At 52.0% G+C, this 115343-nt stretch carries 90 protein-coding genes and 3 pseudogenes (1 of these 93 running past the window's edge); 38 read left to right on the forward strand and 55 right to left on the reverse strand.

Translation table 11 applies throughout. The features are described from left to right. The 3 genes from Q7C21_RS18280 to Q7C21_RS18290 all read left to right on the forward strand — a co-directional run. Positions 1-207 (forward strand): ATP-binding protein (locus Q7C21_RS18280; protein WP_375151008.1); only part of this gene is annotated, 207 nt, incomplete at its 5' end. A gap of 93 nt (positions 208-300) precedes the next feature. After that, positions 301-1434, forward strand: a complete 1134-nt coding sequence (locus tag Q7C21_RS18285) for an efflux RND transporter periplasmic adaptor subunit (RefSeq protein ID WP_105100080.1) — start codon at positions 301-303, stop codon at positions 1432-1434. Further along, positions 1431-4475 carry an efflux RND transporter permease subunit gene (locus Q7C21_RS18290; protein WP_375151009.1) on the forward strand — a complete coding sequence of 1015 codons (3045 nt, stop codon included), beginning with the start codon at positions 1431-1433 and terminating at the stop codon, positions 4473-4475. Before Q7C21_RS18285 ends, Q7C21_RS18290 begins: the two co-directional genes overlap by 4 nt. A gap of 59 nt (positions 4476-4534) precedes the next feature. On the opposite strand, the gene Q7C21_RS18295 is transcribed toward Q7C21_RS18290, so the two are convergent. Then, positions 4535-4780 (reverse strand): hypothetical protein, encoded by a 246-nt coding sequence (locus tag Q7C21_RS18295; protein WP_003850587.1) that lies wholly within the window; start codon positions 4778-4780, stop codon positions 4535-4537. An 83-nt stretch (positions 4781-4863) separates the two neighbouring features. Continuing rightward, on the reverse strand, positions 4864-5757 hold the full coding sequence (locus tag Q7C21_RS18300; RefSeq protein ID WP_003850589.1) for a LysR family transcriptional regulator: 894 nt from the start codon (positions 5755-5757) through the stop codon (positions 4864-4866). Positions 5758-5861: 104 nt separating this feature from the next. Here Q7C21_RS18300 and budA point away from each other — a divergent pair, with 104 nt between their 5' ends. From budA to Q7C21_RS18335, 7 genes are all read left to right on the forward strand, one after another. Further along, positions 5862-6644, forward strand: coding sequence for an acetolactate decarboxylase (budA, locus tag Q7C21_RS18305; RefSeq protein ID WP_105100083.1), 783 nt, complete (start codon positions 5862-5864; stop codon positions 6642-6644). A gap of 14 nt (positions 6645-6658) precedes the next feature. Beyond that, the gene (gene alsS / locus Q7C21_RS18310; RefSeq protein ID WP_039661976.1) at positions 6659-8338 is read left to right on the forward strand and encodes an acetolactate synthase AlsS; all 1680 of its coding nucleotides are present in this window, start codon (positions 6659-6661) and stop codon (positions 8336-8338) included. A 23-nt stretch (positions 8339-8361) separates the two neighbouring features. After that, positions 8362-9135: a (S)-acetoin forming diacetyl reductase gene (locus tag Q7C21_RS18315; protein WP_003850595.1), complete on the forward strand. Its 774-nt coding sequence runs from the start codon at positions 8362-8364 to the stop codon at positions 9133-9135. A gap of 205 nt (positions 9136-9340) precedes the next feature. Continuing rightward, positions 9341-10792: a flagellin gene (locus tag Q7C21_RS18320; protein WP_071778552.1), complete on the forward strand. Its 1452-nt coding sequence runs from the start codon at positions 9341-9343 to the stop codon at positions 10790-10792. A gap of 339 nt (positions 10793-11131) precedes the next feature. Continuing rightward, positions 11132-12445, forward strand: coding sequence for a CitMHS family transporter (locus Q7C21_RS18325; RefSeq protein WP_033762133.1), 1314 nt, complete (start codon positions 11132-11134; stop codon positions 12443-12445). Between the two features lie 103 nt (positions 12446-12548). Further along, positions 12549-12800, forward strand: coding sequence for a YoeB-YefM toxin-antitoxin system antitoxin YefM (gene yefM, locus Q7C21_RS18330; RefSeq protein ID WP_003850602.1), 252 nt, complete (start codon positions 12549-12551; stop codon positions 12798-12800). Further along, entirely contained in the window at positions 12797-13051 is a 255-nt protein-coding gene (locus tag Q7C21_RS18335; RefSeq protein ID WP_003850603.1) for a Txe/YoeB family addiction module toxin, read from the forward strand. The genes yefM and Q7C21_RS18335 overlap by 4 nt, the downstream gene beginning before the upstream one ends. Before the next feature lie 117 nt (positions 13052-13168). Here the strand turns inward: Q7C21_RS18335 and Q7C21_RS18340 are convergent, their stop codons facing one another. Then, complete coding sequence (locus Q7C21_RS18340; protein WP_105100085.1) at positions 13169-15703, reverse strand: excinuclease ABC subunit UvrA; 2535 nt, start codon at positions 15701-15703, stop codon at positions 13169-13171. A gap of 743 nt (positions 15704-16446) precedes the next feature. Between Q7C21_RS18340 and Q7C21_RS18345 the strand changes: the two genes are divergently transcribed. Together Q7C21_RS18345 and Q7C21_RS18350 are read left to right on the forward strand one after the other, a co-directional pair. Then, a complete protein-coding gene (locus Q7C21_RS18345; RefSeq protein ID WP_008926800.1) occupies positions 16447-16650 on the forward strand; it encodes a hypothetical protein in 204 nt (67 codons plus the stop codon). A 684-nt stretch (positions 16651-17334) separates the two neighbouring features. Then, positions 17335-17781: an SgcJ/EcaC family oxidoreductase gene (locus Q7C21_RS18350; protein WP_003850608.1), complete on the forward strand. Its 447-nt coding sequence runs from the start codon at positions 17335-17337 to the stop codon at positions 17779-17781. Positions 17782-18002: 221 nt separating this feature from the next. On the opposite strand, the gene Q7C21_RS18355 is transcribed toward Q7C21_RS18350, so the two are convergent. From Q7C21_RS18355 to Q7C21_RS18365, 3 genes are all read right to left on the reverse strand, one after another. Then, positions 18003-18599: a helix-turn-helix domain-containing protein gene (locus tag Q7C21_RS18355; protein ID WP_003850609.1), complete on the reverse strand. Its 597-nt coding sequence runs from the start codon at positions 18597-18599 to the stop codon at positions 18003-18005. 502 nt (positions 18600-19101) lie between these two features. After that, positions 19102-20574 (reverse strand): DUF2382 domain-containing protein, encoded by a 1473-nt coding sequence (locus Q7C21_RS18360; RefSeq protein WP_375151010.1) that lies wholly within the window; start codon positions 20572-20574, stop codon positions 19102-19104. A 291-nt stretch (positions 20575-20865) separates the two neighbouring features. Then, a complete protein-coding gene (locus Q7C21_RS18365) occupies positions 20866-21435 on the reverse strand; it encodes a pyridoxamine 5'-phosphate oxidase family protein (protein WP_003850614.1) in 570 nt (189 codons plus the stop codon). A gap of 264 nt (positions 21436-21699) precedes the next feature. Between Q7C21_RS18365 and Q7C21_RS18370 the strand changes: the two genes are divergently transcribed. Further along, the gene (locus tag Q7C21_RS18370; protein WP_003850617.1) at positions 21700-22266 is read left to right on the forward strand and encodes a GNAT family N-acetyltransferase; all 567 of its coding nucleotides are present in this window, start codon (positions 21700-21702) and stop codon (positions 22264-22266) included. Between the two features lie 61 nt (positions 22267-22327). On the opposite strand, the gene Q7C21_RS18375 is transcribed toward Q7C21_RS18370, so the two are convergent. Both Q7C21_RS18375 and Q7C21_RS18380 read right to left on the reverse strand, forming a co-directional pair. After that, positions 22328-24457 carry a bifunctional diguanylate cyclase/phosphodiesterase gene (locus Q7C21_RS18375; protein ID WP_039661962.1) on the reverse strand — a complete coding sequence of 710 codons (2130 nt, stop codon included), beginning with the start codon at positions 24455-24457 and terminating at the stop codon, positions 22328-22330. A gap of 1080 nt (positions 24458-25537) precedes the next feature. Continuing rightward, positions 25538-26920: a methyl-accepting chemotaxis protein gene (locus tag Q7C21_RS18380; protein ID WP_008926796.1), complete on the reverse strand. Its 1383-nt coding sequence runs from the start codon at positions 26918-26920 to the stop codon at positions 25538-25540. A 346-nt stretch (positions 26921-27266) separates the two neighbouring features. Between Q7C21_RS18380 and Q7C21_RS18385 the strand changes: the two genes are divergently transcribed. After that, positions 27267-29048 (forward strand): GGDEF and EAL domain-containing protein, encoded by a 1782-nt coding sequence (locus tag Q7C21_RS18385; protein WP_039661957.1) that lies wholly within the window; start codon positions 27267-27269, stop codon positions 29046-29048. A 24-nt stretch (positions 29049-29072) separates the two neighbouring features. Here the strand turns inward: Q7C21_RS18385 and Q7C21_RS18390 are convergent, their stop codons facing one another. Both Q7C21_RS18390 and Q7C21_RS18395 read right to left on the reverse strand, forming a co-directional pair. After that, positions 29073-30656, reverse strand: a complete 1584-nt coding sequence (locus tag Q7C21_RS18390; protein ID WP_003850628.1) for a diguanylate cyclase — start codon at positions 30654-30656, stop codon at positions 29073-29075. Between the two features lie 396 nt (positions 30657-31052). Further along, entirely contained in the window at positions 31053-31262 is a 210-nt protein-coding gene (locus tag Q7C21_RS18395; RefSeq protein WP_003850629.1) for a hypothetical protein, read from the reverse strand. A 478-nt stretch (positions 31263-31740) separates the two neighbouring features. Here Q7C21_RS18395 and Q7C21_RS18400 point away from each other — a divergent pair, with 478 nt between their 5' ends. The 3 genes from Q7C21_RS18400 (at position 31741) to Q7C21_RS18410 (ending at position 34628) form a co-directional block, all read left to right on the forward strand. Beyond that, entirely contained in the window at positions 31741-32652 is a 912-nt protein-coding gene (locus Q7C21_RS18400) for an N-acetyltransferase (RefSeq protein WP_375151011.1), read from the forward strand. A gap of 217 nt (positions 32653-32869) precedes the next feature. Beyond that, complete coding sequence (locus Q7C21_RS18405) at positions 32870-33415, forward strand: chorismate mutase (RefSeq protein ID WP_008926793.1); 546 nt, start codon at positions 32870-32872, stop codon at positions 33413-33415. Positions 33416-33437: 22 nt separating this feature from the next. After that, positions 33438-34628 carry a cytochrome P450 gene (locus Q7C21_RS18410; RefSeq protein ID WP_140034210.1) on the forward strand — a complete coding sequence of 397 codons (1191 nt, stop codon included), beginning with the start codon at positions 33438-33440 and terminating at the stop codon, positions 34626-34628. A 33-nt stretch (positions 34629-34661) separates the two neighbouring features. Here the strand turns inward: Q7C21_RS18410 and Q7C21_RS18415 are convergent, their stop codons facing one another. The 7 genes from Q7C21_RS18415 to Q7C21_RS18445 all read right to left on the reverse strand — a co-directional run bounded on the left by Q7C21_RS18415 (position 34662) and on the right by Q7C21_RS18445 (position 43548). Next, the gene (locus Q7C21_RS18415) at positions 34662-35666 is read right to left on the reverse strand and encodes a substrate-binding domain-containing protein (RefSeq protein ID WP_003850633.1); all 1005 of its coding nucleotides are present in this window, start codon (positions 35664-35666) and stop codon (positions 34662-34664) included. Positions 35667-35695: 29 nt separating this feature from the next. Beyond that, the gene (locus Q7C21_RS18420; protein ID WP_375151012.1) at positions 35696-37105 is read right to left on the reverse strand and encodes a sucrose-6-phosphate hydrolase; all 1410 of its coding nucleotides are present in this window, start codon (positions 37103-37105) and stop codon (positions 35696-35698) included. Next, entirely contained in the window at positions 37105-38475 is a 1371-nt protein-coding gene (locus Q7C21_RS18425) for a sucrose-specific PTS transporter subunit IIBC (protein WP_003850636.1), read from the reverse strand. The genes Q7C21_RS18420 and Q7C21_RS18425 overlap by 1 nt, the downstream gene beginning before the upstream one ends. Before the next feature lie 67 nt (positions 38476-38542). Continuing rightward, entirely contained in the window at positions 38543-40078 is a 1536-nt protein-coding gene (locus Q7C21_RS18430) for a carbohydrate porin (protein ID WP_375151013.1), read from the reverse strand. Between the two features lie 156 nt (positions 40079-40234). Continuing rightward, positions 40235-41161 (reverse strand): aminoimidazole riboside kinase, encoded by a 927-nt coding sequence (locus Q7C21_RS18435; protein WP_375151014.1) that lies wholly within the window; start codon positions 41159-41161, stop codon positions 40235-40237. A gap of 216 nt (positions 41162-41377) precedes the next feature. After that, entirely contained in the window at positions 41378-42349 is a 972-nt protein-coding gene (locus Q7C21_RS18440; protein ID WP_375151015.1) for a ParB family protein, read from the reverse strand. Continuing rightward, on the reverse strand, positions 42346-43548 hold the full coding sequence (locus Q7C21_RS18445; protein WP_003850644.1) for an AAA family ATPase: 1203 nt from the start codon (positions 43546-43548) through the stop codon (positions 42346-42348). The genes Q7C21_RS18440 and Q7C21_RS18445 overlap by 4 nt, the downstream gene beginning before the upstream one ends. A 1995-nt stretch (positions 43549-45543) precedes the next feature. On the opposite strand from Q7C21_RS18445, the gene Q7C21_RS18450 reads away from it, so the two are divergent. Then, the gene (locus Q7C21_RS18450; RefSeq protein ID WP_008926788.1) at positions 45544-46617 is read left to right on the forward strand and encodes a RepB family plasmid replication initiator protein; all 1074 of its coding nucleotides are present in this window, start codon (positions 45544-45546) and stop codon (positions 46615-46617) included. Positions 46618-47946: 1329 nt separating this feature from the next. Here Q7C21_RS18450 and Q7C21_RS18455 read toward each other — a convergent pair. The 4 genes from Q7C21_RS18455 to Q7C21_RS18470 form a co-directional block, all read right to left on the reverse strand. Continuing rightward, on the reverse strand, positions 47947-49134 hold the full coding sequence (locus tag Q7C21_RS18455) for a diguanylate phosphodiesterase (RefSeq protein ID WP_003850648.1): 1188 nt from the start codon (positions 49132-49134) through the stop codon (positions 47947-47949). A 251-nt stretch (positions 49135-49385) separates the two neighbouring features. After that, on the reverse strand, positions 49386-49592 hold the full coding sequence (locus Q7C21_RS18460; RefSeq protein WP_008926787.1) for a DUF1471 domain-containing protein: 207 nt from the start codon (positions 49590-49592) through the stop codon (positions 49386-49388). A 197-nt stretch (positions 49593-49789) separates the two neighbouring features. Beyond that, positions 49790-51574, reverse strand: a complete 1785-nt coding sequence (locus Q7C21_RS18465) for a GGDEF domain-containing phosphodiesterase (protein ID WP_003850652.1) — start codon at positions 51572-51574, stop codon at positions 49790-49792. Between the two features lie 542 nt (positions 51575-52116). Next, positions 52117-52317, reverse strand: a complete 201-nt coding sequence (locus Q7C21_RS18470; protein ID WP_003850653.1) for a DUF3606 domain-containing protein — start codon at positions 52315-52317, stop codon at positions 52117-52119. 367 nt (positions 52318-52684) lie between these two features. Here Q7C21_RS18470 and Q7C21_RS18475 point away from each other — a divergent pair, with 367 nt between their 5' ends. Beyond that, complete coding sequence (locus Q7C21_RS18475) at positions 52685-52924, forward strand: hypothetical protein (RefSeq protein WP_008926786.1); 240 nt, start codon at positions 52685-52687, stop codon at positions 52922-52924. Between the two features lie 175 nt (positions 52925-53099). Next, the gene (locus tag Q7C21_RS18480; RefSeq protein WP_375151016.1) at positions 53100-53588 is read left to right on the forward strand and encodes an Hsp20 family protein; all 489 of its coding nucleotides are present in this window, start codon (positions 53100-53102) and stop codon (positions 53586-53588) included. 71 nt (positions 53589-53659) lie between these two features. Here Q7C21_RS18480 and Q7C21_RS18485 read toward each other — a convergent pair whose 3' ends face one another. The 3 genes from Q7C21_RS18485 to Q7C21_RS18495 all read right to left on the reverse strand — a co-directional run bounded on the left by Q7C21_RS18485 (position 53660) and on the right by Q7C21_RS18495 (position 56224). Then, positions 53660-54424: a MerR family transcriptional regulator gene (locus Q7C21_RS18485; RefSeq protein WP_003850659.1), complete on the reverse strand. Its 765-nt coding sequence runs from the start codon at positions 54422-54424 to the stop codon at positions 53660-53662. Between the two features lie 198 nt (positions 54425-54622). Continuing rightward, positions 54623-54832 carry a CsbD family protein gene (locus Q7C21_RS18490; protein ID WP_003850662.1) on the reverse strand — a complete coding sequence of 70 codons (210 nt, stop codon included), beginning with the start codon at positions 54830-54832 and terminating at the stop codon, positions 54623-54625. 174 nt (positions 54833-55006) lie between these two features. After that, a complete protein-coding gene (locus tag Q7C21_RS18495) occupies positions 55007-56224 on the reverse strand; it encodes a diguanylate phosphodiesterase (protein ID WP_105100092.1) in 1218 nt (405 codons plus the stop codon). A 955-nt stretch (positions 56225-57179) separates the two neighbouring features. Between Q7C21_RS18495 and Q7C21_RS18500 the strand changes: the two genes are divergently transcribed. Next, positions 57180-57413 carry a hypothetical protein gene (locus tag Q7C21_RS18500; RefSeq protein WP_008926783.1) on the forward strand — a complete coding sequence of 78 codons (234 nt, stop codon included), beginning with the start codon at positions 57180-57182 and terminating at the stop codon, positions 57411-57413. Between the two features lie 82 nt (positions 57414-57495). On the opposite strand, the gene Q7C21_RS18505 is transcribed toward Q7C21_RS18500, so the two are convergent. After that, complete coding sequence (locus tag Q7C21_RS18505) at positions 57496-57825, reverse strand: hypothetical protein (RefSeq protein WP_008926782.1); 330 nt, start codon at positions 57823-57825, stop codon at positions 57496-57498. A 625-nt stretch (positions 57826-58450) separates the two neighbouring features. On the opposite strand from Q7C21_RS18505, the gene Q7C21_RS18510 reads away from it, so the two are divergent. Both Q7C21_RS18510 and Q7C21_RS18515 read left to right on the forward strand, forming a co-directional pair. Continuing rightward, positions 58451-60109, forward strand: coding sequence for a methyl-accepting chemotaxis protein (locus Q7C21_RS18510; protein WP_008926781.1), 1659 nt, complete (start codon positions 58451-58453; stop codon positions 60107-60109). A gap of 588 nt (positions 60110-60697) precedes the next feature. Further along, positions 60698-62623, forward strand: coding sequence for a methyl-accepting chemotaxis protein (locus tag Q7C21_RS18515; RefSeq protein ID WP_003850672.1), 1926 nt, complete (start codon positions 60698-60700; stop codon positions 62621-62623). A 59-nt stretch (positions 62624-62682) separates the two neighbouring features. On the opposite strand, the gene Q7C21_RS18520 is transcribed toward Q7C21_RS18515, so the two are convergent. From Q7C21_RS18520 to Q7C21_RS18530, 3 genes are all read right to left on the reverse strand, one after another. Then, on the reverse strand, positions 62683-63483 hold the full coding sequence (locus Q7C21_RS18520) for an MBL fold metallo-hydrolase (RefSeq protein WP_008926779.1): 801 nt from the start codon (positions 63481-63483) through the stop codon (positions 62683-62685). A gap of 77 nt (positions 63484-63560) precedes the next feature. Continuing rightward, the gene (locus Q7C21_RS18525) at positions 63561-64676 is read right to left on the reverse strand and encodes a metallophosphoesterase (RefSeq protein WP_375151017.1); all 1116 of its coding nucleotides are present in this window, start codon (positions 64674-64676) and stop codon (positions 63561-63563) included. Between the two features lie 242 nt (positions 64677-64918). Next, complete coding sequence (locus Q7C21_RS18530) at positions 64919-67246, reverse strand: FdhF/YdeP family oxidoreductase (RefSeq protein ID WP_187513452.1); 2328 nt, start codon at positions 67244-67246, stop codon at positions 64919-64921. A 341-nt stretch (positions 67247-67587) separates the two neighbouring features. Here Q7C21_RS18530 and Q7C21_RS18535 point away from each other — a divergent pair, with 341 nt between their 5' ends. Continuing rightward, entirely contained in the window at positions 67588-68031 is a 444-nt protein-coding gene (locus Q7C21_RS18535) for a cyclophilin-like fold protein (protein WP_039661926.1), read from the forward strand. A gap of 173 nt (positions 68032-68204) precedes the next feature. On the opposite strand, the gene yajD is transcribed toward Q7C21_RS18535, so the two are convergent. After that, on the reverse strand, positions 68205-68552 hold the full coding sequence (yajD, locus tag Q7C21_RS18540) for an HNH nuclease YajD (RefSeq protein WP_003850685.1): 348 nt from the start codon (positions 68550-68552) through the stop codon (positions 68205-68207). Between the two features lie 496 nt (positions 68553-69048). Here yajD and Q7C21_RS18545 point away from each other — a divergent pair, with 496 nt between their 5' ends. Continuing rightward, entirely contained in the window at positions 69049-72150 is a 3102-nt protein-coding gene (locus Q7C21_RS18545) for an efflux RND transporter permease subunit (RefSeq protein WP_105100061.1), read from the forward strand. Positions 72151-72209: 59 nt separating this feature from the next. Here the strand turns inward: Q7C21_RS18545 and Q7C21_RS18550 are convergent, their stop codons facing one another. Together Q7C21_RS18550 and Q7C21_RS18555 are read right to left on the reverse strand one after the other, a co-directional pair. Continuing rightward, on the reverse strand, positions 72210-73235 hold the full coding sequence (locus tag Q7C21_RS18550; protein ID WP_110412153.1) for an alpha/beta hydrolase: 1026 nt from the start codon (positions 73233-73235) through the stop codon (positions 72210-72212). 65 nt (positions 73236-73300) lie between these two features. Beyond that, a complete protein-coding gene (locus tag Q7C21_RS18555; RefSeq protein WP_375151018.1) occupies positions 73301-74494 on the reverse strand; it encodes an MFS transporter in 1194 nt (397 codons plus the stop codon). A 133-nt stretch (positions 74495-74627) separates the two neighbouring features. On the opposite strand from Q7C21_RS18555, the gene Q7C21_RS18560 reads away from it, so the two are divergent. Then, positions 74628-75524: a LysR family transcriptional regulator gene (locus tag Q7C21_RS18560; protein WP_039661915.1), complete on the forward strand. Its 897-nt coding sequence runs from the start codon at positions 74628-74630 to the stop codon at positions 75522-75524. A gap of 74 nt (positions 75525-75598) precedes the next feature. Here the strand turns inward: Q7C21_RS18560 and Q7C21_RS18565 are convergent, their stop codons facing one another. Continuing rightward, positions 75599-75775 carry a general stress protein gene (locus Q7C21_RS18565; protein WP_008926846.1) on the reverse strand — a complete coding sequence of 59 codons (177 nt, stop codon included), beginning with the start codon at positions 75773-75775 and terminating at the stop codon, positions 75599-75601. Between the two features lie 575 nt (positions 75776-76350). Between Q7C21_RS18565 and Q7C21_RS18570 the strand changes: the two genes are divergently transcribed. Continuing rightward, complete coding sequence (locus Q7C21_RS18570; RefSeq protein WP_375151019.1) at positions 76351-78324, forward strand: methyl-accepting chemotaxis protein; 1974 nt, start codon at positions 76351-76353, stop codon at positions 78322-78324. A gap of 104 nt (positions 78325-78428) precedes the next feature. Then, entirely contained in the window at positions 78429-79445 is a 1017-nt protein-coding gene (locus Q7C21_RS18575) for an NAD(P)-dependent alcohol dehydrogenase (RefSeq protein ID WP_039661912.1), read from the forward strand. Between the two features lie 207 nt (positions 79446-79652). On the opposite strand, the gene Q7C21_RS18580 is transcribed toward Q7C21_RS18575, so the two are convergent. The 3 genes and pseudogenes from Q7C21_RS18580 to Q7C21_RS18590 form a co-directional block, all read right to left on the reverse strand. Beyond that, a complete protein-coding gene (locus Q7C21_RS18580) occupies positions 79653-80120 on the reverse strand; it encodes a hypothetical protein (RefSeq protein ID WP_375151020.1) in 468 nt (155 codons plus the stop codon). Next, a pseudogene (locus Q7C21_RS18585) lies at positions 80117-80477 on the reverse strand (tlde1 domain-containing protein). Before Q7C21_RS18585 ends, Q7C21_RS18580 begins: the two are co-directional and overlap by 4 nt. Before the next feature lie 11 nt (positions 80478-80488). After that, positions 80489-80980: pseudogene (locus tag Q7C21_RS18590) on the reverse strand (Hcp family type VI secretion system effector). 459 nt (positions 80981-81439) lie between these two features. Here Q7C21_RS18590 and Q7C21_RS18595 point away from each other — a divergent pair. After that, entirely contained in the window at positions 81440-82219 is a 780-nt protein-coding gene (locus Q7C21_RS18595; protein WP_140915420.1) for an MBL fold metallo-hydrolase, read from the forward strand. A gap of 90 nt (positions 82220-82309) precedes the next feature. After that, a complete protein-coding gene (locus tag Q7C21_RS18600; protein WP_375151021.1) occupies positions 82310-83314 on the forward strand; it encodes a GlxA family transcriptional regulator in 1005 nt (334 codons plus the stop codon). Positions 83315-83393: 79 nt separating this feature from the next. On the opposite strand, the gene Q7C21_RS18605 is transcribed toward Q7C21_RS18600, so the two are convergent. Further along, positions 83394-83795 (reverse strand): H-NS family nucleoid-associated regulatory protein, encoded by a 402-nt coding sequence (locus tag Q7C21_RS18605; RefSeq protein WP_039661908.1) that lies wholly within the window; start codon positions 83793-83795, stop codon positions 83394-83396. Between the two features lie 270 nt (positions 83796-84065). Here Q7C21_RS18605 and Q7C21_RS18610 point away from each other — a divergent pair, with 270 nt between their 5' ends. Further along, on the forward strand, positions 84066-84320 hold the full coding sequence (locus tag Q7C21_RS18610) for a hypothetical protein (protein WP_375151022.1): 255 nt from the start codon (positions 84066-84068) through the stop codon (positions 84318-84320). 341 nt (positions 84321-84661) lie between these two features. Here Q7C21_RS18610 and Q7C21_RS18615 read toward each other — a convergent pair whose 3' ends face one another. Then, positions 84662-85063 carry an H-NS family nucleoid-associated regulatory protein gene (locus Q7C21_RS18615; protein ID WP_078805298.1) on the reverse strand — a complete coding sequence of 134 codons (402 nt, stop codon included), beginning with the start codon at positions 85061-85063 and terminating at the stop codon, positions 84662-84664. A gap of 1156 nt (positions 85064-86219) precedes the next feature. Between Q7C21_RS18615 and Q7C21_RS18620 the strand changes: the two genes are divergently transcribed. Then, positions 86220-86408 carry a DUF2256 domain-containing protein gene (locus tag Q7C21_RS18620; protein ID WP_072040393.1) on the forward strand — a complete coding sequence of 63 codons (189 nt, stop codon included), beginning with the start codon at positions 86220-86222 and terminating at the stop codon, positions 86406-86408. Positions 86409-86465: 57 nt separating this feature from the next. On the opposite strand, the gene Q7C21_RS18625 is transcribed toward Q7C21_RS18620, so the two are convergent. From Q7C21_RS18625 to Q7C21_RS18640, 4 genes are all read right to left on the reverse strand, one after another. Continuing rightward, complete coding sequence (locus Q7C21_RS18625) at positions 86466-86771, reverse strand: hypothetical protein (RefSeq protein WP_375151023.1); 306 nt, start codon at positions 86769-86771, stop codon at positions 86466-86468. 108 nt (positions 86772-86879) lie between these two features. Further along, positions 86880-87422: a YfaZ family outer membrane protein gene (locus Q7C21_RS18630; RefSeq protein WP_003850534.1), complete on the reverse strand. Its 543-nt coding sequence runs from the start codon at positions 87420-87422 to the stop codon at positions 86880-86882. Positions 87423-87483: 61 nt separating this feature from the next. Continuing rightward, positions 87484-87720 carry a YgdI/YgdR family lipoprotein gene (locus Q7C21_RS18635; RefSeq protein ID WP_003850536.1) on the reverse strand — a complete coding sequence of 79 codons (237 nt, stop codon included), beginning with the start codon at positions 87718-87720 and terminating at the stop codon, positions 87484-87486. A gap of 1548 nt (positions 87721-89268) precedes the next feature. Further along, positions 89269-89745, reverse strand: a complete 477-nt coding sequence (locus Q7C21_RS18640; protein ID WP_003850539.1) for a WbuC family cupin fold metalloprotein — start codon at positions 89743-89745, stop codon at positions 89269-89271. A gap of 323 nt (positions 89746-90068) precedes the next feature. Between Q7C21_RS18640 and Q7C21_RS18645 the strand changes: the two genes are divergently transcribed. Together Q7C21_RS18645 and feoB are read left to right on the forward strand one after the other, a co-directional pair. Beyond that, complete coding sequence (locus Q7C21_RS18645; RefSeq protein WP_008926832.1) at positions 90069-90293, forward strand: FeoA domain-containing protein; 225 nt, start codon at positions 90069-90071, stop codon at positions 90291-90293. Further along, positions 90293-92620, forward strand: coding sequence for a Fe(2+) transporter permease subunit FeoB (feoB, locus tag Q7C21_RS18650; RefSeq protein WP_008926831.1), 2328 nt, complete (start codon positions 90293-90295; stop codon positions 92618-92620). The genes Q7C21_RS18645 and feoB overlap by 1 nt, the downstream gene beginning before the upstream one ends. A gap of 435 nt (positions 92621-93055) precedes the next feature. On the opposite strand, the gene Q7C21_RS18655 is transcribed toward feoB, so the two are convergent. After that, positions 93056-94093, reverse strand: a complete 1038-nt coding sequence (locus Q7C21_RS18655) for a tyrosine-type recombinase/integrase (protein WP_003850543.1) — start codon at positions 94091-94093, stop codon at positions 93056-93058. Between the two features lie 623 nt (positions 94094-94716). Between Q7C21_RS18655 and Q7C21_RS18660 the strand changes: the two genes are divergently transcribed. Continuing rightward, positions 94717-95187 carry an SgcJ/EcaC family oxidoreductase gene (locus tag Q7C21_RS18660; protein ID WP_008926829.1) on the forward strand — a complete coding sequence of 157 codons (471 nt, stop codon included), beginning with the start codon at positions 94717-94719 and terminating at the stop codon, positions 95185-95187. A gap of 296 nt (positions 95188-95483) precedes the next feature. On the opposite strand, the gene Q7C21_RS18665 is transcribed toward Q7C21_RS18660, so the two are convergent. The 5 genes and pseudogenes from Q7C21_RS18665 to ssuD form a co-directional block, all read right to left on the reverse strand. Continuing rightward, complete coding sequence (locus Q7C21_RS18665; protein ID WP_346458202.1) at positions 95484-96695, reverse strand: monooxygenase; 1212 nt, start codon at positions 96693-96695, stop codon at positions 95484-95486. After that, on the reverse strand, positions 96688-98148 hold the full coding sequence (locus tag Q7C21_RS18670) for an MFS transporter (RefSeq protein WP_078805302.1): 1461 nt from the start codon (positions 98146-98148) through the stop codon (positions 96688-96690). The genes Q7C21_RS18665 and Q7C21_RS18670 overlap by 8 nt, the downstream gene beginning before the upstream one ends. A 254-nt stretch (positions 98149-98402) precedes the next feature. Beyond that, complete coding sequence (locus Q7C21_RS18675) at positions 98403-99815, reverse strand: LLM class flavin-dependent oxidoreductase (RefSeq protein ID WP_003850548.1); 1413 nt, start codon at positions 99813-99815, stop codon at positions 98403-98405. A gap of 69 nt (positions 99816-99884) precedes the next feature. Further along, positions 99885-101297 (reverse strand): annotated as a pseudogene (locus Q7C21_RS18680) (FAD/NAD(P)-binding protein). A 27-nt stretch (positions 101298-101324) separates the two neighbouring features. After that, a complete protein-coding gene (gene ssuD / locus Q7C21_RS18685; RefSeq protein WP_375151024.1) occupies positions 101325-102497 on the reverse strand; it encodes an FMNH2-dependent alkanesulfonate monooxygenase in 1173 nt (390 codons plus the stop codon). Positions 102498-102772: 275 nt separating this feature from the next. Between ssuD and Q7C21_RS18690 the strand changes: the two genes are divergently transcribed. The 3 genes from Q7C21_RS18690 (at position 102773) to Q7C21_RS18700 (ending at position 107041) form a co-directional block, all read left to right on the forward strand. Then, positions 102773-104662 (forward strand): sigma 54-interacting transcriptional regulator, encoded by a 1890-nt coding sequence (locus Q7C21_RS18690; protein WP_375151025.1) that lies wholly within the window; start codon positions 102773-102775, stop codon positions 104660-104662. A 119-nt stretch (positions 104663-104781) separates the two neighbouring features. After that, complete coding sequence (locus Q7C21_RS18695) at positions 104782-105708, forward strand: sulfonate ABC transporter substrate-binding protein (RefSeq protein WP_238329356.1); 927 nt, start codon at positions 104782-104784, stop codon at positions 105706-105708. A 637-nt stretch (positions 105709-106345) separates the two neighbouring features. Continuing rightward, positions 106346-107041 carry a haloacid dehalogenase type II gene (locus Q7C21_RS18700; RefSeq protein ID WP_003850554.1) on the forward strand — a complete coding sequence of 232 codons (696 nt, stop codon included), beginning with the start codon at positions 106346-106348 and terminating at the stop codon, positions 107039-107041. Between the two features lie 37 nt (positions 107042-107078). On the opposite strand, the gene Q7C21_RS18705 is transcribed toward Q7C21_RS18700, so the two are convergent. The 8 genes from Q7C21_RS18705 to arnB form a co-directional block, all read right to left on the reverse strand. Further along, positions 107079-108608 carry a Fic family protein gene (locus Q7C21_RS18705; protein ID WP_008926821.1) on the reverse strand — a complete coding sequence of 510 codons (1530 nt, stop codon included), beginning with the start codon at positions 108606-108608 and terminating at the stop codon, positions 107079-107081. Between the two features lie 149 nt (positions 108609-108757). Then, the gene (gene arnF, locus Q7C21_RS18710; protein ID WP_008926820.1) at positions 108758-109123 is read right to left on the reverse strand and encodes a 4-amino-4-deoxy-L-arabinose-phosphoundecaprenol flippase subunit ArnF; all 366 of its coding nucleotides are present in this window, start codon (positions 109121-109123) and stop codon (positions 108758-108760) included. Further along, positions 109120-109440: a 4-amino-4-deoxy-L-arabinose-phosphoundecaprenol flippase subunit ArnE gene (gene arnE, locus Q7C21_RS18715; protein ID WP_003850557.1), complete on the reverse strand. Its 321-nt coding sequence runs from the start codon at positions 109438-109440 to the stop codon at positions 109120-109122. Before arnE ends, arnF begins: the two co-directional genes overlap by 4 nt. Continuing rightward, complete coding sequence (arnT, locus tag Q7C21_RS18720) at positions 109441-111108, reverse strand: lipid IV(A) 4-amino-4-deoxy-L-arabinosyltransferase (protein WP_003850558.1); 1668 nt, start codon at positions 111106-111108, stop codon at positions 109441-109443. Next, positions 111108-112010 (reverse strand): 4-deoxy-4-formamido-L-arabinose-phosphoundecaprenol deformylase, encoded by a 903-nt coding sequence (arnD, locus tag Q7C21_RS18725; RefSeq protein ID WP_003850559.1) that lies wholly within the window; start codon positions 112008-112010, stop codon positions 111108-111110. The genes arnT and arnD overlap by 1 nt, the downstream gene beginning before the upstream one ends. Then, a complete protein-coding gene (gene arnA / locus Q7C21_RS18730) occupies positions 112010-113989 on the reverse strand; it encodes a bifunctional UDP-4-amino-4-deoxy-L-arabinose formyltransferase/UDP-glucuronic acid oxidase ArnA (protein WP_140915798.1) in 1980 nt (659 codons plus the stop codon). Before arnA ends, arnD begins: the two co-directional genes overlap by 1 nt. Next, positions 113986-114969, reverse strand: coding sequence for an undecaprenyl-phosphate 4-deoxy-4-formamido-L-arabinose transferase (arnC, locus tag Q7C21_RS18735; protein ID WP_003850561.1), 984 nt, complete (start codon positions 114967-114969; stop codon positions 113986-113988). Before arnC ends, arnA begins: the two co-directional genes overlap by 4 nt. 1 nt (position 114970) lies before the next feature. Beyond that, positions 114971-115343: the 3' portion of a UDP-4-amino-4-deoxy-L-arabinose aminotransferase gene (gene arnB, locus Q7C21_RS18740; protein WP_154926954.1), read on the reverse strand. Its footprint extends 764 nt past the window's final position; the window shows 373 of its 1137 coding nt (coding positions 765-1137); its start codon lies beyond the right edge, outside the window; its stop codon occupies positions 114971-114973.

Below are 115343 nucleotides of genomic sequence, written 5' to 3' on the forward strand. Positions count from 1 at the left end.
TATGGTCAGGGTGTAGAGCCGGACTTTCTGCCGCAGCTGTTTGATCGCTTTACCCGAGCTGACTCCTCTCGTGCTCGCCACTCTGGCGGCAGCGGGCTGGGATTGTCGATCGCCAAAGCTATCATCGAGGCGCACGGCGGATCACTTCGCGCCACGTTACCCGCTGACGGCGGCCTGTTAATCGGGATAACGCTGCCGGGGAGATAAATTGTTCTGGCTTGACCATTTCTTGATGGTTCATGCAACGTTTCTGGACACAAGCCGGGTTCAATGAGCACAACTCATTAAAGGAACCCGGCTATGACTGATTTAATCCCGGATGCTGCCCGCCAGGTGTGGCGTCACCTTTTTAGTGTTCAGATCTTTGCACCAGCCATGTTTGTGCTGCTTGGCGTGCTCATCATGACTGGCTGCCGGGACAATAATTCTGCCCCGCCCGCTGCCCCGCCGCGACCAGTTAAAACGGTGATTGTTCCGCCGCTCGGAAGTGATGCTTCACTGGTGCTGACCGGAGAAATCCGCGCCCATGAAGAGGTCGCGCTTGCTTTCAGGCTGGATGGCCGGGTCGTGAGTCGTGCGGCTGAACTGGGCGATCGCGTCAGCGCCGGACAACCGCTTGCAGCGCTGGAAAATGATCAGTCACGTAATCAGCTCAGTAGCGCACAGGCCGATCTCGACAGCGCTCGCGCCGCCGAACGGGTCGCCGCACTTAATCTTCATCGAATGCGGCTGTTGATGCCCGGTGGCGCCATCGCCCGCAGCCAGCTTGACAGCGCCCAGGCAGACTGGCAAAGCGCGCAGTCACGCCGTCTCAGCAGCGAAGCAGCGCTAAAAAATGCCCAGGACACTCTCAGCTGGACTCAACTCACTGCACCCACCGCAGGCCGGATCACCGCCATCACGGTTCAGCCTGGCCAGGTGGTCAGCGCTGGACAAAATGTGATGACGCTGGCAGCGGGAGATGCACGCGATGCGGTGTTTGACCTGACCACACCAGCGCTTTTGCGTCCTGACGGCCAAATACCACTAAAGGTGACGCTGCTCGCCGATCCCACCGTGCAGGCCAGCGGCACGGTGCGTGACATCAGCCCACAAGCCGATCCGCAGACCCGCACGTGGCGACTGCGCATCTCGTTGATAAATCCACCTGAGGCGATGGCACCCGGTGCCACGGTCACCGTCAGCCTGCCCGATGCACAACCGCCAGTGATCGCCCTGCCCGCCAGCGCTCTGACCCGTTTCTCAGACAAACCCGCGCTGCTGGTTGTTGATGCAGCGTCACGCTTGCAGCTTCGTCCGGTAGTCCTTGCCCGCTTTAACGCGCATCAAATCTTTGTAACTGCCGGGATCCAGCCGGGCGAGCGCGTTGTGACGGCCGGCGTTAATACCCTGCAGCCCGGCGAAAAGGTCTCGCTGATGCAGGAGGCGCCATGAAAAAACCGGCTGGCTTTAACCTCTCTGGCTGGGCGCTGGCGCATCAGCAACTGGTCATCTTTTTCATGCTGCTGGTGATGGCGGCAGGTGTACTGAGCTATGAACGTCTCTCCCGCAATGAAGATCCGGCGTTTACCATCAAAACTGCCGTCATCTCGGCCCAATGGCCGGGCGCGGACGTGGACAATATGGTGCAACTGGTCACTGACGTACTGGAACAGAAGGTACAGGAGATCCCGTCGCTGGACGCCGTTGAGAGCGAAACCCGCGCCGGGCAAACGGTGATATATGTCAACCTGCGTGATGACACACCACCCTCTCAGGTGGCTGGCACCTGGTATCAGTTACGTAAAAAGATGAAAGACGTTGCCGCTTCACTGCCTCAGGGCGTGCAGGGTCCGGCAGTGAACGATGAGTTTGATGACACCTTCGGCACAATTTATGGGTTTACGGCTGATGGTTTTACCGCCAGAGAGTTGCGCGATCGGGTCGATAACCTGCGGCGAAGTCTGACGAGTCTGCCCGACATCGGAAAAACCACCCTGCTGGGTGTGCAGGAGCAGCAGGTGGTTATCGCCTTTTCCCCGCGCAAGCTAAACGGCATGGGACTCGATTTACAGCAGGTCAGCGACGCCATCAAAGCGCAGAACGACGTGGTACCCGCGGGCAGCCTGCGAACCGACCGTGAGAACATTGCGCTGCGGGTCAGTGGCACCCTGACCTCGGTCGAAAATCTGCGGGCAATTACCCTGCATATCGGAGAGCGTTTCATCCCGCTGACTGAACTGGCTACCATCACTCTTCGACCTGCCGATCCCCCGGCACCCACGTTTCGAGTTAACGGCGTTCCGGCTATCGGGCTGGCGATTTCCATGGCCCCAGGCGGCAACATGCTCGATTTCGGCAAGCAGCTTAACCAGCGCATGCAGACACTGGCCAGTCAGTTACCGCACGGCATCACCCTGACCCGCGTGGCTGACCAGTCATCCGTGGTGAAAAATGCGGTCAGCGGCTTTGTCCGGATACTGGGCGAAGCGGTCGTCATCGTGTTAGCCGTCTCTTTCGTCTCGCTGGGACTGCGTGCTGGTCTGGTGGTGGCAGCGGCCATTCCGCTGGTGCTGGCCATGACCTTTACCGGCATGTTGCTGGCGGGCATCGGCCTGCAACGAATTTCACTGGGTGCGCTGATCATTGCGCTGGGGCTGCTGGTGGATGACGCGATGATCACTGTCGAAGCGATGGTGGCGCGGCTGGAAGCAGGCGACAGTAAGTGGCAGGCCGCGACGTATGCGTTCAAAACCACCGCATTCCCAATGCTGACCGGCACGCTGGTGATGATTGCGGGTTTTATTCCGGTCGGGTTCGCTGCCTCCAGTGCCGGAGAGTACTGCTATTCGCTGTTTGTGGTGATTGCGCTTGCATTGCTTTGCTCGTGGGTGGTCGCAGTAATTTTTTCTCCACTCACCGGCTGCTGGCTGCTGTCTGCAAAGCACATAACAGTCCACCCGTCGCCGGGCGTGCTTGCACGCACTTATCACCGACTTCTGGACGTGATTCTGCGTAACCGACTGGTGACAATGGGCGTGGCAATGGCAGTGCTGTTAGTCAGCCTTTATGCCACCACCTTTATGCAGGGTGAGTTTTTCCCGGCGTCAGACCGCCCCGAATTGCTGGTCAGCCTGACGCTGCCCGCCAATGCCGCGCAGGCCGAAACCCTGCGTCGTACCGTACAACTTGAAAAAATGCTCCAGAATGACCGGGATGTGGCGAACTTCACCAGCTACGTTGGCTCAGGTGCAATCCGCTTCTATCTACCGATGGATGTGCTGCTGGATAATGAAAACATCGCGCAGCTGGTGGTGGTGGCAAAAGATCTCACCGTGCGCGATCGGCTGCGCAGCCGGCTGGAACGAAAACTGGCAGCAGATTTTAACGATATCAGTACTCGCGTCTCACCGCTTGAGCTGGGGCCGCCGGTTGGCTGGCCACTGAAATATCGCATCACCGGTCCGGACAATGCACAGGTTCGGCAGGTCGCCGATCGGCTGGCGGCACAGCTTGCTCGCTCACCGCTGACCCGGGGTGTCAATCTCACCGCCGGAGAGCCAGAACGCGTTATCAGGCTGGCAGTAAACCAGACAGCGGCCCGCGCGGCTGGACTCTCATCAGACACGATAGCCACCGCGCTGAATACACTGATGTCCGGCAGCGTGGTGACCACGCTGCGCGATCGCAACCGCCTGATCGATGTGGTACTGCGCGGCGATGACAAGGCGCGCCAGGACACTGACTTGCTGGCAGGATTGATGATTACCAATGCCAGCGGACAAAAAATTCCGCTGCGGCAGGTCGCGACGCTGAACTGGGGGGTGGACGACCCGGTGATCTGGCGCCGTCAGCGGCTGGCTTACATCACCGTACAGACCGATATCGCACCCGGTCAGCGGGCTGAACAGGTTTCGCAACAGCTTGCGCCAGGTGTCGCTGCTCTGCGTGCTTCACTGCCTGCCGGATATGGTATTGAAGAAGGTGGCGTGGCGGCAGAATCAGACAAAGGCAACGGTTCTGTGTTTGCTCTGTTGCCGGTGACGATCTGCGCCATGCTGATCCTGCTGATGATTCAGCTGCAACGTTTCTCAGGCATGCTGCTGGCGCTAAGCATGGCACCGTTTGGTTTGCCAGGCATCATATCCGCAATGCTGCCTGCGGGTACTCCGCTGGGGTTTGTGGCGCTGCTGGGGATTATTGCACTGGCGGGAATCATCATCCGCAACGCCGTGATTATGATCAGTGAAGTGGATACGAACAGCCGCGCCGGACTTGCCGCTGGTGAAGCTATCCGGCAGGCCGCCCATCACCGGGCGCGTCCAATCGTGCTGACCGCGTGTGCCGCAATCCTGGGCATGATCCCTATTTCTCATCAGGTTTTCTGGGGGCCGATGGCACTGGCGATTATTGGTGGTCTGGTGAGCGGTACGCTGGTGACACTTACGGTATTGCCCGCTGCGTTAAGTCTGATGATGGAACGCCGTTCACGTTAAATCCGTTCAAAAAAAGTCCGGCGATTCTGTACCAGGAACAGCAGAATCGCCGGACGTCCTCAGTTCATCACCTCGACCAGAATCAGTGGGCACTTTCTGACTTTGCAGGCCTGACTGTAGGCCAGCGAGCAGACCGAACAAAGGTCACGCACGTCAGACTGGTACTCATACTCCATGAAATAGCGGAACTGGCCGCCTGCCGAATCTGTTCTCCAGAATCGCTGCGGCTCCAGAATTTCATCCAGTTGCCTGAATGTCAGGGCTGACGGGTTATGAAACCCGACTCTTACGCGATATATAGTCATGCACCGATTATTGGCATCCCGGCTTCGTGCCGCCAGTTGGTTATTGTTTTCATTACAATAGCTGGCGCTTATCAACCCATCTCTTAGTGTGGCGCAGGCAGTTCTGCCAGCATTGCCAGCAGATGCAGCACCGCTTTTGACGGATGAAGCCGACGCCAGGCAAAGGCCACGTCGGTAAACAGCGTGTTGTTTTCGATATCGCAGAAGCTCACGTCGGGGTTATCGACGCAGCGCATCGACTCCGGCACCAGCGCAATCCCGCAGCCGGCCGCAACCATACCCAACGACGTGGTGATTTGCGGCGCCTGCTGGAAGGTGTGGCGCGAAAAGCCCGCCCGCAGACAGGCAGTGACAATCAGCTCATACAGGCTCGGCGAGACGTCACGCGGGAAAATGATCAGGGTTTCATCCGCCAGCGCGGAGAGCGGCACAGTGGGTGTACCGCTTAAGGGATGAGAACGCGGCAGCGCAATCAGCATTTTTTCGGTGGAAATGACACGCAGATTAAACGCTTTGCTGCTTTCGCACGGCAGCCGGATAAAGGCCGCATCCAGTAATCCCTCCTGTAAATCCTGCATCAGCAACGCCATATTCTCTTCACGCGTCAGCAACGTCATCGCGGGATAACGTTCCTTAAACTTATGGATTAGCGTGAAGATGCGCGAATTAAACGCCACCGAACTGGCAAATCCCAGCGACAACTGACCGCTGATCCCGCGCGCAATGCCACGCGCGTTTTCCAGCGCCTGATCGGCCAGCTGCACAATCTGTCGGGCATCCGCCAGAAACGCTTCTCCCGCTTCAGTGAGTTCAACCCCGCGCGTCAGCCGCTTCAACAATGGCGTGCCGATCTCCTGCTCCAGCCGCAATATCTGCTGACTCAGTGGCGGCTGCGATATCCCCAGCAATTCAGCGGCTCGGGTAAAGTGAAGCGTCTCGGCTACGGCAACAAAATAACGCAGATGGCGAAGTTCCATATCAAAAACGTCTCAAAGTTAACAGGTTTCGCTATTGGACCCACCGACTGAATCGGTTCACCATTAGGTTAACACGGCTTAACGGTTAATCGACGAGGCATCAAATGAGCAATTGTGTAACTGATTGTTCCTGCGAGGATCAACTAAAACATACTGTCTTAACGCTTTCCCAGGATGCGCCAGAAAGTGTTATCTATCAGACCTCTTTAATGAGTGCGCTGCTGAGCGGCGTCTATGACGGTAATGTCCGCATTGCCGACCTGCTGCGCAAAGGGGATTTCGGCCTGGGCACCTTCAACCGGCTGGATGGCGAGATGATCGCGTTTGACAGCAAAGTCTATCAGTTGCACGCTGACGGCAGCGCGCATCCAGCCGATCCGGCGCAGAAAACTCCGTTTGCGGTCATGACCTTTTTCAAGCCGCAGCACCTGTTTGAGTTTGACCGGCCGCTGTCACGCGAGGAAATCCATCGGGTGATCGACAGCGAAATCACCTCCGATAACCAGTTCTGTGCGCTACGCATCAGCGGTCGTTTCAGCCGCGTCGATACCCGCACCGTGCCGTGCCAGTGCCGCCCGTATCGATCCATGCCGGAAGTGCTGGACGATCAGCCTACCTTTTCCTTTAGCCAGCGTGCGGGGGAACTGATTGGATTCCGCACGCCGCAATATATGCAGGGCATTAACGTTGCGGGCTATCACGAACATTTTATTACCGACGACCGCGAAGGCGGCGGCCACATTCTCGATTACGCGCTGGAACAGGGCACCCTGACCTTTGGTGCCATCAGCAAGCTGGTCGTGGATCTGCCGCAGGACAGTGACTTTCTCAATGCCGACCTGAACCCCGCCAATCTTGACGCCGCGATCCGAGCGGTAGAAAGCTAATCAGAGGAATGACGATGAAAACTTCAACCGATACCACGCTCTGGACCTGTGGCGCTGACCTGGTGGTCGCGCAACTTGAGGCACAGGGTGTCCAGCATGTCTTTGGCATCCCTGGCGCAAAGATCGATAAGGTTTTTGACTCGCTGCTGGACTCATCCATTCAGACCATACCGGTTCGCCACGAAGCTAACGCCGCGTTTATGGCCGCCGCAGTTGGCCGTCTCACCGGCAACGCGGGTGTGGCGCTGGTTACCTCAGGGCCGGGCTGCTCTAACCTGATCACCGGTATGGCTACCGCCACCAGCGAAGGTGATCCGGTGGTCGCTATCGGCGGCCAGGTGAAACGTTCCGACAGTGCAAAGCAGGTTCATCAGAGCATGGACACCGTTTCGATGTTTCGCCCGATCACCAAATATGCGGTTGAAGTGACCGATCCCTCTGCGCTTTCTGAATGCCTGTCAAATGCGTTTCGCCATGCGGAACATGGCCGCGGCGGCGGTGCCTTTATCAGCCTGCCACAGGATATTGTCGATCAGCCGGTGACCGGCAAAGCGCTGAGCAGTAAAGGCCGTCCGGTGTTAGGTGCCGCGCCAGACGCGATGATTGAGGCAGTCAGCAGGGCGATTGCCGGGGCTAAAAATCCGGTTATCCTGCTGGGATTGATGGCGAGCCAGACGGAGAACAGCGAAGCCATCGACGAGCTACTGACCCGTAGTCATATTCCGGTCACCAGCACCTATCAGGCAGCCGGGGCCGTCAGACAGGATCACTTCTCACGTTTTGCCGGGCGTGTCGGGCTGTTTAATAACCAGGCAGGCGACCGGCTGCTGCAACAGGCTGACCTGATCATTACCATCGGCTACAGCCCGGTAGAATATGAACCTGCGATGTGGAACAGCGGCAATGCCACGTTGATTCATATCGACGTGATACCCGCAGAGACCGACAACCGCTATCTGCCCGATGCGGAGCTGGTGGGGGATATCGCGGCCACGGTGCGTAAACTGGCTGCGCGTATTACTGCGCCACGGCAACTGACTGCAGAAACTGCCTCTATTCTTGACGATCGCCAGCAGCAACGAAAATTACTGGCAATGCAGGGTGCCAGCCTCAATCAGTTTGCCCTGCATCCGCTGCGCATCGTGCGCGCCATGCAGGACATTATTAACAGCGATGTCAGCCTCACCGTTGATATGGGTAGCTTCCACATCTGGATCGCCCGCTATCTCTACAGCTTCCGCGCCCGCCAGATCATGATCTCCAATGGTCAGCAGACCATGGGCGTGGCCCTGCCGTGGGCGATTGGCGCCTGGCTGGTCGATCCGCAACGCAAAGTGGTGTCGGTTTCAGGTGATGGCGGCTTCCTGCAGTCCAGCATGGAGCTGGAAACCGCCGTCCGGTTAAAAGCAAATATTCTGCACATCGTCTGGGTTGATAACGCCTACAACATGGTGGCGATGCAGGAAGAGAAGAAATATCACCGCGTCTCTGGTGTTCATTTTGGCCCGATTGATTTTAAAGCCTACGCAGAAGCATTTGGGGCTGCGGGCTTTGCGGTGACTAGTGCAGCAGAACTGGAGCCTACGCTGCGAAAAGCGATGGATGTTCAGGGACCTGCAGTTGTGGCTGTGCCTGTTGATTACGCTGACAACCCGTTACTGATGGGCCAGCTGCATCTGAGTCAGCTTCTTTAAGTTCATGTAAAAAGGAAATCATGATGAAAAACAGAGTGGCATTTGTGACTGGCGCAGGCCAGGGCATTGGTGAAGCGATCGCCCTGCGTCTGGCGAAAGATGGACTGGCGGTCGCGGTGGCCGATTTCAATCAGGAGACCGCCCGCCAGGTCGCAGACAAGATCAACCAGTTGGGCGGAAAAGCGATAGCCCTGAAGGTCGATGTCTCGCAGCGCGATCAGGTGTTGGCCGCAGTCGAAGAGGCTCGTCTCGCACTGGGTGGTTTTGACGTCATCGTTAACAACGCAGGTATTGCGCCCTCCACGCCAATTGCGGAGATTACCGAAGCGGTGGTCGACAAGGTCTACAACGTCAATGTCAAAGGGGTGATCTGGGGTATGCAGGCCGCGATTAAAGCGTTTGCTGCAGAAGGTCACGGTGGCAAAATCATCAACGCCTGCTCCCAGGCGGGTCACGTTGGTAATCCGGAGCTGGCGGTTTACAGCTCAAGCAAGTTCGCCGTGCGCGGCCTGACACAGACCGCCGCGCGTGATCTGGCGCCTGCAGGGATCACGGTAAATGCCTTTTGCCCGGGTATTGTCAGAACGCCAATGTGGCAAGAGATCGACAGACAGATTTCCGAAGCAGCTGGAAAGCCCGCCGGTTACGGCACGGAGGAATTTGCGAAACGTATTACGCTGGGACGTCTTTCTGAACCGGAAGATGTTGCCGCCTGCGTCGCCTACCTCGCCAGTCCCGACTCCGATTACATGACTGGCCAGTCACTTTTGATTGATGGCGGCATGGTGTTTAACTGATCTGCCCTCGCCTGCTTCGTTCCGGCGCAGCAGGCTCTGCTTCTGCACCCATTAAAACATTAGTTTCTTTTATCTTAAAAACGGTTAGCCATCAGCCTGTTGACCGTTTAATTGCGCCAGACCTGCGTTTTTGTCGCCTGAGAGATTAAAGCTGCTTATTATCCTGCCGATAAAACAGAGACTCCTCTCCCTGTTCAAAGCGACCATGTTAACGATCAACCATAACGAGCCCGCCGCCATCACGAACAAAATGCGGTACAGCACTGACTCTGTTCTGGGACGAACGGTTGAAAGGTTATCATCAGGGATGCGGATTAACAGTGCGAAAGACGATGCGGCAGGTCAGGCGATTGCCAACCGCATGACGGCCAATATCAACGCCGATGCGGTGGTAGCGCGCGGCCTCAATGACGCTATCAGCTATTCCCAGACCGCCAGCGGCGGCCTGGGCAGCATTGTCGATCTGCTGATCCAGGCCCGCACGCTTTCGGTTCAGGCAGCCAACGGCACGCTATCGGATGCGGACAGGCAGAGCGTCAACGGTGCATATCAGCAGATTCTGGCAGGCATCAATGACATCGCGGATCACACCGAGATTTTCGGGCGTTATCCGCTGGCGACCAATAATCCCGATCTGCCTCCTGCGAAACTGGGTAACGTTGACCCTATCAACACGAAGTTCCCGGTTCCAGGCAAGAATTACTCTTTTACCTCCGGCGTGATCCCGCTGGCCTATATTCCGGCAGGCTCGACAGCGATAAGCATCACCATCGACTCGCTGGGTATGGATGACGATCTCCAGCTCTTTACCCGCGACGGTAAGCATCTGGTCGGTACACCGCTGGATGGCAGTGCGCCCGATTACACCTGGGCCAGCAAAGGCATCACCAATGCGGCTACCGCAGATACCCGCCTGCTGACCAGCAAAAACGGTTTTGGCAGCGGTGCGGCATATGACAGTTCGCAACTGCTCGAGGGCGGTACAAGCTGGGCGCTGGCGGGCAGCAACAGCAGCACTTATAACGGCATGAACATCACGTATAGCGGTGATGGCGATCGTTATGAAGATGTCGCCAGCGGCGATTTCAATAACGGGACCATCACCAGTAACCGGCTTGAGCGCATCACGCTGGATACTGTAAACGAAGATTTGATTGTGGTGGTGGTGGGCAATGGCTCTTTCACGGGTAATCTGACCTGGGGAAAACTGCCCGAACCTAAAGGCGTGCCTGAAACGCCGCCACATGAGAGTCGTCCTCTGGAAGTGGTCACCAGCGCAGATTATGGTCAGCCAGTGCAATCGGATACCATCCCGGCTACACCGTCAGATACCAAAACCCTGGGGCTGAACAACACAACACTGCTGAACAGTCAGGACATCTCCAGCACCATGAAAGCGCTGGAGCGCGCGCTGGCGAAGATCAGCGGCTATCAGTCGACTTATGGCGCGAAGATTAACCGTTACGAATCAAATCGTAATGTGCTGGCGCAGCAGGGCGTAGATACTTCAGCAGCTCGCAGCCGCATACAGGATGCGGACTATGCAGAAGAAGCCAGTCAACTGGCTCGCAACCAGATTATTCAGCAGGGCCAGACTGCCGTCAGTAAAATGGCGAACAAAACACCTGAAATGATTATTCAGCTGTTAGGCAGCTAATACTTTCAACCGGCTGGGCGTCCTGGCTCAGCCGTTTTCCCTGTTTCTTCTCCATTAACATCGCCTGATTCGGCCCTCTGCTGGCCCGAAATCCCCGGTTAACCTTCGTCACGCTTTGATCCCAGTCACACAAACTCGTTTAAGATTCGTTTAAGAATGGCCGTGATCACCTTTTTTTGTTAAAAAAATGCTAAATGCTGATAACAATTTAATATCACCATCCTGCGCAGGATTAACTAAAACAACAGGTTAATCGTTACCAGACTAAGTAATTACCTGAATTTTCCTGCCGCCATAAGCACTTTTCATTACTTTTACGCCATTGCGAGGGCTGTTATTTTGCTGACAATACTGGGTTTTACCATGGTTGTTTGCTTCATGTATCTGATCATGACCAAACGCATGTCAGCCTTGATTGCGCTGATTCTGATACCAACCGTATTTGCGCTGATTGGCGGTTTTTACGCGGGCCTGGGTGACATGATGCTGGACGGCGTCAAGAAGCTGGCCCCTACCGGCGTAATGCTGACTTTCTCCATTCTCTATTTTGGTCTGATGATTGATGCCGGACTGTTTGATCCGCTGGTGCGCTTTATTCTCCGGATGGTGCGCGGCGATCCCCTGAAAGTGCTGGTCGGCACGGCGGTGCTGACCCTGCTGGTTTCACTGGATGGTGACAGCTCCACGACGTATATGATCGCTATCGCCGCGTTCCTGCCGCTCTATCACCGGCTGGGTATGAATGTGCTGATGATGACCTGTCTGGTCAACCTCGCCAGCGGTATCATGAACCTCTCGCCATGGGGTGGCCCGACAGCCCGTGCCGCAGCGGCACTGCGCATTGATGCCCTCGACATCTTTATTCCGATGCTTCCGGCCATGTTGCTGGCCTGCGTTAGCCTTGTGGCCATGGCAGTGCTGTTTGGTCTTCGTGAACGTAAGCGTTTAGGCGTGATGACCATGAAAGATCACCATCTCGACAATATTGAACTGGGTCTGGGGGATGCCGAAGAGTGCGCCGCCAATCGCCGGCCAAAAATGTTCTGGCCTAACTTCATCCTGACCACTGTGCTACTGGTGCTGCTGGTGGTTGGGTTAATGCCGATTCAGATCCTGTTTATGCTGGCATTTGCGATAGCGGTGATGCTCAACTATCCCACGCTGGAAGAGCAGAAAGCGCGCATCAGCTCCCATGCCGGTAACGTTCTGGCGGTAACCGCGCTGATTTTTGCCGCCGGTATTTTCACCGGTATCCTTTCCGGCACCGGTATGGTTGATGCAATGGCGAAAAGTTTGCTGGCGGTCATCCCGCACAGCTTTGGCCCTTACCTGGCAGTATTTACCGCGCTGGTCAGCCTGCCGTTCACCTTCTTTATGTCGAATGATGCGTTTTACTTTGGCATTCTGCCCGTTATTGCTCAGACAGCGGCCAGCTATGGCATTACCGCTGAAGAGATTGCTCGCGCTTCCATTGTCGGCCAGCCATTCCACCTGCTGAGCCCGCTGGTACCGTCAGTCTACCTGCTGGTGGGTCTGGCGAAGGTCGACATCGGTGACCATCAGCGCTTTGCAATCAAGTGGGGAATTCTGGTGAGTCTGGTATTGATGGCTGGCGGTCTGCTGACCGGTGCTTTCCCGTTGTTCCACCGTTAATCCTCTGCTTTCGGGTGGATAGCCGGCAATGTTCCCGGTTATTCGCTTCCCGAACTACAACAGTCATTGTACAATGACTTGTATTGTTCATTACGGAGGTTTTATGAGAGCAATCAGTTACAGCGAAGCCAGACAGAATCTTTCTGCCACGATGGTTCAGACAGTTGAAGATAAGGCACCGGTGTTAATCACTCGCCAGAACGGCGAATCCTGCGTGCTGATGTCGCTTGATGAATATAACTCACTGGAAGAGACGGCCTATCTGCTGCGTTCGCCTAAGAATGCTCGCAGATTGATGGATGCTATCGAAAGCCTGCAAAGCGGTAAAGGGACTGACAGGGATATTATTGAGTGAAACTGACCTGGTCCGCAGAAGCCTGGGAAGATTATCTGTACTGGCAGGATACTGATAAAAAAACCGTCAAAAAGATTAACGAACTCCTTAAAGATGCCAGCAGGACGCCTTTTGAAGGCAAGGGAAAACCCGAGCCCCTGAAGCATAATCTTGCGGGATTCTGGTCCCGCAGGATTACGGCGGAACATCGACTGGTCTACGCCGTCACTGAGGAGGCATTATTAATCGCCTCATGCCGTTATCACTACTGACCAGAAGTCGCCTTCCTGACATTGACGATCAACCGAGTGATTCGGTACAGGAAGCATCACACGGTTCCTGCACCCAGACACGGCCCCCATCCCGCAACAGATCGCTATGCCACCCGATTAATCCGGATCGCCTGCCCTCTTTTTCAGCTGCGCCGAAAGCCAGGGAGCTGTCAGACTTTCTGCAGAGAGACTCACCTCTTCCGGTAAGCCGGATGAAACAATCTTTCCTCCCCTGAGCCCCGAGCCGGGCCCCAGATCAATCACCCAGTCCGCTTCAGCCACAATGCGCATAGTATGTTCCGCCATAATCACCGTGTGGCCGCGCTTTACCAGTTCATCGAGCACAATCAGCAGCTTATCCATATCAGACGGGTGCAAACCAGTCGATGGTTCATCAAGCAGATAGAGTGTAGGCGTACGCTGTAAACGCTGCAGTTCCCAGGCGAGTTTGATGCGCTGGCACTCGCCGCCAGACAACTCAGTGGCGGGTTGACCCAGCGTCAGATATCCCAGTCCCAGTGACGTCAAAGCTTTTAACGAACGCTGAATACCGTCATACGCGTGAAAGAGCGCAGTGGCGTCGTCCACGGTCAGAGCAAGCACATCCGCAATCGTCAGGTTGTTCCACTTCACTTCCAGCGTGTCGGGATTATAACGGCCTCCCGCACAGACTGAGCAGGTTGCGGTGGCGCTGGGCATAAACAGCAGCTCAATTGAAATCTGCCCCTGCCCTTCACATGCAGGACAGCGTCCGGCGGGTAAATTGAATGAGAAACGGCTGGCGCTGAAGCCTTTGGCTTTCGCTGCAGGGGTTTCTGCAAACAACCTGCGGATAATGTCGAAAAATCCGGTGTAAGTGGCCAGATTTGATCGAGGCGTTCTGCCAATAGGACGCTGATCGATTCTCACCAGTCGGCCGATGGCGTCACTTCCGCTCACCACCTGTCCTCTGACGTCTGCCACCAGATCCTCTTCCTCGCCCTCGTCGCTGTCAGCGATTTTATCAAAACGTCCGAGCATTTCCGGGAGCACGCGATTCAACAGTGTTGATTTACCGGAACCAGAAACCCCGGTGACAGCTGTCATTCTTGCCAGCGGAATAGCGATATCCATTGCGGAAATATTGTTGCAATGGACCTGCTCAAACCTGAGCCAGCTCTCTGCAGGCCGGCGCTGGCGCAGTCCGGTATAGCTCCGCGAGAAGAGATAGTCAGACGTGGGTGAAGCGATGTTTTTAAGTCCTGCGGGTTCGCCGTTATAAACGATTTCACCGCCATGCGTTCCCGGACCCGGGCCAACCTCAATGAGCCAGTCAGCCTCGGCGATGAGGTCCATATTATGTTCGACAACCACCAGCGAATTACCGGCGCGCACCAGGTTTTTCAGGGAAGTGAGCAGCGCTTTAACATCATCGGGATGCAGGCCGGCAGAAGGCTCATCCAGTACGTAAAGCACGCCAAACAATCGTGATATCAACTGGGTTGCCAGACGCACGCGCTGCAACTCGCCGGATGAGAGCTGGGTGGTCCGGCGGCCCGGTGCCAGATGGCCCAGCCCCAGCGTGTCCAGTTGCTGAAGCCGCATACTGATATCAGACGTCATCCGGATAACCGCCTCCCGCAGGGCAGCCTCTACAGGCAGGTTGGATGAGGTGCCATCAGCATAAGGCTTCAGCAGTTCTGCGAGCGCCGAGACAGAAAGCTCACTCAGGCTGGCAATGTCATAACCCGCAAAGGTGACGGATAAGGCATCCCGATTCAGTCTTTTACCGTGGCACGCTGAACAGGGCGTGACCGTGACATAACGGGCAAGCCGTTTCTTCGTCGTCTCACTGCCACCGGAATAACTCTGTAGTACGATTTTTGCGGCACTGGTGTAGGTCCCGGTATAAGCGGGCTCTTCACCCGCAGCCAACGCTTCTTCACGTTGTTCAGCATTCAGACCGATAAAAATCGGCACCGAAGGCTGTTCGTCCGTCAGCAATATCCACTGCTGGTCACGGGATGAAAGCGTATGCCAGGGCGCATCGACATCGTAACCGAGTGTCTCAAGGATGCTTCGCAGATTTTTGTTATGCCAGCCTCGGGGCCATGACGCGATGGCGCCCTGGCGGATACTCAGTGAGTCATCCGGCACCATTGAGTCGGTTTTGACGGTGTGTACGCTTCCCAGTCCCTGGCAATGCGGACAGGCTCCTTCTGGATTGTTAGGCGAGAAATAATCGGCGGTCATAAAAGGTACACCGTCGGGTCGTGCACCTGCCCGGGAAAACAGCAGACGCAGCGTAACGGAAATTCGGGTGAGGCTGCCCACCGTTGAGCGCTCCTGAGCACCCGCCCGGCTCTGTTGCAGAGCCACCGCAGGCGGAAGTCCATCAATATTATCTACATCCGGTGCCGCGGCCTGATCGATCAGTCTGCGGGCATGGGGCGAAACCGACTCAATAAACCGGCGCTGGGCTTCTGCGTAAAGCGTATCAAAGGCAAGTGACGATTTACCGGAACCTGACACGCCGGTAAACACCACCATGGCGTTGCGGGGAAACCGAAACGAGACATCTTTAAGATTATGCGTTCTTGCACCCTGTACCGAAACATAAGGGTCGATATGCTCATCAGCGCGGTTACGTTCAGCGTTGCGTTGGTCTGTCATGATTTCCCTGTTTAAAAATGCATGGCAGCCTGACATTCGCCTGCCATTAATGATTGAAACATTTCAGATGCTCATCGGGTCTTCAGGCTATCCGGCCCGTTTGAGAATTGAAGCAACAGCAAGGGTAGTCACGGATTTCTATCTTCACAACGCAACAGGTCGTTGAATGACTCCTGATAAATTCTGCTCCGCACTCCTGAATCAGTACATCCCGACCATTTACTACCTGAACCTAATAGTCTGAACCAGAGGCGAAATAGTGCATGACTTTGGTAAATAGAAGTAAAGAGAAGTAAACATAATTTTGCTGATCAGGTGCTGATGCAGGTCTTTAATGGAACCGTGATTTAAAAAACAATCGTTATTTAAATATGAACCCCATACATCTTGTTAGCATTTCCCTCGATAATTTAACGGCAGACTTTAGCTGAGCACCACTGGTTTATTTTACCTATTCAGAACTCATTATTTCCCGCAAACCAAAATAATCATTCAATCAAATGCCAAAAATTAAAGAGATCAATATATTCAATTAGTTAAAAGGTAATCATCTGATTTTCCATTGGTGATAACTATGGATGATTTGATTTAAAATCACTTTACCTATCAATCGCGTTAGCCGACCTCCGTTGACTATCACTCCCCGAAATATAAAGATGTTTCACATCGGGCAAGACGGATATCAATATTAAATTAAGAAAAGTTTATCTCGTCAGTATTATTCAGCATTAAGGATTCATTGAATGCGGACAGACCTTATCATTTCTGAAAATGTCTGCGATGAATATCCTGATGAAATCGATCTTATCTGGATGTATGGGAAAGTTAATCAGCGCATCCGATCAAATGATAATGGAAATGAAAATGGTTACTTTTACAGATCTGAGCGCCTGATGACCGATGTTGAAGGTGCATTCCTTGATGATACAGGAATATTAAACCATTAATCAGCAGATGTTATATTATGAATATTAAATTACATAACAGCGCTTAATTATCGCTGAAAAATTCACCGACAGCGGTGGCGCTTACTATATTACTGGCTACTTCAGTAACGCTTATTTCCAATGACCAAACTTAAATTCTGCAAAAAATTTGAGCACCAGTTCATGCTGATTAAAATTATCGCTTACACCTATGAGCCTCAGCAGCAAAATAGCCAGAAATTGAATAAAAACGCACTTATCAAAATCAGAATGAAATTTTAATTATATATACCAGGTAATAGATAGCGTCATTATCAGATTTTTTAATTTTCATTAAACAGAGACTATATCTCTGAGCTTATCTAAACTCAAAATGTGAGGTGTTCACTATGCGTAAAAACATTCTTTTATTATCAACGTTTTTAGTTTTATTTAACGTATCAGCCGGTGCGATGGCTTCATGAATGCTCAGCCACCGGACTGAGCATTCATGAAGCGGAAAAATCCCTCGCGAAAAAGCGGAAGCAAAAGGGGTTAACTATAAAATAATCGGCGCACACTATGGTAATTATGTGTATCTGATTGCCAAAACGGAGCCGTAATTTTCAGTAATGGTTAATAGCTAAAACGACTTACCGGCTGTGAAGTATATAAAAGTGATATTTCAGTGCCTGTTTCTTAACACACTTCATAAAAGGATAGATTATGAAAAAAAGTATGTTGCTTTTACTGACTGCTTTCTCAGTCAATGCTTTTGCACAGACTACGCAGGATTGTGTAAAAACGGATCAACAAGAGATTGCAGGATTATTTGACCGCTGGAACAACTCTCTGCAGACCGGCGATGCCCACAAAGTAGCTGAAAACTATCTGAGCGATGCGGTTCTTCTGCCCACCCTCTCAAACAAAGTAAGAAAGAGTGATGCGGAGCGTGTGGATTATTTTGAGCATTTTCTGGAGAAAAAACCTGTCGGTAAAATTGAGAGCCGGACCATTCGCACCGGTTGCAACAAGGCAACCGACAGCGGGGTCTATACCTTTACCTTTGCAGATAAGTCTTCAGTAAAAGCGCGCTACACCTTTACCTATGTCTGGGATGGGAAAGCGTGGAAAATCTCGTCGCATCACTCCTCCGCAATGCCGGAAGGCTGAATCTTTGCTGATGCTCAGGCCGGCCTGAGAGATAACTAAAGCGGTAATGGCTTCTTATTACAGCCAGTCAGGCTGGATGTTCAGTGACCCTGCCCGGTGCCCTTTCTCATTCAGGTAAAGGCACCGGGCAAGTGACGCAGGGAATGTCTTAGTGACTGACGAGGATAAAAGGTGATGCTCAGCGCACTGGTCAGCCTTTTGCGAAACGAAAGTGCGCTTTACTAATCAATCAGTTTGCCTTTGTCCAGTTGAACCGCGCCCGTTTCCCGGAGCTTCTTCAATACCCGTGATGCCGTGCTTTTGGATAAAAAAGTGCTATTGGTCAGAAAGTAAAGCACTGAAAATCGCTTTTTTATATGACACGGAAACGCACTCCACCGGCTGATTGCATTAGTGACCTGCACTTCCGAATTGGCATAATGTGACTGAAGGCAGTTCAGCAGATCGGTGTGATAGCCTGACATGATTTTCATAACGTCCGGAAACAGCCCTTTATGGTTTACGAGGCTCCAGAACTGGTTATATTCAATGCTGTAGATTTTTCCGTAGTCGACTTTCTCAATGAATATCGGCGGTGCTTCCAGTGCCGGCATGGCGCCGATGACAAACGGCCCCGTAATGATATTGATGATTTTATTTCCATTTTTTGAACGGATAATAAAATCCCCTTCCTTAATCAGGTATACCTTTCTCTCCTGACCAGTGAAAAAATCGAAGAACTGCTTCCCCCGTGAAAGTCGATCGAATCTTGCCGGTTTAATGTAAGGCTCCATATTATGGATGATATTAAGATGACTTTCCGCAACATGCCTGGACATAAAAAACTTCCTTTTGATTGCTCCTTAACGAATGAAGATAGTATTTAAAAATAATTCAGCTTATGTATAAGCTGGAAATAAAAATAGTCTCAAATGCATACGCTTGTATATATGACTGATTTGTTTTTAGTCACGCCCTGACTTCGTAAACTTCACAAGATTTTAACTTGCTGGCTCGTATGCTACTTATGTGAATAACAATACAGCACTAATCTATTTTTCATATCCACAACCTTTAAAAGAAAAAATTGTGTCGTGATTATCATGTAGAAAAAAACCTTTAATCCAGGCTTAGGGGATGGCAGTTAATAACAAGATCAAACTGCAATATGAATCACTGTATTCGTGTCTTGAGAGGGTGCGTCTTTTAAAGAGGAATTCTTAAAACCATGACATCACCTATCTTTTACGCTTCAGCTGCGGCAAACCGGGCTGGCAATGCCCGACCCGATAAACCGCTGTAATCGTATTTACTCAAAATGTTGCATCCACCGTCATGGCATTACGGTTTTTTGAATTTGTCTTCAACCTTCTCTTTCGCTTCCGCGATTTTATCCCCAGTTTTTTCTGTAAAGCTGTCTTTATGAGCTGGCCCACTTCCTGGTGTTACCAGACGGGTGTTGTAGCCATGGTCAGCGCGAGCCTGACCCGTGCTCTCAACCAGCGGATCGGTCGCAGTGTGATTGCCGGTCACCGGGTCTGCACTTAACGGATCTCTGCTGGCATGGTCAATATCTACTTCCTGACGGCGTACAGAATCATTAATGGTTTCGACACGATCGCTGGCCTCTTTACGCAGCACCACTTCTTCAATAATTTCCGCAGTCTTATTAATGACAGGCTGCTCATGCGACTCTTCCACTTCAACCGTTTTTTCAGACCAATCGACATTGCCCGGTGAGCCTGTTCCGCTGACCGGACGACGGAAGATTTCGGCATGTTGCTCACGCAGCGAAATATTTTCTGATACGGGTTCCGTGACAGTGTAGCGACGAACGCGGGTTGAGCCTTCACTGACCAGACGTTTGCCTACTTCCAGACGTTCTTCTGCCAGCCGCAGCACGTCTTCGTTACTTTCATCACCGGTTAATGGAGTACGACCCGCGACACGATGAGCCGGTTCAGTATGAAGTAGTTCGACTGCTGCGCTATCCTGAAACGTTCCGCTAGCGGGTGCAGTCAGGCCATCATTTGTTACGTCGTCGTCAGGTAACGCAGCACGACGTTCTGTCAGTTCTTCATGCGCATCAAGGATACCTAACGCTCGCGGTAGCTCATCTTCATCCGCCCGAAGCGACAGCACTACACCGCCAGTACGCATCGCGTCTTCATAGACTTCGGCCTGATCTTCTTCCAGCGTATTGCCAAACAGGCGCTGCCAGAAACCAGGGTGACGGGCTTCGTGTCCTTCAGTACGCAAGCGATCGCCGGAAATGATGTCAATGTCATCATCCAGGAAACCGGCCTTAATAAGGTTACGCTTTGCACCCTCAGCCAGTGAGAGACTGCTGAACATTGTGACGATTGTTTCACGTGCCATGTTGTGTTCCTCGATGATGGATTTGGACGGCTCTGAGTGGGATGTTCGGGTCAGATAAGCGTGCTGTTTACGCAGGGTGACGATCTCTTCTGTCTCTTCAATGCTGACAACCTTGCGGATATGCCACTCCTCTTTCAGCACCAGATGACGAACAATCTCGATTTCCTCTTCGACGATTGGAATGATCAGCACACCATTCTCTTCACGGATCTCCGGCATCGCCGTCAGCCGCTCCGACTTAGTAATGCGGTCAATCTCCGCTGTCTGATGCCGGAGCATCAGCGCAATTTTTTGCTGATGCTCGGTGACCTGTCGGGTAACTCTGACATGGCCATCAGTGACCCGCTGTCTGGAAATCTCAATGACTTCTTCCGCCAGTCTTATTACCTGGTCGTTACCCTCTGACCCTGGTTCTTCAGGAGGTTGATTGTTCATGGTTAACCTGCCTGTAATACAGAGCGATCATTTGTACTTTTCCTGACCTTGAGCATAAGTGACTGCTTTCCGGCTGATTAAAGCCTGGCACAAAGAACTACAAAAGATAGAAAAATACAGAAAAATGCAGGCAATTTAAGTAAAAGTGTCGCTAAAAGACGCTAAGCGATGCGGCAGATCAAATCACTAATCGCAGCGGGAAACAGTCAAATCTGTTTTGCTGCTTCCCGGGGAGAATAAAGAGATAGGATCAGGGATTAACCGGGTATGACGTAAATCAGCTACCTCACATCACGGGTTGAGCCATTCACTTTCCTGCAAGCTTCCATGAGGAGAGTAATGAAACAGGGCACGCTGATTATCATTTCGCTGAAGCTGATAAGCGTCCAGTACGCTGACCCGCACGATCACCACGCCAAAGCGAGACGCTCCCGACTCCACGGCTGTCGCTTCGCGTCTCTCATCAGCGGCTACCCGTACTTCACCCGGTGGTCCACCGGTGTAAGTCTGCTGCGTATGCTGCGGTAACTCACGCCACGCTGACCGGGCAACATCACTCCCTGCCGCATAGCACTCAACCCGACCCACCATCCGCAACTGCAGGCGCCGCTGATGACAATATCCCAGCACGCTAACCTGCGGGTTAGCCGCCATCTCCTGCCACTTCGGGCTGCGGACATCGGTATGAAATGTCAGCATCCGGTGGCTGTCATCACACTGGCGCAGCACCACGATGCGCGCCTGTGGTTGCTGCGCACTATCTACGGTACAGAGCGTCAGATAACGAAACCCGCTCTGTGGATCGGCTGCGCCAGCCACCAGTTCCGCCCAGGCGGTTGCTTCAAACGTTTTCAGATCCATTGGATATTATTCTCATCAGTGTCGGCTTTCAGCCATCTGGCTAAAAGCGTAGCAACGAAGTGGGCAGATGAACGTTCATCGCAGCGATATCGGCAAATGCGCCCAGCGAAGACAGGCGGTCAACACTCAGGATTGTGCAGAGAATGAACTAAATTCAGAATGACGAGAACGCGTGAAGAGCAGCAAAAAGTGAATGCCATCGGTCAGCGATGCTGTGCTATTTTGCACCATTGATTGCAGATTCGACATGCAGGGAGTTGTATCATGTCTGGTGAATTCACGTCAGAAATGCCACCGCAAATCACGTCGCCACGCCTGACCTATCGCCCGCTGCGCGAGGAAGACTGGCCATTCTATCTGGCGGTCAGTCAGGATCGAACGGTAATGAAGTACATTAGCGATCCGCGCAGCGCAGACGCGATCAGAAGTCTCTCTTTTGATGTCCGCCTGCCCGCCTGGTATCCGGGCTGTAATCACTGGCTGTGTCTGGTAATTGAGGAAAAAACAACCGGTTCAATGGCTGGCTTCTGCGGGTTCATCGATCGCGGAGAAGGCATTGCCGAGTTTGGATTTATTCTTGCGGCCAACGCGCAGGGCAAAGGCTATGGCAGCGAGTCACTGCATGCCACTATCGCCTTTTGCTTTGAGCAACTGGACTATCGCAAGCTGACCGCCACGGTGACCGCAGGCAATGAGGCCTCATGCCGGACTTTGCTTTCTGCGGGCTTTGTTCAGGAAGGGACAATACGGCAGAATTTCTTTCTCGACGGCAAGTGGCAGGATGACTGGCTATTTGGCCTGCTGAAACAGGAATACCGGCCAGCAGGCTGACCTGACACGGTAACGGACTGGCGTCGCTCATCCTGCACTTTGCCTGTCACGGGCGCATCAACTAATGGGGCATGACGTCGTGTCCGCTGGCGACAGCTGGCGGATAGTGTTCTTCACCGCACAGCATCGTCTCAAAGTCCGCTGGCGTCATTGGCCGGCAAAGGCCATTGCCCTGCATAATGTCGCATCCGGCAGTAGTCACAAAAGCGACCTGCTCTTTGTCTTCCACGCCTTCTGCCGCCACACGAATCCCCAGGCTTTTGCCGAGCGCGGTAATTGATCGGAACATCATCCGCACCCGCATGCTTGAACTCAGCTCGTGCGTCAGCGACTTATCAATTTTAAATCCTGCTACAAAGCTATAACGAAGCAGGTTAATCGCCCCTAGCGTACGTCCGTAATGATCGATAATGAATGAAGCGCCTGTCCGGCGTACCGCCTCAACCTGAACAGGCAAATCCTGCACCAGTACAGCAAGCAATGGCTCATCCACCTCCAGCTCAACAAAACCGGCATCACCGCCCGCACTCTCGCGTATCACCGCCTCCAGGCTATTACCGGCTAACTGACGCGGAAAAAGGTTGATACTGACACGAAGCTGAGGCGCGCGAACCTGCCACTGCCGGACCTGTGCCAGCGCACTGCGAATGATCCACTCTCCCAGTGTCACGGAAAGCGGACTCTTTACCAGCATGCCGATAAATTCGGCGGGCAACAGCAGCCCGCGAGTCGGATGCTGCCAGCGTACCAGTGTCTCGCAGCCAACAAGCTTTCCGCTTTCAACGTCGTAGCGGGGCTGGTAATAAAGCGTAAACTGCTGCTGCCGCACCGCCGTTTCCAGCTCGCGCTCAAAGCGGCGGCGTTGCTGTTCCGCTTCGCGAAACGCGGGCATAAATAGCATACTGCAGCCTTTCCCAGATGCTTTGGCGCGATAAAGTGCAAGGTCAGCCGCGGACATGACAGATGAGGGATCACGCCCATGCTCCGGATAAGAGGCGATGCCGGTGCTGGCACCCACGACTACCGGCGAGTCGTGATAGCGGAACGGCGTCTGTACGGCTGCAATCAGCCTTTCCGCCGTGATTGCCGCTTCTGCGCTGCCGCCAGCTAGCAGGATCACAAATTCGTCACCGCCCAGCCGGGCAGCCGTCACCGCACTGGCGCAGACCGCACGAATCTGTTCCGCCACATGGCACAGCAACGCATCCCCGGCAGCATGCCCCAGCGTATCGTTAACTTCTTTGAAACCATCAAGATCGGTCATCAGTAATGTATAAGGCACGGCTGCTTTAGTCAGTTGCCCGACCTGGTCCATAAACGCGCTACGGCTGGCGAGACGCGTTAGCATATCTATTGAGGCCAGCTCACAAAGCCGCGCTTCACTCTCATAGCGAGCCGTCACATCACGGATAATCATGCCTACCAGCCGATCGCCTTCTTCACGCCAGCCAGAAAAAGAGACCTCTGCCGGGAATTCACGACCGTCGCGCGTCACACCCCATATCTGCAACGAACGAGGATGCGAAATAGCGGCTTCGTCAGAGGTAATCCTGGCCAGTTCGTTTCGGTAGTCAGTCTGGCAGCGGGCCGGAATCAACTCGCTGACGTACTGACCACGCATCTCCTCTGCGCTGTAACCGAACAGCGCTGTAGCAGCCGGATTCCAGAAGGTAATGCCGCGACGCAGGTCTGTACAGACAATGGCGTCGGGAGAGGTGGAAGAGATCGCCTGAAGCCGCTGCTGACTGGTATAGCGCAATAATTCCAGACGATGCATTTCCATGCGATCCATGACCAGCGCGGCAATGTCAGCCAGATGCTTTCGATCCTCTGCAGTCAGCGGCTCACGAGGATGAGTGTCGGTCAGGCAGACCGTACCAATGTGGTGACCATCCGGAGTCGAGAGCGGAATCCCCGCATAAAAGCGGATAAAGGGGTAACCGTGAACCAGCGGACTGTCGCGAAAGCGCGGATCTTTCAACGTATCCGGCACGCAGAGAATCTCGCCCTGCGCCAGGGTATGATGGCAGAAAGCAACGTTTCGCGATGTACCTGAGATATTTAAACCGTAGCGGGAGGCAAAAAACTGCCGCTTCTCGTCGATAAGCGACACAAAAGCGACCGGCACCCGGAACAGCCTGGCAGCAAGCGTGGTCAGACGATCCAGCGCATCGGTCGGCGGTGAATCCATCAGGTTGTACTGCTTAAGTGCGTTGAGGCGAGCCGCCTCGGCATCATGATAAACTGGACGTTTCAGCGTAACTCTCCTCTGATGTTATCTGCTGCAGTCGGCACGACACAGCGTAAAGAGGACTCGTTCAATCAGACAGGACACGCAGAATTTGCTATCGACCCGTTGCCAGAAGAAAGGCCCACCAGTGAACTCTGCAACAAAAGATCGCCGCGATGAGCCCGATGAAGCTGGCACCGCAGATAAAGGGACACCAGTTAATACGTTATGCCTGGCAGAGGAATTGCAGCGGATCAGCAGCTTATGGCGGACCACGCCAGGAAACTCTGGCCAGGGCTTATCAGACGAGCGCTAAAAGCGCTTCGCTTGACTCACTATATCGGCCTGGAATAGCTTTACTTAAGTGTTAATACAGGCTGAAAACCTGACTTTGCCAGCTTTGACAGGTGCTCATAATGCAGATGTCCTTCGGCCAGCAACATCAGCACTTCATACTTTTCCTGGCAGACCTGCGCCGGCTTGGTGATGCTTTCGTGCCCTGCCAGATGCGCTGACTAACGTCAAAATTGTTCTGTTACCCTTTCCTGAGAAAAAATCAGCAGCCTCGCGCAGTTCATACCCATTACGCTGTACGGAAACAGGCGGTCTTAAACGCTGATTTCCCGGATGAGTGACTCCCTGTTCAGTGCCCCGGTGACGAAACCTCTGGGGATGAAAGGGTGGCAGCGGAAATATGAATTTGAGTTAAGTTTAGAGTGCCAGGCAATCCGCAGCTGTCAGAAAGCGTCAGACATGCATAAAACTGAATAAATTAACTGAAGTTTTATCTTATTTTCCTGCCGCATAAAGATTATGCGACTGAGAATAATAATAGCCATTACTAAGGGTGATGTTGACCAGGTGATGATCAACGTCGATCACGCGCTCCGTAAAGTGAGGCATTCATTCAATTATTAAATAAAAATCATCGTGAGTTTTTATTTCGACACCTAAAGCCATTGTTTACCGGTCTGATTGTTATCTGGCCGGGCGATACCTGATCGGCACTCGCCCAGCCAGCTTTTCAACGGCCGTAACATACTAATTAACCGTGGCAACAGCTTGATTCGGCAAAGTGAAACGCGTAATCACACTGCCCAGCGTCTGGGTCTGTCCACTGAGACTGCCTGCCGTCACGGAAACCTGCTGAACCAGTGTCGCATTCTGCTGAGTAACGCGGTCAAGTTCAGCAACGGCCACGGTGACCTGGGCAATACCTTTGCTCTGCTCATCCGATGCCAGCGCAATCTGTCCAATCAGTTCATTGACCCCATCGACGCCACGCAGCACGGCTCCCATGGTGGTTCCCGCACTCTCGGCTGCCCGACGGCCATCCTCAACGCGCGTCACGGTATCGGCAATCAGTTCTTCAATCTCTTTTGAGGCAGCTGCGCTTCGCTGTGCCAGTGAACGAACTTCACTAGCGACCACCGCAAAACCCCGGCCCTGCTCGCCCGCACGGGCGGCCTCTACGGCGGCATTGAGCGCCAGAATGTTGGTCTGAAACGCAATGCCATTAATGGTTGTAGTGAACTGCCGGATTTTTTCAGACCCCTGCGCGATGCTGGTGATGGCTGCCGATACTAACTGAACCAGTTCCACGCCCTGATGAGTGGTATTCGTGGTCGTGGCAGCCAGTTCACGTGCTTCACGCGCATTTTGTGCATTATGACGCACGGTGACCGTGATCTCCTCCATGCTGGCTGCGGTCTGCTCCAGTGCAGCGGCCTGTGTCGATGTCCGATCGGAAAGGTCGGCGTTACCCGCGGCAATGTCACCCGCTTCACGATGAAGAATGGCGGCATTGTCGCGGATAGCACTGACCGTCTGCAACAGACTGTATTGCATCTCTTTGATCAGCGGCACCAGTTGCCCGACACAGTTACGCCCCAGATCGTCCGGCTCACGCGTAAGATCACCGCCAGCAATGATGTTTAAATGAGCGCGAATTTTACCGACAGGACGTACCAGATGAACAACCAGATAACGGTCACAAAACAACAGCAAGGCCAGAACAGCCACCAGCGCTGCCAGTAATACGCTCTCCAGCCGATGTCGATCAGTTTTCAGTGGGGCCTGATTCCGGGCTAACTGTTGCGTGATTTTATCCAGCTGGGCGCGGGCAACAGATGCGAATTCAGAAGGTGTGGCTGTGAGTGCATTACGGAAGTTATCCCAGCCAGCATCGGCTGGGGTTAAAGCGACGAGAGCACTCTTCTCGGCTGCCGTACCGCTTTGCATAATAATAGCGCTGTTCGTCAGAAAACGTAGTTGTTGCGTCAGTTCCTCAGAACGATCAGTTTGTCGATAGATGTCGCGCACGAAATGGCTGCTGAAGCCGCCAGCTAATGCCACCACGCCCAGTGAGACGATCATCATCCACAGTACCACGCGGCGAATAGTGAAATGCCTGAGTGAATTCATGAGTTTTCCCCGATGTTGTCATTGGTGTAGATAAAGAAAGTAAAAGTAAATTATGCCATTTGATTTATCGCGTTATTATATAGCGCGCTATGTTTATAGTGGGTATACTGGCAGGATATTTAAGAAATTAATAGTTTTTGACGACGAAATAATAGAATCAGCAATACGAAAATATTTCGTTAAAGAAAAAATATTTGCTTACCTGGCCAGTGATGGCGTGCGGTGCGATAAAAAATAAATCATTAAACTTCTTCTTTTTTTACAGAAATAGCCTATATTCATGTCGTCAAACCCTTTAGTTTTTCTGTTTAATTCCACTCCGTAACCAGCCGATGCAGAGGAATCCATGCTTATGAGCCTAAGCGGCGGCGATGAATGCCGTACGCAGACCCTGCACGCGTTGCGCAGTAACGATGAAAGCCGTGACGATGTGCTGCGACAATTCGTTCGGCTGTCGAGCCAGGCACTCGGTATTCCCGGCAGCTTTATCTCGGTGCTGGATGATGAGATGCAGTATGTTAAAGCAGCGCATAATTTCACCCTTACACAATCCTCCAGACAGGACTCACTCTGCAGACACGTAGTGGATAATGACAGTATTGTCGTGGTGCCCGATACGCTGCTTGATGTCCGCTTTGCTGAACATCCACTGATTACCGGTGCGCCTTTTATTCGTTTCTATGCAGGTGTGCCACTGAAAAGCAGCACCGGTCTGATACTGGGCACGATGTGTGTGACCGATACCGCACCTCACCCCTTTAGTCGCGATCAGGCGGCGATGCTTAAAATGCTGGCAGCACTGGTGATCTCTTTTCTTGATGCCTGGTACTCGGCTGGCTTTTCCGACCCCGTCACAGGATTGCCCAACCGTCAGCGTTTGATTCGTGATCTGCAATTCCTGGCTGCTTCTGGAGACACCACCCCACGGCGGCTGGTACTGATTGACTGTATCGATATGCCACGCGCTTATGAACTTGCGCGTTCAATGGGAATGGGACCAGTTGAAAGCCTGCTGAAGGATGTGGCCACGCTATTGCCGCTGCGCCTGCGTCCTGCACCTTGTGAAATGCTCTATACCATAGCAACCGGGCGCTTTGCCCTGCTGACTCGTCAGGAGAGCAGGCTCACAGCTAACTGGGTGGCAACGAAGCTGGCTGGGATCAGTGCCGATATCGGTGATGGGCTATCGGTTGCATTAATGACCCACACCGGGGAAGCGAGTTTCAAAACCGGAGAGTTGCCCGCTAAGGAGATCCTGCGGCGCGCACTCAGTGCGCTGCACGAAGCCATTACCCGAGACATTGCTTCGATGCCTTTTAGTGAGGCCACCGATACGCGCCACACGCAGGATTTCACCCTGATGCATGATCTGGCTACGGCAATACGCCAGGACAAAGGATTATGGCTCGCTTATCAGCCTAAAATCTGTCTGCACAGCGGCAAACCGATTGGACTGGAAGCCCTGATCCGCTGGCAGCATCCGCAGCGCGGCGAACTGTCGCCTGCACAGTTTTTACCTTTTGCCGGGCAAACCGAGCTGCTCAGCGAGTTAACGACGTGGGTCACAGAGCACGTGATCGCCCGGCTATCCCGGCTTCGTAACAGCTATATACAGTTGCCGATCACAATTAATGTCAGCAGTAGCGATTTTTCCCGTGAAGGATTTGCAGACGAGCTGGAAGAACGGATGATCAGCGCAAAGCTGCCGGTTTCGCTGCTGGGCGTTGAGTGTCTGGAAACAGAACGGATTCTGGAAAGCCCGGCCGCAATACAGGGTCTGGAGATGCTTAAACTTCGTGGATTTGATATTTCACTGGATGACTTTGGCACCGGCTACAGCAACATCAGCTATCTCCGACGCATGCCTCTGGACGTAATCAAACTTGACCGTTCACTGATCAGCGAAATTGCGTCTGATACCGCATCGCGTGTCATCGCTCGCAGTATTATTGCCATGCTTAAGGATCTCGATTACAGGGTGCTGGCTGAAGGTGTGGAGAATGCGGAAACTGTTACGGCGCTGACCGAATTTGGTTGTGATCAGGCTCAGGGATTTTTCTACTCCAGACCACTGCCGGAAGCGGCACTGGATGAGTGGCTGGGCTGGCGATTACGCAGTCAGTGCTAAGCCTGACTCACCCGCCCCACCCTCTTATTTTTCCGACCCAAATGCGCTGAAGCCGCCTGGCCCGGCAATCCTGACAGTGTTACGCCCGGCGGCTTTTGCCTCGTAGAGCGCTTCATCAGCACGCCGTAGCACAGCCTCGCGATTGCCAGCCAGTTCAGCGCCTGAAGCCACGCCTGCTGATATTGTCACTGTTCCGGCAAACGGGAAGGTGGTGATGCTGACGACCTCACGAATTCGTTCTGCGGTGCGGGCCGCATCCTCCAGCGTAGTGTGGGGCAGCAGCAGGATAAACTCCTCTCCGCCAAACCGGCTAACGATATCGCCGATCCGACTGAGCTGACGCAGCAACGCCGCCAGATTCACCAGCACCGCATCACCTGCGTCATGCCCATACCAGTCGTTTATCTTCTTAAAATGGTCGATATCAATGGCGATGACACTCTGTTCATGCTCACTGTCTGACCGCGCTGCCAGTACAGAGAATCCACGCCGGTTACAAAGACTGGTCAGGGGATCGGTCATCACTTCATCGTTCAGCGCGGCCAGATGACCCGCCACGGCGTGACGATGAGCCTGTACCGCTTCTTTAAGTCGATCAGCCTCGTAATACCAGGTTTTAACCGTGGCGAGTGATTCGGCCTGCGCTTCGCTGCCGCCATCACGCACTCTGTCCGCCAGTTTTTCCAGTGGAGAAGCAATGCGACCTGCCATAAACGCAATAACGCCCGCGGTCACGATGATAATGCCCAGAACAAACCAGACTGCGCTCTCCGCCGTGCGCATCAGAATATGCCTGACCGTTTCAGACGTGCCGGTAATAAATACATTCCAGCCGGTTTTGTGCAGCGTGCCGTAACCGGTGAGGTAGTTCTGTCCATCACTCTCCAGCGTGAAGTGCCCACTTTCTGAGGTGGCAAGTTGCTTCTGCAATGCCAGGCTAAGCAGCATCTTTGTTCCGACACGCGCCGGATCGTGACTGAAAATAATCAGCCCTTCATTGCTGACCACGCTGACCATCGACCCTTTGGTGTAAAAATGCTGGCTCAGGATTTCGCTCAGCATGCTCTGTTTTTTGAGATAGATGGTGCCACCTATGTATCCCAGATAATGGCCCTCCTCGCTGAACAGAGGCTGTGATAAAAAAACCACATAGTTACCCGCAGCAGAGGTAAAGGGAGGGGAAATAAAAGGCTTCTGTGTCGAAATAGCCTTCAGGCTGGCCGCAGAGTGCAGCTTAACGCCAATCAGATTCAGACTATCCGGTGAGGTGGCCGCAATGATGGCGTCATGATTAACGACCACGACTGAATTGAAAAAGCCCGACTGCATTCTTAAGCGCTCGGTCTCTTCTTCCAGTTGTTGAACATCACCGAGCGTCTTGATCTGTGTTGCACTCCAGGCCAGTTCACGCTGCGCTATCGCCAGGTAACGATCGGTGGTATCGGCCAGTTTACGCGCATAAGCAATGTTCCCTTCCAGCAGGCTGTTTTCGATATTGGCTTTCTGAAACAGCAGTAACGCGCTCAGCAGAAGACCGGAGGTCAGAATGACGCCCCCAATGGAAAGCAAAGTCAGTAGCGAACGCAGGCGCATTTTTTCACGGCGCATTACAGTCAGGATCCAGGATAAACGTCATCTGAGTGTAACAGTTGTCACTACAGGTCAAGGGAAGAACAGAAGAAGATTAAGACGGGATCACGACCTATTGCGGGGTTGAGCACGAAATGGCTCTGTATTACTCACGCATTGTTTAGCGTGTAGAGGGTTATGATAAGCAACAGCAGCGAATGATTAAGCCGTAATAATGATATCTGTTAAGCCTGGCACGATGCACCTGATGTTTAAAATTATCGCTGATCACGATGATAAAGCCCTTCAATAGCATTGAATAACGGGGCAGTGGTTGCCCCGGTTATGATCATTAATAAAATAAGCTGAAAACAGTTAAATCAGACCAGTATCAAAAACAGACAGATTTGCACGAATTTAATCATTTAATAGAATTTAACGCCAGAACGCTTTAATATAAGAACGGCTGCTGAGTCTTTTAATAAAATGATGCGGACAGTTAAAGCGAACCCCATCCCACTCAAGATTAAACCATTGAAATTCATCATTTTTAATTTTTTCCAGCAAGGTCATTGCCTGCATAGGCGTCTGAAACGCATAAGCTTTCATCACGCCATCTTTGGTACATAAATCAATATGAACCATATAACCCCCGGGTGTTTAAAAAATCGGAACTTTATAATTATTGAACTGCCTGTTTAGCATAATCCATTTATTAGCTGCCGATTATCTGATTTCGTCATATTTACGTAAAAATTTCGTTTATAATTTTTCATTATTTTTTTGGGCAACTCAGCCATATTCAGTCAATTAATTTGACCATGTCAGCATAGGTGAGTCAGACCTGATTAAATTTATATCTAAGGCTTTCCTTCCATTCAGACAACGGCGAAATAGCTGTTCGCAGAACAGGACGTTTATCGCGTCGCTTTTCAGCACTCCGCCGTCCGCCAGTGCAGGGCAGCCATACTGCAGAAAAGGAATGCTTCGTGCTGACAGGTTGAGATGGTCATAAACAGAGCACATCGTTTACACTCTCAGCAGTCTCATTTTAACCCGGCAACGGTTTAGACAGATCGCTGAAGAGGCAGGAGATCACTCACGGCGGGCAATAAGGAATCTTATGCTGGATTATATGATGTCGCTCTACCGTGCTGTTCCTGTTTCATCGGACTGTCTCAGCGACTGGCTTGCCCGCTGGCTGGCACAACAGCAGACCCGATGCCACGACCATCATTTTTCCGCCGCCTTTCCCTGGCGAGAAACCGGGTTGCCCCAGCACACTTTTTTGCAGCGTGAACTGAGGATTAATGGCCAGCGTTATCTCACCGGGCCGCGCTATCTGGGTGGTGATCCTGCTCAGCCTTTTATTGAAATTGTGGCCCGTGACAGCGTCATTGATTACGCGGTGGCTGACGCTATCATAAAGGCGTGGCAGCCGCTGAAACCGCTAAAGTTGCGTGTCCTGTTGCCTGCGACCCATCCCGACATTGGTTTTACCGATCAACTGATATTCCTCAGCGATCCGGCTGCCGTTACGAAGCCTCCCGATAAAAACATTTCACTGGTGAAGGCTGCCCGGAGAGATTATCCCGCCTGTCTTCAGATGATTAACAACGCCTATCGTGCCAGCTGGCACACGCTGCCGCATCTGCGTGATCAGCTGATGGCTTCGAGCAAACAGGAATTACGTGAGGATATTGCCGCGGGTCATGTACTTATGATTGTCTGGCAGGGCATGGTGGCAGGGCTGATGATTTGCGAACGCCGGCGACTGGCCTTTATTGAGGGCGTTCAGATTATGGATGAAGTGATTATACCCGCTTATCAAGGACGCGGACTCGCCGCATGTGCACAGCAGCGTTTACTGCAACAACTTTGTCATCACCCTGGTGTGCAGGAGCTGCTGACTGGCACCATCCTTCCAGGCAATTTTCCTTCTGTTCGAAGCGCACAAAGTGCCGGACGACGCTGCGTGCTGAAATATCAGTTTTTTGCCCCTGCCGATTTAGGTCCCGACCGGGTCATTATTTGATCTCACCCTCAACACCCGCTCAATCGAACAACCTGTCAGCGTGCCAAATGAATGTGAAGCTTTCATGACTAAAAATTTAAAAAAATACATTAAAATTAATAACCTGCTTGTATTTAGCTGACATTTCACACCATTCACATTTTGACAATAAAATAATCACACGGAGTTATCTTTTCGTGCCTAAATTAGTGCCAGCTTTTATTAACGGAGCAGGCAAATGACTCACTTTGTGGCTATTTTTTTCTCTTCCCTCTTTATGTGCAGTAACGTTTTTGCAGGTTCGGTTTCCTCTGTTTCTATGAGCGCTCTTTCTGGCGCATTGAATGAACGTATGCAGGTAATGAAAGTGGTGGCAGGTTATAAAGCACAGCATCATTTACCTATTGAGGATCTGCCACGTGAGCAGGTGGTGCTGGATCACATGCTGCAGAACGCTGAGCAGGCCGGGCTTGAACCCCACTCCGTGGAGCCGTTTGTTCACGCGCTAATGAATGCCAGCAAAGCAGTTCAGTATCGCTATCGCGCAGACTGGCTCTCAGTCCCGGACAGTGATCGCCCCATTCCGGATCTGGCCGAGACCAGGCAGCAAATAGAGAAGCTGGATACTCAGCTCCTTACCGCAATCAGCCAGCGTCTGATGACCGGTATCTTCTCACAAGAAGATAAAGCGTTCCTGATGTCACAACTGACGGCACCCCACCTCAGTCAGCAGGATAAAAACAGCCTTTTCGCTTCCCTCGGCCGCATTAAGCGTTTGCGTTAATCCTCAGGCAGCGGAGTGAGCTATGCAACTACAGGAACTCATGAATCCCGACTACTCAGACAATCCTTTTCCGCTTTACCGCAAACTGCATCAGCAGGGACCGCTCATTCCTGCCGGAGATAAGATCATCATCAGCGGCAGTCATGCAGTCGTAGAAGCGCTGCTGAACGATCGTCGGGTTGGTAAAAATTATATGGAAAGTGTCAGGCTGAGATTTGGTGATGCCGCCGCCGACATGCCGCTGTTTCAGGGGATCAGCAGAATGTTTCTGGTGCTTAATCCACCAGAGCATTCCCGGCTGAAAGGACTGGTGATGAAGTCGTTTAGCGCCCGGGAGATCAAACCTATCAGGGAGATGGCACTGACTGTAGCGAATGAATTGGTTGATGCGCTGGCAGACCGTCGCGCCTGCGATCTGGCTCAGGCATTCGCTTTTCCACTGCCGGTGCGCATCATCTGCAGGATGCTGGATATCTCAGAGTCCGACGCGCCGGAACTGGGGCGCCTTACCTCTTTGCTGGTGAAAGTTTTCGATCCTCAAATCAGTCAGGCAGACCTGCTCGAAGCCGCTGACGCTTTTGCTGTGCTGGAAAGATACTTCAGCGCATTGATCGTCTCCCGCCGTGACAGCACGGCGAATGATCTGGTGTCGCTGTTTCTGCGCAGTGGCAGTGAAGACGACCGACTAAGTCACGATGAGATCATCGCCAATGTAGTACTTCTGTTTCTTGCCGGCCATGAGACCACATCAAATATGATCTGCAACACCATTCTGGCCCTGCATGACCATCCACAGGAACTGGCATGCCTGAAACGGAACCCTGCGCTGATACCCAATGCCATAGAGGAGTGTCTGCGTTACGATAGTTCGGTTCAGATGCTCTACCGGACGACTCTGGAAGAGATAGAGCTGGCAGGTCAGTTGATCCCGACCGGAACCCGCTTCTTTTTGAGTCTGGGCGCAGCTAATCACGATCCGCGGGTATTTACCTCGCCAGAACGAGTGAATATCCGACGGCATGAAGGACGCTGTCTGGCATTTGGTGGCGGAATTCATCACTGCATGGGCTACCGGCTGGCCCTTGCAGAAATGGAAGTAGCCCTTCATGTATTACTGACCCGGTTACCAGAGTTGCGCCCCATAACCGCTGGCGTTCGCCGCAATCACAGGGCCAATTTACGCGGCGTCAACGCTCTGCCGGTCGAATGGTGAGGTATTGTATTGTCGGGCCAGAAGAACCGACGATCAGACACGCAGCCGCAGAGTAGCTGGCAGGATAAGCTGGCTGTTAACGGGATCCTCTCCGGCAATCATGGTCGTCAGCATAGTGAAGCAGGCCTGCGCGAGTGCCGGAACGTTCTGCTCTACCGTATCGATCGGAATGGAAAGTGAATCATAGAGATAGTGATCATCGAAACTGGCGATACGGATGTCGCTGGTCAGCAGACTATGCTCGCTCATGTAACGCAGAACCCCCTCCAGCAGACCGCAGGCGGCGGTAAACATCGCTTTGGGCGGTCGGCCCAGCCGGTTACAGAGCGCTGCAAACATTTCATAGCCACTGCCAGGGTGGTAGTTACCCTGAATAATCCACTCAGGCTGCAGCGTCACACCCGCCCGAGCCAGCCCCTCCCTGAATCCCGCCAGACGATTCTGGGTCGGGGAGAGATCAGACTGTCCACCCATAAAGTAGATCTCCTCCGGGCAGGCGCGTGCCAGCTTTTCAACCAGTTCAGCTGTAGGCGTTATCGAGTCGGTGATGACCCAGGGCAGCTTAGTATTGTTCATGGTCCTGTCAAACAGCAGTACCGGCAACTGTTCGCTGAGACTGACATAGTCACTGTCGGTCAGCATACTGGAGGCAACAATGAGTCCGTCGACCTGCCGCGCGACCAGGTTGTTGACCACCACCATCTCCTGACCGGCATTTTCGTCGGTGCAGGAAATCAGCAGCTGCAGCCCGGACGCGCGGCAAAGATTCTCCAGTGCATGAGAAAAGGCAGCGAAGCCGTGGTTAGTGATTTCTGGCACCACCAGCCCCAGTGTATGACTGCGGGCATCATGCAGCATCCGGGCGTGGATGCTGGGCTGATAATGGTGTTCGCGGGCAAGCGTAAGAACCCGCTCACGCGTCTCCTTCGCGACCCGTAACTCTTCGCCACGGCCGTTAAGCACCAGGCTGGCCGTGGCTTTTGAAACCCCGGCAAGCCCGGCAATGTCACTGATAGTAACGCGTTTTGTTTTTCTCACGGCAAGGCATCGTTTAGTGAAATAAGTACTTATTCTACCATGCAGCGGCGTAACGACCAGTAGCGGACCTGCAGTTCTGCGTGCCCGTGCAGGGTTAGCAACGCAGGATGGTCTGGAAAATAGCGGCTACTCATCACCCCTTCCCCATCGTTAATGAAAATCTCAACACTGGAGTGATCACACAGGATCTGTAACCGACTAGCGACTCCGGTCCAGTAGCGATATGTCCACTCACCCGTTACCAGGCTGCGACGGGCAAGCCGCAGTTCATTCTGTTGCCATGTCAGGATCAGCGTATTCGCAAAATTGAGTTCAACGTCGCCCCGACTCTCCAGCTCAAGCTCCAGCCGCTCTGCGCCCATAGGTGGCGCATCATCTGCACGCCCCTTATAGTGCTGCTCTTTCTCCCGCAACGCCTGCAGTTCCACCACCGGCTGCTGACAGAGCCGCCCATTGCGTGAGCTCAGTGCGCGCACACAGGTCATCTGGTGGATCCAGCCCTGTGCCACGGTTGGCTGAGCCATCTCTTCACCGTCCGGCGTCCCCATCCAGCCCACCAGCAGACGTCTCCCGTCAGCGGTCAACGTAGTTTGCGGGGCATAAAATTCAAACCCTGCATCCATTTCGTTAAGCGGACCGTGTTGATACAGAGGTTGCTGATAATCAAGCGAACCACTCAGCCAGGCGCAGGCGTGACTGTTCAGATAGCGCTTCTCTTCGGGTACTACGCCCTGAGGACAGCAAATCAGATAGGTGCTGTCGCCGAGCGTGAACATATCCGGGCACTCCCACATATAGCCTGCCGCGTCCAGACCACCTCGTTCGCTTCCCGCAATCTCGCCGAGATTCTGCCACTCCCGCAGATTGTCAGAACGCAACAGCAATACCCTGCCCTGTAACTGCGTCGTCTGCGCGGCCAGCACCATGTACCAGTAATCTTCATGGCGCCATACTTTGGGATCGCGAACGTGACCGGTATACCCTTCCGGTACAGCAATAACCGGGCCGAGCTTGTCAAAACCCCCCGCACTGTTCTGCTGCGCCAGACACTGCCACGCCGTACGCGAACCATCATCAAACTTCACGTTGCCGGTATAGATCAGCGTCAGCTGACCGTTATCGTCTACCGCGCTGCCAGAGTAGCAGCCGCTGCGGTCATACTCCTCATCCGGCATCAGGGCGATGGGCTGATGCTCCCAATGCAGCAGATCGGCTGAACGCCAGTGTCCCCAGCATTTGTGCTGATGCGCACAGCCGAGCGCGTTCCACTGGTAGAAAAGATGGTAGTCACCGTTGAAATGGATAAATCCATTAGGATCGTTCAGTAACCCGGTGACCGGAGCCAGATGCCAGCCTGGATAATGGCTGTCGCCCAGCGCCTTTGGCATACCCTGCATCACCGCCTGCAGAATGGTGGCAAGACGTGTTGATGAGGCCATTATTCAGAATCCGTTTTGTATTTGAGAAGATATGAAATCACAAACGCGGTGGTAAAGGCGATTGCGATGCCGATGACATAATTCAGCAGAGAACCAGCCTGGACAATCGCCATGCCCGGTAGTCCGGTCAGCCCGACCGCTGTCATATAAACGTGAACCGACACGACCCAGGCACCGCCCAGCGCACCGCCCACCAGTCCGGCGATAAAGGGCTTCATAAACCGCAGGTTGATACCAAAAATGGCCGCTTCGGTGATCCCCAGTAATGCAGAAAACGCGGAGGGCAACGAAATCGCCTTGATCTTCGCATCACGGGTTTTGAACCACACTGCCAGACAGGCACCGCCCTGAGCCACGTTCGCCATCGCCCAGATGGGCAGCAGGAAATTCACGCCGATTGAAGGATTGCCCAGTAGTCCCGCTTCAATGGCGTGGAAGCTATGATGGACGCCGGTGATGACAATCACCGAGTAAAGCCCACCAAATACCAGCCCGGCCAGCCATCCGGCGTGCGCAATCAGCGTGCTGAGGACAAAGGAGATGCCATCACCCAGCATACGGCCCGCAGGACCAATAATCAGTAGCGCAATGAATCCGGAGATAATCACCGTCAGAAACGGGGTCAGAATCAAATCCAGCGCATCCGGTATTACCCGACGTAGCTGTTTTTCGAGCATGCTCATGAACCACACCGCCAGCAGTACCGGGAATACCGTGCCCTGATAGCCAATCATCGCGACTTCAATGCCGAAGAAGTTCATCGTGTGGAAACCGGCTGCCACGCCCCAGGCGTTGGTCAGCGCCGGGTGGGTCAGAATGCCACCCAGCGTTGCGCCCAGAAATGGGTTACCGCCAAACTCACGCGCTGCCGTAAAGCCAATCAGTATCGGCAGAATAATAAAGGCCGCCGAGCTGCACATATCCAGCATGATGTAGAGTGCATTTTCCGGATTGACCCAGCCGTAGGTTTTGACCATCCCCAGCAGGCCCATCAGCAGACCTGACGCCACAATCGCCGGAATGATCGGCACAAAGATGTTCGACAGCAGTCGGGCGATGCGCTGGAAAGGGTTAAGCTTGCGTGCGGCAATATCAGCAGCCTCAGACTTGCTCGATTCGCTAATACCCGCCTCGGCGATAAAGGCAGCGTAAACCTTGTTTACCACGCCAGTCCCAAAGATAACCTGAAGCTGTCCCGCATTACGGAAGCAGCCTTTAACCCCTTCAATCCGGCCGATCGCGGTAGTGTCCGCCTTTTCATCATCCGCCAGCACCAGACGCAGCCGGGTCGCACAGTGTGCTGCGCTGGCGATGTTCTCTTTACCACCCAGCAGCGGCAGTAAGGCCCGCGATATTTTTACATAGTCCATATACACCTCAGTCTTGTTTTGTTTTTATCCGTGTGGCGTTGAGGCCCCGGTCTCCGGGGCCATCCGGTCAGAACCAGGTTTCCATCTGTACACCGAAGTTCCATTCGCCACCGGCATCAAAGCCCTTGCTGCCGAACGCGTCGTCACTGGCATAGTTATTGAGCCGATGATCCCAGTTCATCCAGGTTGCAAACAGACGAATTTCCGGACGCTTAAGGAAGTCACCGACATCACCGGCTTTCAGGGTTGGCGCAATAGTGAGTTTGGTAAAGCTGCCGCTGACCGCGTTACGGTTGTTGTAACCTTCCGGACGCAGATCCATGTACTGATAAGAGCCTTCATACTGCATCTCAAAATTCTGGGTGATTTCCTGAATCAGACGCAGGTTAACTGTCGCCCAGTCATAGCTGTCACCTTTGACGTACCGATCGTCACTGCGCTGTGCCAGTACGGCAGGCGCAATGTGCCAGCCACCGCCCAGCGGGGTGATGCCGTAACTCGCCAGCCGCCAGGTGTTCGCTTCTGGCAACAGTGCGCCGTCAGACCCAATTGACTTCACCTCTGCGCCCAGGCCATGGCCATAGAGCAGTGCCGTTTTGGAAGTGCCCTCTGTCAGCCCATAGAAGCTGTCGTTATACAGGCCCAGCAACGCATGTACGCCGGTTTCGGCCGCATCGCCTTTGACTCTGAGTCCGTCGATATCCCGGCGATCGTCGTTATCTTTCGCCCGCATACCACTGAGCATCATCTGCACCGGGCCGACAAAGTTATTCAGCGTCAGGATGTAGTTTTGCGCCGTATTTTCATTGTTTTCGATGTCGCCAAAGGTACGACCGTACAGCGAAATGTTGCTACGCGTCTGATCGCTCCACTTCATGTCGTAAATGCCGGCACCGGTACCTGCAAGAAACACAACATCAGAGTCGATCCAATGGATATCAAAGTTATCACGGTCAAAACGCTTACCGGCCCACACGGTAGAGTTATCAAATGCACCGCTGAAAGTGGGAAGTTGCCCAAGCTCGACAAATGCCTGACGCAGGTTGAGATCGCTGCTGGATGCGGTCCAGTCGTTATAGGTGCGCTGCCCGTCAGCCAGCATGGCTTTGAAACGGGTGGTAGCACCATTATCCAGCGTCTGCTTATGTTCGAGGTTGAGCTCAACATACGTATCCGGCTCATTACCGAGACGTCCAACGTGACCGCCGGTTTCGCCAGCAGGAGTGAGTGTCGGACCACCCTGCGTTTTAGTGGCTGAGCTGTTCATCAGCAATCCGGAACGGGCGTAACCGTGGAACTCAAAGCCACCTTCATCGGCAGATTTTTGTTCCAGCTTCGCGGTGCGCTGAGCAACCTCGGCGGTGGAAGTCTGGGTCTGCTGCTGTACGGCTGCCAACTGTTGAGCCTGCTTCTCAGCCACCTGTGCCTGCTTTTCGGCGACCTGAGCGCGGGTTTCAGCAACATTTGCTCGCTGCTCGGCTGCCTGAAGTCGTCGCTCCATCGCCGCAAGGCGTGCCTCAATGCTGCTCATGCTGGAATCGGCCCAGACTGATGTAGACAAGAATATTAAAGAGAGGGCGACTGCTAACGTGCTTTTTTTCATTTTTTATTCCCTGAGGAGAGGCTATCATCACCGGCTTTTTTGCTAAACCGGTTTAGGCGCAAATCATAGCCACGGGTAATTTCCCTCTGCAATGAAAATAGCTAAACCGGTTTAGTGATTGTGAGATAGCTCCCAAAACAGGGGCGTCAGGGATGATTAGCCGGCCAGATTGTCCAGCTGATGGAGCCAGGGAAGTGCTGTCATGGCACCTTTCGCGGTGGTTGCCAGGGCGCCACAGCATTGTGCTGTGACAAGACAAATGGACAGCTTTGATTCATCGGCAGGCAGACCTGACGTCGCCAGAACCCAGAGTAATCCGGCCACGAAAGCATCACCTGCACCTGTGGTGTCGACGCTGTCCACGGGCGTCGTCGCATGGTGAGTGATCTCGCCCTGATAGCAGGCGATCACCCCTTCCCTGCCCCGCGTCACCAGTAATAAGCGAATACCAAATCGTTTGGCCAGCTGCGGCAAGCTGACAGCTGGTTCCTGTCCCGGACAGAGGAAATCCAGTTCCTCGTCTGAGAATTTAACCACGTCGGTATGACTGAGCGCCTCGTTCACCACCAAATGCAGCAGTGCCGGATCGGACCAGAGGTCTTCTCGTAAATTGAAATCAAAGCTGACATGACCACCTGCAGCACGAATCTGCTTCATGGCGGTAAGCGTGGCGGTGCGTGATGGCTCAGCTGCTAAGGCGATCGAACAGCAGTGCAGCCATTCACCGCGCTGGAACTCAGGCAGATCCGACGGTTCAAGAAACAGATCGGCACTGGGCCGCACCATAAAAGTAAAGGAGCGTTCGCCCTGCTCATCCAGCCCGACCACCACCGTTGACGTGCGGTGCTGTGAATCAGCGATCATGTAGCGAGTATCAACGTTCTCCTCTCTGAGCGTCTGCCGCATAAATTCACCAAAAGGATCAGCGCCTACCCGACCAATAAAAGCACTGTTTCCCTGCAGACGTGCAATGCCAACGGCGACATTAGCCGGTGCTCCCCCCGGACACTGCATCAGGTGGCCCGGCTTTTCGGGTAGCAAATCGACCACGGCATCCCCGAGACACCATACGCGAACAGACATAGACAACTCCTGTGATTGAATTTAAAAGCTAAACCGTTTTAGCTATAGCGTTAAACTGTACCAGGATCAAGCGTAATACTGCTGAAATGAGGCGCGTCGTACAGAACATCTCTTCAGGCGAAGAAGAAAATGCGGATAAGGCAGGTATGCCTCTGGGTGGATAGCAGATAAAAAAACCGGCCAGTGGCCGGTTTCGAAGACGATACAGGACGACGATTAATTCAATGTAGAAAGAATCTGTCTTATTGATGCGTCAATCTGCTCAGCGATCTCTTTTGGCAGACGACTGAATTCATATTGCACGGTCCGCTTCTCATCATTGGTTTTGCGTCGTGCATAGGTATTAGCCGTGGTAAATGTTGCCAGTTTCTCCGTCACAGTTTTGCTGACGGGTGCCGGTTTGTTTAACTGACGACGCGCGCTTTTGAAGCCATTCAGGATAGCGCTCTTCTTATCATCCGGGTTGGTGATTCGCAGGAGATCATCTTCATTCAGCCTTTGCTGAATCTCGCTGACCAGCGCAGAGACCTCAACCGCTTCCGCTTTAGCCTCCTCCCAGACATCAAGCAGCAACTGGTAATCCTGAAGCGTCAGCTCAGAGACAACCGGGAAGAGTTCAATGAACTCAGCAGGCACAGCTGCTGCCTGGAACGCACGAGTGACCTTGGCATTAGAGATACCTTCTGCTTTGGCAATCTCGGATTTGCTCATGCCATTTTCGTTCATCAGCATAAAGCGTAACCCTAATTCGCGCAGGTTATGCTCTTTAGCGGTCTGTATATCAGCGGCCAGTTGACGCGCATCACTGATGCTCAGTTCATCAGCGGTGACCAGTACCTCCAGGCTTGCCCCCGAAAGAATACATGCAGCGCGGCGGCGTGAACCATCCATGATCTCAATCTGATCACCGTTGATGCGACCAATCGCCGGGAAAAACTGCTGCAACGTAATGGTACGGGTGATCTCCTGCAGCGATTCCGGTGTCAGTGTGCTCTGGTCACGACCGTTGATTTGGGGATCAACCGTTGTTCTGGTCTCAATATCATCATGCAGGATGAGCTGGCGAACGAAAGTTGCCTTCGCACCCGATTTCAGCGTAAAGGTGCGTGACTGACTGCTACTGTCGATCATGTTCGCGATAGCTGAATCACCAAATTTGCGGCCAATGCGCTGTATAGGTTTGCTCACAAGGTGCTCCTGATATATTCGATGCGGTCAAACACAGCCCTGGAGAACTGTTCGGCTTCGTATTTAGCTTTGCGCAAAGCGTCCGCACTGCCTGGATAAGATGAGGGATTGGCACTGATGACGGTATCAAAGGATTCACCGCAGCGTTCAAACCCGTCCAGTCTTGGCAGGCTGCAGTCCAGCATTGATTTGGTAAACACTTCACGAGCATAACTTTGGGAGGTCAGGTGATCGTGTTTAGAGGTCATTTTCGACATAAAGCCAATATTTGCTTTAAGACGCGGTTCAATGCCTTCTGACTCAATACGTTCGAGCATTTCTGGCAGGCGAGTCAGATACTTCATAGTTGAATGGAAATCGACCTGTGCCGGCGGCGTCGGTGTCAGCAGCACATCACTGGCCGCAATAGCATTCAACATGAACGAATCAAGGTGAGGACCGGTATCGAGAAAGATGAAATCATAATCACCGGCCAGACGATCAATCACGTTGCGGCGCAATACTTCGGACGGTGCAACGCCTGGCAGATGTTCAGCAACCAACTCTTCCCAGTCGCTGGCAACGAAACCATCGTCTATTGAGGCGGGAATTACATCCACTCCCGGCATGACAGTTGGCTTAATAAACTGTTCGCGAAGCTGGTCGGCATCCAGGTCGTTCAACATGGCCTGCGCTGCGGTCTCAAGAACGGAGCCTACGCTATTAGTGTGACTCAGGAACATTGTGCTTGATGCCTGTGGATCCAGGTCAATAACCAGAATGCGCAGGTCATTATGCAACATAGAGGGATGAGCGCGCATACCGTGGGCCAGTGTGACAGTACTGACTGTTTTAGAAACACCGCCCTTAAGACTTACAACAAAGACGACGAAGGGTCCATCATGGCGATCGCGATATTTTGGGACTTTACGGTGCTCATAGATGTCGACTACGTTCTGAATGGTCAGTGCGTATTGTGAGGTACTGCCGGTTTGTTTCTTACCAAACTGATAACCTGCTTCTTCCATATCACCAATGGCAGCAACAACAGCGTGCTTACTCAGTAATGGCATATTGGCTACGGCATTACGTGAGAAAGTCTGGTAAAAACCGGTCTGATTGAACTCCTGACGTTGTTGTTCAATGTGGCTACTCAGTCCATGTAACATGGAATTGGCTCTGGTCGCCATTTCCAGCACTCCACCATAATCGCGCTTCATAAGCCCCTCTGCTTTACTGTTTTTTGCATACTACACAAAAAGGCTAAACCTGCCAATTTTTTAGAAAAATGACAAAAACCTGGATTTTTTATTAGTGACATTAAGATGACGATGAGATGGATGGGAGAGTTATGAAAAGGGTGGGTCAAATTGACGGTTTCTCTCGCTGAAATGAATGAATTCGATGTTTCAGGATTACCTCCTTAAAGAGGCTTCAGGGCGTTTTCAACTGTCGTTTCACCCCTTTATATTACAGCATACCATTCTGTTTATTGTGCAAAGAGTTATAAAGTTCATATGTTTTCCATGGTATTTTCAGCATGAAAATTTAAATAAATTTCATATTAATCATCAACATAAAAGAGAAATTGAATGGTGAAAAACTGCGTTGCAACGTGTTGAAGATAAGCTCTAACTTTGATTTTTAGTCTTTTTATGATTGCTTCAGCTTATTAATTTTATCAACAGGGCTTGCAAGTCTGGTAAGTCGATTAATGGTGGTGTCCTTTCAATTTCCATCGCTTAAATTTGAAATTTTTACTCTCCTTAAATCATGATGTGTCATGACTTTTTCATACTCTTGATTGCCGGGCTTCATCGAAGCTTTATAGTATTTTAAGTCTGACAAACACTCTATTACTTACTCAGGTTGCGTTTGAACAACATATCCAGTCGTTATGCCGCTTGATAAATTTTGTGAATTCACTGATCTTTCCGTACCCGTTTCAGACCGGGGGCAGGGCTCATACTTTTAAAGCAGGTATCAAATCTTAACCGGACATTTTGACGATTAAGTGATTGCGAATATGTATCATCGCCCTTTCAATATTGTATTCAACTCCGCAAATATTTACCTATCTCTCAGTTTCTCTTTCTGAGGAGAACCTTCACTTACTCGAAAACGAGGCAGCACAACATTTCTTCCAAGTCTGACAATCTTCAACTTTTAAAAAAATGAGTTTCCGGTTGCTTTTAGTAGTCTGAATTTCTGTTCAGCTCCTTTTTGAACGCTGCTGTAAACCAGACTTCGCTTTCTCAGTTAATCAACATAAGATATTGAATCAGAAAATTACAAGGGGAATTTGATTATGGTGTTTTCATCATGAAAAAATCATAATAATTCCTTATTTATCATAATGATAGATTATTTTTTAGGGTGGTAACTCTTTAAAGTATGAAGAGCACGACAAATGCTCAATCTACATCAAAGCCCTATTTAAAATGTGGTTATCAGAGTTTCTTTCACGGTCTTGCTGCTTATGCTTTGTACAAAGGGCTTTCATGTTAAATCCTCTGCTAAACCAAACCTGACGGCTGATCACAATTCAATGCCTGTCTTAAACATCAGATCTATCTGACATGCTGCTTCTGCCATGTTTTCTCTGTTTTATCCTCATTATTCACAGGCCAGATCCAATTGGTCGATCCTTAATAGATCAAATTGAGATCCTAAACAGATCCCCATAACGTCTGAGGGCTTGTGGCACAAGGCTTTGAAGGGTGTCAGTAACCACTATAGCGAGAAGAATAACCACTATAGAGTGTGGAATAACCACTGTAGCGAGGAAAGCAACCGCGCTGGCGAGTACTTAACAACCACTGTAGCGAGTAAATGACTTTTTATTGTGTGTATAACCCTTTTGAGAGGGCATTACTGTCGCTTCACTGACACTGTGCGATGAGAGCGAGTGCTGCATGTCGAGGGCAGGGCAAATTATCCGTTCTGTTAACCTCTTTTTACCGGGTTATCCACTGAATAGATCCAATAACAGATCATCATAAGATCCTAATAAGTTCCTTAAAGATCCCCAACGCGCTCCAGGCCACGGTACGCCTGAGCTGGGGTAAGGTGACTAACCACTATAGCGAGTAGAACAACCACTGTATCGAGAGAAATAACCACTATGGTGAGTAGATTAACCGCTGTAGTGAGTGATAGTATCCACTGTATCGAGTAACAGCGGCTTTCGCCTGTTCACATCACGGATCTTCCTAATGCCAAGAAAAGAACCAGATATCCTGAACATAGCCGATGCGTTTAGCGAAACAGACAAACGCACAGGTGAAGTTGTTACTCTTACCCCCAACAGTAACAACACCGTGCAGCCGGTAGCGCTGATGCGGCTCGGCTTATTTGTTCCGACGCTCAAATCTACGGCGCGCAGTCAGAAAAACCAGATGAATGCCATGGATGTGACACAGGATCTTAAGCAGTTATCCCTGGTCAGGTCAGAAGGCTATGACAACATTAAGATTCTGGGTGCCCGGTTGGATATGGATAATGATTTTAAAACCTGGGTCGGGATCATTCGAGCATTCGCCACGCATGAGTGTCTGGGAGACACTGTAACGCTCTCTTTCGTTGAATTCGCAAAACTCTGTGGCATACCTTCGGTACGACTCTCCTCGAAGCTCAGGAGCCGCCTGGACGCATCCTTGACGCGTATCGCATCGAATACTCTGACCTTTACCAGTAAAGGCGGAGAAAACTACACGACGCATCTGGTGCAGTCGGCTAAATACAGCATCAAGAAAGATACGGTAACGCTGCAGGCTGACCCCAAAATCTTTGAGTTGTATCAGTTCGACAGAAAGGTTTTGCTGCAGCTGAAAGCTATCAATGAGCTGGCCCGCAAAGAATCCGCTCAGGCACTCTACACCTTCATTGAAAGCCTTCCTCCTAAGCCTGCCCCGATATCAATGGCGCGTCTGCGTGCCAGACTAAACCTGACGTCACGCGTGATTACCCAGAATGCGACTGTCAGAAAGGCCATGGAGCAGTTAAAAGAGATTGGTTATCTTGATTACACCGAAACACGGCGGGGCTCGTCAGTCTACTTTTGGGTGCATTATCGTCATCCTAAGCTGCGTCCGGCCGAACTGCCACTCAGCAACTCTGACCTGATCGATGATGAGATCGACGATTATGACGATCTTGATCTTGACCCCGGCGTTATTGATGTCAGCCTGCCTGAACCGATGATCGAAGAGGAGAACAGTGAACTGGTCATGGTGTCTCGTGAGGAAAAAGAATTACTCAACAAAATCAGAAAGCAGAAGAAGCTGTGACAGATTCGCTGTGTCGCTCTCGCCATTTTGCAGGGATAGGCTTCTTTAAAACGGTAACCACTGTAGCGAGTACTGCTACTCGCTACAGTGGTTAGTGAACAGTGATTAACAACAGATATCTTGTCTTAATAGCGTCGCTGCCAGCATGCTCACTTGTCATTTACTCTTTTTCTGAACTGAGTCCGGTGATTTTCATGCTCGCTACAGTGGTTACTCACTGTGTATAGGGACCTGTCTGTTAAAGCCAGATAACCAAACAATGGCCTGTTATTCACTCGTTACAGTGGTTACTACGTCTGCTTCAGACTGGCGATCGCTGGGTTAGAGAGACCAGATGCGCTACCGGGATAAAATTTGAGTTTTTATGTTACTCGCTACAGTGGTTAGTCCCTCCTGATTTCTGCTTAATCCTCTGATTTTCCTCTCCGACGCGCTCAGGCTTTACTCGCTATAATGGTTATCAGGCTAATTTTTCGTAAAAACGGCCAGTTAATGCTCAGATAACAACGATCAATAATGAAATGTTCTCGCTACAGTGGTTGTTAATTGGGAGCAAAATTGTTTAGCTTACTCTCCATAGTGGTTGTTATTGTCAGGGACTTTTATGCCTGGCAATGAATCCCTGATTAAAGTGATTACTCACTATCATTTAATGCCTCTCCAGGTAAGGTTTTTGTTAACAGCTTCAATTAAACCTCTCCCTGAATTGTTACTCGTTACAGCCGTTAATAAAGATACCCACCTTTAGAATTTCGCTGACAAAATGCTTTATCGCATCCTTAAAAGCTCTTCTGTAAGGCCGCAGACTGCGACAATTGATGCAATCAAGGGTCAACTTTCATTATTGTGAAGGGGATTCGTCTTTTACTCTCTACAGTGGTTAGGGCATGACTGACGTGCACGGGTGCTGTTGAGGTGTGTTTAAAGCCAGAGTGGTTGAGTTGCCCTGAATGCTTTTTTCATTTACTCGCTATAGTGGTTTCCGAAAATCTGCATGAGGCCTGTCTACTCGCTGCAGTGGTTAGCTGATGGATTTTGATACGAAATAAGGATCTGCTATCGCTGATTTCTCAATGCAGATGTTAAAAGGTGAGCTTTTCTCACTACAGTGGTTGCTCTGAGATCTTAGCGAGAATGAATAGTGAGACCAGAGATTTATCAACAATTGCAGTAAGAAGTGGCCGGGTTTCCCGATATCACAACACGGAGGGCAGTGGGGGAGGGCATGTTCAGAGGGATGAGGTTAAAGCGCTGAATGACTCTTTAAAGGACAGTTATCAAAGCGGCCGCACCCGGGCGCACCGCTTGATACTGTTCAGGCAGCTTGCCCTATATCGCTTCCCGATATTCGGGCCAGGCGACAGACTGGGCTTCGTAGCGGCCTGCAGCAGCGAACAGCGTGCCCTGGAAATTAATCACACCTGCGGCCTCCAGCCACATCCACTCTTCAGCCTGTACGATCCCTGCGGCAATCACATTGATCTCCAGTGCTGAACAGCATTTGATGATCGCCTGCACAACGGCCTGCTTTGGCCCACTGCGATGGACATCACGAGTGATACCAGCATCTATGCGAATGCGGTCGGGCTGAATATGAGTCAGTAATGACAATCCTGCGGAACCGTCACCAAAATTGTCGATGGACAGACTAATTCCAGCCGCTTTTAGCGTGCGTACTGCCTCAGAGAAATCTTCCAGCTGCGAGATAACTGCAGTTTCACTTACGCCGATAACGACCTGCTCAGGAACCAGCCCCGCCTGATGAATGGCGGTTACAATCTGCTCAACAGCCTGAGGTATCACCACCAGTGTCATCGGTAACAGACTGACGTAAAGCGTCATACCGTCCGGGCAGACCAGCCCTGCATGGGCAAATGTCGCTTTAACGGTTTCCAGATCGTTAGCATAAAGCTGGTCCCCTGTTGCGTCATCAGCATGCGCAGGCCTCAGTGTTGTTGCTTCAATGGCCGTGACCTGACGAGCCAGGGGATCGACCACTGGACGGAAACTGACGCCTTCTGTCTCGGGACGGGAGTCAGGTACATCATTGTGTTCGGAAATAAACTCCCAGTAACCTGGCGGGAGAACTTCGTAGTAATTCTCTTTTTCACGTGACTCTACGAACGTGCGCAGGAATTGCAGTGCCCGATCATCATAGGTCAGGCGATATTTTGACGTCCCTTTATCCAGCACAGCCTGCAGCAGTGATGAGCGATCGTGTTCACGCAGGTCAAAGAGCGCCATACCCGCGTTACCAAAGCGGCGGTAAGGTGCATAATCGCGCATCAGCTCGACTACATTATGGTGTCGCCGATCGGCGCAAATTCGCTGATAGACAGCCTGAATGCCCGCTTCCGGACCTTCAAGCAGTTGAAAAAAATGGGTACCATTAAATAATAAAATGCCGGTCACGTCGTGAGCCGTATTTATTCTGTTGGCGTTGTCGACCATCGCGGGAATGGTTCTGATCGGAAAATCATCAGAAATATGGCTGCGATAAATTATGGTAGTCAGCATGTGCAGCTCAGCTTTATATGAATGTTGGGTACACGCTAACATTGTTCAATAAATGTTTCATCACTACTTATTCAGTGTCGCACAGACTGCACCAGAGCAGATGGCAGTAAGCGTAACGGCAAATTGATGGAGCGATTTCAATAATCGCTGACAGTATTAAAGACACGGATACTGAACAGACAACTGCATGCCTGCTACATAGTAAAAAAGGCCGCCATAATGGCAGCCTCGTCGTATTAACCTGATAAACGTTATTTAATCAGCTCAGCAGAGACGTAGGCACGGTTATCAACGCGTGCGCCGGTGATTTTATAAGATGCACCAGCATCTTTGGCCAGCGACGCGACTTTCGCTTCAGCAGCATCCAATGTCGAAGCAGTAGCGGTAATACTCTCTGCAAAACTACTAAAAGAAATCAGTAGTGCGGTAACAGCAACGAAATTTTTGATTGTTTTCATGGGCAGAATCCTCAGCATTTTCATTCAGGGAGAGGCGTTTTGCCTCGATGTAATGAATCATAGGCAAGATCATGCCGGACTAAAATAGCTAATATTTGCTGAAGTAATTCAATTATTTTGAATAAATGAATGTGAGGGTGTTTGAGAGAACCAGATGTGCGAAACGCGATCTGATATCAGATCGCGTTCAGGCCAGTTTAATGGCACTCGCCACGTAGCTTCCAGTGAAGCCAGTGATCGAGAGCTTCTTCGCGTAGCGGCTTTGAATAGAAATACCCCTGAGCCTGATCGCAACCATATTCAGTCAGGGATGACACCGCGTCCGGACACTCTACCCCTTCAGCCACCACGGTATAATCCAGCTCTTTGAGCATCGCGATAATGCTACGGGCAATGATGCGTGAAGCGGTATCTGAGGACAGTTCACTGATCAGGGAGCGATCCAGCTTAATCACATCCAGCGGCATACGGCGCAGATAACTGATGTTACTGTAGCCGGCGCCAAAATCGTCGAGTGAAATTTTGAATCCTCGTTCCCTTAGCATCTCCAGCCCGCGCAGAGCGGTGGGGCTTTCGAGAATACGTTCGGTCTCCAGACATTCGATGCCCAGCAGAGAAGTCGGAAGTTTAGATTTCAGCATCTTGCTTTCCAGCGCTGAAGCGAATCCCTCACGCGCAAAGTCGCGCACACTAACGTTTATGGTCAAGGGCAACTGGATACAGTTATTACGCAGCCTGCTGAGACGTTCGACCGCTTGATCGATAATCCAGATGGTCAATACAGAGAGTAGATCGGTCTGTTCAGCCAGCGGGATAAATGCAGCGGGTGAGAGCTCTCCCCGGCTGGGATGTTGCCAGCGGATAAGTGCTTCCAGACCCACCGGTTTACCACTTTGCAGACAAATTTTCGGCTGATAGACCATGTAAAGCCCGGTATTTTCACGTAACGCCGTTTTAAGATCGGTCATCAGCATGAAATCTTCTGAACGCTGGGTTTCCGATGCAATATTAAAGCACTGAGAAGGCAGCCCTCGGCCAACAGCTTCATTCAATGCACTAACCGCGCGACGTAATATTTCTGATGCTGGCAGATGGCCGGCAACAAATCCCGTTTCACCAGTATGGGGAGTCAGTGCGACCGACAGACCTTCATCCATGTCTGCGCTGATACCCTCCAGACGACCGGCTACCCAGGCAGCACTGAGCCGGCTGTCCGCTCGCGTCAGGATAGCAAACCGGCCCGTTGCCACGGTATAGATCATCTCGCCAACTGCCGGGCGCAGGCGCAGCGGTAATAGGGTAGCCATATCTTTTAGCAGACTTTCGACCGGTGTCATTCCCATGGTCCGGGCCAGTTCGTAAGCGCGTGACATATCAATGCAGTCAATCAGAACCAGACGGCGTGGCGTCGTATCGCCGGCCAGGGCCAGATACTGCAAATCCCGTATCAGGCGTTGACGATTGGGCAGTCCGGTCACCGGATCGGTAAAACCCGCCGAGTGCCAGGCTTCCAGGAATGACATCACCAGTGTGGAGAGCAACGTCAATATCGTCACTTGCTCACTCGCAAATGCCTGTGGCTGGGTGTCGGTAACACAGAGTGTGCCCAGAATCATACCGTCGCGGGTTTTCAGTGGCACACCGGCATAAAAGCGAATAAAGGGCGAGCCCGTAATCAGAGGATGGGTGACAAAACGCGCGTCATGATATGTATCAGGCACAATAACGGCACTGTCACTGTCAACCACGTGGCGGCAGAGTGAATCTGCGCGGGTTGAGCGTTGCAGATCAAAATTGTGTGATGCCTGTACTGTTTGAAATTCATCATCCAGCACCGAGATAAAGCTGCCCGGGATACCCAGGGCCTGACTGGCTAGCCGGACAAACTTCCGCAGAACCTCGTCGCGGCTTTCATCTGGGGCGCGCAGAGCCTGTAAAGCGCGTCCTCGGCGCTCGTTGTCGCCGTCTGGATTGTTAAGCATGTGTGTAGAACCCCCGCACCGGCTGATTACAGTGCGAAAAAAAGAAAACTGTCCGGAACGAAATGTGATTCGGGCGGCAGGAAATAGAGTGTGATTTTTATTTTCAACTTAATGATAAGGGACTATGCACTGGGTGTCTCTTAATATTTTCTTTAACGCATTAAAAGCGTGTTTACGATTTGAAAATTTAATCGAAGAGGCATGAGACTATTTGAGCTTCTTCATTTTATAAATAAAAAAGGTAATTTTAAGAAGGGCTAATGTTTATCTGTCATCATGAGATGAATAAGCATTCAGGATGGTTAATATTATTTAAAAGGCAATTTTACACCGAAGCACAACGTTTACATGCAGAGCAATGGCAACTTGCGGGTCGAAGGACAGGTAACCGCATAAAAACACTAAGCAAAAGCCAGGATGTGATTTTGAACGGCAGATGTGACCTGTCAGCATAACGCTGTCTGATGCAGGTCAACCCACCGCATGGCTGGCGGAAAACCAGCGCTTCAGTCAGGATTTATTAAACTTTTAGCCCTCTGGGATTATGTTGGACGGCGTGGCGGCGGATTTTGCTCAAGCCAGTCCCGGACCTGTTCTGTCTGCGGCCCCCCCTCCCGGATAGCGCGCGTCAGCCTTTCCTGTGTTGTACCTAATTCCTGGGTCCAGTAAGTGATTTGCCACTGTTCGCGAATTTCCACCTGTGACAAATCATCAGGCGAGCGACGCTGGATAGGATTTTTCATTTATTATCCTCCTCTGGTTTCAATGAAGCAGCCTGAACATAATTCTCAAGCTAAGCATCTATCCTGATGAAGAAAGGCGTAATGAGGTAGCGGATTAATCCCTGAATGGACCTTAAGGCAAATAACAGGATAATTCCTGGCGGGAAGAATAAAGCACTCTAACGAAATAGAAAAATCGCCGATGAGTTGAAATATGCCGCTTCGCTTAAAAAATTTATGTCTGAATCTTAAGTCTGAAAATTTGACATTTATTCAAAATAGTCAATTATTCTCTGGTCTTGTCGTCCTCACCGCTTTCAGATCGCTTCGCTCAGTCAATCGCGAAGCGCTGTGCGTTTTCGTTTCATCGTGTTGAAGGAGTCTTTGTTTGGTTAACCGTCCCCCCCAGTCGCCTGTGGTTGTCCAGAGTAACGTGCGTGAACTTCGTCTTGCCGCCGGCCTGTCGCAGCAGAGTGCTGCTGAGCGTTTTGACCTTAGCCTGAGAGTCTGGCAAACCAAAGAAGCTGCAGGCAATCCAACGTTATTAAGTCAGGGCGAATATGAGTTGCTATTATTATTGGCTGGCCGCCATCCCCATTTCGTTCTTTCACCCCAGAGTAAGAAATAGACGCTGTGTTATCGCCCTTAGTGTTATTCCCTGCAATAACCGGCTGTATGATAACAATAAAAAAATCCAGTTTCTGGCTTGAAAACTGACTTAACAACCCTATTTCGGAAGTTGACTGGGAGTGTGTTACCGGTCAGATGAACTTTTGGATGAACCTGTTCAGGAGATTATCACTATGTCAGTACAACACGTTTCTGTTTTCCCCTCCCTGTCTGATTCAGTTTTTTCAGACCGCTTTAATCGCATCGATAAGTTGTTTAGTCAGCTTACTGGCGACAGTCCGGTAAGCTCTGTTCCTGCTTATGATCTTAAGCATGTTGAGGAAAACCGCTATGCGTTGACCGTTAGCGTACCGGGCTGGAAAGAGCATGAACTGGAGATTGAGTTACGTGGCGATCGGCTTTCAGTCGCGGGGCACAGAGAACAAGCATCTCAGCACGCATCCGATGAGGCCGGCAAAGAGAGTGGCCGCTGGATACATCGCGGCATTTCCCGGCACGATTTCCAGCTGAGCTTTTCTATTCCGGAGCATATAAAAGTGACTGAAGCCAGCCTGGCGGAAGGATTGCTCAATATCGATCTGCTCCAGGATATACCAGAGAGTGAGAAACCGCGACGTATCCCGATTGCAATCGGCGGTCAGCGTACGCTGGAACATCAATAATATGAACAGGGCGGAGACGGCAAAGGCTGTTTCCGCCTTTTAAGTGTCGGCTGGTGAAAAGGTGACGGTGCTCAGGCGCTGGCAAAGATAAGATTATTTTGCGACTGCAAATCGATGTTAGTGCCAGTCAGCATGATGGGTTTACCCGCTTCAAGACTGGCATTAAATGCCGCCTTCATTGAGGCACTAATCCCATCACCACACCACATCAGATGATGTTCAAAACGACATTGTGCCACGGCGGGTTGACCAGAAGCGACTGCGGCCACTTCAACCCGAAAACCCTGTCCATTAAGCCGTATCGCCTCCATCCAGATCTCTGTTTCATCTGTAACGCTGACCGCTTCCAGGAATAAGGGAACCGTGCTGCGTCGACGGGCTGCCAGAGACAGGCGCTCCCATTGCGCGACAACCGCGGCATGAAAGCGTTGCAGACGCATATCCGCTCCATCACTCAGGTCAGCGCGCAGCCAGAGGTTAAGGGGTCGCAGGTAGCAATTAACGTAATCGTCACCACAGTAGTCGGTGTTCATCATTTGAAGTTCGCGATCGATATCAGCATCTGGATTATTGGCCAGCAACTGCAAAATATCCTCTTCGCGACAAGCCCACCCGCCTGACAGTGCCACGTTGGGCCAGTTAATTGCCGTATGGATATCGAACAACGTATGACCTCCTGACGTCATTTCACGCACACATAGCGCACGCGTGAGCTGATTATCTGAGTAGCCAGCAGGACCCGGTGGCGTGATTAGCCCGGCACGGCGCCAGCGACGCAGAGTTTCAGGAAGAACACCGACAAGGCCACATACGGTGTCGGTAGTGTGGTGAGGCATAGGTAATATCCGGACGATTTTGAGGTCCCATGTTCAGGGACGAGAGTTGCAGTATGCGCTTCATCGGCAAATAAAGAAATAATCATTTCCATAATCACTGCCCGCATCAGGCGCAGTTGACATTAAGTAGGGTGAATAAGGATTGAGGGAAATCAAAGCAGGTGCCGGGCGCTGTAACGCCCGGCAATTCAGAACGCATTACCAGTGATACTTATTGGAGTCTTCCCAATCTTTCACTTCTTTTTCAGCACGATCTTTTTCGTAGCCATAGCGTTCCTGAATTTTACCGACCAGTTGATCACGCTTCCCTTCGACAACGGTCATATCATCATCCGTAAGATCACCCCATTTTTCCTTAACCTTACCTTTGAACTGCTTCCAGTTACCGCTGATGCGATCTTCGTTCATGGTGATTCTCCCAATTTCGGTTGTTATCCAGGGACGTGATGAATATCTGTTTTGCCTGTTGGCTGCCAGATGAATAAAGCATGGCACAGCTTTTGCAATTTGCAGCGGGGAGGTGTGAGCCGGGTCAAACTCTGAGTAAAAGAGGAGAGATAAAAGGAACGCTCTCCTCTTTAGTCAGTCCGGGCGGCGCGATGGCCAGCTTACTGCAGGCAGCGCATTCAGGGCCGGGCGGGCAAACAGAAACCCCTGGTAATAGCGAACGCCAGCACCTTCCAGCCAGAGCCACTCTTCAATTTTTTCTACTCCTTCCGCGATGACCGTGATCTCCAGCGCCTGGCAGCATTTAAGAATGGCCATTACTATTGCCTGGCGAGGGCCGCTACGGTGAATATCGGTGATGAGTTTGCGATCAATTTTAACTTTGTCGGGCTGAAAATCGGCTAACAGTGACAGGCCTGCGAAACCGGCGCCAAAATCGTCCAGCGCCAGACTGATTCCGGCAGCTTTAAGTTGCTGTACGGCAGACTGAAACTCGTCAAAGCGCGAAATGATCTCATCTTCCGTCACCTCAATCACGACCTGCTCAGGTCGCAATCCTTGCTGAATGATTTGCTGGATAAGATGGTCTACCGCATGATCGATCACGACCAGCGACATGGGCAGGAGATTGACGGAGAGCGTCAGCTCCCGCAATCCCAGGTGTCTGGCCAGCTTGAAAGCGTAGGCTTTAGAGTGCAGATCGGCCTGGTATCGCTCGTTCTCCTGCAATTGTGAAAAATAGTCGGCGGGTGGGGCGCCATGTGGGCCGCGTATCAGGGCTTCACAGGAAACAATCTGACGATTTGTTGCATCGACAATTGGCTGGAGCGCAAATTCACAGCGCTGCCCGGAAGTCTGTTGCCCGGCGGGCTGAACGTCTTGTTTAAGAGGTAAAGTCAGCGTCCATAGACTGGCGGGATCGATCTCAATAAACGTCGCTTTATCACGTCCTTCGACGAAAGAACGCAGGAACTTTACTACCCGGTCTTGTTTGATGCGCTCATCACTCAGAGTCACTCGCTTAAGCAGGGCATCCACCACGGCATGTTGCGGATAGTCACGTAAATCAAACAGGGCCATACCAGCATTTCCAAAGCGACGTGCGGGCGCATAATCTCGCATCAGCTCAATCAGATTAAAGTGTCGATCATCCTGACAGATACGCTGGAAGACAGTCTGGACATTATCGACTTTTCCTTCCAGCACCTGAAAAAAGTACTGCCCATCATAGAGCAGGATTCCAGTGACCTCAGCCTCGGCATTTTTAATACTGGCGCGTTCCACCAGCGCCAGTAATCTCTCTGGCGAGACAGAAGCCACAAGCTGGCTGCGATATATAAGGGTGGAGAGCATAAGCAAACTCATATGGCCAAACATTACTGATTAACCATATCACAGAAAAATTGATGGCTAAGGGCACAACTGTAGCCATTATGACCTTTTGCTTACAGCATTAATCGGGCTATCAATTTATGGCGTGGTCAGGATTGTGAAGATTGACGTATTGCATCGCTCAGGAGCGGGAAGGTGATAAAGGAATGAGTAAAATAAAAAGCCCCCGCAAAAGCGGGGGCGAATATCGGATATAGCGCATTATTAGAACGTTACGACATCCCTGGTGAGGCGCCGGTCAAAACAATAGTGACTGATTATTACGCGTTTTTTGTTCTCCTTACCATGGTGATTTGGCGAGCTTTTTTAGCAGATAAGAGTTGTTCTTTAGATATTTCATAAAAAATACCTTTAAATTCAAACAACTGTTTTTAAGTGTTGATAATTTAAGCCCGGCTGATGAATCATCAGGTTACAAATACACCATTTTTCCAGACAGCGCATTAACGTAGTCACCACATTTTCGCTAAATACACGCATATTACCCGTCAGCATAAACTCGCGAATGCCGTCACCTGTGTTATCTGAAAAAGTGCCCCCTGTAAAAGGGGGCAAGGGTAGGAGTCAAATCACTCTGTAAAAGAAGTGGATTTCATTACAGAGCCATTTAAAGATAGGGCAAAACCAACTTTGATGCCGCTGTGTTTAACAGTTTTTTTATTTAGATATCAAATAATTAAAATGCTACTTATGGTACTTGCTTTTTTTATCAATGACTTAATCTGATGTGAAAACGATTTCTAAGATTAGGATTAAAGTCCCCTCAAACCTGCCGCTTCTGCTAAAAGTGGCCGGAACAGTGATGTCTCACAGTGTCTGAATCAGGCTTTTCACGAAGACTTGACCGCATCAAAAACAAATTGTACTGTTTGTATATACAGTTATTTTGGGCCTGAGCCAGAGCGGGGTAAATGTGATGTCACAGGATGATGAGGTCTGGACAGCATTCAGGGAGGCGATGAGGCAGGATGATGTCGGTCAGTGCACAGTAAGCACCCGGGATTTTGTCGCTGAGCTTGAACAGCGAAATGCCTCTTACACATTTCGCGCCGCGAACACCTGGATTGAAATGCATATAACCACTTTCAGCGATATTTCGATTGAGGATGGTGATTGTCGGCTGTTTCAGGTGCCCGCGGCGCGCACTTAAAACGTGCCGCAGAATCGTTATACACAACAGACAAGAGAGCGTTTAAGCCTGCCCGCGTTAACGCTTGCAGGCTGAATAAACATCAGAGCCTTGACGTGTTGTGGCGCAAATCTGACCGATCCTGAAACTTAGGATTGGCGGAATAACTTTTGTCGCACGCCATGCGAGCCAGATTCAAAGCAACTTTGCGTTTTTTAAGCTTTAACTTCGGTAGCCACTCTTTGAACTGGGCTGTCAGTGACGCAGCCTGCTGCTCGTTGGCGACACGGCAGATAAACAGCTTGCTTTTAGTCTGACGGCTGACGTCAATGGCGTAGATTTCAACGCCAGCGCTGCAAAAGTCATATTCAACATCCGTAAACTGCATGTGTGGCCAAAGACCCGTTCTGGTTTCAAATGTGGCTAAATCCATGATCACTACCTTTTTTATTTTAAGCGATATTGCTATCCGACAGACTAAAGCCTGGTCGGGCCAGTGAGCATAGACCAGAATCAGCATTCCGCCAGTCATTTCACTGATTTAATCTGGGCCTGCCACGAATGGCTAAAATCCTATGCCTTCTCCTTTAAGCCTCTGGACAGTCAATAACACATACATCAGTGCCACTGATGATAAACAGAGGTTGTGATTTTGGCTCTCAGTCTTCGCTTAGTAATCCCTTTCCTATTTTTACTGGGTCTGTAGCAAGATTTCTCTGGGGTTGCCCTCCTTCTGACAGATGATTATTGTCAGTCAGGCTGTTGAATTAGCTCGCTAATCATTAGGATCAAATGAATGGCTGATATGTAACAAAGATGACCTTGCTGCATGTAAAAAAACACCATTCTGAAAAAGAGGAAATTATGTAAATACGACTAAATGTAAAACTTTATGTCCTGATGGTAAGCATCATTTTGATAGATAGTGCATTCTCTGAGATTCGCCAGAACAATTAAAAAAATATATTTACCCCAATTAATTAAAGCACTGCTGACCAGAGCCGATAAGAACGATCCAGCTTTCGATATATTCAAATTACTCTTTTTTAAGGGCTCGTATGACTATTACACAGCGTCTCGTACTGATTTTTTCACTGCTGGCAATGTCACTGATTGCGCTGGTTATTATCTCATTGTCTGTGATCTCGGGTTTTCAGTCGCGATTTGAATATGTCCAGGTCAACGCGATACCCAGCATTCGTGATCTCAATAAATCAATCAGCGTGACCAATCAGCTAGGTATTGCGCTTTATCGCCATCATAGCACCAGTGATGCGACGAAATTCTCCGCGGCAGAAGAGCGCATTGAGAGTTTGCTTTCGCAGATTAAGTCACTCAATGATTATTATATGGCGAACGACATCTCGAGCGATGAAGATAAAGCGATGACTGAGCAGGCCGATAAAAATCTGGATGCAGTCCGTAACGCATTGCCGGCCTTTATTGCTGCATCACGCGCCCACAATGATGCGGTCACACTGCCGTTATTACAGAGTGAGAATGGGATTGGTGCTGCAGCGCGTAAGATGGAGGCAGATTTCACCCGTCAGATTCAGCTGAACATCGATATTGGCGAACAGCTTAGAACTGAGAATAAGCGTGTTTATAACAAGACGCTGTGGATGATGTCTGGCGGGTCCTTGCTGCTTATTCTGATACTGGCCGCTTTTTCCACGAAGGTGATTCTGGGCATCAAAAAGAGCCTCTCAGGCATGGTGAATACCATGACCCAGGTCAGTCATACGCTTGACCTGACCCACACCGCTGAAGTCCGCAGTAAGGATGAGATCGGTAAAACGGCAATGGCATTTAACCAGCTGCTGGCACGCGTTTCTGGCACGCTTCTGTCGGTCAGTCATGCCGCACAATCGGTCAGTACCGGGTCAACGCAGATTGCCGCAGGCAATGAGGATCTCTCTGCGCGCACGGAAGAACAGGCTGCTTCACTGGAGCAGACGTCTGCCAGTATGGCCACACTGAGTGAAACGGTGCGTCAGAACTCAGAAGGTGCGCATCAGGCCAGCAGCCTGGTGAATAATGCCAATAACATGTCAATCCAGAATGGGTCAGCGGTGAAGCAGATGCTCAGCACTATGGATGAAATCCGCGGCAGCTCTGCCAAAATCTCTGAAATCACCGGCCTGATTGAAGGCATTGCGTTCCAGACCAATATTCTGGCACTGAATGCGGCCGTTGAAGCCGCACGTGCCGGTGAGCATGGCCGCGGCTTCGCCGTTGTCGCCTCAGAAGTGCGTAATCTGGCGCAGCGCTCCTCTTCTGCTGCCCGGGAAATCAAAGATCTTATTTCTACGTCTGTTTCGCAGGTTGAGCACGGTTTAGCGCAGGCCAGCGGCGTTGGTGCAAACAGTGAAAATGTCCGCCAGGCGATTCAGCAGGTGGCCGATCTGGTCAATGAGATTGCCGCAGCAACCTCTGAGCAGAGCAAAGGCATTGAGCAGGTTCATCAGGCAATTGGCCAGATGGATGAAGTGACGCAGCAGAACGCCTCGCTGGTGGAGGAGGCATCATCTGCTTCTAAGTCGCTGCAGGAGCAGGCAGAGACACTGGCAGGGTTGGTGGCGACCTTTACGCTGGAGAGCAATCACCGTGTCGCTCAGCCGCAGCAGGCCGCAGCTCTGCGTCGTCCGGTATTGCAGGCAAAGCAGCCTGAGCGCCAGGCCATCGACATGACGAAGGCGAACTGGGAAAGTTTTTAACAGTTTACCAATAGCATAATGGCCTCCACACTGTGGGGGCTTTTTTTTAGCATTAATCAATAAAATAACTTCTTTTAAATAAAATGAAATCGATTTCATTACTAAAACAAAAGTAACTCTTTAGAGTTATATGATTAGGTTTGTTTTTTTCGTGGTTTTTATATTCGGCTAATAGCGTAATGATAATTAATCAGATAGGGTGCGGATATTTGTTATCGGCGATTTCCGAGTCGACTTTAATTTCTTTATTTTCAAAACAATAATGCTGAAGACACGCTAACGGCTTAAGGTGTCCGCCGAAGGGTTTGTTTTTTATCTTTATGATAAATATGGTTATTTTTAAGTTTGAGTTAGGTTAATCTTGCAGTAAATATCGTCATTTTATTCACTGAAAAATAACGGAACGCAATCTATACTCCTTTCTGTTGTTATATGTGTTTCTGAATTTCATACAAAACTCATCTCTTCATACCAATACTGTGCTGCATGAAGCACGTCTGGCTATGTAAAAGAAGAAGTAAAAATAAAATTACAAACCTTATTTTGTCCAGGGCTCACCTGCACGCCTCATACATCAGAGCGGAAAAAATGAAAAAAATACTCGACCGAATTAATCTGCCAGCGAAATTCCTGTTACTGGGATCTTTTGCGCTGGTCCTGTTTATATTACCTACATTTTTGTTTATTCAGACAGGCAATCAGCTTATCAATACAAAAAAAGTTGAGCTCACCGGTATTCCGGTTGAGAAAAAAGTCCTTCAGTTACTGAACCTGCTACAGCGTCATCGGGCTGAAAGCGCAATCGCAATCGGTCAGAACAAACCGGATAATCCGCCGCGTATGGCGTTGGTGACCCAGATTAACAGTTTGTCTGAGAGCATTGCTGACGATTTGCGTCAAAGCGATGAGCAGGCACAGCCATTAAAGCGACTTGAGAAGGTTAATCAGGAATGGCGTCAGCTGCAAGAGGAGCTCAATGGTGGCCGACTGACGCTGGCGAGCAGCCTGGTGCAGCACACTCATCTGATTCAGGTGCTGCTGGACACTAATCAGGATGTGCTGGATTTCTATCAGCTGTCGCTGGATGCTGACTTAAATACCTATCAACTGATTGTTAGCATTTTTGGCCGACTGCCGCTGCTGACTGAAACGCTGGGTCAGATTCGCGGAAATGGTGCTTCATTGATTGCCAGCGGTAAAGCCTCTGATGCTGATCGCAGCCGGCTGGCATTTCAGATTGATAATGGCAAAACGGTACTGTCGCAGTTCAGCAGTAATATGGATAAGGTGTTTATGATTGAACCTGATCTAAAGGCGACTTTTGGTGACCTTGCGCAGAATGCAAAACAACAGGCCCTGAGTGCATTACAGCTGGCTGAAGGTGCCATCATAACCGGACAGGTCAGTATTACGCCGGTTGAATATGTGAGGGTCTTAACCGAGGCGATTAACCGCTACGCCATGCTGGGCAATCAGAGTAGTGGTCGACTGCAGGAACTACTGCAATCTCAAATTGATGAACGTCGTCAGGCGCAATACCTGCTGCTGGCAGGCCTGCTCACCGTCGCGCTGCTGGCTATTCTGCTGGCTGTCATGATCACCCGTTCAGTCACCCGTCCGGTCAAAGAAGCGGTCGAAGTTGCCAGCCGTGTTGCGGCCGGCGATCTGACGGCAGCGCTGACTGTTTCCGGCAGCAATGAAATGGCTGAACTATTGAATGCGCTGATGCGGATGCAGCAGCGTCTTGCCCAGCTGGTTTCGGATATCAAAGGTAACGCAGCCACTATCGCCAATTCCTCTGAAGAGATTGCTCGTGGCAATGGCGACCTTTCATCACGCACCGAACAGCAGGCTGCATCTCTGGCTGAAACAGCGGCCAGTATGGAACAACTGGCATCAATCATTCAGCAGAATGCGGATAACACCCGCTTTGCCTCTGATCGCGCAGAATCAGCCACTCAGGCGGCACTGTTAAGCGGTGCGGCGATGGATTCCGTGATGCAGACGATGCAGAAAATCCGGGGCAGTTCTGGACAGATTGAAGAGATCACCTCCGTCATTGACAGCATCGCTTTCCAGACCAATATCCTGGCACTGAATGCGGCCGTTGAAGCGGCACGTGCGGGTGAGCAGGGCAAAGGCTTTGCGGTTGTCGCGTCGGAAGTGCGTGCGCTGGCACAACGTTCAGCCAGTGCAGCGAAAGAAATCAAGAGCCTGATCGAGCAGTCGGTGACGCATGCGCATGAAGGGATCGCGATGGCGCAGAATGCGGGTGACAAGGTGAAGCAGAGCGTCAGCGCGATTGAACAGACCTCTCAGCTGATGCGCGATATTTCTGCTTCATCTGAAGAGCAGAGCAGCGGTATTTCGCAGGTTAATATTGCGGTGAACCAGATGGATCAGGTGACGCAGCAGAACGCCGTGCTGGTCGAAGAGTCTGCCTCCTCTGCAGAGGAGCTGGCTTCGCGCGCAGGTCAGTTGCGTACGATGGTCGCGGTATTCCAGACCGCATAAGTGAGTTAAAACAGCCGCCACCTGTGGGCGGCTGTTCTCTTCTCCGTGTTTATCGTCCGCTACGCCTGATGTTCCTGCAGACAGGCCAGATACTTCTCTCCTGACCGCATCACTTTCTCTTTTGCCTGATGATGAATATCCTGACCTTCGAACGCGCCATAAAGCTGTCCGAACGTCACGCCGGAAAGCCGATGCATGATGTCACTCACGGTGGCGGCTGACAGTGGCAGCATATTCGGGTAGCTCCACAAAAACGACACGCCATGCGCACCCGGCGTGACCTGAATAATATCACCCGCCAGCATCACGCCTTCGCCTTCATCCCAGTGCAGCACGCAGCCGCCGGGAAAATGACCGCCCAGCCGTAACAGCGTCACACCGGGCATCAGCGTCAGCGACTCACCCTGCCAGAGCTGGATATGCGGACTCAGCCGCACAATCCATTGCCTGTCGCGGGCATGCAGATGAATAGGCGCGTTAAAGACCTCAGCCCACTCCTGCATGGTGGTGTAGTAATGCGGATGTGAAATCGCGATAGCATCAATGCCACCCAGCGCGGCAATAAGCGTATAAGTTGCATCATCCAGGTTGGCAATACAGTCCCATAGCACGTTGCCATGCGGCGTACGCAGCAGAAAAGCGCGCTGGTTGATGGCAAACTCAGGCACAGTTTTAAGGCTTAATAGCGCATCGCTATGGGCCGTCCACTTATTGGCGTGGCTGCCGCGCAGTTCATCAAATGCGATCCAGCGCTGACCCGCAGCCGGAACATACTGGCGTTCATCCTCACAGATTTTACAGTGCTCATCAGGGGCAGCAGAGGGATAAGCGGTTCCACAGGCGGTACATAACATCGTCATAGTGATCTCCTTTGTTTCACTCAAGCTTATGCACACCTGCGAAAACCGCACTTTCGTGAGGCTATTTCGTCACGCGATTAGGGCTGGCGGCGCAGGGTAATCCGGGTCAGTTCGGAGGGACGACCCAGCCTGACCGCCATGCCTGGCCAGAGCGCCGTGCCGTTATTCACATAGAGCTGCATTCCGTCGACCTGATAAAGCCCGGACACAAAACCGCCATTGGGTTTAGCAAACAGCCGGTCCAGCCCGATAATCAGTCCGCCATGCGTATGGCCGGAGAGCTGCACATCTACCCCCTGCGCCGCGTTCTGGCGGGCATTTCGTGGCTGATGATCCAGCAGAATCACCGGCGCGCTTTCAGGTGCCTGTTCCAGTGCGCGGGCCAGATCCGGACCGGTCGCGTTCCTGCCTGGCGCGGAGGCGTCCGGCAGGCCAGCAATCACCAGCTTTGCGGCTCCGCGCTCAATAACGGTATGGTTGTTGAGCAGAGGCTGTAGCCCCAGTGAGGCCAGATGCGCCGTCCAGATTGCCTGATGGAAGAAATATTCGTGATTGCCGGTGATGCCCCATACGCCGTCGCGCGCGGCCAGCTTCTGCAGCGGCGCGACGTCATGCCGACGATGCTCCAGGCTGCCATCGATCACATCGCCTGTCACCACAATCAGATCGGCTTTAAGAGACATCGCTCTTTCAACCATCCTGGCGGTCCAGGCGGCATTAAATAACCGGGTGATGTGAAGATCGGTCAGCTGAAGCAGCTGATAGCCATCGAACTCTGGAGGCAGGTTGGGTAGCACCAGCGTCACCTCTTTGACCGGGGGCACCCGTATCGCCTGCTGAACACCAAAGGCAGCCAGCGCCATTGCCAGCACGACGGCCAGATAGCGAATACCGGGAACCAGCTCCAGCGGATGCCGTAACAGCAGGGCAATCAGCATGACCGCATCCATCAGCATCTGCAGCAGCGCCAGCAACAGTACGGTGCTGTATGCCCAGTTAAACAGGATGATGATGATGCGGGGCATTTCGGCGGAAAAAATTCCGCCTGAGGTAAAGCGGCTTACCAGCAGATACTGTGAAGCCAGCAGCACCAGTGCGGAGAGCAGGATCTTGATGGCCAGAGGCATAGATAATGGAATAATGACGCGCGCAATAACATACCAGCTGGGTAAGCTGAAAATCAGGTGAAACATGGCATTTTTCCGGTAGGGCGCTGAATATCCGCGCAGGCAAAAAAGAGATAAGGGTTTATAAAGCCGTTTTCAGCACTGTAGTGTATACGATGCTGCCGTCAGGGTTACTTCACGCCAGGTGCTTTAACGGAGATAAAGCAGGGAGAAAGGATGAGCAAAAACATCTCTGCAGGGCAGAAAAACAAAAAAGCGTGACCGGTGCACCGGCCACGCTGACAACATTCATATTCTGACATGTCCGATTAGCGAAGAACGCCTGAGGCCATCTGCGTCTCGTCGGTGACGCGCGTCATGGAGATAGGAATGCTTTTATAAGCGGGGATACCGCTTTTGGTATCGTGGCTGTCGAGCGGCACCATCACATTCGCCTCGGGATAGTAAGCGCCGACCGAACCTGAGGCCATATCGATAATCACGATAGTCAGGTTCTTCATCTGGCGCGAGGTGGGATTGCCATCCGGGTCCAGCGCCATCAGATCGACACGGTCACCGACCCGCAGCTGGCGTTTTTCCGCCTCTTCAGCATTGATAAATAGCACGTCACGCCGGCCTGTCACGCCCCGATAGCGGTCATTCAGGCCGTACAGCGTGGTGTTGTACTGGTCGTGACTGCGCAGGGTGGTGAGTACCAGATCATGGCATTTCAGCGAGCGGGGATCTTCATTGATGCCCTGCATCACCTTAAACTGAGCACGGCCAGATGGCGTCAGCCAGACGCGTTCTGACGCAGCGTTATGAAGCCGGAATCCTCCCGGATGCTTAATCCTCTCATTGAAGTTTTCAAACGCCGGGAACACCGCTTCAATGGCATCACGGATGCGGCTGTAATCGGCCGCCATGGCTGACCAGTCAACCACGCTGTCTGGCAGAGTTGCCCTGGCAAGGGAGGCCACCAGCGCCGGTTCAGATTTGAGATGAGGCGAAGCCGGGTCCAGCGAGCCGCGTGAGGCATGCACCATCGACATTGAATCTTCAACAGTCACGCTTTGAACACCGGTAGCCTGAACATCGCTTTCAGTACGGCCCAGTACTGGTAGCAGATAGTTGTGCTTACCGAGTAACAGGTGTGAGCGGTTGAGTTTGGTGGCCATATGCACCACCAGATCCAGTTTGCGCATCGCCGGGAACGTGACCTGTGGGTCGGAAATCGCCTCTGCCAGATTGCCGCCCAGACAGAGCAGCGCTTTAGCTTTGCCGTCGCGCATCGCCTTAATCGCCTCAACTGCGCCGTGACCATGCTTCTGCGGCGGGTGGAACCCAAACACCTTCTCTATGCCATCCAGCAGCGACTGCGGCGGGATCTCCGTGATGCCCACCGTGCGATCGCCCTGCACATTGGAGTGACCGCGTAACGGACAAATACCTGCGCCAGGCTTACCGATGTTGCCGCGCATCAGCAACAGGTTGGCAATTTGCTGCACGTTCTGGGTGCCATACTGGTGCTGGGTAATCCCCATGCCGTAACAGATGATGGTGCGTTCAGCACTAGCGTAGAGCCGGGCGATATGCTGGATCTCTTCGCGCGCCATGCCAGAGACTTTCAGAATATGCTCCCAGTCGGTACTCTCCAGGTCGGCTTTCAGGGCGTCAAAACCTTCGGTGTGTTCAGTGATAAAGGCTTCATCAATGACGCCGGGTTCGCCTTTGCTCAGCGCCTCCTCGTGCATAGTGAGCAGGATCTTCATCACCCCTTTCAGCATTGCCGCGTCGCCACCCACCCGCACTTTGTAGTAGGTCGAAGCCAGCTCAGTGGAGCTCATTGACAGCATCTCAATCGGGCTCTGCGGTGAAGTAAAACGCTCCAGCCCGCGTTCACGCAGTGGGTTAATCGCCACGATAGTCGCACCGCGCTTAGAGACCTCACGCAGCGTGCCCAGCATACGCGGATGGTTGGTACCTGGGTTGTGGCCGATACAAAGCACCAGGTCGCAGTGATCAAAATCTTCCAGTTCTACCGTGCCTTTGCCGACACCAATTGATTCCGGCAGCCCGACGCTGGTCGGTTCGTGACACATATTTGAGCAATCGGGGAAGTTATTGGTGCCATATTCGCGGGCGAAAAGCTGCCACAGGAACGCCGCTTCATTCGAGGCGCGACCCGAGGTATAAAACTCCACGCTGTCCGGATCGTCATAGCTGCGCAGATGCTCACCAATTTCCCGGAATGCCGTATCCCATTCAATAGGCTGATAGGTGTCGGTAGCGGCATCGTACTTCATCGGATGGGTCAGCCGTCCTTCGCCCTCCAGATGGAGTGCGCTGCGCTCCCACAGTTCAGTCACGGTATGAGCCGCAAAGAACTCTGGCGTGGTGCGCTTGCTGGTCGCTTCCCACGAGACGGCTTTTGCGCCGTTTTCGCAGAACTCAAAGGAGGAAGCATGTTGCGGGTCGGGCCAGGCGCAGCCCGGACAGTCGAAGCCCTGCGGCTGGTTGACTTTAAACAGGGCGATCACATCCTGCTTTACTGACATCTGGCCGCGGATCGCATCCGCAACTGCCTTAAGTGCGCCCCAGCCACCGGCAGCCCCCCCATAAGGGGCGATGCCATTTGTGCGATTTTGCTCTTTCATAATGCTCCACAGTGTCTCTATTGTTATCCGATAAGCCTGGTACAGAAACAGTGGCAACAACGTGGAAACTGGCTGTAATTCAGGGAAATTATTTCTCAAAATGTTTCGACAGCCCGAAACGTAAGCCGCACATCAGATGAAGCGCAGCGCATCCGGGCTGTTGCAGAATAAGCAGCGCACGAGTTCCGCCGACAGGATGATGATGCAGGGAAAGGGGGGAAGTATAAATCTTTACCATCAGGCAACGGCGGGTAAGTGAGCCCGTTTATTATGGCTGGACGGCGATCGCAGTAACGCACGCCATGTCTGAACAGATGCACCATAATCCGGAGAGCAACCTTATGAAAAGAGCCTTACTTTTGCTGGTTTTACTTTCCATTTATAGTCTGATGCCCGTTAAAGCCAGTGGCCCGGATCGGGCTGGAGAGCTGCTTCCCATGAAGATTATTATGACGATCAACCATCAGTCGTATGAGATTGCGCTGGCGGATAACCCCACCGCGAAAGCATTTTTACAGCAACTTCCGCTGACCATGACGATGGAGGAGCTGAACGGCAACGAGAAGTTTGCAGACCTGCCTGCTGCCCTTAAAAACGATCCGCATAAACCCGGCACGATCCAGCAGGGCGATGTGATGCTGTATGGCAATAAGACGCTGGTGCTTTTTTACGAGACATTCCAGACCTCCTATAGTTACACGCCGATAGGAAAGATGCTGTCGACAGGTAGCCTCAAAAAGAGTGTCGGTGAGGGGGGGATTGATGTACGGTTCACCCGGCCATGACGGATATCAAAATCTGAAATAACCGGCTGGTACAGGATTCATATCGCGCTGAGTCTGGTGAGGGTGGCATCTGGCATGACGGACTACGGTGCGTTGTGGCCGCGGCCAGACGTTGTGATCCTGTTCGGGAAGCGAGACTGTCGGGCCGATCGGCCAGCCTGACAGTTAAGCCATTACTTCTTCTTATTCAGCATCGACTTCAGGTCAGCAAAGGGGTTGTAGGTAGCCTCACCGACATCTTTTTGTGCATCCTCGCCTGCCACTACGCGGGTGCCATACTGGTCAGCCTCGGTGTACTTTGAGTGCTCATGGTCATGACAATAGAGACACAGCAATTCCCAGTTACTGCCATCTTCCGGATTGTTGGTGTGGTCGTGATCGATATGGTGAACCGTCAGCTCGCGCAGGTTTGAATAGACAAACTCGCGTGAGCAGCGTCCACACACCCATGGATAGATTTTAAGTGCTTTCTCACGATAGCCGCTTTCCAGCCGCGTATAGTTTTTGGGGATCAGAGCCATTGCCGGGAATACCTGTTATTCAGAGTAAATGTCACGAGAGTGCAGCTAATATATCCCACAACGGAACCGAAGGAGAAATCATCGTGTTCCGCGGGAAGGGAAGCGATACAATCCGGTATGACTGTGCCACCTGGCTAACGAGGCCTGTTTTTAATCTTTATGCGCTTAAGCTCCACCGCCAGCCTGATAATCATCCCTTTGCATGCGTCTTGCTTTCCTCTCTGTCAGCGTTTTACCCGCCGCAGTTCATCATCTCCAGTCCGGCATAAAAGCGACGGTTTTACCCGGCTGCTCAGATCAGCTCAGAGAATCACCATCCTGCCAGCGCTAACCTGGCTTGTCAGCAGCAAAGGGGCAGAATATCGCTGCACTCAGCCTGGTGTAAGAAAAGGTAATGTCAGGATGTTTATCCGAAAGGTACAACCTATAATCAACGCAGTTTGTTGGCCCGCAGGAATGCAGGTCTTGCCCCCGCCCAAAGGAAGAGATCCCGCTGATGTTTTCTCGTTTTTTTATTTATCGTCCCGTCTTTGCATGGGTTGTTGCCATTTTAATTATGCTGCTTGGCGCACTCTCTATCACCCTGTTACCGGTGGAACAGTATCCCGATGTTGCACCGCCCTCAGTGAATATCAGCGCAACTTACACCGGGGCGTCAGCGGAAACGCTGGAGAACAGCGTCACGCAGGTGATTGAGCAGCAATTGACCGGGCTGGATAACCTGCTCTATTTCACCTCCAGCAGCAGCTCGCAGGGGAACGTGTCAGTCACTGTAACGTTCAGCCAGGGCACGGATCCCGACACCGCTCAGGTGCAGGTACAGAATAAGGTGCAGCAGGCGCTTTCCCGTCTGCCCAGCGAGGTGCAGCAGCTTGGTGTCACCGTGACGAAATCGCAGTCAAATTTTCTGCTGGTGATGGGGCTGTATGACACCACGGGTAAAAGCAACAGCACAGATATCGGTGACTGGCTGGTCAGTAATATGCAGGAGCCGCTGGCCAGGACCGAAGGGGTCGGCGACATCCAGGTGTTCGGCGGTCAGTACGCGATGCGCATCTGGCTCGATCCTTTCAAACTAAACGCTTATGCGTTGCAGCCGTCTGACGTGTCGGCGGCGATACGCTCGCAAAACATTCAGGTCTCAGCCGGTAAAATCGGCGGCCTGCCATCACCCGATAATCAGCAACTCACCGCCACGGTCAGAGCGCAGTCGCGACTGCAGACGCCAGAGCAGTTCCGCAATATCATCGTCAAAAGTGATAAAAGCGGCGCGATCGTGCGGGTGGGTGATGTGGCGCGGGTGGAACTGGGCGGCGAATCCTATGACATGACGACCCGACTCAACGGGCATCCTGCAGCCGGGGTTGGGGTGATGCTGGCACCGGGCGCGAATGCGCTGGCCACCGCGACGCTGGTGAAAAACAAAGTTGAAGAGTATCGCCACTCAATGCCGCAAGGCTACGAAGTGGCCTATGCGCTCGACAGCACCGATTTCATCAAAATCTCCGTTGAGGATGTGGTGATCACCCTGATCGAAGCGATCGCGCTGGTCGTGGTAGTGATGTACCTGTTCCTGCAGAACATACGCGCGACGCTGATCCCGGCGCTGGCGGTGCCGGTCGTGCTGCTCGGCACCTTCGGTGTACTGGCGTTATGCGGCTACACCATCAACACCCTGACGCTTTTTGCCATGGTGCTGGCCATCGGGTTGCTGGTGGACGATGCAATCGTAGTGGTCGAGAACGTCGAACGCATCATGCATGACGAAGGTTTGCCGGCACGAGAGGCAACGGAAAAGTCGATGAAAGAGATCTCCGGCGCGCTGGTGGCTATCGCGCTGGTGCTCTCGGCAGTCTTTCTGCCGATGGCGTTTTTCGCCGGATCGACCGGCGTGATTTACCGGCAGTTCTCCATCACCATCATTGCGGCTATGACCTTCTCCGTGGTGGTGGCGCTGACCCTGACGCCCGCGCTGTGTGGCATGCTGCTGCGGCCAACAACACCGCATCGTAAAGGCTTCTTTGGCGGTTTTAACCGCTTTTATGCCGCCACCGAGCGCCAGTATCGCCACAAAGTGGTCAGCACCTTGCGTCGTCCGCTGGTCATGGTGTCGCTTTATGCGGCAATGGGCGTGGTGCTGTTTGTGATGTTCACCCGATTACCAGGCAGTTTCCTGCCGACCGAAGATCAGGGCAGTATCATGCTTCAGGCTACATTGCCAGCGGGCGCTACGGCCAGTCGTACAGAGGCCGTCAACCAGCAAATAGTTGACTGGTTTCTGACTGAAGAAAAACAGAATGTTGATGTGATCTTCACCATTAACGGCTTTAATTTCAGCGGTGCTGCGCAGAATGCCGGTATGGCGTTTATCAAGCTTAAAAACTGGGACCAGCGACCCGGCAGTGAGAACTCCGCCGAGGCGATTGCCGGACGCGCGACCTATGCGCTGGCGTCGATTCGGGATGCGCAGATCTTTGCACTGACGCCGCCATCGGTGCCAGGTCTGGGACAGAACAACGGCTTCACCTATGAGCTGCTGGCCAGCGGTGGCACCACGCGTGAACAATTGGGTAACCTGCGCGATCAGCTATTACAACGCGCAGCGCAAAGCCCGGAGTTAACGGGCGTGCGGGCGAATATCCTGCCGCAGACCCCGCAGTTGCAGGTTGACATTGATACCAGCAAAGCGGTGGCGCTGGGACTGAATTTGGATGACGTGACCGATACGCTAACCAGCGCCTGGGGTGGTGCTTATATCAATGACTTCATCGATCGTGGACGGGTGAAGCGGGTCTATGTGCAGGGCGACAGTCAGTATCGTTCAGCACCGTCAGATCTGAATAAGTGGTATATCCGGAACAGTGAAGGCACCATGACGCCATTCTCGGCCTTTGCCTCGACCCGGTGGACCATGGGACCAGAAAGCCTTGATCGTTATAACGGCTCTGCCGCCTATGAAATTCAGGGTCAGAATGCCGAAGGGTTTAGCTCCGGCGATGCCATGAATACGATTGAGCGGCTGGCTAATCAATTACCTGCAGGCACGACGGGCGCGTGGAGCGGGCTTTCGCTGCAGGAAAAACAGGCGGGCGGGCAATCGACTACGCTTTATGCGATCTCGATTCTGGTGGTTTTCCTCTGTCTGGCTGCGCTGTATGAAAGCTGGTCGGTGCCGTTCTCAGTGCTGCTGGCGGTGCCGCTTGGTGTGTTGGGTACCGTGCTGGCAGTGGCGCTGCGGGGATTGAGCAACGATATCTATTTCCAGGTGGCGTTGCTGACCACGGTCGGACTGACCTCTAAAAACGCGATATTAATCATCGAATTTGCAGAAGATGCAGTGCGCCGGGGCAGTTCGCTGAGTGCAGCTGCATTGCAGGCAGCACGAACCCGTTTGCGGCCGATTATGATGACGTCACTCGCCTTTATTGCTGGCGTGATCCCGCTGGCGGTGGCAACCGGTGCGGGTGCTAATAGCCGCATTGCCATCGGGACCGGCATCATCGGTGGCACGCTGGCAGGCACGGTCCTGGCGTTGTTCTTTGTTCCGCTGTTCTTTGTGCTGGTGAAGCATTATCTGACCCGCCATCGCAAAGGCTAATCACGCAGACAGCCCGTCTGCAGTTTTCTGCAGACGGGCTGGAGTCGATGAGCAGAAGATTACAGATTCTGTTTAAAGAAAGCCGTCAGTTTCGCGAACGGGATCAGATCAGTGCGATCATAAAGGTCGACATGACCTGCATCAGGTACGATATACAGCTCTTTGGGCTGAGCTGCGCGCTGGAAAGCATCTTCACTGAACTCGCGTGAGTGCGCTTTATCACCGGTGATGAAGAGCATTGGGCGCGGAGAGATGGTCTCAATATCATTGAACGGATAGAAGTTCATGAACTTCACATTGCTGGTGAGCGTCGGGTGCGTGGTTAGTGCAGCTGACGAGCTTTTTGGGGTGAACTCGCCCCGAGGTGTCCGGTAAAAATCATAAAACTCTTTAGCAACTGGCGGTGAATCAGCATCAATTTTGTGTGGTGTACCGCCGGTGTAAGCGATTTTACCCCCGGTAAATTCCGCATAACGTTGCTGTGCCGCTGCTTCAATGATCTGCTTGCGCTGAGCCAGCGTCTGGCTTTTATTCAGCGCATTACGGTTGGCTGATCCCATGTCATACATGCTGACGGTAGCTATCGCTTTCATGCGGGGATCGATCTTTGCCGCGCTGATGACGAAACTGCCACTGCCACAGATGCCCAGCACACCAATTCGATTGCGGTCGACAAATTCGCGTGTCCCCAGGTAATCGACTGCGGCACTGAAGTCTTCGGCATAGATATCCGGAGAAACCGCATTACGTGGCTGGCCTTCACTTTCGCCCCAGAATGAGAGATCGATTGCCAGGGTAACAAAGCCCTGCTCAGCCATCTTTTGCGCATAGAGACTGGCGCTCTGCTCTTTGACTGCGCCCATCGGATGCCCCACCACTATCGCCGGAAGACGCGCTGTTTTACTCGCCTCTTTAGGTCTGAACAGGGTGCCGGTAACGCCCATTTGAAACTGGTTTTTAAACGTCACTTTTTCGCGGGTCACTTTATCGCTTTGATAAAAGTTGTCGGCGCCGCGTGACATATCGGCAGCGCTGGCTGCAAATGAACTGATCAACAGTCCAAACATCAGGGTTAATGCTCTCATGAAAGGATCCTCAGGGTTGACGAGAAGTGGGCAACAGGCTGCCCGGTTAAACAATGAATCTGCTATCAGGCGGCGCTTTCTTTGCGCGCAGTGATCAACGCCAGTCCAGCGGCAGCGATGAGTAATGTGGCGCTGATGGCAAAGGTGATCTGCCAGCCTGCATGGTCAAAGGCCAGACCGCCCAGCGTCGATCCCAGAGCAATCGACAGCTGGACAATGGCAACCATTAATCCGCCACCCGTCTCCGCGTTATCCGGGAAGGTTCTGGCGACCCAGGCCCACCATCCGGTGGGTGCGGCAGTTGCCACCAGTCCCCAGATGCCCAGCAACGGTGCCACCAGCCACAGCTGATGACCGAATACCATGAGCAGCCCTGCGACTGACGCCATGATCAGTGGAATAATCATCAGGGTGAGATAAAATCCACGCTGCAGAACAACCCCGACGATCAGTGTTCCGATAAAACCGGCAACGCCAATGGTCAGCAGCACCAGCGATAGCGTAGAAACGTCAACCTGCGTGACGGTTTCCAGAAACGGACGGAGATAGGTAAAGAGGGTGAATTGCCCCATAAAGAGCAGTCCGCAGGCGGCAAGACCTATTGTTACCAGCGGTGAACGCAGCAGCTGCAGGAGGTTTGCGCTTCGCTGCCGTGCTTTATCGACGGGCATTGACGGCAGTGTAAATCCTTGCCAGAGCAGGGCGAGCAAGGCCACCGGCACCAGACTGAAAAAAGCGCCACGCCAGCCGATGACAGAACCGAGATAGCTCCCCAGCGGTGCAGCGATAACTGTCGCCAGCGCATTACCGCCGTTAAAAATAGCCAGTGCACGCGGCACCTGCCCGGTGGGGACCAGCCGGATAGCCACCGCAGCTGACATCGACCAGAACCCGCCAATCACCACGCCAATCAACGCCCGGCCAGTCATGTAGGTGAGATCGTTGGGTGCCATCGCGACCATCAATCCGGATAGCGCCATTAGAAGTGTCAGCGTCAGCAACAGGATTTTGCGGTCGAGATTCCCGGCGATGCGGGTTATCGAGAGGCTGGTGATCACTGCGAGCGCGCCAGAGATAGCGATACCCTGTCCGGCCAGACCTTCGCTGACCAACAGATCACGTGATAATGGCGATAACAGGCTGACCGGCATGAATTCAGAGGCGATCAGCGCGAATACGCAAAGCGTCATGGCCCAGACGCCACCCCAGTGGGCTTCTTTATGCTGGGGTGAAGAGTGAGTTGTTTCGGTGGAAGCCATGTTATGTCCTGTTTCATTGTTAGTGGTGCTGATGAACTCAGGAAATTCTACTGTTTCGCTTTATATTGACTAGCTAATGAATCCTTAATGGCGTTATAACCATGACTTATTAATCTATCGACGGGAGCGCAACATGAAGCGCAACATGAATGATCTGCAGGCTTTTATTACCGTAGCGCGTGAGGGCAGCTTTACCCGTGCAGCGGCACTGCTGGGCGTTACGCAGCCCGCGCTGAGTCAGACGATTACTGCCCTGGAAAACCGGATGGAAATTCGGCTGCTGACCCGCACGACGCGGAACGTCTCACCGACCGCAGCAGGTGAACGGTTAATCCTGGCGATTGGCAATCGATTCGATGAAATTGAGGCGGAGCTGGATATGCTGACTGCGATGCGTGACAAGCCCGCCGGCACGGTACGCATCACTTGTGGCCCGCATATTCTCAGTTCACTCCTGCTGCCAAAACTGACGCCACTGCTGGAGGCTTATCCGGATATCCGACTCGAATTCGATGCGAATCATGGCTTGCGAAACATCGTGGCCGATCGGTTTGATGCCGGAGTCAGAATGGGTGACACAATTGATAAAGATATGGTGGCGATGCCCATAACCCCACCGTTACGAATGGCTGCGGTGGCGGCTCCAGACTATTTTCGTCGTCATGCTGCGCCTCAGGTCCCACACGATCTGCTGCATCACAACTGCATTAATATGCGACAGGCAACAGCGGGTGGGTTGTATGTCTGGGATTTTGACGGAGAAGAAGGGCCGTTGAATGTGCGGGTAAATGGACAGTTAACGTTCAACACTTCGGCACACATTGCAGAAGCGGCAGTGGCCGGTTTGGGAATTGCTTTTCTGCCTGAACAGGAAGTCGCAGAAGGGCTGGAGCAGGGCACGCTGATCCGGGTACTGGAGCGCTGGTGCGAACCGTTTCCCGGTTATTATCTCTATTATCCCAGCCGCAAGCAGCATTCACCGGCTTTTAATCTGGTCAGAGAGGCGTTGAGGCTAAAAGAGGGGGAATGATGAACAGATTCAGAGTGTTGATGGAAGAGATGCCACTCCATGGCGTAATACGTCCTAAAGCGCTTTATTCAGAATTACTTAGAAGGACGTCGACTAATCTTGCCTCCTTTCCGACCGGCTTCCCTGGCCTTTTCAGGATCGTTTCTGAAGTTGCCCCCACTGACCTTGCCTCCTGCACTGCCAGCTTCACTCGCTCGTTCTGGATCGTTGGCAAAATTGCCGGCACCACCTCTGTACTTCTGTTGTGTCATAGGAAGACCTCATATCAATGTTCCATTAGATAAAAAGGACTAGCTAGTCACACCAGGAAGCATAGTCGTCCGCTTCGTTTATGCAAATGCACAGACTGAAGTTGTTGATAATGCTGACATTAATTTTTAATAAAGCGCTGGCGTCGGCATGGTAAGGAGAGATGAACTGCGCATAAAGGCCTGACGAAAAAGGAGAATGTTATGAGTAAAGCGACCTTGCTCGACACGCGGGGAGATTGGCGGGGATCTGCCCGCCGTAGCACGCAAACGCTGCGAAAAGCAGAGGCAACAGATGAGTGACAGATAAACAGGAATAGTGCCAGGCCCTCATTCTGGCTTATTTTATGCTACTAAAATGTAACAACTTCATTCATTAAACCAACTACAGCAATTGCTAAAGGTTTTCCCGCTAGTGGCGATAACCCAATGGCGTTGAGCGCGCCGATCAATGATGAACCCGGTACTCAGCGACGAGTTCTGAACGCGAACGGACCTGCATTTAGCCCTCCTTTTAAAAAACACCAGCAAGCGCGAGTTTAAGCGCAACCTACTCTGATAAAAGCGAAAATAATAATATGTCGATCATTAAGACGATCAAAAGTCGCCTGCCTGTTGCCCGTCTCAGGCGTAGCAGCCAGCCAGCGAATGGCACCTGGGATTGTCGTGCGCTGCCGGAATCACTCTCTTCCATCGGGTTAAGCTCGCGCGCGGGCGGGATCCTGATGACTTTTGTTCCGCCTGAAGCCGATTTTCAGCGGGTCAGTCAGGCCTGGCAACGCTTTAATTCCGCCGATTTGACCGTGCTGACACTCTCTTCCAACGGTGCGCTGAGCAGCAGCCGATCGCAAAGTACTTACTGTGATGGCAAGGGCCCGGAGGGAAGTTATCTCTGGCTGCCTGACACGCTGATCGCCAGCCATGAGACGCACATTGTCGACCTGCATGTCGCGGACACTCAGACTGCCAGCCAGCGTATTACCGCCATCCAGCAGGAACTGATGCGGTTGCAGGTGCGGATGCCACTTTCGGCAGACCGTACTTTCGCGATGATTTATTGCGACGGATTGTCCGCGTCCGAAGGTTTTCTGATGCAGGCCTGGTACAACTGCGGACGTTTCCCATGCCTGGCGATTGGCGGTTCAGCGGGCGGTAAAATTACCTTTGATGGCACCTGGATCGGTACTGGTGGCAAGGTGCTGCAGGGCAAAGCTGTGATTATGTTCTGTCAGATGGCACCCGGAAAATCATTTGCTCCGTTTAAAAGTCAGAACTTTACGCCACGCGAACAGAGCTGGCTGATTGCCGAAGCCGATCCGGTTGCGCGCACCGTCACCTCTGTGTTTAATCGCCAGGGTCAGCAGCAGCCGTTTGTCGCATCGCTGTGTGAACACCTTAACTGCACTGAAGCGCAGCTGACCGAACGGCTGAAAGGGTTAACCTTTGGCGTTAAAGTCGGCGGGGAATACTTCATTCGCTCGATCGCCAGAATTGAATCGGGTGGCGTGCAGTTTTTTTGTGACCTCGAGTTTGGTGACCGGCTGTTCCTGATGGAGGAGAAAGACTTCAAACAAGCGACGCAGCAGGAGTGGCAGGCTTTTACCGCGCAGCATGGCAAACCGGCGGCGATTCTGATGAACGACTGTATCCTGCGTCGTGTCGGTAATGCTGATAAGCTTCACAGCGCCCACTTTTTTAAAGGCATCGCTGCCGCCGGCTTCTCCAGCTTTGGCGAAATTCTGGGCGTGCCAATCAATCAGACGCTCTCTGCACTGGTGTTCTTTAATCATGACGTTAAAGCGATGAGCCAGTTCCCGGTGGAGTATGCCGGTTACGCCGCACATTACGCGCAGCGTGCGTTGCGTCGCTGGGAAGCGCTAAACAGTATTCAGACGCGGGTCCTTGATCGGGTTATCAACTATCAGCAGGCATTGACGCCGCTGATGGAAGCGTTGCCAGTGCTGGAAACGGCTACCCAGAGCCAGGGTGAAACGTTGAGCCTGGCAGAAAGCAGCATCCGTAATATCAGCAATATCGCCACTGAGAGTCAGCAGGCTCAGGGACGACTGGACGATGGGTTGGACGATCTGGAAAAAATCTCCAACGGCATCAATGAGATTACGCATGGCATCAGCAATATTGCTTTCCAGACCAACATTCTGGCGCTGAATGCCGCAGTAGAAGCAGCTCGTGCGGGCGAGGCTGGCCGCGGATTTGCCGTGGTCGCGGGCGAAGTCCGGCGTCTGGCGCATTCATCGAAAGAGCAGGCTGAAGCCACAGCCAGTAACATTGGTGAGGCGGTCAGCACCATCTCACGCATCCGGCTGGTGGCCAGTGATTCGGCGCAGACCGCCGCGCAGATGGCAGAGCGCAGTATTTCAGCAGCCGATACGCTGGCGGCGATGAACCAGCAGACGCGTCATGAGCGCGCCGACATCGCGAAGCACCTCGGCAGCCTGCGCGAACTGACGCAGGGAATGGATGCGATGCAGGAAGCCGTCGCGCAGCTCAAGGTGTTACAAACTCTTTCAGGTGCGCAGGTTAAAGGCTGAATTATCTGAATAAAAGACAAAAAAGTGCGGTGTAAGCGCAACGGCCAGGCAAGGCCGGCTTTCAGTTGTTACACTTGTCTGTGATTAATCACGCAGAGGTATGAATGAAAATTAAAAGTTATGCAGCCATGCAGGCTGGCCAGGCCCTTGAACTCTATGAGTACGATGCCGCCGAGCTGGCAGCCGAAGAAGTCGAAGTCCAGGTCGAATATTGTGGCGTCTGCCACTCAGACCTGTCGATGATCGATAACGAGTGGGGCATCTCTCAGTTCCCGGTGATTGCAGGACATGAAGTGATTGGTCGGGTTTCTGCCCTGGGCGAAGCGGCCAAAAATAAAGGTCTTTCAATCGGCCAGCGTGTAGGAATCGGCTGGACAGCAAAAAGCTGTCAGCACTGCGATGCCTGTATTAACGGCGAGCAGGTTAACTGTCAGCAGGGCAGCATCCCGACCATCATGAACAAAGGTGGTTTTGCCGAGAAGCTGCGCGCCGACTGGCAATGGGTTATCCCGCTGCCGGAAAAACTGGATGTAGCAAGCGCCGGTCCGCTGCTGTGTGGTGGTATCACCGTGTTTAAACCACTGCTGATGAGTAACATCACGGCGACCAGCCGCGTAGGTGTGATCGGTATCGGTGGGCTGGGTCATATTGCCATCAAAATCCTGCACGCGATGGGTGCAGAAGTCGTGGCATTCAGCTCAACGCCAGATAAGAAGCAGTCAATCCTGGATATGGGCGCAGATGAAGTGGTAAACAGCCGCGATCCTGAAGCCCTGAAGCAGCAGGCGGGTCGCTTTGACCTGATCCTGAGCACTGTGGCGGTCGATCTGGACTGGAAACCTTATTTCGCCGCGCTGGCACCTCAGGGTAAATTCCACACCGTGGGCGCAGTGATGAAGCCGATTGAAGTGAGTGCTTTTGATCTGATTCTGGGCGACAAAGCGGTAACCGGTTCATCAACCGGCTCACCAGGTCAGCTGCGCTCGCTGCTGCGTCTTGCTTCCCGTGCAGATATCGCCCCACAGGTTGAGTTCTTCCCGATGTCGGACATCAATAAAGCGCTGGATCACGTCCGCGCCGGTAAAGCCAATTACCGTGTCGTACTGAAAGCCGATTTCTGATGGGAATCTAAATGATATGCCGCAGCCTGCTGCGGCATTTTTTTTGCCTTTATTTTGTCAGCAGTCCATCAGACAGGCCAGCCGCAATCACGCTGATTGGGTTTAAGGGTCAACAGTTTAAAAAACCACGCTAAGATTATAATGTATTGTTTTTATTAATAAGTATTCGTTCAGAAAACCCGGCAAGCGCCAGGTTTGTTCTGAGGATTAATGTCCTGAATTTTTTGCGGTTTCTTGTCTGACTTCGTCAATCGTGTCACGCATATTGCTCAGACATTTTGCAGCAGCAGCTCCAGCTTTTTCCAGCACGGGTTCTGCCTTCGCGAAATACTCCTCAATTTTCATCTGATTTGCATGTGTGATTAAAGGTATACCGCATACCATTGATGTGCCAAATCGCTGCTTTAAGGCGTCGGTACTTTTGTCCAGCGAGTTGGTTGCGTTAATTACAGATATTGGATCTTTAATTAACGCCATGCTAAGAGCTGTGGTCAATTCATCTGTATGAGCAGCGTCAAGGGTATCACCAATACTGTCAATTTTTCCCGGAAACGCATGGAGCGTTTTGTTGTCTGCCTGCTCAATCAGTTGGATATAAGCTTTCCATTCATTTGATGATGCTATGCAGGAGGACGGAATAGTGCAGGCGATCAGCAAGATGATTCGCAAAATCATCTCACTACCTCCAGCGTTTTATCTGTTGACTGAATGATTTTTGTGCGAATAACCGGCCCAAGGATTATGCAACCCTCAGAAGCGAATCCATGTACTTTCGGCGGCTTCCTTTCACCGTGTATACGAAATAAAGAGCGGCCATAACTTTCGCCAGAGGTTTGTGTCAAAATTATGGTAAATGGTCCCTTTGAACTGGTATGTCCGCCAATATGCCAGGTACCGCGAGGAATTGGCCCCATACCTTTAACGTGTTGACGATCCGGGTTTTTTTTGGGTCAGGCTCCCTGAATAACCTTTACCCATTAACTTACCGCGGTGCCACAGTTCGCCGGTACTCTGGTGGTATATCCATGCCATATGTTGTTCTCCTATGCCGCGCTACGCTCTTTCCAGGAATCAGAGTGAATAATATTGCCGTCCAGATATTTCCAGGTGATTTTTTCATACGTCATTTCGAGCACTTCAAGGTGATCGTGACGTTCGTAATCCCGGTCCTTAACATCTTCCATAAAGGGTACGACACAGGTAATGCGGACATTTTCAATAAATACGTTAAAATATTCTTCTTTCTGTCCGGCGTAATTAATGCGATAGAATTTAAGCTCGGCAGACTTTAAAAGCTTTCCGGCGCTGACGAACTGATAAAGGTATGGACTTGAAGAGTCCAGCGCTTTGGTCAGCATAAAGGGCGCATGCTCGCGAGTGGCCGTTATCTTACCGGACAGATTATCCGTAGGGAGTCATATGCCGTGAGCCAGTGCGGTTATTTCTATACTTCCTTCTCGTTGCTGCACATCAACAGAGCCTTTGACGGGATTTCCACCATCATCCTTCAGCCATAAATAAACAGGGATAGCCATTCTGTGAACTCCTGTTTCGTGATTAAAGAGCAGGGATTATCGCCTTCTGTTCCTTTATGGCGGAAATGCCAATTGAGTTTTTATTGATTTAAATCAATGGAATGAATTGGTTTTAAATTTCGTTTCGGACGGAAATATGTGGCGCGGGATATGCCCGTTTTCTCTGCCGCTGTTTTAAATGACTGCCCCGGGCGGATGAATCTCAGTGCTGATAATGTCGCACTGTGTGGTTTTCAGCCGAACTTCACAGCGGACTCCCTTGCAGCAGCCCGACCGTCATTGGTCTGCTCTTTGAGACCAGTTCTCCCACCTGCCAAAAGATAATTTCACATTTTGGCCCGATCCCATCGAATGCTGACCTTTGGGCCTGTCATGCACACGATGAACAGTGACGTAAAGTAATCGCATAAGCGCCAGTAAAGCTGGCTGATTTTACTGAAACTGTTTATGGAGCCTGGCATGAAGCTAACCCAAATTCGCAACGCTACGCTGTTACTGGAGTATGCAGGAAAAAAATTCCTTATCGATCCTATGCTGGCCGAAAAAGAGGCCTGGCCAGGCTTTGCCGGCAATGCCCGACCTCACCTCAGAAATCCGATGGTAGATCTGCCAGTCCCGCTGGACGAACTGCTGGCAGTAGATGCGGTCATCATCACCCACACCCATGCCGATCACTGGGATGAAGCTGCGCAACAGCAGGTGCCAAAGAATATGATGATTTACAGCCAGAATGAAAGTGATGCTGCGCTGCTTCGGTCACAGGGTTTTGAAAACGTGCGGATGCTGCAGGATGAAAACCGTTTCATCGATGGTCTCACTCTATATAAAACCGATGGGCAGCATGGCAGTAATGCATTGTATGCTGACAAAGCAATGGGCGAGATTCTGGGTGATGCCTGTGGTCTGGTGTTTACTCATCCGGCAGAAAAAACGCTGTATGTTGCTGGCGATACGGTGTGGGTCAAACCTTATGTCAGAAGTCTGCAACGTTTCCAGCCGCAGGTTGTGGTGTTAAATATTGGCAATGCTACCAACGATCTCTATGGTCCGATTATTATGGGCAAAGAGGATACGCTGCGTACCCTGAACATCCTCCCTGGCGTGATAGTTGTTGCTTCTCATATGGAAGCCATCAACCACTGCCTGTTGACACGTGCTGAACTGCGCGCCTATACCTCAGAACAGGGTATTGCTGACAAAGTGCTGATCCCGGAAGATGGTGACTCCATGACGTTCTAATCGGCCCTTCACTGAAGCGCAGGCGCTTTGTGAACGGCTTGTGCTTTACAATCGGTTTCCACCGCCATGCGTGTACAGTGAGGGAAGATAATGGCTGGGCTCAGAGTCGCAGTGCTGGCAACCGCAGGTTTTAGTCTATTTCACTTTTCAGTTCCCTGCATTTTATTTGGATCGGCTATGCCACAGCAGGCGCTGTTTCAGGTTGATGTTTTTGCAGAAAAACCTGGCGTGGTTCGTTCCGATATGGGACTGTCAATCACCGTAGAGCATGGCCCTGAACTCCTTGATCAGGCTTCGATTATTATAGTTCCCTACTGGCACAATCTGGCTGAACAACCGGCGCAGGTGCTGCTTAATAAGCTGGTAGCGGCCTGGCAGCGTGGTGCGGAAGTCGTTGGACTGTGTCTGGGCACATATGTACTGGCTTATGCAGGTTTACTTGATCAGCGCCGGGCTGCCACACACTGGGAATTTGAGCAGGACTTCAGTTCCCGCTTTCCGGCCGTTCAGCTCGATAGCAACGCGCTCTATGCCCGTGACGATCGTCTGATAACCTCTGCTGGTACCGCTGCAGGGATCGACTGCTGTCTGGATATCATCCGTCATCACTATGGTAGTGCCATTGCCAATCGGGTAGCGAGACGAATGGTGGTGCCGCCCTACCGTGAAGGCGGTCAGGCGCAGTTTATTGAGCGTCCGGTTCCGGAAACAACGCGTGACAGTAAGATTAATGCACTGCTGGCGTCACTGCGGGAGAATCTGCATAAGCCGCAGAATCTTGATTCCCTCTCGCGCAGGCTCAGCATGAGCCGGCGAACGCTGACCCGTCACTTCCAAAGAGCAACGGGTATGTCTCTGGGTGAGTGGTTGACGGCTGAGCGCCTTCAACGCAGCCAGTGGCTATTGGAAACAACCACTATGAATATTGAAAGTGTGGCCGAAAAGGTGGGTTTTGAGTCGCCGGTTTCATTTCGTCAGCGTTTTAAATCGCGGTTTGGTGTTTCACCCAGCGAGTGGCGTCGAACGTTTCGTGGTTCTGAGCCAGTGATGGCCAATGATAACGTGGAAAAGAAGGACGCCAGGACACCAGGGTAAATATCTGTGCCATGGGACTTTGCGGACCGGAATATTGCCGCCCATTGGCGGTCAACATTCCGGCAAGAAATTAGCGCGATTAAATCAGGAAATCATCCAGTGACTGGCCATTTTCGATCGCAGCTTTAATGGCTGAAGGGGTTCGGCCCTGACCCGTCCAGTAACGAACCTGACCGTTTTCGTCATTGTAGCGATATTTAGCCGGACGCTTTGCCCGTTTCTTTTTGCCGGTTACCAAAGGAGAAGCGCTATTTACCAGTTCCAACGGATTAATTCCTTCTTCCATCAGCAACTCCTGATAAAACGCCAGCTTTTCAGCTTTCTTACGGGCTTCTGCCTCTCGTGCACTTTCCTCTTCACGACGCTCATTTACCACTGTTTCTAATTTCTGGTGTAGCTCTGCCAGCAGATCCAGCGTCATATTGCGTGCCTCAGCACGCATTGTGCGGATATTATTCAGGCTGCTCAGATTCTTACTCATACCAATCCTCAAATACTCAAGTTAATCAATAAAGTGCAAATTATTCAGCCAGTAAGGGTAACATTTCCGTACGCGGCATTTGAAGGGCCAATGTGGTTTATTCGCTGTTAATCAGGTTTGAATGGTGGTATCTAATCCAGTAAATCGTACAGTTTAAGCGTAATCTGCTGGCTAATGCCTGGTTTTCGTTATAGAAGCGGCGCTGGGTTTAGCATTTTCTTTTTTATTAACTGTGCGTGAATCAGAAATGAGATTTTATTCAGGACAGGCATGATGCCTTGCCATGATAGTGGTTGGCCATCGCCAGAAATTCGTCGTGGTTTTGAAGCATTATCCTTTGAGATGTTCTGCTCAACATCTTGCAGTGCTGCGCTGGTGCGGGTGCAATCTGACAACAGTAAAGATACGCCGCCGGGTCCCTTTGGTTATATTGGTGTGGCCTTTACCCGTCGTGAAGGGATAGATGTCAACGTTGCCCGCGCACGGCTTGACGGTGTTTTGCCTAAGGGATGCTCAGCAATCTGATGCACCAATGGGTAACCGGGCGTTTTTTCCGACCCTGATGGCAATACGCGTGAACTCTCTTATAATCAGCAGATCGGCCTGGAAATTATCAGCGCTCGTAACATGTAATCGCTGAATAAATAAATCAGCTCAGGGGAAGAATGAAGCCGGGTGTCTGTTGCGGAAGATGTTCAGCAACTAAGTGTAGTGAAACGCCTGGGAAGAACTGTAGATTGACGGATGAAACAAATTGCAGAAGGGCGGGGTAAGGGCCGACGGATAATGTCAGAGCTACTACCGGATGTCGATGTGATATAAAACAGCCTGCTTAAAGCAGGCTGTTTTCATGTATGCAGACTGAGTTAAATCAGGAAATCATCCAGTGATTTACCTGCATCAACGGCTGATTTAATAGCTGAGGGTGTACGGCCCTGGCCAGTCCATTGCTTAACGTCACCATTTTCGTCGGTGTACTGATATTTAGCTGGTCGAGGTGCGCGTTTTTTCTTCTCAGCGGGTGCAGTTGGCATACCATTTAACAGTTCATTAGGATCGATACCCTCCTGCAACAGTAACTCGCGATATTTTGCCAGTTTCTCGGCTTTTTCACGATTAGCTGCTTCCGAAGCCTGAGCTTCTTCCCGACGCTCACTCACTACAACTGACAGTTTTTCCAGCATTTCTTCCAGGGCAGCCAGGTCAAGCTCGCGAGCGTTTGCGCGAAGGGTACGGATATTATTCAAGCTGTTGAGAGTGTCACTCATCAAAGTCACCATAGTCATGTTCAGATAATAAAATACAGAGCGGGTTCACGCTGATGCTTTTCGTCAGACCTGCTTTTTTAGAATGCTTGCCTTCGAAGAATCAAAATACAGAACCGATAGTTCAACGCTAACATATTAATCGCTTTCTACAAGAGTTTAAACTGTAATTACCGTATCACCCTTAAATTGAAGCAGAGTTACTCTTTGCGGTGCTCTTAGCTCAAAATGTCAAAAAAAACGACATCTGAAAAGTTAGTTAATTGGGAGCGGGTATAGGGAAATTGTGCTTTAACGCTGTTTTCAGCAAAGTCGCTTCGCAAATCCTGTACACGCATTGCTCTGAAAATTAAAGGTAATGATTCAGGGCAGACAGCTAAAACTGGATAAGATCATGATGTTAATCGTAATTTTGTTGAATGACTGGCACGGTGACGCTTTAAATAATTAGCCCACTGATTAACTGTGGTTATTTGTAACGCCATGATAATGGGTTGTTTTTTTCTTATGCAGCGCATAGGGTTATTTAAGAGCGGGCCGGCCTGCGTTATGGCTGATTTAAGCGTTTGCATCCACCTACAGCCATCAAATAAATGGATGCAAACTCGTCAAAACGAGAGCCACCCGTTGTGGGCTAAAGTCAATTATTTACAAGAGTCATGATTTTTGAAGCTCTGTAAAGATTCAAAGAGGGAGGTAGTTTACAACGTAATCATAGACAGCATTATTTCCCCACGTTATTACCCTGTTGTCATTGATGCTGATAACGGAAGCGATAGCATTTTTCATCGATATTCATTCAGCTCAGTCCGTGAACCATGTGATTTTGCAATCACCTCGCCAGCCTGTCCCAAAACACATCGATGGACATGCTGCCAGACACTGAACTGAAAACGGTGTGCCAGGAAGCGGCTATTATTAACCTGGCTAATTAATTCGTCGTCAGCAGCGCATAATGCCAAAAACCTGTAATAGATATTTCACAGTACAATGTCAGAGCAAATGGGGTCGTCGAAGAATAATCATAGAACAAGAGAGTATGAAAAAAAGCAGTCTGCTAACTTTGTCGCCCATTGTCATCAGTTATCCAGTGCGACGGTTAGCTATACTGTATATGGCATAGGCTTTGTCAGTGTCCTGGGTTTTCTGGAGGATTGACGTGTTCAAAGGCAATAAAAAGTCACTACCGGTGCGCTACTGCAAAACGTGTAACAAACCGATGTCATGGCGAAAAAAATGGGAAAGGTGCTGGGAAGAGGTTCTGTATTGCTCGGAACGGTGCCGTCGGCAGCGTACTGCACAGCAGCAGCAGGATGATGCCCGAATAAATTCCGGCCACAATCGATAAAACCTGTCGGGTCAGTGCTGGCCAGGATTTTACCTGGCCTCTGACAGTTCAATGTCGTTAGTGCTGAATCTCAATCTGTTGCCAGCCTTGTTTGAACATACAGTCTTTCACCAATATGTCTCGCTGACTTTCATTAGCATCGCTGGTTGAGTAATTCGTATCAGTTGTCTTGTGTTTCATGTCTTTTGAGGTGTATTTACCGCTAACGACATTGTCTGGCGGTAAATCCCTGAGTGCCTGAGCTTTACAGGCTGTTTCTGCCACGAACTCCTGCTGCTCAGATGCGTCAGGCTTGACCCATTTATACTGGACACATCCTGTCAGACAAAGGGTAAATAACATCAACATGAGTGGTTTCATCATCTGTTTCTCACTGCTTTCCGTCAGAGTCATAACGAAAAATGGGTAAAGAAACCGATCAGTCAAGCTGGCTGGTTTCCTCACCCTATAGAAGAGGAGCGTTATCTGATATTAAAATGTCAGGCCGCCACCAATGTAAGGCCCATCGATCAGGGTATGGCCCGGGCGTCCATCTTTGCCATCAACACCTGCATAACGGTAGCCGGCTTTCAAGACCAGCGGCCCCAGCGGTGACCAGCTTATGCCGGCGTTCGCTTCCACAAAATTCTTAACGCTGTTAGTCAGTTGTTCCGGAGCAGAATATCCCTCACCATAAATCGCAAAATCAGCGGGCAGATTGATTTTCACACCGCCACCGACAGGAAATGCGACGCCGTTATCCCCTTTCTTGCCACCAAGATAAGTGGCTTTGGCGCCAGCAGTCAGCATTACCGGACCAAGTTCAAGATTATAACCGGTACCCGCCTGACCAATCTGAACACCATCCGCCGTATTTTTGATCCACTGGCTATCCAGATAAATTCCGCTGGATGAGCGGCCAATTTCTGCGTCCAGCGCAGTGGTATTTTTACCTTGCTCCACATTCAAGCCAATGGCCATTGCAGACGAAGAGACGCACAGCAGCATACCCATGCTGATTACAGAAAGTTTCATTGTTCAGTTCCACTGCTTTTAAATTTTAAAATTAATGATTACGATTGCTGGCTGAATTGATTTATTTTTGTACAATTTCTTTAACGTCGTGCTGCTGCAACTGATGCATATTTCCGTCTGCATCTTTATACGAGATCATGCCAGTTTGTTTATCTTTGGCGGGTTTACCATGAGTCGTGATCATGTGCCCGTCATTGGTAGAGATGACATAATTGCTTGAGCAGGCGGTCATGGATATTACTGCAGCCGTCATCACAATAGCGCAGACGAATTTTTTGCCAGAATTGAAAGATGTCATTTCACTGTCCTGTCATTAGTTTTTAAGAAGATGTGGCATTATTAGCTAAAATTGTTAAACGACACGATAACAATTCCAGCCTTCGGAAAATTATCTGCCAAAAGACTGATGCAGATCAATTGTAATGTGTTGGGGTGTATGATGATTAAGCATGTTTTGTTAAAAAGCTGCAACAGAAAATCAAACATGTATTTGCGATAAATGAAACTTTCAATTCAGATAAAGAAAATCCTGAATGTGCCTCTGATTATAAAATGAACGACGCACTATTTAAATAAACTGAACTTAAATTTATCGCCACTTTTCTCAGATGATTAAAAATCGGGATGTCATTGGAATAAGCGTTAGCCGCACCAAAGGAAAATGAACAGTATACTTTATGTTAAGTAATGAAAGATCAATAATGCGATAAGTTAGTTACAACACCCTGTTGGATTAGTTTCAATAACACGATAAGGCCTGCTGATTTTGTGTGTTTATTGACGTACTAAAAACAAAGTTATTCTGGAATTCCGAGTGCCTTTTGACTAGCTGCCCCCGCGCCCCGAAGGGGCGTACATAGACGTGATAGACTTATGTATGATGTAACTAATTTTCTGCAAGATCCTGTTTAAGTGCTATTATTGGGTTCTGATTTTTCCCTTTAAATTGATGAATGTATTAACTTTTAGCAGCGATCCCGTAACTGTCCTCTAATCCTTAACAGCTACAACATTAAAACTTGCGTAAGGCTCATATCAGCAAACTATAAATACGTTCCAGCTAACTTCAACGGCGGTATAATCAGCCCTTAAACGCATAGGCCGTAGCCTCAAAGGGCATGTTTCGGTTTTGGCTCTGCCGTTTTATCAATGGGAGGATTAAGACTTGCTACATGCCATGATAATCAACCGTAAATGCCCTTGCAGCAAATAAAAGAGGGAAAATCAGTGTGTTTTTTCACTACTCAGAAACGATATCATCTGAATCGACAAAAACCACAGTTTTATAATCGGTAAGATTCTTTTACGAAGTCCAGTGAAGCTGGAGAAGCGTCATTTTTAACAGAGTGTCCGGGAATATTGTAGTGGTTACACATCCGTAATGCGCACTCCCCATAAATCAATACCGTGAACCGCTGGTGTATCCGCCATTTAAACTACGGTTATAGAGGATGAATTATAAAAATAACTTTTCAATAAAGCTCAAAGGTGGTTAAAAGACAAATTCCTCAGCCTTATTTCGAATGTAAGGCTGATGACGTTTATTGCCTCTCTGACCTCAATAGTGCAGTGGAGACGTCTGAAATGGCGCTGCCTGACCTGATAGATGGCTTAATGCTCAATTTACTGCATCATCCGAATGGTCTGTTTCAAATGCTAAGCTACTACCGGAACCTGATTAAGCCTACTTAGTTACTGTGTTCGGATACCCGTTTTTTACATCTCAAGGGTTCGTAAAAGCCAATCTCTGGATTTAGAGATGAGTGCAGGCAACCCTGAAAATTGCCAGATGTCACCTGAAGGACGGCATCGGCCACCATACCGCCCGCTGCAAATAAGCTAAAAATTATCGAGTGAAACTACCATCACCCACCTGCGCCTGTTCGTACCATGCCATCAGTTCCATGGTGCCAGGCTCATTCTCGGCGGGTGCCCATGGGGCAAGATCCTGTTCAGTAACTGGCTGGTAACCGCCATGCTTTACCTCAAAAATAACCCCGCCTTTATCCATGGAGAGTACCGCATGCCAGATGCCGGCATCCGTTTCGAGCACCTTGCACTCTTCACCCAGCATCACCCGCTGGGTCACATAACCATTGTCATCAAAATTTAATACCAGGAAGCGTCCTCGAAGAGGCATCAGCAATTCAAAAGTATGCGGATGGCGGTGTGGGCGCACATAAGTGCCCGGCTCCATAGCGATGGCCAGACGTTGAACCGGATCGCTTAATTCGGGATGTAGATTACGATTAGCTCGCAAGCGAGGAGAGTGTGCAGCCTGTTCGCTTTGTTTCTGGAGGTCACTCAACGTAATTTGTTTCATATAATCCTTATTGATCCAGGGCTGCTCTCTACCCCAAGGTTACCGTAAGATTTTGTGCCATTCATTATGGCCGAATAGCCTCTGTAGTTGCCTGACATTGTCACCGCTTATGATGCAGGTCTGACTCAGTGGCAACAAGCCATGATGTCTCTATTTACACGTATCAGGCCATCTCACCCGTCACCAGGCTCCTGTGAAAGGATACGTTTTCTTCCACATACGCATTGACGACATGTTTTCTCTCGATTGCTCATTCCAGATCAAAAAGCGAAACGCTTATCATTTATAAAATGAGTGCTTCTTACCTTGAGGCAGAGCGTGTTATGGCAATTAACATGGGCAGTACCTATCGAATTCTTGGCTATAAGCCGTCTGTAAATTTCGCCTGGCGTCAGAAATTACTGACGATGGGCATGCTTCCCGGCGCCGTTTTTGAGACGGTTCGCGTGGCGCCAATGGGGGACCCTGTGCAAATTCGCACGCGCCGTATCAGTCTGGCAGTTCGACAGCGGGACCTGTCCTCTATGATCCTGGAGGAAATCGTCTGATGAAAAAGATCACCATCGGGCTGATTGGAAATCCTAACACCGGCAAAACCACGCTATTTAATCAGCTTACCGGAGCCCGGCAGCAGGTCGGTAACTGGGCGGGTGTGACAGTTGAGCGTAAAGAAGGGCAATTTTTTACTGCACAGTCAGATGTCAGGCTCATCGACCTGCCCGGAACTCGTTCGCTGACGACGCTGTCTGCTGAAAGCGCCATTGATGAGAGCATCGCCTGCCAGTATCTCTATCAGGATCACGCCGATATGGTGATTAACGTGGTCGATGCATCCAGTCTGGAAAGTAATCTGTTCCTGACCCTGCAGCTACTGGAGCTTGGCGTGCCCTGCATTATCGCCCTTAACATGCAGGACGTTGCCGCCAGTCAGAACATCACTACTGATATTCAGGCGTTATCTGCACGTCTTGGCTGTCCGGTTGTTTCCGTGACCTCAACCCGGGGCGATGGTATTGCCCAGCTCAAAACCCTGATCGATCAGGCTCATGTTTACTGCGCTCCGGAACGGGTGCGTTACCCGGCCGCGATTAACTCAGCAATTGAGCAGCTGTGTCTGCAAATGCCCGAAACGATAGCGCCTCAAAAACGTTACTGGCTGGCATTGCAGCTGCTGGAGGGTGATATTAACAGCCAGAAGCTTTGCCCGGAGCTGCTCCCGCATTTGCCTGAGATGATGAAGCAGGCGGGCAACGACACCGGCGTACAGATTGCCGATTACCGTTATCGTGCCATCAACGCACTTTGCGCAGCCGTGAGTAATATTCATCAGGTATTACCTGCCGGTCGGACCCGTCAGATTGATAGTATCGTGCTGAATCGCTGGCTGGGCATTCCGATATTCCTGGCAGTGATGTATGTGATGTTTGTGCTCTCAATTAATATCGGTGCCGCACTGCAGCCACTTTTCGACAGTGGTTCTGTGGCCATATTTATTCATGGCATGCAATGGCTGGGCTATGTCGGCCACTTCCCGGACTGGCTGACCGTTTTTCTGGCCCAGGGCATCGGATCCGGCATAAATACCGTGCTGCCGATCATTCCTCAGATTGGCCTGATGTTCCTGTTCCTTTCTTTTCTGGAGGATTCAGGCTACATGGCGCGCGCTGCTTTTGTGATAGATCGGCTTATGCAGTCGCTGGGCCTGCCGGGTAAATCCTTTGTGCCGCTAATCGTCGGCTTTGGCTGTAATGTACCGTCAGTCATGGGCACCCGGACACTCGACACACCGCGTGAGCGCTTGCTTACGGTCCTGATTGCACCTTTTATGTCGTGCGGGGCGCGGCTGGCGATTTTTGCGGTTTTCGCTGCAGCATTTTTTGACGCGCATAGCTCCAGCCTGGTTTTCTCACTCTATTTGCTGGGCATTGTTGTTGCGATCATCACCGGGTTGGTACTCAGGCACACCCTGCTGAGCGGGGAAGCATCCCCGTTTATCATGGAAATGCCGGTCTATCACCGGCCTCATCTGAAAAGTCTGCTGTTGCAGACCTGGCAGCGGCTGAAAATGTTTGTCGTCCGGGCCGGACAGGTCATCATTTTGGTGAGCATGCTGGTTGGCGTACTGAGCAGCTTTGCATTTAATGGCCAGCTGGTCGAAGACATTAACCATTCTGCACTGGCGGCATCCAGTAAAGCGATTACACCTGCGTTGTTGCCGATTGGTATCACTCAGGATAACTGGCAGGCGACCGTTGGACTGGTGAGTGGCATTATGGCTAAAGAGGTCGTGGTCGGCACACTCAACAGCCTTTACACCACTGAAGCGCTCCAGAACAACGCGTTTGATCCGCAGACTTTTAACCTTAAAGCTGAGCTGACCGATGCGCTGACACAGACCTGGGCGGGGTTAACAGCTGCATTGAGAATTGATGCACTGGCTCATCCCATCGATGCCAGCAAAGGTGATGGTGAGATGGCATCCGGCTCTATGGGCATCATGTCAGCCAAATTTGGCAGTGGCTTCGCCGCATACAGTTACTTAATCTTTGTCCTGCTCTATGTGCCCTGTGTTTCAGTCATGGGCGCTATTGCGCGCGAAGCCGGCAGAAAGTGGATGATGTTCTCATTCTTCTGGGGACTGAATATTGCTTACACCACGGCCACGCTGTTTTATCAGACCGTCACGTTTACCGAGCATCCTGCATTTAGCGCAACCTGCCTGATTGGCATACTGTTGCTTAACATGGTCATTCTGTTTGCACTGCGAAAAGCAGGAAGCCGGGTGCAGGCAATACCAGGCATGATGCAGGAGGGAAAGGGACGTTGTCACGGCTGCCACGGCAGCTGCGATAAACAGAAAGGCTACGCACAATAAAAAGAAACAACAGATTCAATTACTTTATCCGCTGGGTGACGGGCTTTTCAGCGCCACAGCGGATAAGTGACGTTGATGATATTGTTCAGACAGATGTAAGCTGAATTAAAGTTCATCTGGAGTGATGTAAACCGCCTGAGAAGACCTATTAACAACCCCTGTCAGGAGACATGATTTTCCAGTGTGGGAAGCTGATGTTATAGAAGGGTGTGATGCTGGCAGCATCCCTGATCCTGGCTTCTGAAGCGAAATCTTTTTCCAGAACAGATGAGCCTAAAACAGCATACCTGGTGAATAAATGCTTTAAATCAGCGAGATAATGGGAACAAAGGCCAGATAACGACCTATTCAGTACAGGCTTACACACAGGCTGTCCACTTTTTCTGTGGATAACTCTAGCCTGAATATAGCTTCAGATGGCCTTTTTAGAAGCTATCAGTCAGATAAGTCAGTGTCAGCATACTGGTCCATAAACTCTACCATTGCGCCTTTATGTGCATCCACATGACGGATATACCGCATCAGGGTTTCCGGTTTTTTCCATGTGCCTTCCTGCATAATACGGGCAATCGGATAACCATTATCCGCCATATCCTGAGCGGCACCCACCCTGGCACTGTGGCCACTCCAGCCACTGTAGCGATTTTTGTTAGCTTTCACCGCGCCAACGTTCCCAGCGCTGCGCCATGCACGGTTAAAGATCTGTTCCAGAGCCCGGGTACTCATTGGCTTTTCGGCAACCAGTACGCGGCCAGATCGATGAACTGCGGTAAACAGATAAGCATCGGGCTGATTAGAGAGTCCGGAGGCTTCTATCCACTGTTCCAGACGTTGGGTTGAGCGGGTGCCGAGCGCCTTGATTAATCCACCGGTCTGCACAATCGTTTTTGTCCAGGCAACATCCAGAATGATACGGCCATCAACGGCGTGCATCACATCACGCACCCTTAATCGCGACAGTTCACTGATACGGAGTAGCGTGGCATAGGCTACGTGTAAAAAGGCCAAATCGCGCACTAACTGAAGGTTTTCAGATCCTGACCATTTTCCATCCAGTACCAGCAGGTCAGTAAGCCTGAAGGGAACAGCCTGGCCAGCACGTTCACCGTTCATCACGGCCACGCGATTTATCTTCTTTATGGTACGAAAAACCAAAGGAGATACATTCGGCACCGGCAATCCGGCGTTACGGTGTAACATCGAGATCAGGGCCGCGTGTGAAGTAATCGTTGAAGAAGCCCGACCACTTTGAGCAAGAAACGAGAGATAGTCGCGCAGGTCATCAGCGCTCATCGGCAGGAAGCTGCGCTGGTTATCTTCCGACCAGCGATTACAGATCCGCATGACGCTAATCAGCTGCCGCCAGGTGTTAGGTGAGAAAGCCTCTTTATCCTGGACGAATTGCCTGAGGCGTTCTGTGATGTCGCTGTTCGGATCCACACTCAAATAGGTGACAGGCTCTAACTCATTCATTTTTGCTCACTTATCAACCAAAACATGTCCTGACAACGCTACGTGAATTCTGGCAGGTAATCCCCCTGCTAACTTCTCAGAATTCACGTAGCGTTGTCATCTATCGGTATGGCATTGTTATAGTTTCCATCATAACCCGGCAGCATCAGCCTGTCATAACTTCGTATAAGAATAATTATACGAAGTAAGAATGTCTGATACCGTTCAACGTATTGTTAGCCCTGCCGAGGGTGGGATCATGGGACGAGGAGATCTGCATCGCCTCATAGAGCAGTAAATCTCATACTCACTGAAGCATTTGTAGGTGCATCAGCTATGCGGCGAAAAATTGATGACTGTAAGTCATTAACGCTAATAAACATTCTGTAATACTGAATATTTAATTAATAACCCTATGAGCCATCATAAAAAAATAGTTGATAAAATTCAGGATGAAAACAGATTACAATTACGCTCTTGATTGAATTTATTTAATTATTCTATTGTCGCGCTAATGTGCAAATAATTATGCGTTTTTCACATGGACTTGGATATTTCTTTATTACCTCACTTAGCACAGGCGGTGACTCCAGCCAATGGCGTGGTACAGCGATTACGCTGGAAAAAAATGAGGTGTCAAAATAATGAAAAAAAGTTTACTCGCACTGTGCCTGCTGGACTTTATCACTGCACCAGCGATTACGTTAGCACAGCAACCGGTTACCTGTATAAAAGTGTCTGAACAGGATGTCGCCAACCTGTTTGATAAATGGAACGATTCTCTGGCAACCGGCGACGCGACAAAAGTCTCTGAGTTATATGTCAGCGATGCCGTTTTACTGCCAACCATTTCAAATAAAGTACGATTAACCGATCAGGAACGTATTGATTATTTCAAAGACTTCCTGAAAAAAGGTCCAAGCGGCAAAATCGATTCGCGCACCATCAGAATGGGTTGTAATAAGGCTATTGATACCGGCGTTTATACTTTCACCTTCAAGGACCATACGCACGTCACAGCACGTTATACGTTTACTTATGTCTGGGATGGTCAGGGCTGGAAGATTTTAACTCACCACTCCTCAGCAATGCCAGAGCCTGTGAGCCTGCCTTAACAGCACGTTCGGCAGGATGATAACCAGCTTCGCATTGCGAAGCTGGTTTTTTAACTCCGGCACTGCAGGATTATCATATAACTGCCCCCGTTCCCGGCAGGCAGTTAATTAATGACACAATCCAATTAAATTAATTGGACACCTGAAAATTATAAAAACCATTGGAGCTTAAAATCCTGGTGCGAATCTTTTTTTGCGGATTGCATCTGTAAAGCGAAAATAAACGCCAGATAGCGTTCGAATTAATTATCAGACTGAACGTTACTGCCGCACCCCATTTTCTATCGACAATATATTTAATCGCCGTTACCAATCTGCCAGATAAACGTCGGATCGTTACCGTTTACCTCCCAGTCACCCACGTTACGTATTTTGTAGATCACTGGATTATGTGATGAGACCGTCCGGGCATTGCGCCAGTGCCGGTCCAGCACCTTGCTGACACGGGTGTCGGAAGCGCCAAGGGCATTGAAGAATTCCGTGGCGGCACGCGTCACTAACTCAACCGCGACCACCTGCGCCCGGGCGGACTCCACCTCTGCCTGTACGTTAGCCGCGTGAAGCTCTGCTTCTTCAACACCGCTTTGTTGCAGTTCAAATGCCCGCTGTAATGAGTGGGTCGCCCGATCCACGGCGGCTTCAGCAGCCCAGGTCCAGCTGCTGATCTGACCGACCACCTGTAAAACCTGCACATCCTGTTTGACCTGAGACGCGTTGCCGTGGCTGTAAATCCTCTTACGGTGCGCAACACCCTGAGACACATCACGAACTATGGCCCGACCTATACCCGCCAGCGTGGCTAATAATACATGCTGATAAAATGCGGTCTGGTAACGAAAGCGCTCACTGAAATCATAAACGTGCGGCTGCTCCACATAGGCATGATTAAAGCGTGTTGTGCCGCTACCGGTCAGACGCTGCCCGAAGCCATCCCAGTCGTCATCACATTCCACCTCACTCTGATGGGTGTTTACCAGAGCAATCACGTCACGACCGTTGTCAGTACGCTTTGCATAGACATCAATCCAGTCCGCATAAAGTGTGCCGGTGCTGTAAAACTTTTCGCCACTGATCCGCCATCCTCCCTCTGTGGGTGAGACCTGAGTGTTGACCTCACCCAGCTTAACCGCCCCGATCTCGCTCCAGCCGCTACCCACCAACTCACCATCCACGAAACGTCGAAACCAGCGCCGCCGATCTTCACTTTCTGGCTGGTTCAGACGATCTTCGATAAAGGCAAAGTGCGCGCGCAGGGCCTGCGGCAGATTCGAATCAGCCTCGGCCAGGCCAGTCAGCAGGGAAAAGAGCTGCGGCAATGAAACACCAAAACCACCTTCCTCTTTTGGGATACGCAGGGTGCCGAATCGCGCCGCTTTCAGCCAGCGAATCGGCTCATGCAGCAGAGTGCGATCGGCTTCACGTGCGGCGGCACCCTCAGCAATGCGGATAAACAGTGGCCTGAACTGTTCGGTCAATGCGGCAAATTCAGTGCGACTTAATTCAGACATGATTTTCTCCTGATTCGGGGTGTTCATCAATGTCCTGTCGGGTCGGTTCAAACCGGATAATCAACAGGAAAATAATGGGAATAAGGGCGGCGAGAGATACGATCCAGAACATATTAGTGCCATAACGAGCCTGCAAAACTGGCAGGATAAACAACGCCAGCGCACTTCCGATGCCAGAGAGCGAGCGACTAAAACCAACACCGGTTGCACGAATGTGGGTCGGATAGGAGAGCGCCGGATAGATCATTAACTGCGCGCCAGGTCCAAATCCTTCGGCAAACAGCCAGAGTCCCAGCAACAATACAGCAAACACCACACCGAGGGTGGCCTGCGGATGACCGATCAGTGCCAGCGAAATCAACGCGATAAACTGCAGCGCAAAGCCGGCAATCGCTACATGCCGTGAAGGGAATTTCCAGGCCAGCCGCATGCCAAGCAAACCGCCGGTAAAAGCAAACAACGCATTCAGACCCAGCGAAGCGGAAATCGTCTCAAAGACGCCCGCCCCAAGGAACTGCGCCAGAATGGAGGGCAGGAAGAAAGCAATGGCAGTGTACTCAAACGAGATACAGACGTTCATCACTGCGCTGACGACGGTACGTTCCAGGTAAGGCTTCTGAAACAGTACGCGGATACGCACTTTCGGTGTCGCTTTAATAGTTTCGGCTTTAGCGGGCTGCTCCTCATGCGCAACAATGCCGTAGGAGTCACGCAGAATACGCACGGCACCGCTCAGATCGCCCTGATTAGCTGCCCACAGTGGTGACTCATTCATAAACTTACTGCGCACCGCGATAATCAGCAGCGCCGGTACGGCGCCAAACAGCAGCGAGGCACGCCACAGCCAGTCGATGTGTTCAGCGGGCAGCAGGAAATAGAGTGCAAAAATAATAAAGAAGCAGACTGATGAGGCGGCATACCACATCGGACACCACGCCGCGAGCCGCGACGCTTTGTTTCCCTTGCCGGAGAATTTAGAGAACTCCGCCAGATAAGCCATGGCCACCGGCAGATCGATTCCTACTCCGACTCCCATCAGAAAGCGCGCTCCGATCAACACCCAGACATTGGGTGCCATGCCCGCAGCTATAGCCGAAACCACAAAGAACAGCATGTCCGCCATAAACACTGAGTAGCGGCCATATTTATCAGTCAGCCAGCCGCCGACCAGATTACCGACGATGGTGCCAATCATAATCGAAGAGGTCACCAGTCCGGTCAGGACTGGGGTTAAGCCAAACTCTTTCACTACATCGTCAATACCATAGGAGAGCGTGGTGAGATCGTAAGCGTCGAGAAACACGCCCCCCAGTGCCAGGAAAACGATCCAGCGGGCATAGCTATTTTTCTCTGTATGACTGTTGATAAGCCGGGCCACATCACTCACCGAACCAACCGGTGAGGAGTGAGGCGGCGGGGCGGTCAGGGTGTCGTCAATATTTAATGTACTCATCGTATCCTCGTTATTATATTCAGCAGGTAACGAGGGTTTTATAGGCATTTGCGGCCCAGCTAACAACCAACAAATAAAGATAACTATTTCAATATATTCAATAAGTTATTCACGAAAACTAATCACGACAAAAGCCGGATGAATAGCTGGATTCATCCGGTGAGAAGCAAAGCATTTGTGTTTTTAAAACCTGAAAATCACGGTTTACTGCCAGCCCATAAAGCGTGGGTTCAGGCGTGACACCAGGCACCGTCTCATCCCGACATTTCGGCGCTGTTTATCTGCTGTTCTGTGTCCGCGGTCCGACGATAACCGGCTCCGGGATGCGGCAAGGCCAGTCGTGGCCCCTGTCCAAACAACTTTTCACGCAGCGTGCCGGGCTGATAGTCCTGTTTGTAGACGCCACGCTTTTGCAGTTCCGGCACCAGCAATTCCACCACATCGGTGAAGGTTTCATGGGTCACGGCGTAGGCGAGGTTAAACCCGTCAACGTCGGTTTCTTCAATCCAGCTCTGCAATTCATCAGCCACGGTTTCGGCGCTGCCTGCCAGCAGCGGACCAAAGCCGCCAATGCCCACCCAGTCTGCCAGACCCTGCACCGTCCACTGCCGATGAGGATCGGCAGTAGAGAATGTCTCAACCGCCGACTGAATGGCATTGGTATGGAGATGCTTCAGTACCTGATCCGGCTGATACTGCCCGAAATCGATACCTGTCCAGCCCGAGATCAGCGCCAGCGCGCCTTCGTAACTGACATAGCTTTTGTACTCCTGCCATTTCGCCTGCGCCGCCAGGTCGGTTTCACCCACAATAACCGTCTGCAGATTGAAGATCAGTATTGAACGCGGATCGCGTCCTGCCTCTGCTGCCCTTTGTCGAATATCCGCTACGGTTTTCTTTAGCAGCACTTTTGACGGTGCCGCGACAAATACACATTCAGCATGCTCCGCTGCAAAGGCTTTACCGCGGCTGGAGGCGCCGGCCTGATAAAGCACCGGCGTGCGCTGCGGTGACGGCTCGCAAAGATGAATGCCCGGCACCTGGAAAAACGTGCCCTGATGATTAATCGGGTGGATTTTTTTAGGGTCGCTGAAAATTTGACGTTCACGATCGCGCAGGACAGCACCGTCTTCCCAGCTACCTTCCAGCAGCTTATAGATGACCTGCAGATACTCATCGGCATAGTCGTAGCGCGCATCGTGGTCGGTCTGAGCCTGATGCCCGATATTGCGCGCACCACTTTCCAGATAGGAGGTCACAATATTCCAGCCAATGCGACCTTTGGTCAGATGATCCAGGGTCGAGATCCGCCGCGCAAACGGGTAGGGATGTTCAAAGGAGAGCGAGGCAGTCAGGCCAAAGCCCAGGTGTTCCGTCACCATGGCCATCGGTGTGATCAACGCCAGCGGATCGTTTACCGGCACCTGCGTAGCCTGACGGATAGCGGCATGGTTATTACCGTTGAGCACGTCATAGACACCCAGCACGTCAGCAATAAACAGCCCATCAAACTTACCGCGCTCCAGCAGCCGCGCTAAATCGGTCCAGTACTCCAGGTCTTTGTACTGCCATGAGCGGTCACGGGGATGCGCCCACAAGCCGGGTGACTGATGACCGACACAGTTCATATCGAAAGCATTCAGGCGAATTTCACGTTGCGATGACATAGCGACTCCTGAGCGGATGCGGCAATCGCTTGCCGCCCACTATTAATAATGTGGTTTAAGGTCGGGGATTTAGTACGTCAGTGAGCCAGGACATCGCTCGCTGAGCGACAGCGGCGGGGTGCTAAGCAGTTGCCGTGCGACAGATTCAGCATGTTCCGCCACCTGCGGTAATCCCATCAGCTCGCCAAAACGACCCCGAGCGGCAGGCCCGGCGACGTAAAGACTGGAATTCGCTTCACCGTTAACATTCAGCGTCTGTGACAGCGCATTAACATGGATTCCCAGCGCCAGCGGATCGGGCTGAATCACGCCGTCACTCTGCAGCTGTCTCAACAGCGCGTTGCTGTTAAGCAAAGCGTTGTGCGCGGGGCCGGTGGTGACAATCACTTTCTCCACCTCGAGCATATGCGATTGCGCGCCACGCAGGCGCAGCGTCAGCCGGAGCGTTTCGCCACCCGATTCGGCTGCGATCAGGCGCGCCGCCAGCAACGACAGCTGACCGCTGGCCTGCTGCTGGCTGAGAACCTGGCTCACCTGCGGTGCAATCCGGTAGCGATGGACGTCCCATCAGGGGCGAAGATGATGCAGAAAGCGTTGCTGCTCGTGCAGCGACAGACTCTGCCAGATGCGCTGACCGTTACGGCGGATGTCATCCAGTACCAGCTGCCAGGGCAGATTCATCGCCGCCGCATTTCTGACTTCCTGACGCACCCGATGTAACCAACTGCGCGCGGTAGCAGTCTGCGGCTGACTGTAATCCAGCGTGTAGTTCTCTGAACTGCCACTGAGGTTTGCACGCGGAAGCTGTCCACGGCGGGAGAAAGCGGTGATCGCTCCACGATGCTTCTGACGATGTAGCGACGCCACCACATCTGACATCGTCAGACCTGACCCGATGATTGCGACCCGATCATCAGGGGCGACTTGTGCCAGCGCATCGCTCTGCCACGGATTAGCAATCAATCCCGGATGGTCCTGAAGCGACTTCAGCAGAACAGGAAGGTCCGGCGGTGGATGGCTGATCGCCAGCACGACCTGATCGGCCCGGATCTGCTGCCCTGAAGCCGTGGTCACCACCCCATTCTTAAAAGCGACCGCACTGTCACGAAGATGGTTAAGTTTTACTGGTGAGCGCTGCTGTTGAGACTCAAACTGCGCATTGACCCAGCGACCAAACTCACCACGTTGCGGATAGACGTTATCGTCATGCCAGAGTGCCTGCGGATCGGCGCTAAAAGCCGGTGATGCGCGATAGTCGCGGTCGAATGCGCCCTCGTCATCACCTGCCAGCTGCATTCTGGCGGCTGGCACATTAATGCGGTGAGCTGGATCGGTAGTGCCATATGCCACGCCCTGCGCAAGCTGCGCGCGCGGTTCAATGACCGTTACCTGCAATCCCGACTCACCCAGCCGGGCCAGATGGATCGCCAGCGCGGTACCGGTGAACCCACCGCCGATAATGACAATCTGCTGTTGTAACATACACAAGCCTTCTCTTCTTTTAACTGGCTAACTGGCACTGGCCTGTTTGTCAGGACGACGGTCACCGCCAATGGTTTCACCAAACGGACCTGTGTTCACGCTGCGCTGTTTCTTTTCGGTGTTGGCGGCCAGCGGCAATAGCGGCATCACCAGTTCAGCAAAGCGGTGTGCCTCTTCGAGATGCGGATAGCCCGAGAAAATAAAGTTCCCGATGCCCAGCGCCTGATACTCTCGGATGCGATCGGCAACCTGCTGCGGATTGCCCACCAGCGCGGTTCCGGCACCGCCGCGCACAAGACCGACGCCTGCCCAGAGATTAGGGGCGATGCGCAGGCTCTCTCGCGAGCCCTGATGTAATGCACTCATCCGTGCCTGTCCGGCTGAATCCATACGCGCAAAGATTTTCTGCGCGGCGGCGATAGTCTCTTCATCCAGATGAGAGATCAGCCGATCCGCAGCCGCCCAGGCCTCCTCTTCGGTTTCACGGACAATGACATGCAACCGGATGCCATAAGAGAGAGTACGGCCGCTCTCCTGCGCCCGTTGACGCACCATCGCCAGCTTTTCCGCCACCTGTTCAACCGGCTCGCCCCATGTCAGATAGGTGTCGATCTGATTCGCTGCAACATCGATTGCCGCATCCGACGATCCACCAAAATAGAGCGGCGGCCCCTTTTCCTGCACCGGCGGGAAGAGAATTTCTGCGCCTTCTACGCGGATATGCTCGCCCGCAAAGTCGACCTTCTCGCCTTTCATCAGGCGGGAGTAAACCTCAAGAAACTCCCGGGTCACTGTATAACGCTCTTCATGGCTCAGAAAGATACCGTCACCTTTGTTCTCCACCGGATCGCCACCTGTAACCACGTTAATCAGCAGACGTCCGCCGGATAGACGATCCAGCGTGGCCGCCATCCGCGCCGCCAGGCTCGGCGGTTGCAGACCAGGGCGAACCGCCACTAAATAGCGCAGCGTTTTGGTGACCGGCGCCAGGGCCGAGGCAACCAGCCATGAATCCTCGCAGCTTTTACCGGTCGGGATTAATACACCGTAGTAGCCCAGATTATCTGCCGCCAGCGCAATCTGCTGTAAATAGGGTAAATCAACCGCTCTGCCGCCTTCTGTGGTGCCCAGATAGCGCCCATCACCGTGGGTGGGCAGAAACCAGAAAAGGTTAAGATTTTCCTTTGTCGCATGGCTCATTAGCAGATTCCTTTATAACGATATTTGAATTTATTACATTGGGACTAACGCTTTGGTTATATCGCTATTTGCAGAATGTGTGCCAGTATGTATTTTGTTTTTTATCATTAAAATTCAATAGCTTATATCAAACAGGAATTGCGCTATCCTGCTGCATTTGCGGCAGATAAAGCTGCAGACTGCTGCAATGGCAACAACCCGGCTCGTTTCGCCCCCTCGTTTCCGCCACTGCCACGCGGTATGGTCATGGCTTTCCTGTTAATCCGGTAAACAAGATGCAGATATCCAGCCCTGAGTTAATTGATCCCGCATCGCGCGCCTTTAAAAGCGTACTGGATCAGCTCGCGCCTACCGATGCAACGGTATTGATCATCGGTGAAACCGGCACCGGCAAAGAGGTGATGGCGCGCTATCTGCATCATCATAGCGCCCGCAGCCGGCAGCCATTTCTGGCGGTCAATTGCGGGGCACTCACCGAGAGCCTGGCGGAGTCAGAGCTGTTCGGTCATGAGAAAGGGGCCTTTACCGGCGCGCAGGATCGCCATCGTGGCTGGTTTGAAGCAGCAGAAGGCGGCACGCTGCTGCTGGATGAAGTCGGTGAACTCAGTCCGTCGCTGCAGGTGAAGCTCCTGCGCGTACTACAGGAGCGCGAGATCACTCGCGTGGGCTCGTCTAAAGCGATAAAGGTCAATGTGCGGGTAATTGCGGCCACCAACCGGGATCTGGCTGTGGCGATTCGTGAACGGCGGTTCCGGGAAGACCTCTACTACCGTCTCAATGTCGCCAGCGTCACATTGCCGCCGCTGCGCCAGCGCTGCGAAGATATTCCGGTGCTGGCCAGTCATTTTCTGCAACTCTATGCGCGACGTCTGGGACGTCCTCAGTTACGGCTGAGTGAAGATGCTGTCGCCACGCTAATGGACTACAGCTGGCCGGGTAACATCCGTGAGCTGGAGAACACGCTGCACAATGCGGTGCTACTCAGCAGGACCTCGCTGGTCACGCCGCAACAGCTGCGGCTGAACGCCATTGCTGGCAGCGATTTACCCTCCGGAGAGGAGGCGCTCGACCAGTTTTTACGTCAGCAGATGCAGCAGAGTGAGACGCCACTCTATCCACGAGTGATCGCCGCGCTGGTAAAAAATGCGCTGGAACTCACGCAGGGTAATCAGTTACAGGCGGCCGCGCTGCTGGGCATCAGCCGTCATACACTGCGTACCCAGCTGGGGCATCTGGGTGTGATTAAACCCCGCCGTACCTCATTGCGTCAGCGCGAGGCCTCTCCTCATCATCAGCCTCAGCAGGAGCGTGAACTGCGTATCGGTTATCAGAAGTTTGGCAACCTTGGCATTCTGAAAGCGCGTCAGTCGCTGGAGCAGCAGCTGAGCGATCAGGGCGTCAGCGTGCTGTGGAGCGAGTTTCCAGCGGGTCCACAGCTCCTCCATGCGCTGAGCAATAAGGAGGTCGATTTCGGGACCACCGGCGAAGTTCCTCCCTTGTTTGCGCAAGCCAGCAACAGCCCGATGGTCTACGTCGCCTGGGAACCTGCCGCTCCGCAGAGCTTGGCGCTGCTGGTACCGACCAGTAGCCCGGTTCAGCAGATTGGCGATCTCAGAGGCAAACGCATCGCCGTGAATCGTGGTTCTAATGTCCACTATCTGCTGCTGCAAATCCTGGATGAGGCGGGATTAGCGCTGGATGAGGTGCGCATTGTCTATGCACCCCCCAAATATCCACTGACGCCCAGCGACCTCAGCGCGGTAGATGCCTGGATGATGTGGGATCCGCTCCTCAGTGATGCGGAGAACAGCGGACAGTTCAGGGTAATTGCGGATGGCACTGGCCGGGTCAATAATCATCAGTTTTACCTTGCCGAACGCGGATTTGCTGCGCAGTCGGGCGATCTGTTGCAGATCCTGCTCACCGCCCTGGAACAGACGGGCCGCTACATTGATGCACACCATACTGAAGCCGCCGCGTTGCTCTCCAGCGAACTCGGCATTTCTGCGACCTCACTAATGCACGCCTTAGCCCGGCGCAGCCATCAGACTCAGCGAATGAACCTGGCCATCATCCGGGAACAGCAAACCATCGCTGACCGCTTTTATGCGCTGGGGTTATTCAGTCGGGCCATTCGCGTACGCGAGTCAGTCTGGCATCCATAGCGTTTTTTTAGCTAAGCATCGAACATTTCCTCGCTAAGCGCTTCAATCTGCGTTTGTTATGTTGCGCTGACAACAAACAAACTCAGGAATGAGAGATGAAAAAAGTTTTATTCAGCGCAATGATTATTGCCGCCCAGGCGGGTTTTACATTTAACGCCCGGGCAGCTGCAGAGAAACCCGATACAGTGAATATCGGTTTTCAAAAAGCCAATATCTTCGCGCTGCTGAAGTATCGCGGCACGCTGGATCAGGAATTTAAGAAGCAGGGGATTGCGGTGCACTGGATTGAGTTCCCGGCCGGGCCGCAGATGCTGGAGGGCTTAAACATCGGCAGTATCGATCTGGCCGCCACCGGCGATGCGCCACCGACATTTGCCCAGGCCGCACAGGCCGATCTGGTTTATCTGGGACACTCGCCAGCTAACCCTAAAACCGAAGCGATTGTGGTGCCTGCAGACTCCCCGATTAAAAGCGTGGCGGATCTTAAAGGCAAGCGGGTGGCGCTGAATAAAGGCTCTGACGTTAACTATTTGTTGGTCACGGCGCTGGAGAAAGCAGGGCTGAGCTACAAGGACATTACACCCGTCTATCTGCCGCCTGCCGATGCGCGCGCGGCCTTCCAGCGTGGCGCGGTGGATGCCTGGGTCATCTGGGATCCTTACTACGCCGAAGTGGAAACCACCGCTAAAGCCCGGCTGATTAAAAATGCCGAGGGACTGGTGCCGCACTACACCTTCTATCTTGCCAGTCGCAAGTTCGCAGATACTTATCCTCAAATCGCCGCTCAGGTGGTGGATGAGCTGGACACGCTGAGCTCGTGGGCCAATCAGCATCATGAAGAGGCGGCTAAAATCATGTCCTCCTCAACCGGTCTGCCCCAGCCGATCTGGCAGCAGGCGCTGGCAAGGATGCCGTTTGGTGCAGAGCGGATGACGCCTGAAGTCTTTACGCAGCAGCAGGCACTGGCGGATACCTTTACCCGGATTGGTCTGTTGCCGGTGAAGGTAGATATCCGCAGCGCGACCTGGTCGCTGGATAAGAAGTAAGTAAGGGCCGGGCGTAGTTTGGGTTGAGCGAATTGAAGCCGGTGATTATGTCTGCTTGCCCTTTATATGCCGGCGGCGGATTCTGCGAAAATTACGAGAAAGGATTAACCGGTTAGGGTCTGACGGCAAATCCGGGTTCGGCTGATGCCGCCTATGGCTTTGCGGCGATGAGCGAATGAGTGGGGGACTGGCGGAGTGACATCGCGTTCCCTTTGCTGATTTTACCTGTCTGGTATTGCCGCCGGATGCATCAGAAAAGGAGGAAGACGACGTTATGCTTACAGACAAACATAGCCACGAGGATAACGCCATCACGTTGAATAGCCTTGTCGCATCAACTAAAACCACGGGCGGTATTGGTACGGCAGGCGTTTGTTGTTCCTCAGAAACCCGGAAGAGCAATCGATCCGGCTAAAGAAGGTAAAGTGCATTTCGATTAAGAATCGCCCAGCCGGGCATTTTGTTTAACATAATTAGTATTATGCGCATGACTAATTTCCTGAATCGCATCAGGTTTTCTAGTTTGATTTCTAACTATCGCAGCACCCGATATTGAGCAATCCTCATCAGTATTCTACCTTCAGAGAGCGTCTTTAACGCCTCACCTGTCACATCCATTAAACCAACCGGAGGCACGATGACCGACAGTCACAACCCCGCACCCTACAGCGGCACCCTGTTTTTTGATGTCAATGAGACCCTGCTGGATACCACTGAGCTGAACCGGGTTGTCGCGCAGCGACTCGGTGACCGACCGGAACGTGCTGAAGCCTGGTTTACCGCGCTATTACATCATTCACTCGTGGAGTCGGTGACCGGCAGCTGGCATAACTTTGGTGATATCGCCGAAGCAGTGCTGCAGATGACCGCCACACGCTATGGTATTACTCTGCCTGCAGACGCAACACCGCTGGCTGACATTATCGCAGCCATGCCAGCCCACCCTGATGTCGCCGCAGGACTGAGTGCTCTGCAGCAACAGGGATTTACACTGGTCGCGCTGACCAACTCTTCTGCGGCACTGGCCGAAAAGCAGCTCAGTTCTGCCGGACTGGCTCGGCTGTTCACGCGCATTCTCAGCGTGGAACAGGTTCAGGTTTATAAGCCCGATCTGAAAGTGTATCAGTGGGCAATGCAGGAAATGGATCAGCCTGCATCACAGTGCATGATGGTGGCCGCTCATGGCTGGGATGTGGGTGGAGCAAAACGCGCAGGAATGAAAACCGCATTTGTTACCCGCAAAGGACAGGCACTTTACCCGCTGGCACCTGCACCGGATTTGATTGTCAGCGATATAGGTGCGCTGGCCACAAAACTTAAACCGCTCTGCTAAATGCAGTGCTCAGCGACCTCACATGACACCTGAATACTTAGTCTGTGTGGGTCTCAAACGCTGACCTGACCGCTTCCACAATCCGTTGTGCAGTAGTTGTATCGTCCAGCAGCGGGAACGTTTTTTTGAGCTTGCCAGAAATCTGCCAGCCATTTTCTTTCAGCGAACGGATAATACGACTGGCGTCCTGATCAGGCATCTCAACGACCTCCTTCAGCTGCTGTTGAGCGCGCTGAAATATCACCAATACGCGCGCTTCATCAGCCATTTCAGTCCGGACCGTGTGCTCGATGACTCTGCAGGTATAGAGCACATGCTCGGTTAAGTCGGGATAACGCCAGGCGAAACGGGCATCCTCATACTCGGTGAAAGTGAAATTACTCCGCGTGCCATCTTCATAGGTTTTCAACTCGCCAAACCGATAGCAGCCTGCATAGCGCCGCATTAGCCGTTTAGAAAATACGTCCAGCGTGCGATCGTAACCGACCCGAAAATCCATCGAACTGGTAATGGTGGCTGAAACAGGCAGGATCACGCCATCCGGTATCGCTCCATCACGAATCAGTGTGTCATTGATTAAAAAACGGTGGATGCGGCCATTGCCGTCGCGCATCGGATGGATATAGACAAAGCCAAACGCGATAACCCCCGCACGAGCCAGTGGTGCGGCACCCCGCGTAGCCTGCTCAAAGGCTTTAAGCCCATTCATAAAGCGCGGAACGTCATCATAGTGTGGTGCAATATAGTGGACGATATCTTCACGCATGGTCGACTGTCCGACAAACACGGGCGAACGTCGCAGCCCCAATCCCAGCGCATCCTGCCCGAGAATGCCCTGCTGTATGGTATGCAGGCTGGCATCGCTGAGTGGATCCTCAAGCTGGCCGCAATACTGCGCGATAACGTGGGCAAATCGTTGAATACGATCGCCCTGGTCCGCCTCTTTCTCAATCAGGAAACTGGCACGTGACTCTTTAAATGTCAGCCAGCTGGCGGTGCGCATCAGAATATCCGCGCCAAAGGTGTTATCCAGATCATGCAAAGCATCGTTGAGATCGAACGTGAGCGCCTGCTCAATGGCTGCGGTTCTGCGTACCAGTGGGCAGAAATCAGCGGATCCTGGCAGATTATTATTGATGCGCCAGCGCCTGTTACGGTTCACGGTCGTTCGGGTCAGATACGCTTTGGATGAAATCGCCTCAACATAGCCTCCGTTGGTGACGTCCGGTACCTGTAAGGTATTACCAGTCAGCCATTCATAGAGAAAGCCGGCCCGTCGCGCATACTGTCCGAACGGTTCCTGCCGACACCACGCTTCCAAAGGTTGTGGTCCGATGGTCGTAAACAGGCGTGCGAAAAACTCCAGATGGATCTCTTCGTACTTGAGACCAAAGGCAAAGTGACCCGCAAAATCATCTTCCGGCTGATAGCCTGGTGGATAATGATTTTCTACCTGTCCCTGGCCCTCATGATGTGAGCGTACGGTTCCGATAGCTGACTTTACGCGTAAGGGCTGCGCCAGTTTGATAGCATAACGTTCGCACAGTGCGCTAAAGCCAACCAGCATGTCGAATCCTTTATCCGTCGCCCGAAAACGATAACAAAATGGATCTTTATCATGAAAACGCTAAAAAATCCATCATGACGGCATTAACTACCGCCCGGAAACGTTAATAAAAACGGTGTTCATTGCGGAAATGGTAAAAGAAGAAATGTTCAGGGCTTAACAACAATGCACAGTAGCCCGATTACAATAATCACCACACCGGCTAAGCTGCGCCAGCTAAATGCTTCGTGAAATACCGGTAAGCAAACCGCCACCAGCCAGACCAGCACGTAACTCAGGCTGAGCAGTGGATAGACCCGATTAAGCGGAAAATAGTGCAGCGCCCGAATCCAGCAGAGCATGGAAACAGCATAAGCTCCCAACCCGGCCAGCAGCAACAAGGCAGGCAGTATGGCAACTGTTGGCAGCGACGTCAGGCTACTGACATCGGGCAGGCGCGGCATCGCCCAGCGCATCATCAGCTGTGCCGCTGAGACCAGCAGCACGCTGCACGTAACCCATCCATATCCTTTCATAGCTGGCTCGCCATTAGCGCGACGCCCGTCACCACCAGCAGCGTGCCTGCAATCTGACGAAGCGTTAGCCGTTCGCGCCACAAAATGCGTCCGGCCAGCGCAACGAAGATGAAATTAAGGCTCAGCATGGGATACGCCTGGCTGACGGGCACCCGCTGCAGCACCAGCAGCCAGAGGAGCATCGCGATACCCAACAGCAGCACGCTTACGCCAATCCAGCTTAAGCGGATGCGGCCTGATACCGCGTGGGTCGCCTGTTTCTGACACAGCTGCGCGCTGCAGCTGAGCAGACTCACCAGCACAATCAGCAGCAGCATTTACTTCATCTGACCGTAATAAAGGCAGACAAGCCTGCCCTGGCGATAGACCGCATCCGGAACCGGCACATCCTCGCCGATATCACTGTGTGGGGAATCAACCAGTAACAGCAGGGACACGCTTCCCATACGGCGATGATCGGCAAGCCAGCCGCCAAAATCCGCCTGAGAGACAAAGCGGGATTGCGCATCCGGGTAGCTCAGCCCATATTGCAGCTCACCTTTATTATCATAGAAGCCGATATCACTGCGTTGCAGGTGCCAGGCTGCGGCAGATGCCACGCCCGGATTGTCCGCCAGAATAAAATGACTGGATGCCAGACGCTCGCTGATCACAGAGACAAAGTGTTGCGGCTGTTTGGCATCACGGATTTTATCCGGGATAGCTGAGCCAATAAACAGAGCGACCCCCAGCGGGCAAAGCGCGGCCACCAGCCAGCGGCGTTGTGAAAATCGGCAGCTGTATGCGCCCGCCAGTCCCCAGATGAGAAACGCCAGCGCTCCCAGTCCCAGCTTCAGCATCTCATGAGTGGCAAACAGGGGGTGATGCGTTACGCTCCAGGGCGCGAGTACCAATAGCACGGTTGCCAGCGTGAGGATGCCGAAAATCAGGTTGATCCAGCCATTAACGGTTAATGCGCGCCCTGCCCGCTGCGCCGCGTTCAGCCCATAATGGGCCATCAACAGCGACAGCGGCACAAAACAGGGCAGGATATAGGTTGGCAGTTTGCCTTTTGCCAGACTGAAAAACAGCAGCGGCATCACCGTCCAGCTCAGCAGATACAGTGCGCCGGGATTCTGCTGACGCTCGCGCCAGCCGGTCATCAGTGCACCCGGTAACAGCGCCAGCCACGGTAGTGTTCCCAGCAGCAGAACCGGCAGGTAGTACCAGAAAGGGGCTTTGTGCTGTGCATTCTCTTCTGCAAAGCGCTGAATATGCTCAACCCAGAAGAAGTAGTGCCAGAAATCAGGGGCCTGATGATAGATCGCCAGCGCCCAGGGTGCACTGATTGCTGCGGCAGAGAGAATCGCCAGCGGCCCGAAGCAAAGCAGCTCAGGTATTCTCTTTCGCCAGATCACCCATGGCAGAATCGCCAGCACCGGTAGCGCCAGTGCCAGAAATCCTTTGGTCATGAATCCCATGCCGCAGGCGAGACCCAGCAGCAGATAGCCGCCCGCGCGCCCGGCGCGCCCGCTGGCCTCCGTCGCCAGCCAGAAGCTGCACATTGCAGCCGCCAGCCAGAGCATCAGCATCGGATCGAGCACGGCATAGGTGCCAACGCCATAAACCAGCAGTGAACTCAGGAAAATCAGAGAACCCACAGCAGCGGTGCGGACCGAACCAAACATCCGCCGGCCGAGCCAGAAGATCAACGCGGCGGTTATCGCTGTTGAGAATATTGATCCTGCCCGTACACCAAAATTGTTATGGCCGAACAGCCATTGGCCCAGTGAGTTTATCCAGTAACCCGCAATCGGTTTTTCAAAATAGCGAAGACCGAAGAAGTGTGGTGTCACCCAGTTACCGGTTGCCAGCATCTCCCGGCTGATCTCTGCGTAACGTGTCTCATCCGGTTGCCAGAGGTCGCGGAACATCGGCGGCAGAAGGTAATAGAGAATGAAAAAGCTAAAAAAAATGAGCCACTTCGTGTTCTTATGTATCCGCACTAGTTCGCCTCTTTAGTCAGTTTCTGGCAGCCCAGCCACCCTTCCCGTCCGGGAATTTCACCTCTGACGATCCTTCCCACGGGTAAGGTGGTCAGGTCGTCGGGCAATAGCTCGCTTAACGGACAGAACTGAATGCCATTACGGGTTGCTGCATTCAGCAATTTGTCGAAGTCTGGTAAGCCAATAATCCCCTCCACTTCGGCATGCACGGTATAGACAGCGCCATCATCAGAAGCGAGCATTTTCGCCAGAATGTAATCGTTATAGCCTTCTGCGCTGACCTCACGGCCAACCACTTCATCCCATGTGGGTAACGTCACCGGAATCTGTACAGTGCCGATCTGGCCATCTGGCAGTATGGGCCTGAATGGCCCGCTGCCGCGGCAGTCACTGTTGTAGTGAAAGCCAAAATCCTGTTTGGCGGCAACGACCCGACCATCAGCACGCCAGCCTGCAACGGCCGAACAGCTGACAGGATGACCAAGGATCTCACTGAGCGTTTCGGTGCCGCGTGCTATCTGCTCAACCAGTTTATCCTGCGGCCAGACACCCGCCCAGGTCTGCCAGGCAAAGTGGTCCCAGGCATGCAGACCGACTTCATGCTGGCGTGTGGCATCCTGCATAATGTTCCGCAGGCCACGTCCCATCTGCTTTCCCGGCCAGGCCGTTCCGGCGAGCAGAATGTCCCAGCCATATAGTGATGCGGCGCGGGAGCGCAGCATCTTCATGAGAAACGCCGGTTTCACCAGCCGCCAGAGATGGCGGCCCATGTTGTCCGGTCCCACGCTGAAGAAAAAGCTGGCCCGCACTGCGTGACGCTGGAAGAGCTCAAGCAGCGCCGGCACACCCTGCTTCGTGCCGCGCCAGGTATCTACGTCAATCCGCAGACCGATCTTCTTCATCACTTATCAGCCTGTTGCTCAACGGTACGCAGGAAGAAATCGAGCGTGTTGTCGATAGTGACATCCATCGTGACGGTTGGCGTCCAGCCAAGTAGGCGACGCGCATTGCGGATAGCCGGTTTGCGGTGCTCCACATCCTGATAGCCTTTACCGTAGTAACTGCTGCTTTCCACTTCGCGGAAACCGGCAAACGGCGGGAACTGGCTGCGCAGCGGGTGACGCTCGAAGCTGGCCAGCAACTGCTCCGCGAGTTCTTTGATACTGGCTTCATTGTCCGGATTACCGATGTTGATGATCTGACCATCACAATTCTGCTGCTTGTTTTCGATAATGCGGAACAATGCTTCCACACCATCCTGAATATCGGTAAAGCAGCGCTTTTGTTTGCCGCCGTCGATCAACTTAATCGGTGAACCTTCAACCAGATTGAGGATAAGTTGCGTGATCGCGCGAGAACTGCCGATGCGTGCTGCGTTGAGGTTATCCAGACGCGGTCCCATCCAGTTGAACGGACGGAACAGGGTAAAACGCAGCCCCTCTTTTTCGCCATAAGCCCAGATCACACGGTCCAGCAGCTGTTTCGATACCGAATAAATCCAGCGCTGTTTGTTGATCGGCCCGACCACCAGATTCGAGCTATCCTCATCAAAGCTGGCATCAGTACACATGCCATAGACTTCAGAGGTGGATGGGAAAATAATGCGCTTCTGATACTTCACGCAGTCACGGATGATTTTCAGGTTCTCTTCGAAATCGAGCTCAAAGACGCGCAGCGGATTACGGGTGTATTCAATCGGCGTAGCGATCGCCACCAGCGGCAGGATGACATCACATTTTTTGATGTGATACTCAATCCATTCGGAATGAATAGCGATATCCCCTTCAACAAAATGGAAGCGCGGATGTTCCAGGAAGCGGCTGATGGCGTCTGAGCTGATATCAAGACCATAGACTTCAAAATGCTCATCCTGCAATAAACGCTCGGTGAGATGATTACCAATAAAGCCGTTAACCCCGAGGATGAGCACGCGTGTACGACGTTGCAGCGCCGACTGCGGTTTTGAATAGAGCAGTGCGCCAGGCACCATGCCCAGGCTTTGCGCCAGCTGGCTGCCATTCATGTAAACGCCATGCTCGGACTGTCCGGTCAGAATTTCCAGTGCACCCTCACCACAGGCGATCAGGAATGGCTGCTTAGAAATCACCGTACCTGGCTTCGCCTGATGCGAGTGCGTATGAACCCGGCTCTTCCAGACGATAAATTTAACCGAACCGGCGAAGGCGAAGGCGCCTGGCCACGGATCGGTAACCGCTCTGACCAGATTGTGAATCTTCTCTGCGGGTTGATTCCAGTCGATGCGGCCATCTTCGGCCGTGCGACGGCCAACACAGGTCGCCTGACTCTCATCCTGTGGCGTCTCACTGACCTCACCCGTGCGCAGGCGAGGTAAGACGTCGTTAAGTAACTGCTCTGCAGCCTGGGTCAGTTTACGATGCAGCGTCAGCGCGTTGTCTGCATCCTCAATGGCCACCTTCTGCTGCGCCAGAATATTACCGGCATCCGCACGCTTCACCATGCGATGTAACGTAACGCCGGTTTCCGTCTCACCGTTGACCAGCGCCCAGTTGAGTGGCGCCCGACCGCGGTATTTTGGCAGCAGTGAACCGTGCAGGTTAAAAGCCCCCTTTTCAGCGCATTGCAGGATTTCATCGCTCAGCAGATGGCGATAGTAGAAGGAGAAGATCATTTCTGGCGCCATGGTGCGGATGCGGTCAAGCCAGATTGGGTGATTCGCCTCGTCCGGTGCATAGACCGGAATGCCGTGCTCTGCCGCCAGACGCGCGACTGAGCCGAAAAAGTGATTTTCGGTAGCCACATCGTTGTGCGTAAAAATGGCGGTGATCTCATAGCCTGCGCTAAGCAGTGCATTGATGCCGACACAGCCCAGATCGTGATAGGCGAAAACAACGGTCTTCATGATTGAGTATCCTGTACTGAAGGCTCTTCAGGAGCCTGAACAATGCGTTGAACGAAATAGCGCGGACGCGCCCGAACGTCGTTATAAATTCGCCCGATATACTCCCCGAGCAGTCCCATACCCACAAACTGGGCACCGATAAACATGAACAGCACGGCGAACAGGACGAAAACACCATCTCCCGCCCATGCCGCACCGAAAAAGAGTCGCAATACGATAAGCACCAGCGAGAAAGCGAAGCCGGAGAGTGCAATCAGGCTGCCTACTACGCTGAGCAATCGCAGCGGCGTGGTGGTCAGGCAGGTCACCAGGTCGTACATCAGATTGATCAGGCGCATAAAGCTGTATTTCGAATCGCCAAAGGCCCGCTCAGCGTGGAGCACCGGCAGTTCAATGGTGTTTCGGGCAAAGGTGTTGGCCAGAATCGGAATGAACGTACTGCGTTCGTGACAATTGAGCATCGCCTCGACGATATGGCGCCGATAGGCACGCAACATACAGCCGTAATCGCCCATCGCTTTGCCGGTGACCCGCTGAATCAGGTGGTTGAGCGTGCGCGAGGCCTTGCGACGGAACCAGGTATCCTGACGCTGCTGGCGGACTGTACCCACCACGTCATAACCCTGACGCGCAGCTTCAACCAGTCGCGGGATCTCTTCCGGAGGGTTCTGCAGATCGGCATCCAGTGTCACAATCAGATCGCCACGGACCTGGCTGAATCCGGCCATAATGGCGGAGTGCTGACCGTAGTTGCGATTGAGCAGTACGCCCGTTATGCGGCTGCCGGGAATGATGGCAGCCTGTTCAATCAGTTCGGCTGAGCGGTCACTGCTGCCGTCATCAACCAGCAGAATTTCATACTCAATTTCAATGGCGTCACATGCCGCGCTGGTCCGCTGCAGCAACTCCGGCAGGCTTTCCTGTTCGTTATAGACCGGGATGACCACGGAGAGCATATTGATCGGTTTGATATCGCGCATTTCAGGCTCCGGCAATGTCATGTAAAGCCTGAATCACACGCTCGATATCCTGATCCGTCATTGACGGAAACAGCGGAATCGAACACATCTGCTGGCTATTCAGTTCACTGGCAGGTAAACGTAAATCGGGATAGTGTTCGCGATAATATTTGTGGGTATGCGCCGCACGGAAATGCAATCCGCTGCCTATATCCCGCGACTTCAGTGCCTGCATAAAGGCATCACGCGTCAGGCCGCAGCGCTGCTCATCAATGCGAATAATGAACAGGTGCCACGCGTGCTGATGTGGCCAGGCAGGCAGTGACAATGGCGTGAACGGCAGCGTTTGCAGCGCTTCCAGATAGCGCTCAGCTATCTCACGGCGGCGAGCAATA

Origin of the sequence: Pantoea sp. ANP04 (assembly GCF_041982285.1) — a bacterium.
In the GTDB taxonomy this organism is placed as follows: domain Bacteria; phylum Pseudomonadota; class Gammaproteobacteria; order Enterobacterales; family Enterobacteriaceae; genus Pantoea; species Pantoea eucalypti.

What these genes read in the sequence shown, in the direction of transcription:
- Q7C21_RS18695 (WP_238329356.1), top strand. Translation starts at nt 104,782, where the DNA reads ATGATTATTGCCGCCCAGGCGGGTTTTACATTTAACGCCCGGGCAGCT.
- Q7C21_RS18315 (WP_003850595.1), top strand. Translation starts at nt 8,362, where the DNA reads ATGAAAAACAGAGTGGCATTTGTGACTGGCGCAGGCCAGGGCATTGGT.
- Q7C21_RS18470 (WP_003850653.1), bottom strand. Translation starts at nt 52,317, where the DNA reads ATGAAAAATCCTATCCAGCGTCGCTCGCCTGATGATTTGTCACAGGTG.
- Q7C21_RS18705 (WP_008926821.1), bottom strand. Translation starts at nt 108,608, where the DNA reads ATGCTGGTTGGCTTTAGCGCACTGTGCGAACGTTATGCTATCAAACTG.
- alsS (WP_039661976.1), top strand. Translation starts at nt 6,659, where the DNA reads ATGAAAACTTCAACCGATACCACGCTCTGGACCTGTGGCGCTGACCTG.
- Q7C21_RS18625 (WP_375151023.1), bottom strand. Translation starts at nt 86,771, where the DNA reads ATGATGAAACCACTCATGTTGATGTTATTTACCCTTTGTCTGACAGGA.
- Q7C21_RS18630 (WP_003850534.1), bottom strand. Translation starts at nt 87,422, where the DNA reads ATGAAACTTTCTGTAATCAGCATGGGTATGCTGCTGTGCGTCTCTTCG.
- Q7C21_RS18560 (WP_039661915.1), top strand. Translation starts at nt 74,628, where the DNA reads ATGAAGCGCAACATGAATGATCTGCAGGCTTTTATTACCGTAGCGCGT.
- Q7C21_RS18600 (WP_375151021.1), top strand. Translation starts at nt 82,310, where the DNA reads ATGGCTGGGCTCAGAGTCGCAGTGCTGGCAACCGCAGGTTTTAGTCTA.
- Q7C21_RS18295 (WP_003850587.1), bottom strand. Translation starts at nt 4,780, where the DNA reads ATGACTATATATCGCGTAAGAGTCGGGTTTCATAACCCGTCAGCCCTG.
- Q7C21_RS18520 (WP_008926779.1), bottom strand. Translation starts at nt 63,483, where the DNA reads ATGACGATGTTATGTACCGCCTGTGGAACCGCTTATCCCTCTGCTGCC.
- Q7C21_RS18510 (WP_008926781.1), top strand. Translation starts at nt 58,451, where the DNA reads ATGACTATTACACAGCGTCTCGTACTGATTTTTTCACTGCTGGCAATG.
- Q7C21_RS18500 (WP_008926783.1), top strand. Translation starts at nt 57,180, where the DNA reads ATGTCACAGGATGATGAGGTCTGGACAGCATTCAGGGAGGCGATGAGG.
- Q7C21_RS18355 (WP_003850609.1), bottom strand. Translation starts at nt 18,599, where the DNA reads ATGTCCAGGCATGTTGCGGAAAGTCATCTTAATATCATCCATAATATG.
- feoB (WP_008926831.1), top strand. Translation starts at nt 90,293, where the DNA reads ATGAAAAAGATCACCATCGGGCTGATTGGAAATCCTAACACCGGCAAA.
- Q7C21_RS18380 (WP_008926796.1), bottom strand. Translation starts at nt 26,920, where the DNA reads ATGAATTCACTCAGGCATTTCACTATTCGCCGCGTGGTACTGTGGATG.
- Q7C21_RS18455 (WP_003850648.1), bottom strand. Translation starts at nt 49,134, where the DNA reads ATGCTGACTACCATAATTTATCGCAGCCATATTTCTGATGATTTTCCG.
- arnE (WP_003850557.1), bottom strand. Translation starts at nt 109,440, where the DNA reads ATGCTGCTGCTGATTGTGCTGGTGAGTCTGCTCAGCTGCAGCGCGCAG.
- Q7C21_RS18425 (WP_003850636.1), bottom strand. Translation starts at nt 38,475, where the DNA reads ATGGACTATGTAAAAATATCGCGGGCCTTACTGCCGCTGCTGGGTGGT.
- Q7C21_RS18565 (WP_008926846.1), bottom strand. Translation starts at nt 75,775, where the DNA reads ATGACACAACAGAAGTACAGAGGTGGTGCCGGCAATTTTGCCAACGAT.
- Q7C21_RS18700 (WP_003850554.1), top strand. Translation starts at nt 106,346, where the DNA reads ATGACCGACAGTCACAACCCCGCACCCTACAGCGGCACCCTGTTTTTT.
- Q7C21_RS18545 (WP_105100061.1), top strand. Translation starts at nt 69,049, where the DNA reads ATGTTTTCTCGTTTTTTTATTTATCGTCCCGTCTTTGCATGGGTTGTT.
- Q7C21_RS18350 (WP_003850608.1), top strand. Translation starts at nt 17,335, where the DNA reads ATGAAAAAAAGTATGTTGCTTTTACTGACTGCTTTCTCAGTCAATGCT.
- Q7C21_RS18435 (WP_375151014.1), bottom strand. Translation starts at nt 41,161, where the DNA reads ATGTCTGTTCGCGTATGGTGTCTCGGGGATGCCGTGGTCGATTTGCTA.
- yajD (WP_003850685.1), bottom strand. Translation starts at nt 68,552, where the DNA reads ATGGCTCTGATCCCCAAAAACTATACGCGGCTGGAAAGCGGCTATCGT.
- Q7C21_RS18575 (WP_039661912.1), top strand. Translation starts at nt 78,429, where the DNA reads ATGAAAATTAAAAGTTATGCAGCCATGCAGGCTGGCCAGGCCCTTGAA.
- Q7C21_RS18340 (WP_105100085.1), bottom strand. Translation starts at nt 15,703, where the DNA reads ATGACAGACCAACGCAACGCTGAACGTAACCGCGCTGATGAGCATATC.
- Q7C21_RS18395 (WP_003850629.1), bottom strand. Translation starts at nt 31,262, where the DNA reads ATGGTTCATATTGATTTATGTACCAAAGATGGCGTGATGAAAGCTTAT.
- Q7C21_RS18370 (WP_003850617.1), top strand. Translation starts at nt 21,700, where the DNA reads ATGTCTGGTGAATTCACGTCAGAAATGCCACCGCAAATCACGTCGCCA.
- Q7C21_RS18400 (WP_375151011.1), top strand. Translation starts at nt 31,741, where the DNA reads ATGCTGGATTATATGATGTCGCTCTACCGTGCTGTTCCTGTTTCATCG.
- Q7C21_RS18610 (WP_375151022.1), top strand. Translation starts at nt 84,066, where the DNA reads ATGATGCCTTGCCATGATAGTGGTTGGCCATCGCCAGAAATTCGTCGT.
- Q7C21_RS18640 (WP_003850539.1), bottom strand. Translation starts at nt 89,745, where the DNA reads ATGAAACAAATTACGTTGAGTGACCTCCAGAAACAAAGCGAACAGGCT.
- Q7C21_RS18595 (WP_140915420.1), top strand. Translation starts at nt 81,440, where the DNA reads ATGAAGCTAACCCAAATTCGCAACGCTACGCTGTTACTGGAGTATGCA.
- Q7C21_RS18515 (WP_003850672.1), top strand. Translation starts at nt 60,698, where the DNA reads ATGAAAAAAATACTCGACCGAATTAATCTGCCAGCGAAATTCCTGTTA.
- arnC (WP_003850561.1), bottom strand. Translation starts at nt 114,969, where the DNA reads ATGCGCGATATCAAACCGATCAATATGCTCTCCGTGGTCATCCCGGTC.
- Q7C21_RS18605 (WP_039661908.1), bottom strand. Translation starts at nt 83,795, where the DNA reads ATGAGTAAGAATCTGAGCAGCCTGAATAATATCCGCACAATGCGTGCT.
- Q7C21_RS18345 (WP_008926800.1), top strand. Translation starts at nt 16,447, where the DNA reads ATGCGGACAGACCTTATCATTTCTGAAAATGTCTGCGATGAATATCCT.
- Q7C21_RS18290 (WP_375151009.1), top strand. Translation starts at nt 1,431, where the DNA reads ATGAAAAAACCGGCTGGCTTTAACCTCTCTGGCTGGGCGCTGGCGCAT.
- Q7C21_RS18420 (WP_375151012.1), bottom strand. Translation starts at nt 37,105, where the DNA reads ATGGCCTCATCAACACGTCTTGCCACCATTCTGCAGGCGGTGATGCAG.
- yefM (WP_003850602.1), top strand. Translation starts at nt 12,549, where the DNA reads ATGAGAGCAATCAGTTACAGCGAAGCCAGACAGAATCTTTCTGCCACG.
- Q7C21_RS18405 (WP_008926793.1), top strand. Translation starts at nt 32,870, where the DNA reads ATGACTCACTTTGTGGCTATTTTTTTCTCTTCCCTCTTTATGTGCAGT.
- Q7C21_RS18645 (WP_008926832.1), top strand. Translation starts at nt 90,069, where the DNA reads ATGGCAATTAACATGGGCAGTACCTATCGAATTCTTGGCTATAAGCCG.
- arnA (WP_140915798.1), bottom strand. Translation starts at nt 113,989, where the DNA reads ATGAAGACCGTTGTTTTCGCCTATCACGATCTGGGCTGTGTCGGCATC.
- Q7C21_RS18615 (WP_078805298.1), bottom strand. Translation starts at nt 85,063, where the DNA reads ATGAGTGACACTCTCAACAGCTTGAATAATATCCGTACCCTTCGCGCA.
- Q7C21_RS18675 (WP_003850548.1), bottom strand. Translation starts at nt 99,815, where the DNA reads ATGTCATCGCAACGTGAAATTCGCCTGAATGCTTTCGATATGAACTGT.
- Q7C21_RS18320 (WP_071778552.1), top strand. Translation starts at nt 9,341, where the DNA reads ATGTTAACGATCAACCATAACGAGCCCGCCGCCATCACGAACAAAATG.
- Q7C21_RS18495 (WP_105100092.1), bottom strand. Translation starts at nt 56,224, where the DNA reads ATGCTCTCCACCCTTATATATCGCAGCCAGCTTGTGGCTTCTGTCTCG.
- Q7C21_RS18525 (WP_375151017.1), bottom strand. Translation starts at nt 64,676, where the DNA reads ATGTTTCACCTGATTTTCAGCTTACCCAGCTGGTATGTTATTGCGCGC.
- Q7C21_RS18505 (WP_008926782.1), bottom strand. Translation starts at nt 57,825, where the DNA reads ATGGATTTAGCCACATTTGAAACCAGAACGGGTCTTTGGCCACACATG.
- Q7C21_RS18660 (WP_008926829.1), top strand. Translation starts at nt 94,717, where the DNA reads ATGAAAAAAAGTTTACTCGCACTGTGCCTGCTGGACTTTATCACTGCA.
- Q7C21_RS18430 (WP_375151013.1), bottom strand. Translation starts at nt 40,078, where the DNA reads ATGAAAAAAAGCACGTTAGCAGTCGCCCTCTCTTTAATATTCTTGTCT.
- Q7C21_RS18690 (WP_375151025.1), top strand. Translation starts at nt 102,773, where the DNA reads ATGCAGATATCCAGCCCTGAGTTAATTGATCCCGCATCGCGCGCCTTT.
- Q7C21_RS18535 (WP_039661926.1), top strand. Translation starts at nt 67,588, where the DNA reads ATGAAAAGAGCCTTACTTTTGCTGGTTTTACTTTCCATTTATAGTCTG.
- Q7C21_RS18580 (WP_375151020.1), bottom strand. Translation starts at nt 80,120, where the DNA reads ATGATTTTGCGAATCATCTTGCTGATCGCCTGCACTATTCCGTCCTCC.
- Q7C21_RS18385 (WP_039661957.1), top strand. Translation starts at nt 27,267, where the DNA reads ATGCTTATGAGCCTAAGCGGCGGCGATGAATGCCGTACGCAGACCCTG.
- arnF (WP_008926820.1), bottom strand. Translation starts at nt 109,123, where the DNA reads ATGAAAGGATATGGATGGGTTACGTGCAGCGTGCTGCTGGTCTCAGCG.
- Q7C21_RS18445 (WP_003850644.1), bottom strand. Translation starts at nt 43,548, where the DNA reads ATGAAGCGCGATTATGGTGGAGTGCTGGAAATGGCGACCAGAGCCAAT.
- Q7C21_RS18490 (WP_003850662.1), bottom strand. Translation starts at nt 54,832, where the DNA reads ATGAACGAAGATCGCATCAGCGGTAACTGGAAGCAGTTCAAAGGTAAG.
- Q7C21_RS18670 (WP_078805302.1), bottom strand. Translation starts at nt 98,148, where the DNA reads ATGAGTACATTAAATATTGACGACACCCTGACCGCCCCGCCGCCTCAC.
- Q7C21_RS18390 (WP_003850628.1), bottom strand. Translation starts at nt 30,656, where the DNA reads ATGCGCCGTGAAAAAATGCGCCTGCGTTCGCTACTGACTTTGCTTTCC.
- Q7C21_RS18465 (WP_003850652.1), bottom strand. Translation starts at nt 51,574, where the DNA reads ATGCTTAACAATCCAGACGGCGACAACGAGCGCCGAGGACGCGCTTTA.
- Q7C21_RS18300 (WP_003850589.1), bottom strand. Translation starts at nt 5,757, where the DNA reads ATGGAACTTCGCCATCTGCGTTATTTTGTTGCCGTAGCCGAGACGCTT.
- Q7C21_RS18360 (WP_375151010.1), bottom strand. Translation starts at nt 20,574, where the DNA reads ATGAACAATCAACCTCCTGAAGAACCAGGGTCAGAGGGTAACGACCAG.
- Q7C21_RS18460 (WP_008926787.1), bottom strand. Translation starts at nt 49,592, where the DNA reads ATGAAAACAATCAAAAATTTCGTTGCTGTTACCGCACTACTGATTTCT.
- Q7C21_RS18285 (WP_105100080.1), top strand. Translation starts at nt 301, where the DNA reads ATGACTGATTTAATCCCGGATGCTGCCCGCCAGGTGTGGCGTCACCTT.
- ssuD (WP_375151024.1), bottom strand. Translation starts at nt 102,497, where the DNA reads ATGAGCCATGCGACAAAGGAAAATCTTAACCTTTTCTGGTTTCTGCCC.
- Q7C21_RS18375 (WP_039661962.1), bottom strand. Translation starts at nt 24,457, where the DNA reads ATGGATTCACCGCCGACCGATGCGCTGGATCGTCTGACCACGCTTGCT.
- Q7C21_RS18480 (WP_375151016.1), top strand. Translation starts at nt 53,100, where the DNA reads ATGTCAGTACAACACGTTTCTGTTTTCCCCTCCCTGTCTGATTCAGTT.
- Q7C21_RS18450 (WP_008926788.1), top strand. Translation starts at nt 45,544, where the DNA reads ATGCCAAGAAAAGAACCAGATATCCTGAACATAGCCGATGCGTTTAGC.
- Q7C21_RS18410 (WP_140034210.1), top strand. Translation starts at nt 33,438, where the DNA reads ATGCAACTACAGGAACTCATGAATCCCGACTACTCAGACAATCCTTTT.
- Q7C21_RS18665 (WP_346458202.1), bottom strand. Translation starts at nt 96,695, where the DNA reads ATGTCTGAATTAAGTCGCACTGAATTTGCCGCATTGACCGAACAGTTC.
- Q7C21_RS18635 (WP_003850536.1), bottom strand. Translation starts at nt 87,720, where the DNA reads ATGACATCTTTCAATTCTGGCAAAAAATTCGTCTGCGCTATTGTGATG.
- Q7C21_RS18530 (WP_187513452.1), bottom strand. Translation starts at nt 67,246, where the DNA reads ATGAAAGAGCAAAATCGCACAAATGGCATCGCCCCTTATGGGGGGGCT.
- Q7C21_RS18570 (WP_375151019.1), top strand. Translation starts at nt 76,351, where the DNA reads ATGTCGATCATTAAGACGATCAAAAGTCGCCTGCCTGTTGCCCGTCTC.
- Q7C21_RS18550 (WP_110412153.1), bottom strand. Translation starts at nt 73,235, where the DNA reads ATGAGAGCATTAACCCTGATGTTTGGACTGTTGATCAGTTCATTTGCA.
- Q7C21_RS18365 (WP_003850614.1), bottom strand. Translation starts at nt 21,435, where the DNA reads ATGGATCTGAAAACGTTTGAAGCAACCGCCTGGGCGGAACTGGTGGCT.
- budA (WP_105100083.1), top strand. Translation starts at nt 5,862, where the DNA reads ATGAGCAATTGTGTAACTGATTGTTCCTGCGAGGATCAACTAAAACAT.
- Q7C21_RS18485 (WP_003850659.1), bottom strand. Translation starts at nt 54,424, where the DNA reads ATGCCTCACCACACTACCGACACCGTATGTGGCCTTGTCGGTGTTCTT.
- arnD (WP_003850559.1), bottom strand. Translation starts at nt 112,010, where the DNA reads ATGAAGAAGATCGGTCTGCGGATTGACGTAGATACCTGGCGCGGCACG.
- Q7C21_RS18555 (WP_375151018.1), bottom strand. Translation starts at nt 74,494, where the DNA reads ATGGCTTCCACCGAAACAACTCACTCTTCACCCCAGCATAAAGAAGCC.
- Q7C21_RS18655 (WP_003850543.1), bottom strand. Translation starts at nt 94,093, where the DNA reads ATGAATGAGTTAGAGCCTGTCACCTATTTGAGTGTGGATCCGAACAGC.